107 protein-coding genes, 3 tRNA genes and 1 pseudogene (1 of these 111 cut by a window edge) are annotated in these 112,165 nt (G+C 67.8%); 70 read left to right on the top strand and 41 right to left on the bottom strand.

All coding sequences use genetic code 11. The features are described 5' to 3' along the window. Positions 1-225: the beginning of an oxygenase MpaB family protein gene (locus tag MJ605_RS10605; RefSeq protein ID WP_243041706.1), read on the bottom strand. It extends 717 nt beyond the left edge of the window; 225 of the gene's 942 nt are visible here — the first part of the coding sequence; the start codon lies at positions 223-225; its stop codon lies beyond the left edge, outside the window. Between the two features lie 251 nt (positions 226-476). On the opposite strand from MJ605_RS10605, the gene MJ605_RS10600 reads away from it, so the two are divergent. From MJ605_RS10600 to MJ605_RS10590, 3 genes are all read left to right on the top strand, one after another. After that, positions 477-1,571, top strand: coding sequence for a 3-deoxy-7-phosphoheptulonate synthase (locus MJ605_RS10600; protein WP_243041487.1), 1,095 nt, complete (start codon positions 477-479; stop codon positions 1,569-1,571). 203 nt (positions 1,572-1,774) lie between these two features. Beyond that, positions 1,775-2,050, top strand: a complete 276-nt coding sequence (locus MJ605_RS10595) for a GNAT family N-acetyltransferase (protein ID WP_243041486.1) — start codon at positions 1,775-1,777, stop codon at positions 2,048-2,050. 98 nt (positions 2,051-2,148) lie between these two features. Further along, positions 2,149-2,832, top strand: coding sequence for a DUF1345 domain-containing protein (locus MJ605_RS10590; RefSeq protein WP_243041485.1), 684 nt, complete (start codon positions 2,149-2,151; stop codon positions 2,830-2,832). 41 nt (positions 2,833-2,873) lie between these two features. Here MJ605_RS10590 and MJ605_RS10585 read toward each other — a convergent pair whose 3' ends face one another. Continuing rightward, complete coding sequence (locus MJ605_RS10585) at positions 2,874-3,356, bottom strand: YajQ family cyclic di-GMP-binding protein (protein ID WP_243041484.1); 483 nt, start codon at positions 3,354-3,356, stop codon at positions 2,874-2,876. A gap of 103 nt (positions 3,357-3,459) precedes the next feature. Here MJ605_RS10585 and MJ605_RS10580 point away from each other — a divergent pair, with 103 nt between their 5' ends. Together MJ605_RS10580 and MJ605_RS10575 are read left to right on the top strand one after the other, a co-directional pair. Beyond that, the gene (locus MJ605_RS10580) at positions 3,460-4,638 is read left to right on the top strand and encodes a BaiN/RdsA family NAD(P)/FAD-dependent oxidoreductase (protein WP_243041483.1); all 1,179 of its coding nucleotides are present in this window, start codon (positions 3,460-3,462) and stop codon (positions 4,636-4,638) included. A 135-nt stretch (positions 4,639-4,773) separates the two neighbouring features. Further along, a complete protein-coding gene (locus MJ605_RS10575; RefSeq protein ID WP_243041482.1) occupies positions 4,774-5,661 on the top strand; it encodes an NAD(P)-dependent oxidoreductase in 888 nt (295 codons plus the stop codon). Between the two features lie 81 nt (positions 5,662-5,742). Here the strand turns inward: MJ605_RS10575 and MJ605_RS10570 are convergent, their stop codons facing one another. Both MJ605_RS10570 and MJ605_RS10565 read right to left on the bottom strand, forming a co-directional pair. Continuing rightward, a complete protein-coding gene (locus MJ605_RS10570; protein WP_243041481.1) occupies positions 5,743-6,213 on the bottom strand; it encodes a YaiI/YqxD family protein in 471 nt (156 codons plus the stop codon). Beyond that, complete coding sequence (locus tag MJ605_RS10565) at positions 6,210-7,091, bottom strand: PhzF family phenazine biosynthesis protein (protein ID WP_243041480.1); 882 nt, start codon at positions 7,089-7,091, stop codon at positions 6,210-6,212. Before MJ605_RS10565 ends, MJ605_RS10570 begins: the two co-directional genes overlap by 4 nt. 165 nt (positions 7,092-7,256) lie before the next feature. Between MJ605_RS10565 and MJ605_RS10560 the strand changes: the two genes are divergently transcribed. The 3 genes from MJ605_RS10560 (at position 7,257) to MJ605_RS10550 (ending at position 9,546) form a co-directional block, all read left to right on the top strand. Continuing rightward, positions 7,257-7,859, top strand: a complete 603-nt coding sequence (locus MJ605_RS10560; protein ID WP_243041479.1) for a rhomboid family intramembrane serine protease — start codon at positions 7,257-7,259, stop codon at positions 7,857-7,859. 157 nt (positions 7,860-8,016) lie between these two features. Then, entirely contained in the window at positions 8,017-8,439 is a 423-nt protein-coding gene (locus MJ605_RS10555; protein WP_243041478.1) for a hypothetical protein, read from the top strand. Positions 8,440-8,535: 96 nt separating this feature from the next. Beyond that, positions 8,536-9,546 carry an aminopeptidase gene (locus MJ605_RS10550; RefSeq protein WP_243041705.1) on the top strand — a complete coding sequence of 337 codons (1,011 nt, stop codon included), beginning with the start codon at positions 8,536-8,538 and terminating at the stop codon, positions 9,544-9,546. A 6-nt stretch (positions 9,547-9,552) separates the two neighbouring features. Here the strand turns inward: MJ605_RS10550 and MJ605_RS10545 are convergent, their stop codons facing one another. Next, positions 9,553-10,368 (bottom strand): cytochrome c, encoded by an 816-nt coding sequence (locus tag MJ605_RS10545; RefSeq protein ID WP_243041477.1) that lies wholly within the window; start codon positions 10,366-10,368, stop codon positions 9,553-9,555. Positions 10,369-10,696: 328 nt separating this feature from the next. On the opposite strand from MJ605_RS10545, the gene pncB reads away from it, so the two are divergent. After that, the gene (gene pncB, locus MJ605_RS10540; protein WP_243041476.1) at positions 10,697-11,890 is read left to right on the top strand and encodes a nicotinate phosphoribosyltransferase; all 1,194 of its coding nucleotides are present in this window, start codon (positions 10,697-10,699) and stop codon (positions 11,888-11,890) included. A gap of 87 nt (positions 11,891-11,977) precedes the next feature. Here the strand turns inward: pncB and MJ605_RS10535 are convergent, their stop codons facing one another. From MJ605_RS10535 to MJ605_RS10525, 3 genes are all read right to left on the bottom strand, one after another. Further along, on the bottom strand, positions 11,978-12,787 hold the full coding sequence (locus MJ605_RS10535) for a MetQ/NlpA family ABC transporter substrate-binding protein (RefSeq protein WP_243041475.1): 810 nt from the start codon (positions 12,785-12,787) through the stop codon (positions 11,978-11,980). Between the two features lie 65 nt (positions 12,788-12,852). Beyond that, complete coding sequence (locus tag MJ605_RS10530) at positions 12,853-13,533, bottom strand: methionine ABC transporter permease (RefSeq protein WP_243041474.1); 681 nt, start codon at positions 13,531-13,533, stop codon at positions 12,853-12,855. Then, complete coding sequence (locus MJ605_RS10525) at positions 13,530-14,561, bottom strand: methionine ABC transporter ATP-binding protein (RefSeq protein ID WP_243041473.1); 1,032 nt, start codon at positions 14,559-14,561, stop codon at positions 13,530-13,532. The genes MJ605_RS10530 and MJ605_RS10525 overlap by 4 nt, the downstream gene beginning before the upstream one ends. Before the next feature lie 139 nt (positions 14,562-14,700). On the opposite strand from MJ605_RS10525, the gene MJ605_RS10520 reads away from it, so the two are divergent. Next, entirely contained in the window at positions 14,701-15,186 is a 486-nt protein-coding gene (locus MJ605_RS10520) for a glutathione peroxidase (protein ID WP_243041472.1), read from the top strand. Here the strand turns inward: MJ605_RS10520 and dacB are convergent. Next, positions 15,171-16,781, bottom strand: a complete 1,611-nt coding sequence (dacB, locus tag MJ605_RS10515) for a D-alanyl-D-alanine carboxypeptidase/D-alanyl-D-alanine endopeptidase (protein ID WP_243041471.1) — start codon at positions 16,779-16,781, stop codon at positions 15,171-15,173. The genes MJ605_RS10520 and dacB overlap by 16 nt on opposite strands. A gap of 107 nt (positions 16,782-16,888) precedes the next feature. Between dacB and MJ605_RS10510 the strand changes: the two genes are divergently transcribed. After that, on the top strand, positions 16,889-17,371 hold the full coding sequence (locus MJ605_RS10510) for an FKBP-type peptidyl-prolyl cis-trans isomerase (protein ID WP_279237527.1): 483 nt from the start codon (positions 16,889-16,891) through the stop codon (positions 17,369-17,371). 47 nt (positions 17,372-17,418) lie between these two features. On the opposite strand, the gene MJ605_RS10505 is transcribed toward MJ605_RS10510, so the two are convergent. Further along, on the bottom strand, positions 17,419-18,513 hold the full coding sequence (locus MJ605_RS10505; protein ID WP_425601004.1) for a phospholipase A: 1,095 nt from the start codon (positions 18,511-18,513) through the stop codon (positions 17,419-17,421). 92 nt (positions 18,514-18,605) lie between these two features. Then, entirely contained in the window at positions 18,606-18,956 is a 351-nt protein-coding gene (locus MJ605_RS10500; RefSeq protein ID WP_243041469.1) for a hypothetical protein, read from the bottom strand. A gap of 187 nt (positions 18,957-19,143) precedes the next feature. Here MJ605_RS10500 and MJ605_RS10495 point away from each other — a divergent pair, with 187 nt between their 5' ends. Further along, positions 19,144-20,394, top strand: coding sequence for a winged helix-turn-helix domain-containing protein (locus MJ605_RS10495; RefSeq protein WP_243041468.1), 1,251 nt, complete (start codon positions 19,144-19,146; stop codon positions 20,392-20,394). Positions 20,395-20,444: 50 nt separating this feature from the next. Here the strand turns inward: MJ605_RS10495 and MJ605_RS10490 are convergent, their stop codons facing one another. Next, entirely contained in the window at positions 20,445-20,870 is a 426-nt protein-coding gene (locus MJ605_RS10490; protein ID WP_243041467.1) for a hypothetical protein, read from the bottom strand. 346 nt (positions 20,871-21,216) lie between these two features. Between MJ605_RS10490 and MJ605_RS10485 the strand changes: the two genes are divergently transcribed. The 6 genes from MJ605_RS10485 to MJ605_RS10460 all read left to right on the top strand — a co-directional run bounded on the left by MJ605_RS10485 (position 21,217) and on the right by MJ605_RS10460 (position 25,311). Continuing rightward, positions 21,217-21,426 carry a cold-shock protein gene (locus MJ605_RS10485; RefSeq protein WP_243041466.1) on the top strand — a complete coding sequence of 70 codons (210 nt, stop codon included), beginning with the start codon at positions 21,217-21,219 and terminating at the stop codon, positions 21,424-21,426. A 276-nt stretch (positions 21,427-21,702) separates the two neighbouring features. Beyond that, a complete protein-coding gene (locus MJ605_RS10480; protein ID WP_114239386.1) occupies positions 21,703-21,912 on the top strand; it encodes a cold-shock protein in 210 nt (69 codons plus the stop codon). A gap of 123 nt (positions 21,913-22,035) precedes the next feature. Continuing rightward, positions 22,036-22,917 carry an alpha/beta hydrolase family protein gene (locus MJ605_RS10475; protein ID WP_243041465.1) on the top strand — a complete coding sequence of 294 codons (882 nt, stop codon included), beginning with the start codon at positions 22,036-22,038 and terminating at the stop codon, positions 22,915-22,917. A gap of 55 nt (positions 22,918-22,972) precedes the next feature. Further along, the gene (locus tag MJ605_RS10470; RefSeq protein ID WP_243041464.1) at positions 22,973-24,031 is read left to right on the top strand and encodes an NADH:flavin oxidoreductase/NADH oxidase; all 1,059 of its coding nucleotides are present in this window, start codon (positions 22,973-22,975) and stop codon (positions 24,029-24,031) included. 17 nt (positions 24,032-24,048) lie between these two features. Beyond that, positions 24,049-24,921: a pirin family protein gene (locus MJ605_RS10465; protein WP_243041463.1), complete on the top strand. Its 873-nt coding sequence runs from the start codon at positions 24,049-24,051 to the stop codon at positions 24,919-24,921. Between the two features lie 87 nt (positions 24,922-25,008). Continuing rightward, complete coding sequence (locus MJ605_RS10460) at positions 25,009-25,311, top strand: Mpo1-like protein (RefSeq protein WP_243041462.1); 303 nt, start codon at positions 25,009-25,011, stop codon at positions 25,309-25,311. Positions 25,312-25,424: 113 nt separating this feature from the next. On the opposite strand, the gene MJ605_RS10455 is transcribed toward MJ605_RS10460, so the two are convergent. Further along, positions 25,425-25,814 (bottom strand): cytochrome c, encoded by a 390-nt coding sequence (locus tag MJ605_RS10455; RefSeq protein WP_243041461.1) that lies wholly within the window; start codon positions 25,812-25,814, stop codon positions 25,425-25,427. 138 nt (positions 25,815-25,952) lie between these two features. Here MJ605_RS10455 and MJ605_RS10450 point away from each other — a divergent pair, with 138 nt between their 5' ends. Further along, entirely contained in the window at positions 25,953-26,780 is an 828-nt protein-coding gene (locus tag MJ605_RS10450) for a tRNA threonylcarbamoyladenosine dehydratase (RefSeq protein WP_243041703.1), read from the top strand. A gap of 48 nt (positions 26,781-26,828) precedes the next feature. On the opposite strand, the gene phbB is transcribed toward MJ605_RS10450, so the two are convergent. Together phbB and gluQRS are read right to left on the bottom strand one after the other, a co-directional pair. Then, positions 26,829-27,569: an acetoacetyl-CoA reductase gene (phbB, locus tag MJ605_RS10445; RefSeq protein WP_243041460.1), complete on the bottom strand. Its 741-nt coding sequence runs from the start codon at positions 27,567-27,569 to the stop codon at positions 26,829-26,831. A 157-nt stretch (positions 27,570-27,726) separates the two neighbouring features. Then, entirely contained in the window at positions 27,727-28,587 is an 861-nt protein-coding gene (gene gluQRS / locus MJ605_RS10440) for a tRNA glutamyl-Q(34) synthetase GluQRS (protein WP_243041459.1), read from the bottom strand. A 175-nt stretch (positions 28,588-28,762) separates the two neighbouring features. Between gluQRS and htpX the strand changes: the two genes are divergently transcribed. From htpX to MJ605_RS10415, 5 genes are all read left to right on the top strand, one after another. Continuing rightward, complete coding sequence (gene htpX, locus MJ605_RS10435) at positions 28,763-29,659, top strand: protease HtpX (protein WP_243041458.1); 897 nt, start codon at positions 28,763-28,765, stop codon at positions 29,657-29,659. Positions 29,660-29,769: 110 nt separating this feature from the next. Continuing rightward, entirely contained in the window at positions 29,770-31,641 is a 1,872-nt protein-coding gene (gene htpG / locus MJ605_RS10430) for a molecular chaperone HtpG (RefSeq protein ID WP_243041457.1), read from the top strand. A gap of 99 nt (positions 31,642-31,740) precedes the next feature. Further along, entirely contained in the window at positions 31,741-32,643 is a 903-nt protein-coding gene (locus MJ605_RS10425; RefSeq protein WP_243041456.1) for an AEC family transporter, read from the top strand. Positions 32,644-32,756: 113 nt separating this feature from the next. Next, complete coding sequence (locus tag MJ605_RS10420; RefSeq protein WP_243041455.1) at positions 32,757-33,155, top strand: RNA-binding S4 domain-containing protein; 399 nt, start codon at positions 32,757-32,759, stop codon at positions 33,153-33,155. Between the two features lie 98 nt (positions 33,156-33,253). After that, entirely contained in the window at positions 33,254-33,832 is a 579-nt protein-coding gene (locus MJ605_RS10415) for a response regulator (protein WP_243041454.1), read from the top strand. A gap of 80 nt (positions 33,833-33,912) precedes the next feature. Here the strand turns inward: MJ605_RS10415 and MJ605_RS10410 are convergent, their stop codons facing one another. Next, positions 33,913-35,376, bottom strand: coding sequence for a catalase (locus MJ605_RS10410; protein ID WP_243041453.1), 1,464 nt, complete (start codon positions 35,374-35,376; stop codon positions 33,913-33,915). A gap of 271 nt (positions 35,377-35,647) precedes the next feature. Here MJ605_RS10410 and MJ605_RS10405 point away from each other — a divergent pair, with 271 nt between their 5' ends. Next, a complete protein-coding gene (locus MJ605_RS10405) occupies positions 35,648-35,899 on the top strand; it encodes a hypothetical protein (protein ID WP_243041452.1) in 252 nt (83 codons plus the stop codon). Positions 35,900-35,956: 57 nt separating this feature from the next. Here the strand turns inward: MJ605_RS10405 and mutS are convergent, their stop codons facing one another. Further along, positions 35,957-38,530 (bottom strand): DNA mismatch repair protein MutS, encoded by a 2,574-nt coding sequence (gene mutS / locus MJ605_RS10400; RefSeq protein ID WP_243041451.1) that lies wholly within the window; start codon positions 38,528-38,530, stop codon positions 35,957-35,959. Positions 38,531-38,993: 463 nt separating this feature from the next. Between mutS and MJ605_RS10395 the strand changes: the two genes are divergently transcribed. From MJ605_RS10395 to MJ605_RS10365, 7 genes are all read left to right on the top strand, one after another. Next, positions 38,994-39,311, top strand: a complete 318-nt coding sequence (locus MJ605_RS10395; protein WP_243041450.1) for a hypothetical protein — start codon at positions 38,994-38,996, stop codon at positions 39,309-39,311. Between the two features lie 124 nt (positions 39,312-39,435). Continuing rightward, positions 39,436-39,942 (top strand): CinA family protein, encoded by a 507-nt coding sequence (locus tag MJ605_RS10390; protein WP_243041449.1) that lies wholly within the window; start codon positions 39,436-39,438, stop codon positions 39,940-39,942. Positions 39,943-40,063: 121 nt separating this feature from the next. Continuing rightward, positions 40,064-41,098, top strand: a complete 1,035-nt coding sequence (recA, locus tag MJ605_RS10385) for a recombinase RecA (protein WP_243041448.1) — start codon at positions 40,064-40,066, stop codon at positions 41,096-41,098. Between the two features lie 28 nt (positions 41,099-41,126). After that, entirely contained in the window at positions 41,127-41,630 is a 504-nt protein-coding gene (locus tag MJ605_RS10380) for a regulatory protein RecX (protein WP_243041447.1), read from the top strand. 83 nt (positions 41,631-41,713) lie between these two features. Continuing rightward, positions 41,714-44,350 (top strand): alanine--tRNA ligase, encoded by a 2,637-nt coding sequence (alaS, locus tag MJ605_RS10375; protein WP_243041446.1) that lies wholly within the window; start codon positions 41,714-41,716, stop codon positions 44,348-44,350. A 263-nt stretch (positions 44,351-44,613) separates the two neighbouring features. Next, complete coding sequence (gene csrA, locus MJ605_RS10370; RefSeq protein ID WP_243041445.1) at positions 44,614-44,820, top strand: carbon storage regulator CsrA; 207 nt, start codon at positions 44,614-44,616, stop codon at positions 44,818-44,820. A 74-nt stretch (positions 44,821-44,894) separates the two neighbouring features. Next, positions 44,895-44,987 (top strand) — tRNA-Ser (locus MJ605_RS10365). 439 nt (positions 44,988-45,426) lie between these two features. Here the strand turns inward: MJ605_RS10365 and lpxH are convergent. The 7 genes from lpxH to MJ605_RS10330 form a co-directional block, all read right to left on the bottom strand. Continuing rightward, positions 45,427-46,155 (bottom strand): UDP-2,3-diacylglucosamine diphosphatase, encoded by a 729-nt coding sequence (gene lpxH / locus MJ605_RS10360; RefSeq protein WP_243041444.1) that lies wholly within the window; start codon positions 46,153-46,155, stop codon positions 45,427-45,429. A 6-nt stretch (positions 46,156-46,161) separates the two neighbouring features. After that, on the bottom strand, positions 46,162-46,848 hold the full coding sequence (locus MJ605_RS10355; protein ID WP_243041443.1) for a peptidylprolyl isomerase: 687 nt from the start codon (positions 46,846-46,848) through the stop codon (positions 46,162-46,164). 88 nt (positions 46,849-46,936) lie between these two features. Beyond that, positions 46,937-48,454, bottom strand: a complete 1,518-nt coding sequence (locus tag MJ605_RS10350) for a Ppx/GppA phosphatase family protein (RefSeq protein WP_243041442.1) — start codon at positions 48,452-48,454, stop codon at positions 46,937-46,939. Positions 48,455-48,568: 114 nt separating this feature from the next. Beyond that, entirely contained in the window at positions 48,569-50,662 is a 2,094-nt protein-coding gene (gene ppk1 / locus MJ605_RS10345; RefSeq protein ID WP_243041441.1) for a polyphosphate kinase 1, read from the bottom strand. Positions 50,663-50,759: 97 nt separating this feature from the next. After that, entirely contained in the window at positions 50,760-52,025 is a 1,266-nt protein-coding gene (gene phoR / locus MJ605_RS10340; RefSeq protein WP_425601000.1) for a phosphate regulon sensor histidine kinase PhoR, read from the bottom strand. A 72-nt stretch (positions 52,026-52,097) separates the two neighbouring features. After that, positions 52,098-52,787, bottom strand: a complete 690-nt coding sequence (phoB, locus tag MJ605_RS10335) for a phosphate regulon transcriptional regulator PhoB (protein ID WP_243041440.1) — start codon at positions 52,785-52,787, stop codon at positions 52,098-52,100. A 118-nt stretch (positions 52,788-52,905) separates the two neighbouring features. After that, positions 52,906-54,591, bottom strand: coding sequence for a M48 family metalloprotease (locus tag MJ605_RS10330; RefSeq protein ID WP_243041439.1), 1,686 nt, complete (start codon positions 54,589-54,591; stop codon positions 52,906-52,908). A gap of 231 nt (positions 54,592-54,822) precedes the next feature. Between MJ605_RS10330 and grxC the strand changes: the two genes are divergently transcribed. The 4 genes from grxC (at position 54,823) to MJ605_RS10310 (ending at position 57,851) form a co-directional block, all read left to right on the top strand. Further along, positions 54,823-55,086: a glutaredoxin 3 gene (gene grxC / locus MJ605_RS10325; RefSeq protein ID WP_243041438.1), complete on the top strand. Its 264-nt coding sequence runs from the start codon at positions 54,823-54,825 to the stop codon at positions 55,084-55,086. Then, on the top strand, positions 55,083-55,493 hold the full coding sequence (locus tag MJ605_RS10320) for a carboxymuconolactone decarboxylase family protein (RefSeq protein WP_243041437.1): 411 nt from the start codon (positions 55,083-55,085) through the stop codon (positions 55,491-55,493). The genes grxC and MJ605_RS10320 overlap by 4 nt, the downstream gene beginning before the upstream one ends. Before the next feature lie 185 nt (positions 55,494-55,678). Continuing rightward, positions 55,679-56,692: an isocitrate dehydrogenase gene (locus MJ605_RS10315; protein WP_243041436.1), complete on the top strand. Its 1,014-nt coding sequence runs from the start codon at positions 55,679-55,681 to the stop codon at positions 56,690-56,692. 85 nt (positions 56,693-56,777) lie between these two features. Then, positions 56,778-57,851: an acyltransferase family protein gene (locus MJ605_RS10310; RefSeq protein WP_243041435.1), complete on the top strand. Its 1,074-nt coding sequence runs from the start codon at positions 56,778-56,780 to the stop codon at positions 57,849-57,851. Between the two features lie 48 nt (positions 57,852-57,899). On the opposite strand, the gene MJ605_RS10305 is transcribed toward MJ605_RS10310, so the two are convergent. From MJ605_RS10305 to MJ605_RS10275, 7 genes are all read right to left on the bottom strand, one after another. Beyond that, complete coding sequence (locus tag MJ605_RS10305) at positions 57,900-58,364, bottom strand: carboxymuconolactone decarboxylase family protein (protein WP_243041434.1); 465 nt, start codon at positions 58,362-58,364, stop codon at positions 57,900-57,902. A 35-nt stretch (positions 58,365-58,399) separates the two neighbouring features. Continuing rightward, positions 58,400-59,299, bottom strand: coding sequence for an RNA polymerase sigma factor SigJ (gene sigJ / locus MJ605_RS10300; RefSeq protein WP_243041433.1), 900 nt, complete (start codon positions 59,297-59,299; stop codon positions 58,400-58,402). A gap of 58 nt (positions 59,300-59,357) precedes the next feature. After that, entirely contained in the window at positions 59,358-60,302 is a 945-nt protein-coding gene (locus MJ605_RS10295) for an aspartyl/asparaginyl beta-hydroxylase domain-containing protein (protein ID WP_243041432.1), read from the bottom strand. A gap of 86 nt (positions 60,303-60,388) precedes the next feature. Next, positions 60,389-61,174: a bifunctional hydroxymethylpyrimidine kinase/phosphomethylpyrimidine kinase gene (gene thiD, locus MJ605_RS10290; protein ID WP_243041431.1), complete on the bottom strand. Its 786-nt coding sequence runs from the start codon at positions 61,172-61,174 to the stop codon at positions 60,389-60,391. Positions 61,175-61,314: 140 nt separating this feature from the next. After that, a complete protein-coding gene (locus tag MJ605_RS10285; RefSeq protein ID WP_243041430.1) occupies positions 61,315-62,694 on the bottom strand; it encodes a PhoH family protein in 1,380 nt (459 codons plus the stop codon). A gap of 145 nt (positions 62,695-62,839) precedes the next feature. Then, on the bottom strand, positions 62,840-63,301 hold the full coding sequence (locus tag MJ605_RS10280) for a peroxiredoxin (RefSeq protein ID WP_243041429.1): 462 nt from the start codon (positions 63,299-63,301) through the stop codon (positions 62,840-62,842). A 278-nt stretch (positions 63,302-63,579) separates the two neighbouring features. Beyond that, positions 63,580-64,137 carry a glycine cleavage system transcriptional repressor gene (locus MJ605_RS10275; protein ID WP_243041428.1) on the bottom strand — a complete coding sequence of 186 codons (558 nt, stop codon included), beginning with the start codon at positions 64,135-64,137 and terminating at the stop codon, positions 63,580-63,582. A 120-nt stretch (positions 64,138-64,257) separates the two neighbouring features. Here MJ605_RS10275 and dapA point away from each other — a divergent pair, with 120 nt between their 5' ends. Both dapA and MJ605_RS10265 read left to right on the top strand, forming a co-directional pair. Further along, entirely contained in the window at positions 64,258-65,151 is an 894-nt protein-coding gene (gene dapA, locus MJ605_RS10270; RefSeq protein WP_243041427.1) for a 4-hydroxy-tetrahydrodipicolinate synthase, read from the top strand. A 38-nt stretch (positions 65,152-65,189) separates the two neighbouring features. After that, a complete protein-coding gene (locus MJ605_RS10265; protein WP_243041426.1) occupies positions 65,190-65,783 on the top strand; it encodes a hypothetical protein in 594 nt (197 codons plus the stop codon). Between the two features lie 93 nt (positions 65,784-65,876). Here MJ605_RS10265 and fdxA read toward each other — a convergent pair whose 3' ends face one another. Together fdxA and MJ605_RS10255 are read right to left on the bottom strand one after the other, a co-directional pair. Continuing rightward, positions 65,877-66,200, bottom strand: coding sequence for a ferredoxin FdxA (gene fdxA, locus MJ605_RS10260; protein ID WP_243041425.1), 324 nt, complete (start codon positions 66,198-66,200; stop codon positions 65,877-65,879). A 48-nt stretch (positions 66,201-66,248) separates the two neighbouring features. Next, positions 66,249-66,324, bottom strand: a tRNA-Glu gene (locus tag MJ605_RS10255). A gap of 179 nt (positions 66,325-66,503) precedes the next feature. Here MJ605_RS10255 and pcnB point away from each other — a divergent pair. From pcnB to pgi, 6 genes are all read left to right on the top strand, one after another. Further along, positions 66,504-67,856, top strand: a complete 1,353-nt coding sequence (gene pcnB / locus MJ605_RS10250; RefSeq protein ID WP_243041424.1) for a polynucleotide adenylyltransferase PcnB — start codon at positions 66,504-66,506, stop codon at positions 67,854-67,856. After that, positions 67,853-68,335, top strand: a complete 483-nt coding sequence (gene folK / locus MJ605_RS10245) for a 2-amino-4-hydroxy-6-hydroxymethyldihydropteridine diphosphokinase (RefSeq protein ID WP_243041423.1) — start codon at positions 67,853-67,855, stop codon at positions 68,333-68,335. Before pcnB ends, folK begins: the two co-directional genes overlap by 4 nt. A gap of 56 nt (positions 68,336-68,391) precedes the next feature. Then, positions 68,392-69,222 (top strand): 3-methyl-2-oxobutanoate hydroxymethyltransferase, encoded by an 831-nt coding sequence (gene panB, locus MJ605_RS10240; protein WP_243041422.1) that lies wholly within the window; start codon positions 68,392-68,394, stop codon positions 69,220-69,222. A 31-nt stretch (positions 69,223-69,253) separates the two neighbouring features. Continuing rightward, a complete protein-coding gene (gene panC / locus MJ605_RS10235) occupies positions 69,254-70,099 on the top strand; it encodes a pantoate--beta-alanine ligase (RefSeq protein ID WP_243041421.1) in 846 nt (281 codons plus the stop codon). A gap of 103 nt (positions 70,100-70,202) precedes the next feature. Next, positions 70,203-70,589 carry an aspartate 1-decarboxylase gene (panD, locus tag MJ605_RS10230; protein WP_243041420.1) on the top strand — a complete coding sequence of 129 codons (387 nt, stop codon included), beginning with the start codon at positions 70,203-70,205 and terminating at the stop codon, positions 70,587-70,589. Positions 70,590-70,693: 104 nt separating this feature from the next. Further along, positions 70,694-72,343, top strand: coding sequence for a glucose-6-phosphate isomerase (pgi, locus tag MJ605_RS10225; RefSeq protein ID WP_243041419.1), 1,650 nt, complete (start codon positions 70,694-70,696; stop codon positions 72,341-72,343). Between the two features lie 19 nt (positions 72,344-72,362). Here the strand turns inward: pgi and queG are convergent, their stop codons facing one another. After that, on the bottom strand, positions 72,363-73,433 hold the full coding sequence (gene queG / locus MJ605_RS10220; RefSeq protein ID WP_243041418.1) for a tRNA epoxyqueuosine(34) reductase QueG: 1,071 nt from the start codon (positions 73,431-73,433) through the stop codon (positions 72,363-72,365). Positions 73,434-73,493: 60 nt separating this feature from the next. Here queG and MJ605_RS10215 point away from each other — a divergent pair, with 60 nt between their 5' ends. The 6 genes from MJ605_RS10215 to MJ605_RS10190 all read left to right on the top strand — a co-directional run bounded on the left by MJ605_RS10215 (position 73,494) and on the right by MJ605_RS10190 (position 81,067). Then, complete coding sequence (locus MJ605_RS10215; RefSeq protein WP_243041417.1) at positions 73,494-74,975, top strand: NAD(P)H-hydrate dehydratase; 1,482 nt, start codon at positions 73,494-73,496, stop codon at positions 74,973-74,975. Beyond that, positions 74,972-75,427, top strand: a complete 456-nt coding sequence (gene tsaE, locus MJ605_RS10210) for a tRNA (adenosine(37)-N6)-threonylcarbamoyltransferase complex ATPase subunit type 1 TsaE (protein WP_243041416.1) — start codon at positions 74,972-74,974, stop codon at positions 75,425-75,427. The genes MJ605_RS10215 and tsaE overlap by 4 nt, the downstream gene beginning before the upstream one ends. 188 nt (positions 75,428-75,615) lie before the next feature. Further along, complete coding sequence (locus MJ605_RS10205) at positions 75,616-77,205, top strand: N-acetylmuramoyl-L-alanine amidase (protein ID WP_243041415.1); 1,590 nt, start codon at positions 75,616-75,618, stop codon at positions 77,203-77,205. 101 nt (positions 77,206-77,306) lie between these two features. Then, the gene (gene mutL, locus MJ605_RS10200; protein ID WP_243041414.1) at positions 77,307-79,136 is read left to right on the top strand and encodes a DNA mismatch repair endonuclease MutL; all 1,830 of its coding nucleotides are present in this window, start codon (positions 77,307-77,309) and stop codon (positions 79,134-79,136) included. A 109-nt stretch (positions 79,137-79,245) separates the two neighbouring features. Beyond that, positions 79,246-80,175: a DUF1684 domain-containing protein gene (locus MJ605_RS10195; protein ID WP_243041413.1), complete on the top strand. Its 930-nt coding sequence runs from the start codon at positions 79,246-79,248 to the stop codon at positions 80,173-80,175. Then, positions 80,159-81,067: a DUF1684 domain-containing protein gene (locus tag MJ605_RS10190; RefSeq protein WP_243041412.1), complete on the top strand. Its 909-nt coding sequence runs from the start codon at positions 80,159-80,161 to the stop codon at positions 81,065-81,067. The genes MJ605_RS10195 and MJ605_RS10190 overlap by 17 nt, the downstream gene beginning before the upstream one ends. A 38-nt stretch (positions 81,068-81,105) precedes the next feature. On the opposite strand, the gene MJ605_RS10185 is transcribed toward MJ605_RS10190, so the two are convergent. After that, positions 81,106-81,888, bottom strand: a complete 783-nt coding sequence (locus MJ605_RS10185) for an enoyl-CoA hydratase/isomerase family protein (protein WP_243041411.1) — start codon at positions 81,886-81,888, stop codon at positions 81,106-81,108. A gap of 151 nt (positions 81,889-82,039) precedes the next feature. Here MJ605_RS10185 and MJ605_RS10180 point away from each other — a divergent pair, with 151 nt between their 5' ends. From MJ605_RS10180 to MJ605_RS10170, 3 genes and pseudogenes are all read left to right on the top strand, one after another. Beyond that, on the top strand, positions 82,040-82,759 hold the full coding sequence (locus MJ605_RS10180; RefSeq protein ID WP_243041410.1) for an FKBP-type peptidyl-prolyl cis-trans isomerase: 720 nt from the start codon (positions 82,040-82,042) through the stop codon (positions 82,757-82,759). A 95-nt stretch (positions 82,760-82,854) separates the two neighbouring features. Next, a pseudogene (locus MJ605_RS10175) lies at positions 82,855-83,654 on the top strand (CoA pyrophosphatase). Then, positions 83,651-84,502: a sulfurtransferase gene (locus tag MJ605_RS10170; RefSeq protein ID WP_243041409.1), complete on the top strand. Its 852-nt coding sequence runs from the start codon at positions 83,651-83,653 to the stop codon at positions 84,500-84,502. Before MJ605_RS10175 ends, MJ605_RS10170 begins: the two are co-directional and overlap by 4 nt. A 107-nt stretch (positions 84,503-84,609) precedes the next feature. Here the strand turns inward: MJ605_RS10170 and MJ605_RS10165 are convergent, their stop codons facing one another. The 4 genes from MJ605_RS10165 to uvrA form a co-directional block, all read right to left on the bottom strand. Then, complete coding sequence (locus tag MJ605_RS10165) at positions 84,610-85,365, bottom strand: enoyl-CoA hydratase/isomerase family protein (protein ID WP_243041408.1); 756 nt, start codon at positions 85,363-85,365, stop codon at positions 84,610-84,612. Positions 85,366-85,428: 63 nt separating this feature from the next. Beyond that, positions 85,429-86,889 (bottom strand): DUF4139 domain-containing protein, encoded by a 1,461-nt coding sequence (locus MJ605_RS10160; RefSeq protein ID WP_243041407.1) that lies wholly within the window; start codon positions 86,887-86,889, stop codon positions 85,429-85,431. Between the two features lie 94 nt (positions 86,890-86,983). Next, a complete protein-coding gene (locus MJ605_RS10155; RefSeq protein WP_243041406.1) occupies positions 86,984-87,481 on the bottom strand; it encodes an acyl-CoA thioesterase in 498 nt (165 codons plus the stop codon). Continuing rightward, positions 87,478-90,375, bottom strand: a complete 2,898-nt coding sequence (uvrA, locus tag MJ605_RS10150) for an excinuclease ABC subunit UvrA (protein WP_243041405.1) — start codon at positions 90,373-90,375, stop codon at positions 87,478-87,480. The genes MJ605_RS10155 and uvrA overlap by 4 nt, the downstream gene beginning before the upstream one ends. 170 nt (positions 90,376-90,545) lie before the next feature. Between uvrA and MJ605_RS10145 the strand changes: the two genes are divergently transcribed. The 4 genes from MJ605_RS10145 to cgtA all read left to right on the top strand — a co-directional run bounded on the left by MJ605_RS10145 (position 90,546) and on the right by cgtA (position 93,220). After that, positions 90,546-91,295 (top strand): DUF2059 domain-containing protein, encoded by a 750-nt coding sequence (locus MJ605_RS10145; RefSeq protein WP_243041404.1) that lies wholly within the window; start codon positions 90,546-90,548, stop codon positions 91,293-91,295. A 97-nt stretch (positions 91,296-91,392) separates the two neighbouring features. Then, on the top strand, positions 91,393-91,707 hold the full coding sequence (rplU, locus tag MJ605_RS10140) for a 50S ribosomal protein L21 (protein WP_243041403.1): 315 nt from the start codon (positions 91,393-91,395) through the stop codon (positions 91,705-91,707). Between the two features lie 19 nt (positions 91,708-91,726). Continuing rightward, positions 91,727-91,984, top strand: coding sequence for a 50S ribosomal protein L27 (gene rpmA, locus MJ605_RS10135; RefSeq protein ID WP_243041402.1), 258 nt, complete (start codon positions 91,727-91,729; stop codon positions 91,982-91,984). Positions 91,985-92,152: 168 nt separating this feature from the next. Then, positions 92,153-93,220: an Obg family GTPase CgtA gene (gene cgtA / locus MJ605_RS10130; RefSeq protein WP_243041401.1), complete on the top strand. Its 1,068-nt coding sequence runs from the start codon at positions 92,153-92,155 to the stop codon at positions 93,218-93,220. Positions 93,221-93,431: 211 nt separating this feature from the next. Here the strand turns inward: cgtA and rpsT are convergent, their stop codons facing one another. Next, complete coding sequence (rpsT, locus tag MJ605_RS10125; protein ID WP_038616506.1) at positions 93,432-93,695, bottom strand: 30S ribosomal protein S20; 264 nt, start codon at positions 93,693-93,695, stop codon at positions 93,432-93,434. Positions 93,696-93,972: 277 nt separating this feature from the next. On the opposite strand from rpsT, the gene murJ reads away from it, so the two are divergent. From murJ to MJ605_RS10090, 7 genes are all read left to right on the top strand, one after another. Beyond that, positions 93,973-95,565 (top strand): murein biosynthesis integral membrane protein MurJ, encoded by a 1,593-nt coding sequence (gene murJ, locus MJ605_RS10120; RefSeq protein ID WP_243041701.1) that lies wholly within the window; start codon positions 93,973-93,975, stop codon positions 95,563-95,565. Positions 95,566-95,829: 264 nt separating this feature from the next. Beyond that, complete coding sequence (locus MJ605_RS10115) at positions 95,830-96,783, top strand: bifunctional riboflavin kinase/FAD synthetase (RefSeq protein ID WP_243041400.1); 954 nt, start codon at positions 95,830-95,832, stop codon at positions 96,781-96,783. A gap of 99 nt (positions 96,784-96,882) precedes the next feature. After that, positions 96,883-99,750 carry an isoleucine--tRNA ligase gene (ileS, locus tag MJ605_RS10110; RefSeq protein ID WP_243041399.1) on the top strand — a complete coding sequence of 956 codons (2,868 nt, stop codon included), beginning with the start codon at positions 96,883-96,885 and terminating at the stop codon, positions 99,748-99,750. A 51-nt stretch (positions 99,751-99,801) separates the two neighbouring features. Next, positions 99,802-100,293 (top strand): signal peptidase II, encoded by a 492-nt coding sequence (gene lspA / locus MJ605_RS10105; RefSeq protein ID WP_243041398.1) that lies wholly within the window; start codon positions 99,802-99,804, stop codon positions 100,291-100,293. A 78-nt stretch (positions 100,294-100,371) separates the two neighbouring features. Next, the gene (ispH, locus tag MJ605_RS10100; protein ID WP_243041397.1) at positions 100,372-101,319 is read left to right on the top strand and encodes a 4-hydroxy-3-methylbut-2-enyl diphosphate reductase; all 948 of its coding nucleotides are present in this window, start codon (positions 100,372-100,374) and stop codon (positions 101,317-101,319) included. 50 nt (positions 101,320-101,369) lie between these two features. Further along, positions 101,370-101,445 (top strand) — tRNA-Thr (locus MJ605_RS10095). A gap of 451 nt (positions 101,446-101,896) precedes the next feature. Beyond that, on the top strand, positions 101,897-103,339 hold the full coding sequence (locus MJ605_RS10090; protein ID WP_243041396.1) for a S41 family peptidase: 1,443 nt from the start codon (positions 101,897-101,899) through the stop codon (positions 103,337-103,339). Positions 103,340-103,359: 20 nt separating this feature from the next. Here MJ605_RS10090 and MJ605_RS10085 read toward each other — a convergent pair whose 3' ends face one another. After that, positions 103,360-103,725: a DoxX family protein gene (locus MJ605_RS10085; protein WP_243041395.1), complete on the bottom strand. Its 366-nt coding sequence runs from the start codon at positions 103,723-103,725 to the stop codon at positions 103,360-103,362. 485 nt (positions 103,726-104,210) lie between these two features. On the opposite strand from MJ605_RS10085, the gene pilV reads away from it, so the two are divergent. The 6 genes from pilV (at position 104,211) to MJ605_RS10050 (ending at position 111,886) form a co-directional block, all read left to right on the top strand. Then, positions 104,211-104,762 carry a type IV pilus modification protein PilV gene (pilV, locus tag MJ605_RS10080; protein ID WP_243041394.1) on the top strand — a complete coding sequence of 184 codons (552 nt, stop codon included), beginning with the start codon at positions 104,211-104,213 and terminating at the stop codon, positions 104,760-104,762. Continuing rightward, complete coding sequence (locus tag MJ605_RS10075) at positions 104,666-106,081, top strand: PilW family protein (protein ID WP_345779528.1); 1,416 nt, start codon at positions 104,666-104,668, stop codon at positions 106,079-106,081. The genes pilV and MJ605_RS10075 overlap by 97 nt, the downstream gene beginning before the upstream one ends. A gap of 95 nt (positions 106,082-106,176) precedes the next feature. Beyond that, entirely contained in the window at positions 106,177-106,827 is a 651-nt protein-coding gene (locus tag MJ605_RS10070; protein WP_345779527.1) for a pilus assembly PilX family protein, read from the top strand. 8 nt (positions 106,828-106,835) lie between these two features. Next, positions 106,836-110,834, top strand: a complete 3,999-nt coding sequence (locus MJ605_RS10065) for a pilus assembly protein (RefSeq protein ID WP_243041393.1) — start codon at positions 106,836-106,838, stop codon at positions 110,832-110,834. 9 nt (positions 110,835-110,843) lie between these two features. Further along, positions 110,844-111,263: a type IV pilin protein gene (locus tag MJ605_RS10055; protein ID WP_279237524.1), complete on the top strand. Its 420-nt coding sequence runs from the start codon at positions 110,844-110,846 to the stop codon at positions 111,261-111,263. Continuing rightward, on the top strand, positions 111,263-111,886 hold the full coding sequence (locus MJ605_RS10050; RefSeq protein ID WP_243041392.1) for a GspH/FimT family pseudopilin: 624 nt from the start codon (positions 111,263-111,265) through the stop codon (positions 111,884-111,886). Before MJ605_RS10055 ends, MJ605_RS10050 begins: the two co-directional genes overlap by 1 nt. The last annotated feature ends 279 nt before the right edge of the window (positions 111,887-112,165 follow it).

The following is a 112,165-nucleotide window of genomic DNA, read 5'->3' as shown; positions in this document are numbered from 1 at the left end:
CGGATGCAGCGTCTGCAGCATCAGCGCGGCGAGGCCGCCGGCCAGCATGCCGGGAAAGTCGGCGTGCACGCGCCAGGTGGCGCTGCGCGGACCGAACAGGCCGGGATCGCCCAGCGGCTGGTCGTAGTCCACATGGCCGCCGCCGCCACGCGGGAAGGCGCCGAGTACCCAGCGGCGGATTGGTTCGCGGGCGGGCAGGGCCAGCAGGTTCCATGGCGTGCGCATGGAGACGAGTGTAGCGCTTGGTTTCAAATGCATCCTTTGCGCGAGCGGGAAGCCTGTGCTATTCCTAGCCGTCATGACCTTCCACGCCGCCAGCTATTACTTTTGGTTTTACGGCTATCCGATGCCGCTGGCGGAGGGTGGGTCGCGCTTGTCCTGAAAGACACGACACCAGATCCCACAAGGCCGCCAGCCACCACTGGCGGCCTTTTTCTTGGGCCGCGAGTGGAAACCCCCACCCCAGGAGCCCCACCGTGAATCCTTCCACCGACGACCTGCGCATCCGTGCCATCACCCCGCTCAGCACGCCCGCCGAGGTCATGCGCGAGTGCGCGCCGAGCGTACGCGCGGCGCATACCGTGGCCAGCTCGCGCCAGGCCCTGCACCGCATCCTCGCCGGCCATGACGACCGGCTGGCGGTGGTGATCGGGCCCTGCTCGATCCACGACACCGCCGCCGCGCTGGACTACGCCGCGCGGCTCGCCGAGCAGCGCCGCCGACATGCGGACGAGCTGGAGATCGTGATGCGCGTGTATTTCGAGAAGCCGCGCACCACGGTGGGCTGGAAGGGGCTGATCAACGATCCCGACCTCGATGGCAGCTTCCGCATCGACAAGGGCCTGCGCCTGGCGCGCGGCCTGCTGCGCGACATCAATGAGCTGGGCGTGCCGGCCGGTTGCGAATTCCTGGACATGATCACGCCGCAATACATCGCCGACCTGGTGGCGTGGGGCGCGATCGGCGCACGCACCACCGAAAGCCAGGTGCACCGCGAGCTGGCCTCGGGGCTGTCCTGCCCGGTAGGTTTCAAGAACGGTACCGACGGCAACGTGAAGATCGCTGTCGATGCGGTGCAGGCAGCCTCGCAGCCGCATCACTTCATGGCTGTCACCAAGGACGGCCGCACCGCCATCGCAGCCACCACCGGCAACGAGGACTGCCACGTGATCCTGCGCGGCGGCAAGGCGCCCAACTACGACGCGGCCAGCGTCGAGGCCGCCTGCGCGGCGATCGCGCAGGGAGGCCTCGCGGGGCGCGTGATGATCGACGCCAGCCACGCCAACAGCGGCAAGCAGCCGGAGAACCAGCCGAAGGTGATCGACGACATCGCCGGCCAGCTGGCCGGCGGCGAGCAGCGCATCGTTGGCGTGATGGTGGAGAGTCACCTGGTCGGCGGGCGGCAGGATCTTCAGCCAGGCCAGCCGCTACGCTACGGCCAGAGCATCACCGACGGTTGCATCGACTGGAACACGTCGGTCGGCGTGCTCGATCGCCTGGCCGACGCCGTGCGTGCGCGCCGCGCCGTGGGCAAGGCGGCGGGCCTGCGCTGCGTCGCGGGCGGATGCTGAAGGTGCCGTCCGGCCTTCCGGCAGCGCATCGAAGGCGGTGCTCGTCTTGCTCCCCTGCTTGAAAACGCGTGCCGCGCTTGTTTGCGGCAGTCTGCCGAAACAGGCATCCAAGAAACGCGAAAAGCGCGAGCCCTGGCCTTCACACGGGGTTCGCTGCAAGATGTTCTACTCTTGCGCGCCCTTGCTTCGGAGGTATGCGTTTCATGTCCGCCGAGATCAGCCACAACCCAAGGACGCATCGCTTCGAGGTCAAGGTCGACGGTGTCCCCTGCGTGCTGGACTACACGCTCATCGATGGCGTCATGACGATCACCCACACCATCGTGCCGTCCGCCGTGGGCGGGCGCGGCATCGCTTCCAACCTGGTGCGCACGGCGCTGGACACGGCGCGCGAGGAACACTGGAAGGTCGATCCCGCCTGTTCGTACTCGGAAATCTGGATGACGCGGCATCCCGAGTACCAGGACCTGCATATCTGAATCCGTCGCCTTGGCGCTAAGATGCGGCAAGCCTGTTTCCGGGCGATGGGGAGCACCTTCTTGACGACGCGACATGCGCCCTGCGTGGGGGCGGTGGCATGAATGCCCCAACCGGCGGTGCCACGCCGCGCCGGAAGATTCCGTTCCGCAACCTGCGCGCGCGTCCGCGCCTGGCCGCCGCCGCCGCGGTGTTCCTCGTCTCGGGCCTGGGCCTGTGGCAGGGCCTGCAGGTCAAGCCGCTCAAGGCCCTGCTGCTGGGCTTCGACCTGGCGGCGGTGGTCTACCTAGTGGCCCTGGCGCTGCTGTTCAAGCAGACCACCACGCCCGAGCTGATGCGCGGCCAGGCGCGCAAGCAGGACACCGGACGCTGGGGTGTGCTGTGGACGTCGCTGGTGCTGACCCTTGCCGTGGTACTCGCCCTGACCACCGAGCTGGGCGCGGCCAAGAACGGCGGCGTGCAGGCGCTGCTCATCGCCGCGGCCACCATCGTGCTGTCGTGGCTGTTCTTCAACGTGATGTTCGCGCTGCACTACGCGCACGGCTACTACGGCAACTTCGGCAAGCAGCACGAGGGGCTGGAGTTTCCGGACACCCCGCAGCCGGACTACTGGGACTTCGCCTATTTCGCCATCGTGATCGGCATGACCTTCCAGGTCTCCGACGTGCAGATCACCAGCCGCTACCTGCGCCGCGTGGCGCTGCTGCACAGCGTGATCGCGTTCTTCTTCAATGTGTTCATCATCGCCATCAGCGTGAACATCGCCGCGGGGCTGGCTGGCTGATAGGCACTTGTTGGCCTGCGCCGGGATGACGCTCGGCAGCCTCAATCCCTGAAATTGTCGAATTGCAGCGGCAGCTCCACCTCGGCCTTGCGCAGCACGGCCATGGCCAGCTGCAGGTCGTCGCGCTTCTTGCCGGTGACGCGCAGCTTGTCGCCGTTGATCTGCGCCTCGACCTTGAGCTTGGCCTCTTTCAGCGCCGCCACCAGCTTCTTGGCGATGGGCTGCTCGATGCCCTGCTTGACCGTGACCTTCTGGCGTGAGCCGCCCAGGTTGGTTTCCGGATCGCCCACATCGAGCGCGCGGATATCGATCTTGCGGCTGGTCAGGCGGCCACGCAGGATGTCCAGCATCTGCTGCAGCTGGAATTCGCTGGGCGCGCTCTGCGTGATCACGAACTTGTCCAGCTCGAACTTCGCGTCCGAGCCCTTGAAGTCGAAGCGGTTGGCCAGCTCGCGGTTGGCCTGGTCCACGGCATTGGTCAGCTCGTGCTTGTCCACTTCGGAAACGACGTCGAAGGATGGCATGGGAAGGTCGCCTCGGGTTCAAAGGCCGGAGTTTAAGCGATATGGCGCCCGCTGTCGGATAATGCGCCGTTACGCTGGAGCAGGCTATGCAGGCGGTGCGCTCGTGAAAGTGGATGTACTGGTCATCGGCGCCGGCGCGGCGGGGTTGATGTGCGCCATCACCGCCGGCCAGCGCGGCCGCCGCGTGCTGGTGGTCGACCATGCCAACAAGCCGGGCAAGAAGATCCTGATGTCCGGCGGTGGGCGCTGCAACTTCACCAACCTGGGCGTGACGCCCTCGTGCTACCTGTCGGCCAACCCGCATTTCGCCAAGTCGGCGCTGGCGCGCTATACGCCGTGGGATGTCATCGCGCTGGTGGAGAAGCATCGCATCGCCTACCACGAGAAGGAGCTGGGCCAGCTGTTCTGCGACGAGTCGTCCAAGCTGGTCGTGCGCATGCTGCTGGACGAATGCGCCCGGGCCGGTGCGCGCATCGAGGTCGATTGCGGCGTGTCGCGGGTGCGCAGGACCGGGGAGGGCTTCAACGTGCTCACCGCGCGCGGCGAGGTGCACGCGTCGTCGCTGGTGGTGGCCACTGGCGGCCTGTCGATTCCCAGCATGGGCGCCTCCGGTTTCGGCTACGAACTGGCGCGCCAGTTCGGCCACGATGTGCGGCCCACGCGCGCGGGATTGGTGCCGCTGACGCTCAGCGGCAAGCACCAGGAGCACTACCACGACCTGTCCGGCGTGGCCTTGCCGCTGGTGGAGGCGCGCGTGGGCAGGCGGTCCTTCCGCGCCGGCATGCTGTTCACCCATCGCGGCATCAGCGGGCCGGCGATCCTGCAGGTTTCGTCGTACTGGCAGCCAGGCGACGACCTGCGGCTGGACCTGCTGCCCGAGCACGATGCCGGCGCATGGCTGCGCGCGCAGCGCGCCGCGCGCCCGGCCGCCGAATTGAAGAACGTGCTGGCCGACGCCTTGCCACGCCGGTTGGCGCAGCGATTGTGCGAGCGCTGGTTCGACAGCCGTCCCATGCGCCAGTACCGCGAGGCGGAACTCGACGACATCGGCGCCCAATTGCACGACTGGCCCATCGTGGCCAGCGGCACCGAGGGCTATCGCACCGCCGAGGTCACCCTGGGCGGTGTCGATACCGATGGGTTGTCCTCGTCCACCCTGCAATCGAAGCATGTGCCGGGCCTGTTCTTCGTGGGCGAGGTGGTGGACGTCACCGGCTGGCTGGGCGGCTACAACTTCCAGTGGGCATGGGCGTCCGGACACGCGGCGGGCGAGGTGGTTTGAGCGGGGGATGGGTAGCGGGGCACGAGCCCGCCTGTTGTCGCAACGCTGGGCCCCACTACCCATCCCCGTTCGCACCGGATGGACACCCTGAGCGCCTAAACTCTCTCTTTTCCACAATCCCCGAGGAACACCCCCATGAAAGTCGGTTTTATCGGCCTGGGCGCGATGGGCAGCGCGATGGCCAGCAACCTGATCAAGGCCGGCCACGAGGTCACGGTGTGGAACCGTTCGCCGGGCGCCACCGAGCCACTGGCCTCGCTGGGCGCCAAGGTGGTGCGCAGCGCCGACCGCGCGGCCCAGGGCGACGTGCTGTTCAGCATGCTGGCCAACGACCAGGCGGTACGCGAGGTCTTTCTTGCCGGCGGCCTGCTGGACGAGATGGACAAGGGCACGACGCACGTCAACCACGCCACCATCTCGGTGGCGCTGGCCACGGAACTGGCGGGCGAGCACGCGCGGCGCGGGCTGGACTACGTGGCGGCGCCGGTGTTCGGCCGTCCCGACGTGGCCGCCGCCGGCAAGCTCAATATCCTCGCCGCCGGCAAGGCCGCCGTGGTCGAGCGGGTACGCCCGCTGCTGGAGGCGATGGGCAGCCGCGTCTGGCCGCTGGGCGAGTCGCCCGAACGCGCCAACGTGGTGAAGATCGCCGGCAACTTCATGCTCGGCGCCGCCATCGAGAGCATGGCCGAGGCTTCAGCGCTGGCACGTGCCCATGGCGTGGGCGCCGGCGATTTCCTGGAAGTGATGACCAGCACCCTGTTCGCCGCGCCGGCCTACCAGGGCTACGCCAGGCTGATCGCCGAGCAGCGCTACACGCCCGCCGGATTCGCCCTGCCGCTGGGCTACAAGGACATCGGCCTGGCCCTGGCCGCCGCCGATACCCAGCGCGTGCCGCTGCCGCTGGCCGGCGTGCTGCGCGACAGCCTGCTGGAGGCGCTCGCCGCCGGCGACGAGGGCGTGGACTGGTCGATCATGGCCGAGGTGGCCGCTCGCCGCGCGCACCTGGACGAACGCAAGCTCTGAAGTCCCCTTGTGGGAGTGCGCCCTGTGTGCGACGGGGCGACAAGGTCACGCCGCCATCCGGCGGTCGCGCACAGGGTGCGCCTACAGGGCCTGGCCGCGGCGCCGGGTCAGCCAGCGGTCCAACTGGTTGGCGAAGGCCTGCTTGTCGCGCGGATGGAAGGCGGCCGGGCCGCCGGTGTCGATGCCGGCGCCACGCAGCTCGTCCATGAAGTTGCGCATGCCCAGGCGCTGGGCGATGGTCTCGGCGGTATACAGCTCGCCGCGCGGGTGCATGGCCAGGGCGCCCTTGGCGATCACCGCGGCGGCGAGCGGGATGTCCTGCGTCACCACCAGGTCGCCCGCCTCCACGCGCCGCACGATCTCGTTGTCGGCCACGTCGAAGCCGCCGGGCACCTGGATGGCGCGCACGAAGCGCGAGGGCGGCGTGCGCAGCCACTGGTTCGCCACCAGGGTGACCGACACCTGCTCGCGCTCGGCGGCGCGGAACAGCACCTCCTTGATCGCCACCGGGCAGGCGTCGGCATCGACCCAGATCCGCGCGGCCGGATTCACGCCGCGCCATTCCAGTGCAGCGTGCCGTCGATGATGGTGTTGGTACGCCCGCCGATCCATACGCTGTTGCCTTCGATGCGGACGGCGAGGCTGGCGTCGTGGCCGATCTCGCGGCCCTGGCTCACCGTGTAGCCGCGTGCGAGCGGGCCCTCCGGTTCGGCATGGGCGATATATGCCGCGATCAGGCCATTGGCGGCGCCGGAGGCGGGATCCTCGACGATGCCCACGCCGGCGGGCAGGGCGCGCGCCACCAATTGGTAGTCGGGGTGCGTGCTGCGCGCGAACACGCACAGGCCCAGGCTGTCGGTCGCCCGGGCCAACGCGCCGATGGCCGCGTGGTCGGGCCGCCAGCGACGCAGGCTGGCTTCGTCGGCGCATTCGGCCAGCCACCAGTGGCGGCCGCCGGCGACATAGGCCGGCGGCAGCTGGCCGAGCCTGATGCCGGCGAGCGCGGCCGGCAGCAGAGGGTGCGCGTTGCGCCCGGTTTTCTCGACCACGGCATGCGGCGATTCCAGCGACAGGCGGCGGTCGGCGCCTTCGCCCTCGACGCGGATGGGCAGCACGCCGGCGCCGCATTCCTGCCACAGCACGCCATCGTGCGGCGTGGCCAGGCCGCATAGCAGCACGGCGTGCGCGCTGCCGATGCTGGGATGGCCGGCGAAGGGAATTTCCTTGTGCGGCGTGAAGATGCGCACGCGATAGCTGGCCCCGGGCTGGCTGGGTGGCAGCAGGAAGGTGGTCTCGACCAGGTTGGTCCAGCGGGCGAACGCTTGCATGCGCTCGTCGCTCCAGCCGGTGGCGTCGGTAACGACGCCCAGGTGATTGCCGCCGCCGGGCGTGGCAGCAAAGACGTCCAGATGCAGGTAACGGATCGACATGGGGAATGGGGGAGATGGGCGTGGGGGAAAACGCGCGAAGCGGCGAATGATAGTGCGGATCGCCGCGTCGTGCCCGGGTTTTCCGCGAGGCGCCGAGTCGACAACGATGCGCGGGCCGGCCAAGATGCGCCTTCTTTGCCTCTCTGGTCCGGTAGGGACTGCCGCATGATTACCCTGGCCATCATCGCCATTACCTGCATCGTTTCCTTCATGGCGTTCAACAATCCCCGCCTGATGAATGACCTGATCCTGTGGCCGCCGGCCATCACGCGCAGCCGCGAATACCACCGGCTGGTCACCTACGGACTGGTGCATGCCGACTTCAACCACCTGCTGTTCAACATGATCACGCTGTTCTTCTTCGGCCGCTCGATGGAGGGCTTCTTCGCCGTGCGGCTGGGGGCGCTGGGCTTCGCGCTGTTCTACATCGCGGCGCTAGTGGTCTCGATCCTGCCGACCTGCCTGAAGAACCGGAACAATCCCAGCTACCGCAGCCTGGGCGCTTCCGGCGCGGTGTCGGCGGTGCTGTTCTCCTACATCCTGCTGGCGCCGTGGTCGCGCATCATCGTGTTCGTGCTGCCAATGCCGGCGATCATCTATGCCGTACTCTACGTGGCCTATTCGATCTACATGGACCGGCGCGGGCAGGGCAACATCAATCACAGCGCCCACTTGTGGGGCGCGGGGTTCGGCCTCATCTTCACGGTACTGGTACGGCCGGAGGTGCTGGCGCATTTCCTGTCGCAGCTCGCCCAGCCACGATTCTGAGCCGCTGGCGGGCAGGGCGTCATCGTGTGGCTGTTTCCACCGGAGTATGGTGGTCATGGCTGACAGGTAAATGTCCGCCATCGGAGCGCCTGGTATTCAGTGCGCACTCAACGGTTCAGGGCTAGCGTTGAACCGTCACTTGCAGAGGCCTTGAGTCATGAAACGCATGCTTGCCGGCCTTGCCCTGGTGCTCGCTGCCGCGGCATTGTCCGGCTGTTACTACTACCCCGACTACAGCTATGTGCGTCCGGTCGCCACCAGTGGCGGCGATGCGTACTACGGCAGCGGGGTGACCTACGACAACGGCTACTACGGTTACTACCCGAGCTATTCCTACGGCTATCCGTATTACGGCTACTACGGCTACGGCCCGGCCGTAAGCCTGGGCATCGGCGGCGTCTGGTATGGTGGCGGTTCGCGCTACTACGGGCATGGCTACTACGGCCGGGGTTATTACGGCGGCCGGGGTTACTACGGCCATGGCGGCTATGGCGGCCACGGCGGCTGGGGCGGCCATGGCGGCGCCAGCCATGGTGGCAGCGGCGGCGGCCACGGCGGCTGGGGTGGCCACGGCCACTAAGGTTGCGGGCACAATCGCGGCATGACGTTTCCACGCCGCGTACCGCTCCATCGCAGGATCTTCCTCAGGCCCATCGCCTCGTTGGCGGTGGGCCTGATGCTCTCAGGTTGCAGCACGGTGGGCTATTACGCCCACGTGGCCCACGGGCAGGGCGAGCTGGTATGGCGGCGGCGCCCGGTGGACGCGGTCATCGCCGATCCGGCCACCGCCCCCGAGCTTCGCCGGCGACTTGAGCTGGCCCGGCAGGCCAGGCGCTTCGCCGTCACCACGCTGGGCCTGCCGGACAACCGCAGCTATACCGGCTACGTCCAGCTCGACCGGCCCTATGTGGCGTGGAACGTGTTCGCCACGCCGCCGTATTCGGTGGCGCCGGTGACGCATTGCTTCCCGTTCGCCGGTTGCGTGGCCTACCGCGGCTATTTCGCCGAGGCCAGGGCCGATGCCGAGGCGGCGCGGCTGAAGGCCGAGGGCGACGACGTCTACGTCGGCGGCGTGCCGGCCTATTCCACGCTGGGCTGGTTTGCCGATCCCATCCTCAGCAGCATGATGCGCTGGGACGACGACGAACTGGTCGGCACGATCTTCCACGAACTGGCCCACCAGCTGATCTACGTGAAGGACGACAGCGCCTTCAACGAATCCTTCGCCAGCTTCGTGCAGGAACAGGGACTGCGCGCCTGGCGCCAGGCGCGCGGGTTGCCGCCGCCGGACGCGCGGGCCGAGGCGATGGACGATGGCTTCACCCAGTTGGTGCTCGACCTGCGTGATCGCCTGAAGGCGCTCTATGCCAGCGGCGCCGACGAGGCCGCGATGGCCGCCGGCAAACAGCGCGAGATCGCCGGCTTCCGCGCGCGCTACGCCCAGTGGCGCGACCGCGAGTGGCCGGGCGACCACCGCTACGACGCCTGGGTGGCCGCGCCCATCAACAACGCGCGGCTGTTGCCGTTCGGCCTGTACGACCATTGGACGCCTGCCTTTGCCGCGCTGTTTCGCCAGAGCGAAGGGCAGTGGCCGGCGTTCTATGCGGCCGTGCGGCAATGGGCGCGCCTGCCGCCCGCGCAGCGCGACCGGGTGTTGCAGCAATGGCTGGCCGCCGGGCCGCCTTGAACGGCGTCAGGGTTGCGCCTTGCGTCCCGCCATATGGCGCAGGTAGGCCAGCAGCGCATCCAGGTCGGCATCCGCCAGCGCCTGCCGGTCGAAACCCGGCATGCGCGCCTGCGGCCAGCGGCGCAGCGACTGGGGATCGCGGATATAGGCGCGCAGCAGGTCCGCGCGCAGATATTCGGTCGGGTTGTGCGGAATGTTGAGGTCGGGTCCCAGCCGGGCGTCGCCCTGGCCATTCAAGGTATGGCAGGCGAAGCAGGTGCGCTGGAACACCGCGAAGCCCCGGTTCACCTCGCTATCGGGCTTGAGCGCCGGGTCGGGCCGGATGGCGGGGAAGCGTTCCGCCACCGGCGGCAGGCGCCGGATCGAGGCGAGCTGGAAGGGCCACTGCTCGGGACTGATCTTCATCGCGCCCGGATCCGTCCACACCAGGTAGAACGGCCCGGCGGCGCCCTTGCCCCCGGCCAGCGGTGGCCAGGGATGGCCGGGTTCCTCGATGGCCAGCCAGGCTTCCGAGCCGTGGGCGCGCAGGACCAGCGCGGCGGGAATCTCCACCGCGAAACCGTCGGTGGCCACGAAAAGCAGGGTGTCTTCCGCTCTCGCGCCTTCCAGCAGGGCTTTCAGCAGCACGGCGCGATAGCGCATGGGTCGCTTGAAGGCCACGTCATCGGGGATGGTGAGCTGGCGCGCGTCGCCGCGCGCCAGCAACTGCTCGGTGCCGAGGGAGCGTGCGCCATGGCCGAGGTCGATGGTGAGCTGGGCGGCGTGCAGGGGCGGGGCCAGGCATAGCAGGAGCAGGCTCAGGCGGCGCAGCAGCGTAGGCATGGGCATCGGTGTCCTGTCCGGTAAAGCCCCGATTGTAGGGGTGGCTTGCCGAAAGCTGAATGGAACGCCGCGGCCCCTTGAACCAGAGCGGGCCAGGCCACACTAAGGAATCGTATCGCCGTGACGGCGACAGGAAGTGGCGCAGCCGCATCGTGCCACTGGGGGGTCGGTCCATTCCCCTCTTTAAATTGCGACCGGCCTGACAAAACCCCGATAGCCCCTCCCCTGGCTATCGGGGTTTTTATTTGCCCGCGTTTGGCGGAAGGCTCGCGCCGGCCTTGCCGTGGCAGGGATAATGCCCACTCCCACCGCGCCCCGCGAGTGATCGATGATCGTCACCTCCCTGCTCGACACCGACCTGTACAAGTTCTCCATGATGCAGGTGGTGCTGCACCACTATCCGGCCGCGCAGGTCGAATACAAGTTCAAGTGCCGCAACCCCGGCATCGACCTGGTGCCCTACATCGACGAGATCCGCGCCGAGCTGGTCCAGCTGTGCTCGCTGCGCTTCACCGAGGAGGAATTGGCCTACCTGCGCGGCTGGCGCTTCATCAAGAGCGACTTCGTCGATTTCCTCGGCCTGTTCCAGCTCAATACCAAGTACGTACAGATTCACCCGGCCCAGGATGGCCCGGGCGAGATCGAGATCCGCATCCGTGGCCCGTGGCTGCACACCATCCTGTTCGAGGTGCCGCTGCTGGCAATCGTCAACGAGGTGTACTTCCGCAACACCCAGCCGGGGCTCGACCTCGCCGAGGGACGCCGCCGCCTGCGCGAGAAGATCGCCCTGCTGCGCGACAGCGAGGGCTATGCGGATTGCCGGATCGCCGACTACGGCACGCGCCGGCGTTTCTCGCGCGCGTGGCAGGAGGAAGTGGTAGCCACCCTGCACGACGGCCTGGGCAAACAGTTCGCCGGCACCAGCAATGTATGGCTGGCCTGGAAGCTGGGCCTGACCCCGCTGGGCACGCTGGCGCACGAGTACCTGCAGGCGCACCAAGCGCTGGGCCCGCGCCTGCGCGACTCGCAGGTGGCGGCGCTGGAGACCTGGGCGAAGGAATACCGTGGCGACCTCGGCATCGCGCTGTCGGACGTGTATGGCCTGAGCGCCTTCCTGCGCGACTTCGACATGTACTTCTGCAAGCTGTTCGACGGCACCCGCCACGACTCCGGCGACCCGTTCGCCTGGGGCGAGCGCGTGCTGGCGCATTACCGCGCCAACCGCGTGGACCCGCGCACCAAGATCCTGGTGTTCAGCGATGGCCTGGACATCCCCAAGGTGATGAGTCTGTACCAGCACTTCCGCGGGCGTTGCCAGCTGGCCTTCGGCGTGGGCACCAACCTCACCAACGACGTCGGCCCGGAGCCCTTGCAGATCGTCATCAAGATGATCCGCTGCAACGGCCAGCCGGTGGCGAAGATCAGCGATACGCCGGGCAAGAACATGTGCGAGGACAGCGCGTACGTGGCGTATCTGCGGCAGGTGTTCGAGATTCCGGCGGAGATGGGGGAGCGGGGCTGACGCCCCGCTCTTTGTGCCCGTCATCCCGGTGCAGGCCGGGATGACGGGCAAGGACGGGGCGTTACGCGCCTACCCAGCCCCAGGCTCTCAGAACGCCGGCAATACCGCCCCCTGGTACTTCTGCTCGATGAACGCCTTGATCTCCGGGCTGGTCAGCGCCTTGGCCAGTTTCTGGATGCGCGGGTCGTCCTTGTTGTCCGGGCGGGCCACCAGGTAGTTCACGTAGGGCGAGTCCTTGCCTTCGATCAGCAGCGCGTCCTTGGTCGGGTTGAGGCCGGCGGCGAGGGCGTAGTTGGTGTTGATCAGGGCCAGGTCCACCTCGTCCAGCGTGCGTGGCAGCATGGCCGCTTCCAGTTCGCGGAACTTCAGCTGCTTGGGATTGGCGGTGATGTCCTTGAGCGTGGACAGCTCGTTGCCGGGGTCCTTCAGGGTGATGATGCCGTGCTTGGCCAGCAGCAGCAGGGCGCGGCTGTTGTTGCTCGGATCGTTGGGAATGGTGACGGTGGCGCCGTCGGGCAGTTGGTCGATGGACTTGAGCTTGCGCGAGTAGGCGCCGAACGGCTCGATGTGCACGCCGGTGACGATGGTCAGGTTGGTGCCGCGCTCGCGGTTGAAGGCGTCCAGGTAGGGCTTGGTCTGGAAGTAGTTGGCATCGACCGCCTTCTCAAGCACCTGCACGTTGGGCTGCACGTAGTCGGCGAACACCTTGATCTCCAGGTCCACGCCTTCCTTGGCCAGGATCGGCTTGACCTGCTTGAGGATTTCCGCGTGCGGCACGGCGGTGGCCGCGACCACCAGCTTCTGGCTGCCGGCGTCGCCGCCGGGCTGCGAGGACGAGCAGCCCGCGAGCAGGACCAGCGCGGCGAGGGTGGCTATGAGCTTATGCAACATCGTCATATGACAGTGGCCTTGGGTGCGGCCCGCCAGAGTAGCCATCCATACCGCCGGATGCAAAGCCGCGGCTAGTGGCGGGTGTAGTGCGCGACGATGCGGTCGCCCAGCATCTGCAGCAGCTGCACCAGCACGATCAGCAGCACCACGGTCACCAGCATGTAGTCGGACTTGTAGCTGAGGTAGCCGTAGCGGTAGGCCAGGTCGCCCAGGCCTCCCGCGCCGATGGCGCCGCCCATCGCGGTGTAGCCGACCAGGGCGATGGCGGTGACGGTGGTGCCAGCGATCAGGCCGCCGCGGGCCTCGGGCAGCAGCACGTGGCGCACGATCTGCCAGGTGCTGGCGCCCATCGCCTGGCTGGCCTCGATCACGCCGCGCTGCACCTCGCGCAGCGCGGTCTCCACCAGCCGCGCGAAGAATGGCGCCGCGCCGATCACCAGCGGCGGGATGGCGCCGCGGATGCCGAGCTTGGTGCCGACCAGCACGTAGGTCAGCGGCATCAGCACGATCATCAGGATGATGAAGGGAATCGAGCGCAGGATGTTCACCGCCAGCGACAGCGCCGCGTACAGCTTGGGCATGGCGCGCAGCTGGCCCTTGCCGGTGAGGTAGAGCAGCACGCCCAGCGGCAGGCCGATCAGCACGGTGAGCAGCAGCGAGCCGCCGAGCATCAGCAGGGTGTCGATGCAGGCCTGGCCGAGTTCGCCCCAGTCGTCGATGTTGGGGAACAGGGTTTGCAGCAGCGCGCTCATGCGTGGTCCTCCGGCGACGATGCGGTGACTTCCTCGACCTCGATGCCGGCCTCGCGCAGGCTGGCCATTGCCTCGTCCACGCGTTCGCCCTGCATGGCGAGGGTGAGCTGGCCGTAGGGCAGGTCCTTGATGCGGTCGATGCGGCCGGCCAGGATGTTGAAGTCCACCCCGGTATCGCGCGCCACGCGGCCCAGCGCCGGGGTCCAGGTGGCCTCGCCGCGGAACGACAGGCGCAGGATGCGGCCCGGCACATGGGCGAACGGAGCCTGTTCCCCGGCCGCTTCCTCCGGCAGCGCCTCGTTGACGAAGCGGCGCGTGGTCGGGTGCCGGGGATGCAGGAACACGTCGGCCACCGAACCGCTTTCCACGATGCTGCCGGCGTCGAGCACGGCCACGCGGTCGCAGACCCGGCGGACCACGTCCATCTCATGGGTGATCAGCACGATGGTGAGTTTCAGCTCGCGATTGATCTCGGCCAGCAGGTCCAGCACCGAGGCGGTGGTCTGCGGATCCAGCGCGCTGGTGGCCTCGTCGCACAGGAGGATCGACGGATGGTTGGCCAGCGCCCGGGCGATGCCCACGCGCTGCTTCTGGCCGCCGGAGAGCTGCGAGGGATGCTTGTCGGCATGCGCGGTGAGTCCCACGCGGGCCAGCAGTTCCTCCACGCGGCGGCGGATTGCGCCAGCGTCGCGCTCGCCGGCCAGGCGCAGAGGAAAGGCCACGTTCTCGGCCACGGTCTGCGAGGCCAGCAGGTTGAAGTGCTGGAAGATCATGCCGATGCGCTGGCGCTCCCGGCGCAGTTGCGCGTCGTTGAGCGTGGTCATCTCCACCCCGCCGATCTGGATACGCCCGCCGCTGGGGCGCTCGAGCAGGTTGATCAGCCGTATAAGCGTCGATTTGCCGGCGCCGGAATGGCCGATGATGCCGAATACCTCGCCATCGGCGATGTCCAGGCTGAAGGGCTGCAGGGCGGGGACGTCCCTGCCGTCGACGCGGTAGGATTTGTGGACGGCCTGGAATCTGATCACGGGATACCTTTGCAAGATACCTGAGGCGCGGGCCCCGGGGCTGGCGCCGGCGGCTGCCGGTGGGTGGCAAGCATACGGCATGTGCCATGGCGCCATGCGTGCGGCTAGACTGAGCGTTCCCTTTGCGAGGATCGCCGCCATGACGTCCGTCTACGATTTTTCCGCCCGCGACATCGACGGCAACGAGCGTTCGCTCAGTGAGTTCCGCGGCAAGACCCTGCTGATCGTCAATGTGGCCTCCAAGTGCGGCTTCACCCCGCAGTACGAGGGCCTGGAGGCCCTGTGGCGGGCCCAGCGCGAGCGAGGGCTGGTGGTGCTGGGTTTCCCCTGCGACCAGTTCGGCCACCAGGAACCAGGCGACGAGGCGGCGATCCGCCAGTTCTGCTCGACCAACTACGAGGTGAGCTTCCCGATGTTCGCCAAGATCGAGGTGAACGGGGAGGGCGCCCATCCGCTTTACCGGTGGCTCAAGCGCGAGGGCAAGGGCATCCTGGGCAGCGAGGCGATCAAGTGGAACTTCACCAAGTTCCTGGTCGGCCCCGACGGGCAGGTGGTCAAGCGCTACGCGCCCACCGACACGCCGGAGAAGATCGGCCGGGACGTGCAGGCTCAGTTGGCCGGGTGACTGGCCACGCTCGGTGAGGCGGCGGCCTCGCGGTCGCGCTCCCTCAAACCCGCCAGCATCACCGCGATCGCATCGAGGTCGCGGCTGGCGCTGGGCGAGCCGGGTGGCGGATCGTAGTTGTTGAGCATGATGGCGAAGGCCAGCCGCTCGCCGTCGCCAGTGGTAGCGTAGCCGGCCAGGCAGTGCACGAAGCTCATGCTGCCGGTCTTGGCCCGCACGTTGTTCTCCGCGGGCGTGTTGCGCATGCGCCCCTGCAGGGTGCCGTCCACGCCGGCGACCGGCAGTGCGTCCTGCACGATGGACGCGTACGGTTGCGAGGCCAGGAAGGCGAGCAGGCGCGCCATCGCATTGGGCGTGGCCAGGTTGCGGCGGGAAAGCCCGGTGCCTTCCTCGATCAGGCTGGCCGCCGGTGCGATGCCGATCTGTTCCAGCAATTGGTGCATGGCGCGGATGCCCCAGCGCTCGCTGGTGAGGAAGCCGGCGCTGCCTTCGCGTTGTTCCGCCTCGGTCTGGGCCCTGACGCCGGCCAACTGCAGCAGGTTCTGCAGGTACAGGTTCTGCGAGCGCTTGAGTCCGCGCGAGAGGATCTCGCCCACCGGCGGCGACAGCACCTCGGCCAGCGTCCTTGGCTGGGCCAGCAGGGCGGGATCGCGGCGCGGCCATTGCAGCGGCACCACCTTGCCGTCCAGGTGGATGCCGTGCCGTGACAGCGCCTCCGCCAGCAGGTCGCCGGCGTAGGCAGCCGGATCGGGCAGCGCCAGCCGGTAATTCTGCGTCGGCGATTTTTCCGCGATGTTGCCGAACGCGTACAGCACGCCGTCGCCCGGAGCACGATACAGGTTGACGTCGTTGCGTGAGCGGACCGCGCCGGTGGTGATCTCGCTGACCACGCGGGGCATGGCGCCGGCCGGGTCGAAGCTGACCAGGGCCGGGCTGCCGGCGACGGCGGCGGGCGTCACGGTGACGTCGACCAGGTTCTCGCGCACGCTCAGCGCGCTGGCCGGCACGGCGAACCAGCTCTGCAGGTCGATCGCCTCCCAGCCGGTACCTGTCACCGGCCCGGCGAAATAGGTGGCATCGGCGATCAGGTCGCCACGCACCCGGCGCAGGCCCTGCGCCGCCAGTTGCCCGGCCAGTTGATCGGGCCAGGAAAGCGTAGCCGCGTCGGCGCCCAGGGTGGGGTCGCCCATGCCATACAGGATCAGGGGGCCGTCGAGCGTGCCGCCATGGATCTCGCCGCTGGCGAGCACGCGGGTGGGGATGCGGTAGTCGGCGCCCAGCTCGCTCAGCGCCACCGCGGCGGTGAACAGCTTGGCGGTGGAGGCGGGCTGGAACAACTGGTCGGCATGGTGGGCGTAGAGCACCCGTCCGCTGTCCAGCGAGATCACCGAGATGCCCCAGCCGGCGCCGGCGAAGCGCGGCTGGCCGATCAGGCTTTCGATCTGCTGGGCCAGGGAAGCGGGGAGGGAGAGCGAGGCCGGCGGCGCCGCTTGCGGCGTGGCGGCCGGCGCGTCCGGGCAAGGCGCCAAACCCGCCATCGCGGCGCCCAGAAGGACGCCGAGGATGCGGCGTAGCGGGTATGGCAGCGTGCCCATGGGCGAAGTATCGCCAATCCGGCGCCGGTGCGCACGAGGCCGGTCTGTTAATCTTGGCCCCTCGCGCCGGCGCTTGCCGGGGCCTCTTTCCCCCTATCGAGAACATCATGCAGATCGCACAGAACGCCGTCGTTTCCTTCCACTACACGCTCACCGACGACCAGGGCCAGGTGCTCGACAGCTCGCAGGGCCGTGAGCCGCTGGTGTACCTGCAGGGCGTCGGCCAGATCGTGCCGGGCCTGGAGAAGGCGATGGAAGGCCGCCAGGTGGGCGACCAGTTCAAGGTCGACGTGGCGCCGGAAGAAGGCTACGGCGTGCACCACGCCGAACTCGTGCAGGAAGTGCCGCGCGAGGCCTTCCAGGGCGTGGAGGACATCCAGCCGGGCATGCAGTTCCAGGGTCGCGGCCCGCAGGGCGTCATCAACGTCACCGTGACGAAGGTCGAGAACGACAAGGTGCACATCGACGGCAACCATCCGCTCGCCGGCCAGACCCTGCATTTCGACGTGGAAGTGACCGAGGTGCGCCCGGCCAGCGAGGAAGAGCTCGCGCACGGCCATGTGCACGGCGAAGGCGGCCACCATCACTGACCGCCGCCACACTCCCGCGCGTCGCCGCGCGGGAGTGCGCCTACCGCTCAATACCAGTCGAGCAGCGACACGCCGACGCCGAGGTAGGTGGCGTTGTGGTTGTAGTCGATCAGGCTTTCGCCATAGCCCTTGAACAGCTCCATGTAGCCGCGCAGGTTGCCGGCGATGGGGAAGGCCCAGGTAAATTGCGCCGCGCCGTGGCTCTCGCTGCCGCCGCGCAGCGAGTGGCGCAGCATCAGGCCGAATTCCTGGCCGTGCCATTCGTGCACGATCTGCATGTCCGCGCGGCCCATGTAGTTGCTGATGTCGGGGTTGTCGTCGTCCCGGCCGCCCTCGGGCACGCGCCACCACGGCCGCACCACCACCGTCCAGCCATCGCGCTCGAAGCCGAAATAACCCATCACGCGATTCCAACTGCGCGACAGCGGGTCGGATCGTCCGTTGGAATCATGGTTGAACCCGATGCCGGCCAGCCGGCCATCCCAGCCGGCGAGCTGGTAGTCGGTGTTGAACACCAGCATGGCCTCGGGCTCGTAGTTGGTCTCGCGGAACGGACGCGAGAGATCCTTGTTGTAGACCTGCCAGCGCGAGGACTGGGTGTAGCCCACCCATAGGTCGCCTGCGTCGCCGAACACACCCTGCCATACCTTGGTCTTCAGGCTCAGCTGGAACTTGGCCTCGATGTTGTCCAGGTCCTGCGGCGTGGTCACGGTGTTGTTGGGATTGGGGCTGCGCGGCTGCTCGTTCTGGTTGCTGGTGGCGAATACCGGCATCACCGTGATGGGCTTGTAGCCGCGCAGGTTGAAGGTGCCAAGCTTGCTCTCCGGCGTCAGCTCCCAGCGGCTGTCCAGCAGCGACAGCGGCCTGGCCGGGGATTCGCCGGACGGCGCCTGCGCGACCTGCGGCGTCTCGTGGCCGAACACCTCGCCCGGTGGCTTCGCCGTAGTGGCGGCTTCGGTTTTCTTCTGCGCGGCGGGCATGTTGTCCCGGCCCGTGGCGCGGTCGTAGCAGGCCAGCCGCTGCGCATCGGTCTCGATGGCCGTGCAGGCGCGGATGTCCATCGGGTTCGGGTTCTGCGCCCACGCGAGGCGGGCGGGCAGGCCCAGCGCGAGAGTCACGGCGACCAGCGGGATCAATCGCATCATCGGCTCCATCCATGTGGGTGCGGCCGCGCCCTGCGAAGGGCGGTGCGGCGGCGGGGCGGGCCCTGGCTCGTCCCGCCCGGGGCGTCATCTTACTGGTTGTTCGCCCAACGCTCGTACTGTTCCTTGCTGATGTGGCCGGTATGGCCTTTGTCGACGTAGCTGAAATCATTGGCCAGCGGCGGATAGGCCGATGCCTGCTCCTCGGTGATGTAGCGCTTGCCGCCGGAAAGCTGTTCGAAGCTGGGCGCGGGACCGGAGGCCGCTGGCGGCACCACGGAGTTGATGGTCACCTGGCCCTGGGCCGTGTTGAACTGCGCGCTGTGCTGTGCCGCGGTGCCGGCGGTGGACTCGGGCACGGACTGGTCCTGGGCCAGCAGGGTGCCGGCGAACAGCAGCGATCCGGCGGTGAGGATGGCAAGTAGGGGTTTGCGGGCTTTCATCGTCTTTGCTCCATGCCAGAATGCTTGGCTTGTGGACGGATGGGCGCAAACGGAAGCGCATGGCCGCATGGCTGCGATGGATTCCTTCGCGCTGACAGCAACGCTAGCAAAGGCGGGATAAATGCCACCTCAATTTCGGCATGGGCAACGCGTGAAACCGTCGTTAGCGTTGTCGGAGCCTTCACCCGTGCCAGCCACCGAATTGAGCCTGGCGCAGGCGCAGCGGCTTCACCTGGCGGCGCAGGGGCTGTTGCGGCGTCCGCCCGCACGCGCCAAGGCAGGCGATGTGGTAGCGGCCATTGCGCGCATGCGGCTGCTGCAGATCGACAGCATCCACGTGGTGGCACGAAGCCCGTACCTGGTGCTGCATTCGCGACTGGGCCACTACGAGCCGCAATGGCTGGACGAAGCCCTGCAGGACGGGCGCATCGCCGAATGCTGGGCGCATGAGGCCTGCTTCGTGCCGGCGGCGGCGTGGCCGCTGCACCAGGCCTGGCGCCAGCAGCGCTCGGCCCACTGGTCGTCCAAGCATGCGGCCCGCATGCATCGCGAATACCGCGAGGGCATGGACGCGATGCTGGCGCGCATCCGCGAGCTGGGCGCGGTGCGCGCCGCGGATTTCGAGGGCGAGAAGCGCGGCGCCGGCGGCTGGTGGTCATGGAAGCCGGAGAAGCGCTGGCTGGAGGCCTGGTTCGCGCTGGGCGAACTGATGGTGACGCGGCGCGAGCGTTTCCAGCGCGTCTACGACCTCACCGAACGCGTGGTGGCCAAGCTCGACCCGCCACCCGATCCGTCGGTTCGTGCCTGGGACCATGTTGGGTTGCGGCGTCATTTCATCCTCGACAGCGTGCACGCGCTGGGCATCGCGCAGGCGCGCTGGATCGCCGACTACCATCGCCTGAAGCCCGCCGTCACCGAGCGCGAGCTGGCGCCACTGGTCGCTTCCGGCGAATTGCTCGAGGCGCGGGTCGCCGATTGGGCGGCGCCGGCCTACGTGCACCGCGATCATCGCGCGCTGCTGGAACAGGCGGGCCAGGGACGCTTGCGCGCCACGCATACCGCCCTGCTCTCGCCGTTCGATCCGGTCGTCTGGGACCGTGCGCGCGCGCAGGCGCTGTTCGGCTTCGAATACACCATCGAGTGCTATGTGCCCGCGCCGAAGCGCCGCTACGGCTACTACGTGCTGCCCATCCTGCATCGGGGGCGGCTGGTGGGGCGGCTGGACGCGAAAGCGCACCGACGCGAGGGCGTATTCGAAATCAAGGCTTTTTTCCTCGAGCCCGACGTAGAGGCGTCGCCGCGGTTGCTGCAGGATGTCGCACAGGCCATCGCCGCGACCGCGCGCTGGCACGGCACCCCGGCGGTGCGCCTGGAACGCAGCCGTCCCGCCGGCATGACGGGCGCCTTGCGGGCTGCGCTGCGCGAAGCGAGCCGTTAGAGCCTGTTCACGATCGCCGCGCGGGCTACGGGGAGACCGTGAACAGGCTCTTAGCGCGAGGCGCCGCCGGACGGCGCGGTGGGCACCGGCGCGCAGGATTTCCCATGCAATGCCTCGCGCAATTGCGTGGCCAGCGCCGTGCACCGGGTGCTCATCTGAGGGCGAACGTTCGGATCCTGCGAATCGCGCAGCAGGCTATCGCGCATGGCCTGGTAGCGCGGCTCGATCTGGTCGGGCCGGTAGATGCCCGCCGCCTGGTGGCAGGCGATATAGCTGGCCAGGTAGTCGTCGCAGGCCGCGATGCCGGTGTTCTGCGGCAAGCCGGCCGTCTTCGATGCCGGAGCGCTGCCGCCGGCCTGGGCGGCCGTGGCGGTGTGGTGGGTAGGATGGGTGGCCTGCGGCTTGTTGGCGCAGCCAGCCAGGATCAGGTCCGCCATGAGCAGGATGGCCAGGACGGGACGGTAGTGGCATGGCATTTCTGGTTTCTCCTGTGCGCCTTCCCGCCATGCCTTGCCGGACAAGGCGCGGGACAGGTTTTGAATAAGCGGGATAAAACGGGAAGGCAAGGTGAAAATCAAACCTTTCATGGCGCCGGGAAGTGGGCTTCCATTCAGTTTCGGCAAACCCGGATTCGCCTTGTGCAAAAGGAGAGGTTATGATGACGCCACTGTGTTTGCCGGGGTCACCAGAGTTTTGTGACCCGATGCCGCCTGATCTCGATCTAGCTTCATCGCCTCACCCCTAGGGTTTCCTAGCACACCAGTAAGCCGGCCAGGGCATGTCGTCCAGGCTGAGTCTGTTCAATCCTATGGAGTGATTTACATGTCTGATCGTCAGATCGGTACCGTCAAGTGGTTCAACGACGCCAAGGGTTTCGGCTTCATCAGCCGCGACAACGGCCCGGATGTCTTCGTGCATTTCCGCGCGATCCAGGGCTCCGGCTTCAAGAGCCTGCAGGAAGGCCAGAAGGTCAGCTTCAAGGTCGTGCAGGGCCAGAAGGGCCTGCAGGCCGACGAAGTGAACCCGGCCTAAAAAGCGTTTTCAATAACGCAATGAAAAGCCAGGCAGCGATGCCTGGCTTTTTTGTTTTTTATACAAACGTCGTTGAAATGTGAAAATGCGAAAAGCCGTTCACTTGCATTAAAGAAATCCGTTATGCTGGATTCACTGTGGTTGCTCGGTCACGTGCGTGCCCGATGCGCGACCCGCGAGGGTCCACATCGCTTCACCCGATCCCTGCATGCCCAGTAAGCCGTCGGCCATAGGGGAGGCTGACTTGTCTCAGCATCGAGCAGATCGGAGTGAGTCATGTCGGATCGTGAAGTTGGCACTGTCAAATGGTTCAACGACGCCAAGGGCTTCGGTTTCATCAGTCGCGAAAGCGGCCCAGACGTCTTCGTGCATTTCAGGGCAATCAGCGGCTCGGGGTTCCGCAGCCTGAAAGAGGGGCAGAAAGTGAGTTTCAAGGTGGTGCAGGGCCAGAAGGGCCTGCAGGCCGACGAGGTCACGCCCGCCTGAGCATGGTTTGGTTTTCCATCGGAAAAAGGCCGGCGCATGCCGGCCTTTTTCTGCGCCGGGCTTTTTCGTCGCCTCCGGTTTGGCTAGCCTGCTGTGCTTTCCGTCGGCAATGGCATGGCATCGATGAGCGCTTCCGTGGTTGATGAATCGACACTCCCTGCCGTCGAGGCGCGGCATGCCGTCGCCGCTGATGGGGCCACGGCCGAGGTGTTGCTGCAGCGGCCGGCGGGTCCGGTTCGCGAAGTGCTGTACTGGCTGCCGGCATTGGGCGTGTCCGCGCGGCAATACCTGCCATTGGCACAGGCGCTGGCGATGCATGGCGTGGCCATGGCCATCCATGAGTGGCGGGGCATCGGTTCGAGCAACCATCGCGCAGGCCGACATGACGATTGGGGATATCGCGAGCTGTTGCGGCAGGATCTGCCGGCGGGCGTGTCCGCCGTGCAGGCGGTCCTGCCGGGCACGCGCTACTGGTTCGGCGGGCACAGCCTGGGCGGACAGATCGCCACGCTGCACGCCGCCCTGCATCCCGCCCAGGCCGCGGGCCTCGTGATGGTGGCCAGCGGTGCGCCCTATTGGCGCGGTTTTCGTCACGCCAGGCTGGTATGGCTGAGCCTGGTCCTGGCGCCCTGGCTTGCGCGCATGATGGGATATCTGCCCGGGCGCCGCATCGGCTTCGGTGGCAACGAGGCGCGCAGTCTCATCGCTGACTGGGCACGCAGCGGCCGCACGGGGCGCTACGCCGCGGCCGGCATCGAGGAGGGCCTGGAGCAGCGCCTGGCCGCCCTGGCGCTACCGGTGCTGGCGTTGCGCCTGAGCGACGACTGGCTGGCGCCGCGGGCCTCCTTGGCATGGCTGCTCGGCAAGTTGCCGCGCAGCCATGCCACGCAGGAAGTGCTCACGCCCGGGGACCTCGATGGCCGGCCGGCCGATCATTTCGGCTGGATGAAGACGCCGGTGCCGGTGGCTGAGCGGATCGCCCATTGGCTGGGCGCGTCATCTTGAAGCCGCCCTCCCGTGCCAGCATGTGGGACGGATGCTTTCCCAGGACCTGAAGCCCATGAACCTGTTCACGCCATTCGCCCAACGCAGCCTCAGCCTGCGCAATCGCCTGGTGATCTCGCCGATGTGCCAGTACTCGGCGACCGACGGCATTCCCGCCGAATGGCACCTCGTGCACCTGGGCAGCCGTGCCGTGGGCGGCGCGGCGCTGGTGATCGCCGAGGCCACCGCGGTATCGCCCGAAGGGCGCATCTCGGCGGGCGACGTCGGCCTGTGGAGCGATGCCCATGCCGCTGCCTGGCAACCCATCGCGCGCTTCATCGCCTCGCAGGGCGCGGTGGCCGGCGTCCAGCTCGCCCATGCGGGCCGCAAGGCCAGCGTGCTGCCGCCGTGGGAGGGCGGCCACCCGCTGGCGCCCGGGGCGGGTGCGTGGCAGACGGTGGCGCCCTCGGCGATCCCGTTCGACGCGCACTGGCACGTGCCGCAGGCGCTGGATGCGGCGGGCATCGCCCAGGTGGTGGCGGATTTCCGCGCGGCGGCCGGTCGCGCGCTGGCGGCGGGGTTCCAACTGATCGAGCTGCATGCCGCGCATGGCTACCTGCTGCACCAGTTCCTGTCGCCGCTGAGCAACCAGCGCAGCGACGGCTATGGTGGCAGTTTCGAGAACCGCACGCGGCTGGTGCGCGAGGTAATCGCCGCCGTGCGCGAAGTGTGGCCCGGGCACCTGCCGCTGTGGCTGCGCATCTCCGCCACCGACTGGGCCGAGGGCGGCTGGGACGTCGAGCAGAGCGTGCGCCTGGCGAGCGAACTGAAAGCACTCGGCGTGGACCTGGTGGATGCATCGAGCGGCGGCCTGGTGCCGCACGTGAAGATCCCGCTGGCGCCCGGCTACCAGGTGCCGTTCGCGGCGCGGATCCGCCGCGAGGCGGGCATCGCCACCGGCGCGGTGGGCCTCATCACCGAATCCACACATGCGGCACGCATCATCGACGAGGGCGCCGCCGACGTGGTGCTGATCGCGCGCGAGAGCCTGCGCGATCCCTATTTCCCGCGCCGTGCCGCGCAGGAGCTTGGCGTGGCGATCAGCGCACCGGTGCAATACCAGCGGGCGTGGTAAATCCCCCAGGAGCCGTGATGGAACAGCAACCGACATTGATCGATGGCCGCGTGCACGATCTGGGCGACGGTTTCCAGGTGCGCCGCCTGCTGCCGGTATTGCAGGCCAGGCACGTGGGTCCGTTCGTGTTCTTCGACTACATGGGGCCGGTGACCTTCCTGGGCGACAAGGGCATGGACGTGCGGCCGCACCCACATATCGGCCTGGCCACGGTGACCTGGTTGTTCGAGGGCGTCATCCGCCACCGCGACAGCCTGGGCAGTATTGCGGACATCCGTCCCGGCGAGGTGAACTGGATGACCGCCGGCCGCGGCATCGTGCATTCCGAGCGCACGCCGCCCGAGGCGCGCGGCGGTGGCCTGCGCGCGCACGGCATCCAGGTTTGGGTGGCGCTGCCGCAGAAGGACGCGGAGGTCGAGCCGGAATTCCACCATCACGGCGCCGGTGAGCTGCCGCGCATCGACCTGCCCGGCGCCAGGCTGGTGCTGATCGCCGGCACCGCGCATGGGCAGGCGTCGCCGGTGAAGGTGTTCGCCCCGATGTTCTTTGTCGAGGCCACGCTGGAAGCGGGCGCCGAATTGCCGTGGCCGCCCGAGCACGCCGAGCGCGGCGTATGCGTGGTCGATGGCGAGGTGGAGTGGGACGGCGTGGCCGTCAAGCCCATGCAGGCGGCGGTGCAGGTCGGCGAGAGTTCGCCGCCGCTGCGCGCGCGCATAGCCAGCCGGGTGATGCTGTTCGGCGGCGCGCCGCTGGATGGCGAACGCCACCTGTGGTGGAACTTCGTGGCCAGCAGCCGCGAGCGCATCGAGCAGGCCAAGGCCGACTGGGCCGCGCAGCGCATGGGCACGGTCGTCGGCGACGAGCAGGAATTCATCCCGCTGCCGGCCTGAGTCTGGACCTGAGACGATGCTGCGGCCGCGCATGCATCGCGGCGCCAGCGGGATTACGCTGGCGCCATCGGATTATCGAGGCGCCGCATGTCCAGCTTTGCCAGCTTCCGCGAGTTCTATCCGTTCTACCTGGGCGAGCACCGCGACCGCACCTGTCGTCGCATGCATTTCGCCGGCAGCAGCCTGGTGCTGGCGGTGATCGTGGTGGCGCTGGCCACCGGCAACGCCTGGTGGCTGCTGCTGGCGCCGGTGGCAGGCTACGGCTTCGCTTGGATCGGCCACTTCGTATTCGAGAAGAACCGGCCCGCCACCTTCACCCATCCGCTCTACAGCCTGATGGGCGACTGGGTGATGTACTGGCAGATCCTGCGCGGCCGGATCAAGCTCTGACGAACCGTGATCTTTTTCTGTGGGAGCGCACCCTGTGCGCGACGCATTTACAACGAGGCGCCGCAGTCGCGCACAGGGTGCACTCCCACAGTGAGGGGGGAATGAGGCGGCGTTCAGCGGTATTGCTGGTGACAGGACTCGCAGGTATCGCCGATCGGCTTGATCGCCTTGGCCAGCGCGCTGCAGTCGGCGGGCGCCGCCTGCAGCGCGGCCTGGATGTGCTCGCGCAGCTTGGCGATCTCGTCCAGGAAGGGCTGGTCGGCGCCCGGGAAGGCATCCTTGATGTCGGACGAGGTCGCCAGCAGGCGGGTGAGATGCAGCTGCGATTGCTCGGCATCGCATTGCTTCGCCTTCACCGCCTGGCCGAGCGCGCCGGCGTGGTGCGCCATCAAGGCCATCACCGCGTGCGACAGCGGCTCGCGCTGGCGCAGTGCGTTCATGGCGAACACGGTGCCGATGATGCCGATGGCCAGGCCGAGCACGATCAACAGGGCATTGCGCATGCGAGGGATTCCGCGTGGAGATGGAAGGCGGCAAGCATAACCCGGGCTTCCAGCGGGTCGGCTGCGCTGGCGCAGGGCAGCCGCTAAAATGCCGTGTCGTCAATAGTTTGGATGGTTCCTGTGAAGCAGTCAGAAGGTGTGGCCGCGCTCGCGGCCGAGCCGGCGGCCAATGAGCGCGCCGTGGCCTGGCCACGCGAGCGCTTTGCCGGCGTGGAGCGCCTGTACGGTGTGGGCAGCGTGGACCGGCTGGCGCAAAGCCATGCCTGCGTGATCGGCATCGGCGGCGTGGGTTCGTGGGCCGCCGAGGCGCTGGCGCGCAGTGGCGTGGGGCGCCTGACCCTGATCGACGCGGACGAGGTCTGCGTATCCAACACCAACCGCCAGTTGCACGCGCTGGATGGCGAATACGGCAAGCCCAAGGTCGCGGTGATCGCGCGGCGCCTGCGGGCGATCAACCCGGCGATTCGCGTGGATGCGATCGAACGCTTCCTCACCCCCTCGACCCTGGACGAACTGCTCGACCGCGGCTACGACGTGGTGCTGGACGCCTGCGACGCGTTCCGCGTCAAGCTGGAGGCGATCGCCTGGTGCCGCCGCCGCAAGCTGCCGATGGTGACGGTGGGCTCCGCAGGTGGGCGCACCGATCCAACCCAGATCCGCGTGCGCGACCTGTCGCGCACCGAGCATGATGCGATGTTCAGCCTGATCCGCAAGAAGCTCCGCCAGGACTTCGGCTTCCCGCGCAACCCGGACCGCTATTTCGGCGTGTCGGCGGTGTACTCGCTGCAGAACGTGCAGTACCCGCAGCCGGACGGCACCGTCTGCGGCACGCGACCGCCGGTCGCCAACGGTACGGAGGCATTCAACCTTGCTTGCGGCGGCGGCCTGGGCGCCGCCACCCACGTCACCGGCGCCTTCGCCTTCGCGGCGGTGGGGAAGGTGATGGAAAAGTTGTTGAACCGCTAGCCGCGCGAGCAACAAGCGGTGTGGCCGGCCGCTCCCGCGGCCGACTCCTTACCACCCCATGTAATGCCCGCCGTTGATCGCCAGGTTGGCGCCGGTGATCCAGGCAGCGTCCTCGCCGGTGAGGAAGGCCACGGCGTGGGCGATCTCCTCGGGCTTGCCCAGGCGACCCACCGGGATCTGCGCCACGATCTTCTCGCGCACTTCCTCCGGCACGGCCATCACCATGTCGGTGGCCACGTAGCCGGGCGAGACGGTGTTCACCGTGATGCCGAACTTGGCGTTTTCCTGCGCCAGCGAGATGGTGAAGCCATGCATGCCGGCCTTGGCGGCGGCATAGTTGGCCTGGCCGTACTGGCCTTTCTGGCCGTTGATCGAGCTGATCTGCACGATGCGGCCCCACTTGCGGTTCCGCATGCCCTCGATCACCGGGCGGGTGACGTTGAAGCAGGCGTTGAGGTTGGTGTTCACCACTTCCATCCACTGCGGGTAGGTCATCTTGTGGAAGGTGGTGTCGCGGGTGATGCCGGCGTTGTTGACCAGGATCTCCACCGGGCCCAGCGCGCCCTCGATGATGCGCACCATGGCTTCGCAGGAGTCGGGATCCTTCACGTCGCCCGGCACCAGCATCACTTCGATGCCTTCCTTCGCCATCAGCTCCTTTATCGCTTCCGCCTTGGCCTGGTCGCGGTAGTTGGTGGCGACCCGGTGCCCCTGGCGGGCGAGGTAGCGGAGGATCGCGGTGCCGATCCCGCCCGTGCCGCCAGTGACCAATGCCGTGCGCTGCGTCATGCCTGTTCTCCAAAAGATGCTGATGCGGTTGTGACCCGGATCGTGCGGTCGGAGCGGCGACATGTCTAGCGCGCGCTACGTGGCAGGATGTCGTCGGAGGGCGCGCATTCCTGCCGGACTTGCACGACGGATCACGAAGGATGTTCTTTATAGCCGTTTATGCTGCGATTCGTTCGCTGCAGTGCGGCAAAAATGTCGGATCGAAATGCGCAAGCGCGTGGTCCAGCAGCTCGGCGGGGGTTCGCGCCCTGGCGTGGACCGGCAGTTCCAGGAAATCGAGCACCCGGCGCAGTGCGGGCAGCGGCTGGGTAGGGTCCACCGGATGCGCCTGCCCGGACTTGGACAGCTTACGGCCGCTGCCGTCCAGCGCCAGCGGCAGGTGCAGGTAGTCCGGCGTGGGCAGGCCCAGGCAGCGCTGCAGGTGGATCTGCCGTGCCGTGGAGTCCAGCAGGTCGTTGCCGCGCACCACCTGGGTGATGCCCTGGAAGGCGTCGTCCACCACGCAGGCGAGCTGGTAGGCGTAGAGGCCTTCCACCCGGCGGATCACGAAGTCGCCCGCGCTGGTGCGCAGGTTCTGTACCTGCGGTCCCTGCAGGGCGTCCTCGAAGCGGATCTCCTGGTCGGGCACGCGCAGCCGCCAGGCGGGCGGGCGCTGCGGGTTGGGCGGGGCCAGGCAGTGGCCGTCGAGGTGCAGGCCGCCGGCCAGGTCGTTGCGGCTGCACCAGCAGGGAAACGCCAGGCCGGCCGCCTTGAGCTGCTCGAAGGCGTCGTCGTAGGCCGCCAGCCGGCTGGACTGGAACAGCGCCGGCGCGTCCGCCGCCAGGCCGAAGGCCGGCAGCGCGGCGAGGATGCTCTCGGCCGAGCCCGGCATCTCGCGTGGCGGGTCGATGTTCTCCACCCGCACCAGCCATTGCCCGCCCGCATGGCGCGCGCACAGCCAGCTGCCCACCGCGGCCACCAGGGAACCGAAATGCAGATGGCCGGTCGGAGAAGGGGCGAAACGTCCGCGATAGGTCATCCCGTCATTGTACGGAGGACGCCGGCGTCCGCAGGCTGGCTGACGTTCCGATGAAGCATCGGCATGCGTCGGCGGCGTTCTCGTCGGGGTGGCCTTGAAACCGCAAGATTTCGCCACGATCCTTGGGGGACGGTGAGAGCCGTCCGTGTTCCTTCATGACTGCCAAGAGACAGCCATGCGCCGCATCGCATTGTTCCTGCTTACCAATATCGCCGTCCTGTTCCTGCTGAGCATCGTCTGCCACCTGTTCGGCGTCGACCAGTGGGCCGCCGCCCGTGGCTACGGCGGCATGCAGGGCCTGCTCGTCTACGCCGCCATCTTCGGCATGGGCGGCGCCTTCATCTCGCTGGCCATGTCCAAGTGGACCGCCAAGATGGCCACCGGCGCCCGCGTGATCGGGCAGCCGCAGAACGAGGCCGAGCGCTGGCTGGTGGAAACGGTGCGCCGCCACGCGCAGAACGCGGGCATCGGCATGCCCGAGGTGGCCATCTACGACGCGCCGGAAATGAACGCCTTCGCCACCGGCATGACCAGGAACAGCTCGCTGGTGGCGGTGAGCACCGGCCTGCTGCAGCAGATGGACCGCGAGCAGGTCGCCGCGGTGCTGGGCCACGAGATCGGCCACGTGGCCAACGGCGACATGGTTACGCTGACCCTGATCCAGGGCGTGGTGAACACCCTGGTGATCGTCGCGGCCCGCATCGTCGGCCGCCTGGTGGACAGTTGGCTGTCCGGCGGCCGCGACCGCGATGGCGGCGGCATCGGCTACTTCGCCTCGGTGATGGTGTTGCAGCTGGTGTTCGGCTTGTTCGCCTCGATGATCGTGATGGCCTTCTCGCGCTGGCGCGAGTTCCGCGCCGACGCGGCGGGCGCCCGGCTGGCCGGCCGCAGTGCGATGATCTCGGCTCTGCAGCGCCTGCAGGTGCAGCACGGCGAAAGCACATTGCCGCAGACCATCGCCGCGTTCGGCATCTCCGGCCACCTGGCCACGGGCTTCAAGCGCCTGTTCATGAGCCATCCGCCGCTGGAAGAGCGCATTGCCGCGCTGCGCAACGCCCCGGCCAACACCTGATTTTCTTCACCCGCCCTTTCCCCGGGGCGGGTAGCGTGGGGGCCGACTCGTCGGCCCCTTCGCTTGTGTCACCTTCCCATGTGCCCGATATCCGCAAGAGTCTTCCACGTATGACGAACGCCGCGTCCGAAACCCGCAAATTCGAAGCCGAAGTCGCCCAGGTACTGCACCTGGTCACGCATTCGCTGTACTCGCACAAGGAAATCTTCCTGCGCGAGCTGATCTCCAACGCGTCCGACGCCTGTGACAAGCTGCGTTTCGAGTCCATCGCCCATCCCGGCCTGGTGTCCGGCGACGGCGAGCTGCAGATCCACGTGAGCTGGGATCCCGAGGCGCGCACGCTCACCGTGCGCGACAACGGCATCGGCATGAGTCGCGACGAGGTGGTGGCCAACATCGGCACCATCGCCAACTCGGGCACGCGCCGTTTCCTGGAGGCGATGAGCAGCGAGCAGAAGGCCGACGCGCGTCTGATCGGCCAGTTCGGCGTGGGCTTCTATTCCGCCTTCGTGGTGGCCGACCGCGTCACCGTGCTCAGCCGCCGTGCCGACCTGCCGGCGGGCGAGGGCGTGCGGTGGGAAAGCGACGGCAAGGGCGAATACCACCTGGCCCAGGCCGAGCTGCCCGAGCGCGGCACCTCGGTGATCCTGCACCTGAAGGCCGACGAGGACGAGTTCCTCAAGGGCTGGGAGCTGCGCTCGCTGGTCCGCAAGTACTCCGACCACGTGGCCTTCCCGATCCGCTTGCCGGTGGAAAAGGACGGCAAGCCCACCGGTGAGTGGGAGACCGTCAACGATGCCTCGGCGCTGTGGACCAAGCCGCGCGGCGAGATCTCCGACGAGGACTACCAGAGCTTCTACAAGTCGCTCGGCCACGACTTCAACGATGCGCTGGCATGGACGCACAACCGCGTGGAGGGCAGCCAGAGCTTCACCACGCTGCTGTACCTCCCCGCGCAGCCGCCGTTCGACCTGATGATGGGTGGCCGCGACGAGCGCAAGGGCCTGAAGCTCTACATCAAGCGCGTTTTCATCATGGATGCGGCGGAAGAACTGCTGCCCAACTACCTGCGCTTCGTGCGTGGCGTGGTGGATGCGGATGACCTGCCGCTCAACGTCAGCCGCGAGATCCTGCAGCACAACCGCCAGCTCGAGCGCATCCGCGCCGCCTGCGTCAAGCGCGTGCTCGACCTCATCGAGAAGCTCGCGCGTGAGGAGCCGGAGAAGTTCGCCACCTTCTACAAGGCCTTCGGCAATACGCTCAAGGAAGGCATCGTGGAGGACGCGGCCAATCGCGAGCGCATCGCCAGGCTGCTGCGCTTCGCTTCCACCAAGGGCGAGGGCGCCGGCCAGACCGTGTCACTGGACGACTATATCGGCCGCATGGCGGTGGGCCAGGACACGATCTGGTACATCACCGCCGACAGCTATGCCGCGGCACTGGGCAGTCCGCAGCTGGAGATGTTCAAGGCCAAGGGCATCGAAGTGCTGCTGATGTTCGACCGCGTCGACGAATGGATGCTGGGCAGCTTCCACGAGTACGCCGGCAAGAAGCTCCGCAACGTGGCCAAGGGCGAGCTGCCGCTGGACGAGGCCGGCAAGAAGCAGCAGGAAGAGGCCAGCAAGGCCGCCGAGCCGCTGCTGAGGAAGCTCAAGGAACTGCTGGGCGACCGCGTGGGCGAAGTGCGGGTGTCCGCGCGCCTCACCGATTCGCCCTCGTGCCTGGCGCTGTCGGATTACGAGATGGCCCCGCACCTGGCGCGCCTGCTGCGCGAAGCCGGCCACGACATGCCCGAGAGCAAGCCCACGCTGGAGATCAACCCGCAGCATCCATTGCTCAGGCGCGTGGAAGGCGAGAGCGATCCGGCGAAGGCCGCCGATCTCGCCAACCTGCTGCTGGACCAGGCCGAGATCGCCGCCGGCGCGCAGTTGCCGGACCCGGCGGCGTTCGTGCAGCGGCTCAATCGCCTGATCGCGGGCTGATCGGGGGAAAGGCCGTCATTCCGGCGCTGTAGTTGGAGGCCTCTCGGGGCTTCCGAGGACGGCCGCTATACTGCGGCCGTTTCTTTGCCTGGGGCATCCATGAGCGCCTTGCTGCTGCTGTTCGTCTGCCTGTTGCTGGGCGCGCTGGTGGCGCGCTACGCCAGGCCGCCCGCTGGCATCGTGCACGGCATCAACTGGTGGGTGATCAATATCGCGCTGCCGGCGCTGGTGCTGGCGCTGGTGCCGAAGGTGAAGGTCGATGCGCAGCTATGGTTTCCCGTGGCGGCGATGTGGGCGGTGTTCTTCGGCGCCTGGGTGTTGTTTGCGCTGCTCGGCCGCGCGCTGGGCTGGTCGCGCGGGCGCATCGGTGCGCTGGTCCTGGTGTGCGGCCTGGGCAATACCTCGTTCATGGGCTATCCCATGATGCAGGCCCTGCACGGCAAGGAAGGGCTTGCGCTGGCGGTGGTGGCGGACCAGTTGGGCTGCTTTCCGCTGCTGTCCTCGGCCGGCGTGGCGGTGGCCGCGTGGTACGCGGGCAAGTCGCCCCAGCCGAAGGCGATCGTACGACGCATCCTGACCTTTCCTTCCTTTCTCGCGTTGGTGGTGGGCGGCATGGCGGGTGCGCTGGGCGGTTGGCCCTCCGCGCTGGATGGCGTGTTCATGCCCATCGGCGCCACCCTCACGCCGCTGGCACTGTTCTCCGTCGGCCTGCAGTTCAAGTTCCATCTTGGCGAGCGGCAGCTTGCCGCGCTGGTGGCTGGCCTCGGTTGGAAACTGGCGCTGGCGCCGTTGGCCGCCTGGCTGCTGGGCCGCGCCTTCGGTGTGCAGGGACTCACCCTGACTGTGGGCGTGTTGCAGGCGGCGATGGCGCCGATGATCTCGGCGGCGATCCTGGCCGATGAGCACAAGCTGGAGCCTTCGCTGGCCAATACCATCCTGGGCGCCGGCATCGTGCTGTCGCTCGCCACTGTGCCGCTGGGCAATCTCCTGCTGGTCGGTTGAGGGACATCCCCTGTAGGAGCGCACCCAGTGCGCGACCAGCGTTCCGCGCACTGCGGTCGCGCACTGGGTGCGCTCCTACAATGGCGATGGCGGGTTGGTGGACAATAGGGGGCATGTCATCCCCCTCTTCTTCCCAGCCGGCCGCCGTGCGTGCCGACGTGTGGCTCTGGGCCGCGCGCTTCTTCAAGACCCGCAGCCTGGCCAAGCAGGCCATCGACGGCGGCAAGGTCGATCTCAACGACGCCGGCTGCAAGCCATCCAAGATGGTGCGCATCGGCGACGTGCTGCGCATCGGCCGCGGCGAGGAACGGTTGGAGGTCGAGGTGCTCGGCCTGTCGGAACAGCGCGGCCCCGCCAGCGTGGCGCAGGCGCTCTACCGGGAGAGCGAGGCCAGCCTTGCCGCGCGCGAGGCGGCGAAGGCCCAGCGCAAGCTGGTAGGGGCGATGGCCCCGCCGGGACGCCCGGACAAGCAGGCGCGTCGGGAATTGCGACGGCTTAAGGATTCCATGTGAGTCGGCCATCGCAGAACGTATCGTCGTTCTGCGGGAGCATCTTGCATCTGGGAAAGCCGCAGGGAGCGGCCTTCCGCGTAGCGATGCGGGGATCGACGATGGTGAGCTTGGCATTCCTCAAGCGATGGTTCGGCGGCGTGGCGCAGGCCCGCGCGGCCCAGGTGGTGCGCAAGGCGGCGCATGGCGCGCGCGTGCTGGTCGTGGACGATTCGGCCACGATCCGCGCGGTGCTGGGGCGCATGCTCGAAGTGGATGGCTACCAGGTGATCCGGGCGGGCGATGGGGAAAGCGCGCTGGAACTCGCGCGAGCCGAGCCGCCGGCACTGATCTTCCTGGACATCGTGCTGCCGGGCATCAACGGCTTCGCGGTGCTGCGCTCGCTGCGCCACGATCCGGCCACGCGGCACATCCCGATCGTGATGATCAGCGGCAACCAGCAGGCCACCGAGCAGTTCTACGTGCAGCGCTTCGGCGCCGACGATTTCATCCGCAAGCCGTTCGGCCAGGCCGAGGTGGCGCGCAGCATCGACCGGCTGGTCCGGCTCGGTCGCCTGCCGATGCGCGAGGCGGCCAAGGTGGTCAGCCTGCCGGTGCCGGCGGAAACCATCCCGGCCATGCTGGCCAATGCCACTGCCGAGCCATCGGAAAACCGGGACGTGCCCGAACTGGCCGCGTGAGCGCATGCCGGCATTCCCTCGTGCCGGCATGAAGAAGGGCGGCCACCCGCAGGGGTGGCCGCCCTCGCTTTCATCCCGCATCAACCCGCAGCGCGCAGCGGTTCGATATTGAGGCCCAATGCCTTGGCCACGCCTTCGCCGTAGGCCGGATCGGCCTTGCTGAAGTGGCCGAGCTGGCGGCGGATGATTTCCTCCGGCACGCCCTGCATGGCCGCGGCGATATTGTCGAACAATTGCTGCTTCTGCCCGGCGTCCATCAGCCGGAACAGGGCGCCGGCCTGGCTGTAGTCGTCATTGCCTTCGCGGTGGTCGTAGCGGTCGGCCTCGCCGGAGATCCTGAGCGGCGGCTCCTTGGCCGACTTGTCCTCGAACGGCCCGTTGAAGGAGTTCGGCTCGTAGTTGACGCTGCCGCCGCCATTGCCGTCGAAGCGCATCTGGCCGTCGCGGTAGTAGTTGTGCACCGGGCAGCGCGGGCGATTGACTTCCAGCGATTCGTGGTTGGCGCCGAGGCGGTAACGCGCCGCGTCGGCATAGGAGAAGATACGGAACTGCAGCATCTTGTCCGGGCTGTGGCTGATGCCCGGCACCACGTTGGCGGGCGAGAAGCTGGCCTGCTCGACCTCGGCGAAATAGTTGTCCGGGTTCTTGTTGAGTTCCAGCACGCCCACCTCGATCAGCGGGTAATCCTTGTGCGGCCATACCTTGGTGAGATCGAACGGGTTGTACGGGGTCTTTTCGGCGTCCTGCTCCGGCATGATCTGCACGTACAGGGTCCACTTCGGGAAGTCCTTGCGCTCGATCGCCTCGTACAGGTCGCGCTGGTGCGATTCGCGGTCCTCGCCGATCACCTTGGCCGCCTCGGCATTGGTCCAGTTCTTGATGCCTTGCTGGGTCTTGAAGTGGAACTTCACCCAGTAGCGCTCGCCCTGGTCGTTCCAGAAGCTGTAGGTATGGCTGCCGAAGCCGTGCATGTGACGCAGGCTGGCGGGCAGGCCGCGGTCGCTCATCAGGGTAGTGACCTGGTGCAGCGACTCGGGCGAAAGCGACCAGAAATCCCACATCGCGGTGTTGCTGCGCATGTTGGTGCGCGGGTCGCGCTTCTGCGTGTGGATGAAGTCGGGGAACTTGTACGGGTCGCGCACGAAGAACACCGGGGTGTTGTTGCCGACCAGGTCCCAGTTGCCTTCGGCGGTGTAGAACTTGATGGCGAAGCCGCGCACGTCGCGCTCGGCATCCGCCGCGCCGCGCTCGCCGGCCACGGTGGAGAAGCGCAACAGCAGGGGCGTCTTGCTGCCCGGCTCGAACACCTTGGCGCGGGTGTACCGGGTGATGTCATGGGTGATGGTCAACGTGCCGAAGGCGGCCGAGCCCTTGGCGTGTACCACGCGCTCGGGAATGCGTTCGCGGTTGAAATGGGCGTGCTTCTCGAACAACTGGTGATCCTGCACCAGCAGCGGGCCACGGGGACCGGCGGTGAGGCTGTTCTGGTTGTCGGCTACTGGCGCGCCGGAGGCGGTGGTGAGGGTCTTGCGGTCGGTGCTCATGGCGTGCTCCTTGCGGGCGGGATTGGCTGGCGATGGCTGGCTTGCCTGGGACTATACGTAGACGCTTCCATAGGCGGAATTTCATTGTTTTGATGTAACTCATAGATGTGGTCTATGAATGTGTCGAGGGTCGGTGGAGAACCGGTAAAGCTTCGCTCTGCCCCCGGTGATGGGCTTGTGATGGAAAAGTGCAGGTTGACGCGGGCTTCACGCCGGCCAGACGCCCGCTTGTCGACGATGCCCAACCCATCCGCATAGGGAGAAATACCCCATGGCCGAGTCGATCGAGGAAGGCGCCCTGGTGTTCGTCGCCGATGGCGAGGATGGCATCGGCTCGGTGCGCCGCCTGTTGCCCGACGAGAATGCGCTGCTGGTCTACATCGAGAACGCGGGCGACTTTGTGATACCGGCCCGCGGCGTCCGCACGGTGCACTCGGGCAAGGTCGTGCTCGACCTGGACCACCTGCCACCTGAGGTGCTGGAGGCCATCGGCAACGCGCGGCGGTCTGAATACCCGCACTGACGCGATCCGGCCGGGGAAGAAGCGGAAGCCCCGTCAGTCGCGGGGCTTCGTCTTGCCTCAGGCCAATGCCTTGAGCCGGTAGAGGGCTTCCAGGGCCTCGCGCGGCGAGAGCGCATCCGGATCGATACCTTCCAGGGCGCGCTCCACGGCGGACGGCGCCGGGGCGAACAGCCCCAGTTGCGGCGACTCCACGGCCGGCGCCTTGCCCGGCGCGGCGGAGGCCTGCTGGTACATGCCTCGCTCCAGCTCGGCCAGGGTGCGCCGCGCGTCGGCGATCACCGGCTTCGGCAGGCCGGCCAGCGCCGCTACCTGCAGGCCGAAGCTGCGGTTGGCCGGGCCTTCCTTCACCGCGTGCATGAACACCAGCTGCTCGCCGTACTCCACCGCGTCCAGGTGCACGTTGGCAATGGACGGGTATTCGCTGGCCAGCTCGGTCAGCTCGAAGTAGTGGGTGGCGAACAGCGTGTACGAGCGGCTGCTGGCGGCCAGGTGCACGGCAGCGGCGCGCGCCAGCGCGAGGCCGTCGTAGGTGCTGGTGCCACGGCCCACCTCGTCCATCAGCACCAGGCTGTGCTCGGTGGCGTTGTGCAGGATGTTGGCCGTCTCGCTCATCTCCACCATGAAGGTGGACTGGCCGCGCGAGAGGTCGTCGCCCGCGCCGATGCGGGTGAAGATGCGGTCGATCGGCCCGATCGCCGCGCGCGCGGCCGGCACGTAGCTGCCGATATGCGCGAGCAGCACGATCAGCGCGTTCTGGCGCATGTAGGTGGATTTGCCGCCCATGTTCGGGCCGGTGATCACCAGCATGCGGCGATGGTCGTCCAGTACCAGGTCGTTGGGCTCGAACGGCTCGTCGCGCACCTTCTCCACCACCGGATGGCGGCCGCGCTCGATGGCGATGCCCGGCTCGTCGGTGAGTTCGGGCGCGCTCCAGTCCAGTGTGGACGCGCGCTCGGCCAGGGTGGCCAGCACGTCCAGCTCGGCCATGGCCGAGGCGGCGTGCTTGAGCGGCTCCAGCCGCTCGATCAGCGCATCGAGCAGCGCCTCGTACAGTGCGCGCTCGCGCATCAGCGAGCGCTCCTTGGCCGAGAGCACCTTGTCCTCGAAGGTCTTCAGTTCCTCAGTGATGTAGCGCTCGGCGTTCTTGGTGGTCTGGCGGCGCGTGTAGTGGGTGGGCGCCTTGTCGGCCTGGCCCTTGCTGATCTCGATGTAGTAGCCGTGCACGCGGTTGTAGCCGACTTTGAGCGTGGCGATGCCGCTGGCGGCCTTCTCGCGTTCCTCCAGCTCCACCAGGAACTGGTCGGCATGCGTGGCGAGCCGTCGCAGCTCGTCCAGCTCGGCGTCGTAGCCATCGGCGATCACGCCGCCGTCGCGCTGCAGCACCGGCGGCTGCGGCACCACCGCACGGGCGAGCAGGGCGGCGGTGTCGGCATGGTCGCCGATGCGTTCCACCAGCGAATGCAGCAGCGGGCTGTCCAACGGAGCGATCAGGGTTCGCAGCAGGGGCGCGGCCGCCAGGCCGTCGCGCAGCGTGGAGAGGTCGCGCGGGCGCGCCGAGCGCAGTGCCACGCGGGCCAGGATGCGCTCCAGGTCGCCGATGCCGCGCAACTGCTCGCGCAGCGCTTCGTACTGGCGGTTGTCGATCAGCGTGCCGATGGCCTGGTGGCGGCCGCGCAGCAGCTCGCGCGAGCGCAGCGGGCGGTTGAGCCAGCGGCGCAGCAGGCGAGCGCCCATCGGCGTCACCGATTCGTCGAGCACGCCGAGCAAGGTATGTTCGGTGCGGCCGCTGGGGTGCGTGTCCAGCTCCAGGTTGCGGCGCGTGGCCGCGTCGAGCGCGATGGTGTCGCCTGCGCTTTCGATCGCCATGCCAGACAAGTGCGGCAACGCGCTCTTCTGCGTTTCCTCCACGTAGCCGAGCAGGCAGCCGGCGGCGGCGATGGCCAGCGGCAGCTTGTCCACGCCGAAGCCGCCGAGGTCGCGCGTGCCGAAGAAGCGGTTGAGTTCGCGCCGCGCGGCGTCGCCGTCGAAGTGCCACGGCGGCCGCTTGCGCAGGCCGGGCAGGGAACTGACGAGCTTCGGCCAGGCCACGTCCTCGCCCACCAATGTCTCGGCCGGTTGCAGGCGTGCCAGCTCCGAGGCCAGCGCCTCCGCGCCGGGCACCTCGCTGAGCAGGAAGCGGCCGCTGGCCAGGTCCACCCAGGCCAGGCCGTAGGCGCCGTGCGCACCGGCGGCGATGGCCAGCAGCAGGTTGTCGCGGCGCTCTTCCAGCAGTGCCTCGTCGGTGATGGTGCCGGGAGTGACGATGCGCACCACCTTGCGCTCCATCGGCCCCTTGCCGTTGGGGTCGCCGATCTGCTCGCAGATCGCCACCGACTCGCCCAGCCGCACCAGCCTGGCCAGGTAGTTCTCCACCGCGTGATAAGGCACGCCCGCCATCGGGATCGGCTGCCCCGCCGACTGGCCGCGCTGGGTCAGCGTGATGTCCAGCAGCCGCGCCGCCTTGCGCGCGTCGTCGTAGAACAGCTCGTAGAAATCCCCCATGCGGAAGAACAGCAGCACGTCGGGGTGTTCGGCCTTGGCAGTCAGGTACTGCCGCATGAGGGGCGTGTGGTCGCTGCTGATTTCGGCCATGTAGGGATGTCGATTCGCGTTCAGAAGGAGCCAGGCCACGCGTGGTATCCGGTGGCGCTACGGCTGAGAGGCAGCGCTCCGGGGCCGTCGGCCGGGAGATTTTGCGTGGGCAGATGGTAGGCGAAAGCCGTTGCCGCAGCCATGGGCCGTGCGGCAAATGCAGCCGGCGTTGTGTCGAGAGATAGGTCGCCTGCGACACCGTCGCGCGTTTGCGGCGAGAGCATGATCGCGCGAACGGGGCGGTGAGGATTGTTCTTGCATCAAGCGCAGGCATTCACTGACAGAACCGGTGGCGTTGCATGCCTAGGCTGGATCTGTTTGTGCAGTAGGCCATGCCCGAGAGGTGTTTCGTTTCGCCATCCCGCTTCGCCACGCCGGGCACCCGACGTCCGTCCGCCGCCGCCATGCGTTGCCCGGAAACCGGCCTGCATCCCATCCCACCCGTTGGCCTCAAGGGGCGCTTATGTACGTGGAGCAATACATCGAAGACCAGTTCGCCCACGCCGGCCTGTCCGTCCAGTCGATCCGGTTGCTGCCGCGCATCGAGAAGTCCTTCGGGGATTTCCTGGCCGAGGTGTCCACCAACCTGGGCCTGTTCCGGGTGGAGAGGGAGCGCGGGCATTACTTCGTCGACGGCTACGACGAGGCGAGCGAACGGTTCGTGCGCGGCAGCGCGCGCTGGCCCGACTTCGTGTCCATCTATGCGCGGAACGCGTGGGAGCTGGGCGACCTGCTGGAGATCGTCCGGGCGCAGGGCGGCATGGTGTCGGACGGCCCATAGGCCGCGCCGGAGGTAGGCGCTATCCGCCGGGCAAGGCTGGCGGACCCTTGGCGCGGGCGCGAGGAACGGGTAGAACGGACGACTCATGCGGGTGCGGTGCCCGCCTGCCAGGCAGGAGTGTCCCTTGGAGTCGTCCTTTCCCACGGATGCGCAGTTGCGCGCACTGGCCGAGCAGGTGGCCGAAAGCGTACAGCGGCATCGGCTGATGCTGGTCACGGCCGAGTCGTGCACCGGCGGCTGGATCGCCAAGACGCTGACCGACCTGCCCGGCAGCTCGGCCTGGTTCGACGCCGGCGTGGTCACCTACAGCTACGAAGCCAAGCAGGCGCTGCTGGGCGTGAATCCGCATACGCTGCAGCGCACCGGCGCGGTCAGCGAGGAAACCGCGCTGGAGATGGTCTCCGGGGCGCTGGCCCGCTTCGGCGCTGGCGTGGCGGTGGCGGTCACCGGTATCGCCGGCCCCAGCGGCGGCACCCCGGACAAGCCGGTGGGCACGGTGTGGATCGGCTGGAAGCGGCGCGGCGGCTACGCCCACGCCCGCCTGTTCCACTTCGGCGGCGACCGCGAGGCGGTGCGGCGCCAGAGCGTGGCGGCGGCGCTCAGCGGCGTGCTCCAGACCCTGACCGATTGAGTCGGCAAATCTGTCCAGGCCCGCTTGACGGGTGTGGGATACTTGTCCATTCCCAGATCGCAGCCCGTGAGACCAGTCGCGGGCATCATGCCTCCATTCACTGCCACCCAGGATTCAAACGATGGATGACAACAAGCGCAAGGCGCTCACCTCGGCCCTCGGCCAGATCGAGAAGCAGTTCGGCAAGGGCGCCGTCATGCGCCTGGGTGATCGCACCGACGACGCCATCGACACCGTGTCCACCGGCTCGCTGGGCCTGGACATCGCACTGGGCGTCGGCGGCCTGCCGCGCGGCCGCGTCGTGGAAATCTACGGTCCGGAATCCTCGGGCAAGACCACGCTGACCCTGCAGGTCATCGCCAACTGCCAGAAGAACGGCGGCACCGCGGCCTTCGTCGATGCCGAGCATGCGCTGGACCCGACCTACGCCGCCAAGCTGGGCGTCAACGTGGACGACCTGCTGGTCTCGCAGCCGGACACCGGCGAGCAGGCGCTGGAAATCGCCGACATGCTGGTGCGCTCGGGCGCGGTGGACGTGGTGGTGGTCGACTCGGTGGCCGCGCTCACGCCCAAGGCCGAAATCGAGGGCGAGATGGGCGACTCCCACGTCGGTCTGCATGCCCGCCTGATGAGTCAGGCGCTGCGCAAGCTCACCGCCAACATCAAGAAGTCCAACTGCCTGGTGATCTTCATCAACCAGATCCGCATGAAGATCGGCGTGATGTTCGGCAACCCCGAGACCACCACCGGCGGCAACGCGCTGAAGTTCTACGCCTCGGTGCGCCTGGACATCCGCCGCATCGGCGCGGTAAAGAAGGGCGAGGAGGTCATCGGCTCGGAGACCCGCGTCAAGGTGGTCAAGAACAAGGTGGCGCCGCCGTTCCGCCAGGCCGAGTTCGAGATCCTGTACGGCGAGGGTTCCTCGCGCGAGGGCGAGATCATCGAGCTGGGCGTGGCGCAGAATCTGATCGACAAGTCCGGCGCCTGGTACAGCTACAAGGGCGACCGCATCGGCCAGGGCAAGGAGAACGTGCGCCAGTTCCTGCGCGACAACCCGGCCATCGCCAACGAGATCGATGGCGAGCTGCGCGCCCGCCTGCTCACCGCCGGCGGCAAGGGCACCCCGGTCTCCGAAGAGGCGATGGAAGAAATCTGAGGCCGCGCGGCCCCAGCCCGGTCGCATCATGAAACGCCGTTCCGACGCCGACGATGGCAAGAAGAAGGCCAGGCCCAGCGCCTACGACAAGGCGCTGGGCCTGCTGGCGCGCCGGGATCACTCCCGGCGCGAGCTGGGGCGCAAGCTCAGGCAGGGCGGCTACGAGGGCGGGGAGGCCGGCGAGGCGCTCGACCGGCTTGGCGAGCAGCACTACCAGGACGACGACCGTTTCGCCGAGATGCTGGTGCGCAGCCGGGTGTCCCAGGGCTACGGGCCCATGCGCCTGCGGGCCGAGCTGAAGAACCATGGGCTGTCCGATGCCCGCATCCGCGTCGTGCTGGACGCCGCCGGGGTGGACTGGGCGGCGGCCGCGGCCGCCCAGCTGCATCGCCGCTATGGCGCCGCGGGGGCCGCCGATCCCGCGGAAAAGGCCCGCCGGGCGCAATTTCTCTTGCGTCGCGGCTTTCCCGCCGCCACAGTACGGAATGTTACCCACGCCGACGTGGACGACGCAGCCGACGAAGATGCCTGACCTCCCCGGTTCACGGGGCGGGTAAGCGCCGTTCCGGCGGCGTTTCCCGGGCGTGACCTATCCGCCAGGTCTTCCCCAGCCGCATGAAAACCGCCGACATCCGCTCGACCTTCCTCGACTATTTCCGCTCCAAAGGGCACACCATCGTGCCGTCCAGTTCCCTGGTGCCGGCCAGCGACCCCACGCTGCTGTTCACCAACTCGGGCATGGTGCAGTTCAAGAATGTGTTCCTGGGCAGCGAGAAGCTGCCGTACACGCGCGCGGCCGACGTGCAGCGCTGCCTGCGCGCCGGCGGCAAGCACAATGACCTGGACTCGGTGGGCTACACCGCGCGCCACCACACCTTCTTCGAGATGCTGGGCAACTGGTCGTTCGGCGACTATTTCAAGCGCGACGCCATCACCTACGCGTGGGAGCTGCTGACCGGCGTCCTCAAGCTGCCCAGCGAAAAGCTGTGGGTCACCGTCTACCACACCGACGACGAGGCCTACGACATCTGGCACAAGGAAGTGGGCGTGCCGGCCGAGCGCATCGTGCGCATCGGCGACAACAAGGGCGCGCCGTTCGCTTCCGACAACTTCTGGCAGATGGCCGACACTGGCCCGTGCGGTCCGTGCACGGAGATCTTCTACGACCATGGCCCGGGGATCGCCGGCGGCCCGCCGGGCTCGCCCGACGAGGACGGCGACCGCTACATCGAGATCTGGAACCTGGTGTTCATGCAGTTCGACCGTGCGCCCGACGGCACGCTGTCGCCGCTGCCGGCACCATGCGTGGATACCGGCATGGGCCTGGAGCGCCTGGCCGCCGTATTGCAGCACGTGCATTCCAACTACGAGATCGACCTGTTCCAGCACCTGATTCGCGTCGCGGCCGAACTGACCGGCACCCAGGATCTCGCCAATAAGTCGCTGCGCGTGATCGCCGACCATATCCGCGCCTGCTCGTTCCTGATCGTGGATGGCGTGCTGCCCTCCAACGAGGGGCGCGGCTACGTGCTCCGCCGCATCATCCGCCGTGCCCTGCGGCATGGCTGGATGCTGGGCGTGCGCGGCGACTTCTTCTGGAAGATGGTGCAGCCGCTGGTGGAAGAGATGGGCCTGGCCTATCCCGAGCTGGCGCAGAAGCAGGGCTTCGTGGAAGAGGCGCTGCGCACCGAGGAACAGCGCTTCGGCGAAACGCTGGAGCACGGCATGCGCGTGTTCGACGAGGTGGCGGCCAAGTCGGGCCAGACCATTCCCGGCGCCGACGCCTTCCGCCTGTACGACACCTATGGCTTCCCGGTGGACCTCACCGCCGACATCGCGCGCGAGCGCGGCCTCACGGTGGACATGGACGGCTTCGAGCAGGCCATGAACGAGCAGCGCGAGCGCGCACGCGCCGCCAGCCGCTTCGAGGCCAAGGGCCAGATGCCGGCGGAGCTGGCCAGCCAGCTGCAGCCCACCGCGTTCCTCGGCTACGAGGCCTTGCGGAGCGAGCGCAGCAAGGTGGTCGGCATCGTCCGCGGCGGCAAGCAGTTCGATGAGCTGGGGCAGGGCGAGGAAGGCCTGGTCATCCTCGACCGCACGCCGTTCTACGCCGAGTCCGGCGGCCAGGTGGGCGATACCGGTACACTGTCCAATAGCGCGGGCCATTTCGATGTGAGCGACACGCTCAAGATGGGCGGTGTGTTCTTCGGCCATGCCGGCCGCTGGAACGGTGCGCAGCCGTTGCGCGTGGGCGACGCGGTCGATGCCGAGGTGAATGCCGCGCGTCGCCAGGCCATCGTGCTCAACCACTCGGCCACGCACCTGTTGCACGCCGCGCTGCGCAAGGTGCTGGGCGAGCACGTCACGCAGAAGGGCTCGCTGGTGGCTCCCGAGCGCCTGCGCTTCGACTTCTCGCACTTCAAGCCGCTCAGTGCGGACGAGCTGCGCGAGGTCGAGAACCTGGTCAACGCCGAGGTGCGCCGCAACGCGCCGGCCGAGGTGCGCCACATGGCCTACGACGACGCCATCGCGTTCGGCGCGATGGCGCTGTTCGGCGAGAAGTACGGCGACGAAGTGCGCGTGCTCAGGATGGGCGATTTCTCCACCGAGCTGTGCGGCGGCACCCACGTTGGCCGCACCGGCGACATCGGCCTGTTCAAGATCGTCAGCGAGGCCGGCGTGGCTTCTGGCGTGCGCCGCATCGAGGCGGTCACCGGCGCCGGCGCGCTGGCCTACGTCGCCGACGAAGAGCGGCGCCTGGGCGAGTTCTCGCAGTTGTTGTCCTCCAGCGGCGACGATGCGGTGGAGAAGCTGCGCCAGTTGTTCGACAAGCAGAAGAAGCTCGAACGCGAGCTGGAGTCGCTGCGCGCCAAGGCCGCGGGCTCGGCCACGGCCGACCTCGCTTCCACGGCGCAGGCGATCGACGGCATCAAGGTGGTGGCGGCCCGCCTGGAAGGCCTGGACGCCAAGGCCCTGCGCGACAGCATGGACCAGCTTAAGCAGCAACTGGTCGACTGCGTGATCCTGTTGGCGGGCGCCGCCGAGGGCCGCGTATCGCTGGTGGCCGGCGTGAACGGCAAGGCACTGGGCCGGATCAAGGCCGGTGACGTGGTGAGCCACGTGGCGGGCCAGATCGACGGCAAGGGCGGGGGTCGTCCCGACATGGCCCAGGGCGGCGGCGCCGACAGCGCTGAATTGCCAGGCATCCTGAACGGACTGACAGGTTGGATCGGCGAACGCCTGGCTTCGTAAGTGAGGTCAACCGATCAGACTCCGTTGCCGTTTACGCATTGCGCTGCCATCGGACGCTCGGCTAGTATCGACCCACTGCCGACACCGATGGTTGCGCCGGTGTCGCTCGACATGGCATCTACAGGGGGTGCCATGTCTGTGAACCGGGGAAGGCGGTAGGGCCTTCGGCGGTTGTTATCGTCGAACTGTCCAGACGGTGAAGCTCAGGGGTGAGGCATAACCGTCTGTTGGCCTATGACCATAGTATTCATGGAGTGGCAAACATGTTGATTCTGACCCGCCGGGTCGGTGAAACCTTGATGATCGGTGACGAGGTGACCGTCACCGTCCTGGGCGTAAAAGGCAACCAAGTGCGTATTGGCATCAATGCGCCCAAGGATGTTGCCGTGCATCGCGAAGAGATCTATCAGCGGATCAAGAACGAGCACGAGCCGGACGGCAGTGCCTCCGGCGACGCTGGCGAACACTGACAAGCAAGAAACGCTTTACCTCGAGCCCGCCGGTCAGTATCCTTGCCGGCTCCGCAGCGATGCGGACGAAATCCGGAGAGATGCCCGAGAGGCCGAAGGGGCTCCCCTGCTAAGGGAGTATAGGGTCAAAAGCCTTATCGAGGGTTCGAATCCCTCTCTCTCCGCCAGATACGCAAAACGCCCCGAGAGGGGCGTTTTGCGTATCTGGCGGAGAGAGAGGGTGGACGAACCCTCTGGGTTCGACAAATTCGCCTGGAGCGAATTTGGACAGCCGCAGGCTGGCCCTGGAGCGCGCAGCGCGGAAGGGTGAGGCCCATGGATGGGCCGAGCAATCCCACGCGTCACGTTGGCGCAAACCTTCCTGACAACGCCCCTCTCGGGGCGTTTTGCGTATCTGGCGGAGAGAGAGGGTGGACGAACCCTCTGGGTTCGACAAATTCGCCTGGAGCGAATTTGGACAGCCGCAGGCTGGCCCTGGAGCGCGCAGCGCGGAAGGGTGAGGCCCATGGATGGGCCGAGCAATCCCACGCGTCACGCTGGCGCAAATCTTCCTGACGAAGCCCTTGGGCATTCGTGTTAGGGCAATTCCACCGAAACTATCAACGCTTACGACAACGCCAACCCGCGCAACTCGACACCCTCGGGCGTTACCCGCAGCACCGAACCCTGCTCGTACCAGTCGCCCAGCACGATGCGCTCGGCCAGTTGGCCGTTCAGTTCGAAACGATGGATGGCGGGACGGTGGGTATGCCCATGGATCAACCGCGTGACGCCCGCCTGGCGCATGGCGTCCGCCACGGCGCCGGCGTTGACGTCCATGATCGACTCCATGGCGCTGCCGGTGTGCGCCCGGCTGTCCTCGCGCGCCTTGGCGGCAAGGGCACGCCGGGCCGGCAGCGGCATGGACAGGACCTGGGCCTTCCATTCGGGGGTGCGCACTTGCCGGCGCACGGCCTGGTAGGCGAGGTCGTCGGTGCACAGCACGTCGCCGTGCATCAGCAGGGTAGGGCGGCCGTACAGTTCGTGCACGGTGCCGTCGTCCAGCAGGGTGAGGCCCGCGTGCCGCGCGAAGTCCTCGCCCAGCAGGAAGTCGCGGTTGCCGACCATGAAGTACACCGGCACGCCGCCCTCGCGCAGCGCACGGGTGGCGTCGGCGATGCGAGCGGGCAGCTCGGCGTCGTCGTCGTCGCCGATCCAGGCCTCGACCAGGTCGCCGAGGATGTAGAGCGCATCGGCGCCGCGGGCTTCCCCGCCGGCGAGGAAATCCTCGAACAAACGGGTGATGCGCGGGCGGCTGTCGTCCAGGTGCAGGTCAGCGATGAACAGCGTGGCCATCGAGGCTCAGCCCTTGCCTTTGCCCTTGGCGGCGGGCTTCTCGCTCTTGGCCGGCTTTTCCTCGGAGGCGGCGGCCGGCTGCTCGGGGCTTTCCTCGCCGACCACGCTGGCGCTGTCGATCACCACCAGCGGATTGGGCACGTCGCCGGCGAACGGGCCGAGGCCGCGCGTGGGCAGGGCGGCGATCTTGTCCACCACGTCCATGCCCTTCACCACCTTGCCGAATACCGCATAGCCCCAGGTGAGGCCGCTCTGGTTGCCCACGAAGTCGAGGCGGCGGTTGTCCACCAGGTTGAAGAAGAACTGCGCCGTGCCTGAGTTGGGGTCGGCGCCGCGTGCTACCGCGACGGTGCCGCGCACGTTGGAGAGGCCATTGTCCGCCTCGCTGGGAATGGCCGAATGGGTGCGTTTGGCCTGCAGGTCGCGCGTGTAGAGGCCGCCCTGCACCAGGTAGCCCTGGATGGCGCGGTGGAACACAGTGCCGCTGTAGAAGCCCTCGCGCGCGTACTGCAAGAAGTTGGCGACGCTCTTGGGCGCCTTGTCGGGAAACAGCTCGAGGGTGATGTCGCCTTGCGAGGTATGCAGCACCACTTGCGGATGCGCCTCGGCGGCAGGGGCGGCCGGCTTGGCGGTCTGCGCGGCGAGCGCGAACGGCGAGATCAGCAGGAGCGCGGCAAGCAGGAATCGGGACATGGCGAGTCGGGCGGTGTGTGGCATCGGGGCATCATACGCGGCGGGCGCCGCGCTGTGGCCAGGCGGCCGGGATTCGATCACGGCGCGGTCAGGAGGGATGGACTTCCAACTGCAGGCCCAGTTCGTTCATCGGCGCCTGCTCCTGTTCGAGGTCGGCTTCGCTGAGCGGGTGCTGGTCCAGCCAGGCGGCGGGCAGCGTCAGGCGCAGGCGGTGGCTGGTGGCGGCCAACTGCATCGGCGGCAGCGACTCGGCCCGGCGCGCCCGGCGGAACAGCACGGCCAGGCGCAGCAGGGCGGTGATGTAGCGGGCCAACTGGCGGTAGCGCTGCGGCAGGGACGAGAAAATGGCCTTGTCGGGTTTGCGCCGGTGGGCTTCCACGATGGCGGCCAGCAGTTGCTGCTCCTGCCGCGAGAAACCGGCCAGGTCGGCGTGGCGCAGGATGTAGGCGCCATGGTGATGGTGCTGGCTGTGCGCGATGGCCAGGCCGATCTCGTGCACGCGTGCCGCCCAGGACAGCCATTCGCGCGCCTCGGCGTCGAGCTTCCAGGGGCGGGCGACTTGGTCGAACAGGATCAGCGCGGTCGACTCCACGCGGCGTGCCTGGGCGCGGTCCACGCCATAGCGGTTGGCCAGCGCGTCGATGCTGGCGGTGCGCGGGTCGGTGCCGCCGGCACGGCCGATCAGGTCCCACAGCAGGCCTTCGCGCATCGAGCTCTGGCACACGCGCAGGCGCTCGATGCCCAGCGCCTCGAAGGCGGCCTCGAAGATCGCCACGCCGCCGGCGATCACCGGCGCGCGGTCCTCGGCCAGCCCGGGCAGCTTCAGCGAGTCGATCTGGCCCTGCGCCAGCAGCGCGTCGCGCAGCGAGGCCAGCGAGGCGGGCGTGATGCCGTCGTCGGAAAGCTTCATCGCCTGCACCACCGAGCCGATGGCCTTGGCGGTGCCGGAGGAACCGTAGGCCTCGACCCAGCCGGACTCGCGGTAATCCTCGGCGAACTGCTGCAGCAGCACGCCGATCTCGTTGTTGGCGCGCTGCCAGCGCTTGCGGTTGAGCTTGCCGCCGGGAAAGAAGCGCATGGTGGAGGCGATGCAGCCGGCCTGTATGCTCTCGGTGTGCATCGGGGCGAAGCCGCGGCCGATGATGAACTCGGTGCTGCCGCCGCCCACGTCGATCACCAGCCGGCTTTCGCGCGAGGCGGGCAGGTCGTGCGAGGCGCCCAGGAAGATCAGGCGGCCTTCCTCGCGGCCGGAGACGATTTCCACCGGATGCCCCAGCGACGCCTCCGCGGCGGTGAGGAAGGCCTGCGGCGAGGCCAGCCGGCGCACCGTGTTGGTGGCCACGGCGCGCACGCGGATCGAGGGCACCCCGGCGATGCGCTGGCCGAAGCGGGCCAGGCAGTTCAGTGCGCGGGCGCGGTGCTCGGCATCCAGCGTGCCGTCGGCGCGCAGGCCGGCGGCCATGCGCACGGTTTCGCGCAGGCGGTCGATCACGCGCGGTTCGCCGTGTTCCACCCGCGCCACCACCATGTGGTAGCTGTTGGAGCCCATGTCCACGGCGGCGATCAGTTCGCCGTCCTTGATCGGGGTGGGATCGCCTTGGCTCATGCGGGGCTCGTATGGGGCTGCAAGATGTGGATTCTCGCATGCGAGGAGCGCGAAGGGAGATGGGCGATGGGTAGCGGGGGCGCAAGCCCGAGCGGTCATCGCAGCGCGCCTTCCTTACCTCACCAGCTTCGCCAGCAGCCACTGCTGCGCGCTGTGCGGCGGCCGGTCGCCCGGTTCGGTGCGCGTGTAGTGGCCTTTGCCGTCGAGCAGCCAGGCATCGGTGTTGTCGGCCAGGTAATTGGCCAGCGTCTCGTCGTAGACGCGCTGGGCCAGCGCGGCATCGAGAATGGGGAAGGCCACCTCGATTCGGCGCATCAGGTTGCGTTCCATCCAGTCGGCGCTGGCGCAGAAGAGTTCCGGCGCGCCGTCGTTGGCGAACCAGTAGACGCGACTGTGCTCCAGGAAGCGCCCCACGATGGAACGCACGCGGATGCGTTCGGATACGCCCGGCAGGCCGGGACGCAGGGTGCAGGCGCCGCGCACGATCAGGTCGATCTCCACGCCCGCCTGCGAGGCGCGGTACAGCGCCTGGATCACGTGCGCCTCGTTGAGCGCGTTGAGCTTGGCCACGATGCGCGCGGGCTTGCCGGCCTCGGCATGGGCGGTCTCGCGCTCGATCCTGTCCAGCACGCCGCGGTAGAGCGTGAACGGCGAGTGCAGCAGGTATTGCAGCTCGATCACCGGTCCCAGCCCGGACAACTGCTGGAACACCTTGTGCAGGTCCTCGCCGATGCCGGGGTGGGCGGTCATCAGGCCGATGTCGGTGTAGGTGCGGCTGTTGGCCTGGTGGTAATTGCCGGTGGACAGGTGCACATAGCGTCGCAGCGCGTCGTCTTCGCGCCGCACGATCAGCAGCATCTTGGCGTGCGTCTTGTAGCCCACCACGCCATACACCACCTGCACGCCGGCCTCCTGCAGGCGCGTGGCCAGGCGGATGTTGGCCTCCTCGTCGAAGCGGGCGCGCAGCTCGATCACCACGGTGACGTCCTTGCCGTTGCGCGCGGCCTCCACCAGCAGGTCCACCAGCGGGGTGTCGGCGCCGGCGCGGTACAGCGTCTGCTTGATCGCCAGCACCGCCGGATCCTGCGCGGCCTGGCGCAGCAGGTCGACCACGGCGGTGAAGGATTCGTAGGGATGGTGCAGCAGCACGTCGCGCTGGCGCAGCACCTCGAACTTGCAGCGGGCGTCCTTGAAGATGGCCGGCAGCTGGGGGATGAAGCGGGGAAACTTCAGCTCCGGGCGGTCGAGGCTGTCGTAGATGGTGCCGGCGCGGATGATGTTGACCGGGCCGTCGCAGCGATAGACGTCCGTTTCCTCCAGCTCGAAATTGGCCACCAGCATCTGCGCGATGGCCTTGGGGCAGTCGTTGCCGACTTCCAGCCGCACCGGGCGCGCGTAGCCGCGTCCCAGCAGTTCCTCGCTGAGCGCGCGGGCCAGGTTCTCGACCTCCGCCTCTTCCACCATCAGCTCGCTGTTGCGGGTGACGCGGAACTGGTAGGCGCCGGCCACCTTGAAGCCGGGGAACATCAGATCGACGAAGCCCTGCAGCAGCTCGGCCAGGAAGATGTAGTGCACGCCCTCGCCGCAGACCTCGTCGGGCAGCCGGATGATGCGCGGCAGCGAGCGCGGCGCGCGCACCAGCGCCATGTGGCCCTCGCGGCCGAAGGCGTCGCGCCCCTTCAGCACCACCGCGATGTTCAGCGTCTTGTTGAGGATGCGCGGGAAGGGATGCGCGGGGTCCAGTCCCAGCGGCGACAGTACCGGCATCACCTCGTTCTCGAAGTAGCCCTGCAGCCAGCGCCGTTGCCGGTCGGTCCAGTGCCCACGGGTGAGGAAATGGATGCCTTCGGCGTCCAGCGCAGGCCGCAGTTCGGCCTGCCAGGTCTGGTACTGCTCGGTCACCAGGTCCAGCACGCGCTTGCGGATGCGCTTGAGCAGCTCGCCGGAGGACAGCCCGTCGGGCCCGGGGGCGGCGGAGCCGAACATGTGGTGATGCTTGAGCATGGCTACGCGCACCTCGAAGAACTCGTCGAGGTTGTTGGCCACGATGCTCAGGTAGCGCAGCCGTTCCAGCAGGGGGATGCGCGTATCCCGTGCCTGCGCCAGCACGCGGAAGTTGAATTCGAGCGCGGCCAGCTCGCGGCTGAAGTAGAGCTCGGGAGCGGCACGGTCGGCGATGGGCGAAGGGGTGGCGGGTTTGCGGCGCATCCCGCCATTCTGTCCCATGCGGCGATGCGTTACATGGCGCACCGCCGCGTAGTGTGGCGGGACCGTTCAGCTGCGGGCGACGATGGGACGGGAGAGCTCACTCCGGGTCGCTGGCGCCTTGCGCCAGCAGCCGCTCGTTGCCGAACCAGCAGGAGAAGGTGGAACCTTGGCCCGGCTCGCTCTGGATCTCCAGCCGCGCCTGGTGCAGGTTCAGCACGTGCTTGACGATGGACAGTCCCAGGCCGGTGCCGCCACTCTCGCGCGAGCGGCTGGACGAGACGCGGTAGAAGCGCTCGGTCAGGCGCGCCAGGTGGGAGGCGGGGATGCCGTAGCCGGTATCGGTGACCGAGTACACCGCGCCTTCCGGCGTGCGCCGCCAGCGGATGGTGATGCGCCCGCCGGTGGGCGTGTAGCGCACTGCGTTGCTCACCAGGTTGGACAGCGCGCTGTGCAAGTCCTTGACCGAGCCGAGCAGGTCGACGTCGGCCGTGGCTTCGATGGCGATGTGGTGGCGGCCCTGGCTGAGCGCCTCGGCCTCCTTGCGGATGGTGGCGAGCAGCGGTGTCATCTGCACGCGCTCGTCCTGCACGTGCTCCTGCGTTTCCAGGCGCGAAAGGGTAAGCAGGTCCTCCACGATCTGGCCCATGCGCTTGGACTGCGCGCGCATCTCGTTGAGTACCGGGGCAAGCTCGGGCACGTCCTCCGGGTCGATCAGCTCGAGGTAGCCGTGGATGACCGTGAGCGGAGTGCGCAGCTCGTGCGAGACGTTGGCCACGAAGTCGCGGCGGATCTGTTCCAGCCGCGTGAGATGGCTGATGTCGCGCGCCAGCAGCAGACGCTGGCGCCGGCCGAACGGCAGCAGCGTCACGTTGATGTGGCGGTTCGGATGGCCGGGCGCGGCCACGTCGTTGAGCGGCTCGTGGGCGCCTTCCTTCAGCCAGCCGGCGAGTTCGGTGGTGCTGAGGCGTTCGTCGAGGTGGGCGCCGCGATCCTGCGGACGGCGCAGGCCGAGCAGGTCCTCGGCGGCGTGGTTGAACCAGCGGACATGCTGCTCGTTGTCGAGCAGCACGACCGCGTCCGGCAGGCTGCCGGCGGCACTGCGCAGATCGCGCAGACTGGAGGCAATGCGACGGGAACGCGTCATGAAACGGTCATGCTTGAGGGATTGCGCCGAGGGGCTGAACGTCATCATGTGCCGTGCTTGATGACGGATTCGGGTCAGCAGCAAGACGATTTCGGCGAGGGCCACCAGCGCCACGCCGGCCGCCACGCGGCCCCCGGCAAGCCAGCCGGCGGCTCCACCGGCAAGCAGCCCGGCGGCGAGGGCGGCCGGCAGCTTCCAGTGGTCGAAGGTCTTGGGCATGGGGCGGAGATCAGCGGCGCCGGTGCTGGCGGTGTGCCAGCATCGGCAAAAGCCGGCGCTCCCGCAATAGCGTCAGACGCTGGCCGAGAAGCGGTATCCGGCGCCGCGCACGGTCTGCACCATGTCGTCGAGCTTCCATGGTTCCAGCGTCTTGCGCAGGCGGCGGATGTGCACGTCCACGGTGCGCTCTTCCACGTACACGCTGCCACCCCACACATGGTCGAGCAGCTGCGCACGCGAATAGACGCGCTCGGGATGGGTCATGAAGAAATACAGCAGGCGGTATTCGGTAGGGCCGATGGCCACCGCGTCCTCGCCCGCGAACACGCGGTGGGCCGGACCGTCGATGCGCAGGCCGCCCAGCTCCACCATGCCCGAACCGTCGTCGCCCTGGCTGCGCCGCAGCACCGCCTTGATGCGGGCCACCAGCTCGCGGGTGGAGAAGGGCTTGACCACGTAGTCGTCGACGCCGGCCTCCAGACCGTTGACGCGATCCATCTCCTCGCCGCGGGCGGTGAGCATGATGATCGGGACCTCGCGGCTCAGTTCTTCCTTGCGCAGGCGGCGGGCCAGGTCCAGGCCGCTGGTGCCGGGCAGCATCCAGTCCAGCAGGATCAGGTCGGGTACTTGTTCCGCGATGGCCAGTTGGGCCGCGCGCGCGTCGGCGGCATGGATCGCGTCCATGCCGGCCTTGCGCAGTGCGAAGGCGACCATGTCGCGGATCGAGGCTTCGTCTTCGACGATCAGGATGCGTTTATGCACGCGAGGGTTCGCTGTGGGAGCCTATGACGCAAATATTGCAGCGGTCTTATGTTACGTCGCGATGACATTTCACGTCGTCGCAACGTGACGGTTCGGATTTGTCTCATCGCCAGCGCGATCAACGGGAGCCACCGTCGGCGCCGAAGCAGAGCCGTCCCTGGCAGCCGATCCCGTTCTGCAGCGGTTGCTGGCTGCGTCCGTCGGGGTTGTCGTCGGTCTGGATCCGGCGCTTGCGCAGCTCCATCACCAGCGGGGTGAGGTCGTTGATGCGGGCCTGGATGCGGGCGCGGGCGTAGTAGTCCAGGTCCGGCCGTTGCAGCATGCGCTTGAGCTGCTCCATGGCGTCGAAGGGCCGGCCCGACAGATAGGAGGCGTCCGCGTAGGCTTCGCCCGCCCGGATGTTGTCCCCGGCCTTGTCGGCGGCACGGGCGTAGGTGCGGTACAGCTCCGGCTCGTCGTTGTTGTCCAGCATGGGCATCAGCATGATGGCGGCCTGCCTGGCGTCGTCCTGGCTGCCGCCCTCGGTGAGCGCCTTGGCATAGCCCATGGCGATGGCCCGGTTGCGCGGCGACTGCTGGTTGAGTGTGCTGTAGATGACCAGGGCCTCGGCGCGCCGCCCGGCCTGCAGTTTGGCGTCGGCCATGGCCAGGCGCAGGACTTGGTTGTCCGGGTGGGCAGCCAGCAGAGGCTGCAGCTCGTCCACGGCCTTGGCGCCGCGGTTGCTGCGCACCAGGGCGAGGGCGTAGCCATAGCGGTTGGCCGGGGTGTCGAAGCCCGCCTGGTTCTGCAGGTTGGTGGCGTAGTAGCCGGCCAGTTGGCCGGCGTCGCCGGACAGCACGCGCACCCGCTCGCGCATCAGGCCGTAGATGTCCAGGCCGCCCTTGCCGTCGCGGCTGGCCAGGGCGGTGGGATCCTTCACGTAGGCGATGGGGGCCGTGCTCTTTTCCCATTGGGCCTTGTCCAGGGTGGAGCCGCTGGGACGCTGCTTCTGCTGGGCGATCAGGGCGCCGGCACGGGCCTTGGCGTCACTGATGCGGTCCATGGTGACCGGGTGGTCCTGCAGCAGCGCGGGCACGTCGCCCTGGTCGCCGCCGGAGCCGACCCGCAGGGTGTCTTCCATGCGCCCGAAGAACGAGGCCATCGCATTGGGGTCGTAGCCGGCGTTGGCCAGGGTCTGGATACCGGCGCGGTCGGCCTCGATCTCGTCCTTGCGGGTGAAGTTGATCTGGCGCTGCATCAGCAGGCCCTGGCCGCCCATCAGCACGGCACCGGCCGCATCGCCGGCACCCGCGCCGGCGCCGGCGACGATCGCGCCAAGCAGCACCAGCGCCATCAGCGGGGTGTCCTTCTTGGAGGCCTCGAAGGCGCGCTGCAGGTGGTTCTGCGTGATATGCCCGATTTCATGGGCGATTACCCCGGCCAGCTCGCTCTCGCTGTTGGTGATGACGATCAGGCCCGAGTTCACCGCGATATAGCCGCCCGGCGCGGCGAACGCGTTGATGATGTTGTCCTTGGCGATGAAGAACTGGAAATGCTCCTTGGGCTTCTCGCTGCCGGAGACCAGGCGGTAGCCGAGGTCGTTGATGTAGTCGTCGAGCATGGGGTCGTCCACCACCATGTCGAGCGCGCGCATCTGGCGCAGCATGGCCGCGCCGTAGTCCTGGGCCTCCTGCGGGGAGATCAGCGCGTTGGCCGAGCTGCCAAGGTCCGGAAGGCGCACGTCGCGGTCCTGGGCCTGGGCGCCCAGGGCGAGGTTGGCGCACAGCAGGGCGGCCACCAGGCGGGCGAGCGGGGTCCGGTTCATCGGCCTATCCCGGGCGGGAGCATCCGCATGCCGGTGCCGGCCTCCCGGGGCCGGCGGGAGGGGCGATTCCAGGGCGTTTGGAAGGAGGCGTGGTGCCATGCGCATAGGTCGGCGACAATAGCATTTGTGGTCGACATTTATCGTGTCGGTTCAGCAATGTCCCGCTTGTCCGGGGCAGGGGGCAACCCCATCTTGGACAAGCCGTACTTTTCGTCAGTTCCGGAGTCCGTCGTGCCCAAGATCGAGGTCTATTCCACCGCGGTGTGCCCCTACTGCGTGTCCGCCAAGAACCTGCTCAAGTCCAAGGGGCTGGAGTGGAGCGAGGTGCGCATCGATACCGATCCCGCGCAGCGCGAGGCCATGCTGGCGCGCAGCGGCGGCCGCCGCACGGTGCCGCAGATCTTCATCAACGACCAGCACGTGGGCGGTTTCGACGACCTGGTGGCCGCCGACCGCAGCGGCAAGCTGGCCGAGCTGCTGGGGAACGCGGCATGAGCAAGCCCACCGACGAGCAGGCCGGCAAGGACCGCGTGGCCGAGTTCACCGCGTTCCGCCAGCGCATGAACGAGCGCATCCTGGCCGAGGACAACCAGGTGGTTCGGCGCTTCTTCGCGCTGGACACGCAAACCTACAAGCCCGGCGCGCTGGACGTGAAGACCAAGGAGCTGCTGGGCCTGGTCGCCTCGATGGTGCTGCGCTGCGACGATTGCATCAGCTACCACATCGCCCAATGCAAGGACGCGGGCGTCACCCGCGAGGAATTCTTCGAGACCTTCAGCGTGGGCCTGGTGGTGGGCGGTTCCATCGTGATCCCGCACCTGCGCCGCGCGGTGGATTTCCTCGACCAACTGGAGTCCGGCGAGGCGGGCCCGCCCGCCGCCGACTGCGCCAGCCACGCCTGACCGGCCGCTCCTTGCCGCCGCCTTGACGCATGCGAGTTTATTCAATGCTGCATGCGAGGATATGCAACGGCTTGCGCGGCATCCGCTCTGGCCGCGTAGGGCGGCATGGGGGATAATCAAAGGGATTTATGGCCCCGTCTTCCCCTTGGCGGGGCCACGCGATTCTTATCCCAAGGAGTGTCCCCATGAGCAAGACCATTGCCGTGATTCCGGGCGACGGTATCGGCCCCGAGATCATGAACGCCACGCTGCGCGTGCTCGATGCGCTGGACTGCGGTCTGTCCTACGAGTTCGTCGATGCCGGCATGGTCGCGCTGGAGAAGAGCGGCGACTTGCTGCCGCAGCCGACGCTGGACGCCATCGCCAGGCACAAGGTGGCCCTGAAGGGCCCGCTGACCACCCCGGTGGGCGGCGGCTTCACCTCGATCAACGTGACCCTGCGCCGCCACTTCGACCTGTACGCCAACGTGCGTCCGGCGATCAGCTTCCCGGGCACCAAGGCGCGCTTCGAGAACATCGACATCATCACCGTGCGCGAGAACACCGAGGGCGCGTACCTGTCCGAGGGCCAGTCGGTGTCCGAGGACGGCGAAACGGCCATCTCGATGATCCGCAACACCCGCAAGGGCTCCAGCCGCATCGTGCGCTACGCCTTCGAACTGGCCGTGAAGAAGGGCCGCAAGAAGGTTACCGCGGTGCACAAGGCCAACATCATCAAGACCGCCTCGGGCCTGTTCCTCAACGTGGCGCGCGAGATCGCCAAGGAATACCCGCAGATCGAGTTCAACGAGATGATCGTGGACAACGCCTGCATGCAGCTGGTGATGAAGCCCGAGCAGTTCGACGTGATCGTCACCACCAACCTGTTCGGCGACATCCTCTCGGACCTGTGCGCCGGCCTGGTGGGCGGCCTGGGCCTGGCCCCGGGCGACAACATCGGCACCGAGGCGGCCATCTTCGAGGCCGTGCACGGCTCGGCGCCGGACATCGCCGGCAAGGGCATCGCCAACCCGTGCGCGCTGCTGCTGGCCGCGGCCGACATGCTCGACCACCTGGGCATGGTGGCGAAGGGCACGCGTATCCGCGACGCCATCCGCGAGACGCTGACCCACGACCGCGACAGCGTGACCCCGGACCTCGGCGGCAAGGGCACCACGGCCAGCTTCGGCGACGCCCTGGTCAAGCGCGTCAGGGCCTGATATCGCCTCGCCAGAGGCTGTGGCGGTCCGGCGGCGCCATGCCGCCGGACTGTCGGACCACCGGGGCGTCGGGCAGGAGGCTGAAGTGTTTCGCACAAGGACGCTGGCCGACGCCCTGGACGCCCGGCAGGACAACTTCCTGCTCCTGCGCTTCCTGGCCGCCAGCCTGGTCATCTACGGCCACGGCCCGTCCATCAGCGGCGGGCTGGCGTGGCCGGACCTGTTCGCCTGGCTGGGCTGGGGCACCTATTCCGGCGACATCGCGGTGGACGTGTTCTTCGTCACCAGCGGCTACATGATCGCCGGCAGCTACCTGCGCCGCCGCCACCTGCCGGACTTCCTGTGGGCGCGCGTGCTGCGCATCTATCCCGCCTACCTGGCCTGCCTGCTGGCCTGCGCCCTGGCGCTGGGGCCATTGTTCACGTCGCTGCCGCCCAAGGCCTACCTGGCCGACCCTGGGGTGTTCCACTACGTGAACAAGAACCTGGAACTGGGCAAGGGCCTGGCCTGGCACCTGCCGGGCGTGTTCGCCACCAACCCCTTGGCCGGCATCGTCAACGGGTCGATCTGGACGCTGCCCGCCGAAATACGCATGTACCTGTGGGTGGCGGTGCTGGGCGCGCTGGGCATCCTGGCGCGGCCGCGCTGGTGCAATGCCGTGCTGGCGCTGCTGTTCGCCTGGGGACTGGCGGCGCCCGGCCGCCTGCCGCTGGTGCCGCTGGATACCTTCGTGCGGCTGGCGGGCTATTTCGCCGCCGGCGTATTCTGCTTCGTCAACCGGTCATGGCTGCGCTTCGGCTGGGCGTGGGTGGCCGTCGGCGGCGCGTTGGCCTGGGCCTTGCGCCACACGGCGCTGTATCCGTTCGCCTTCGGCCTCGCGCTGACCGCTTTCGTCTTCGCGTTCGCCTATGCCACGCCGTGGCGCGGCTTCAACCGCCTGGGCGACTACTCGTATGGCCTCTACCTGTGGGGCTTTCCGGTGCAGCAGGCCGTCGCCGCGCATGCCACCGGCTGGGCGCTGGCCTGCAATGCGCTGCTGGCCTGGCCGCTGGCCCTGCTCCTGGCGGTGGTGTCCTGGCATGCGATCGAGAAGCCGGCGCTGATGCTGAAGGACGTGCCCCGTCGCCTGTACCTGCGCCTCCGCACGAGCAACACCTGACCGGCACGGCAGCCCGTGGATGGCGACGCCACCCACGGGCCGGTGGGTTCAGGCGGCGTGCCGGGTGGCCGGCTTGTAGTGGCCCGGTTCCAGCTGGAACGGGATGGCGACGCGGTTCCAGCCGTTGATCAGCACCACCAGCAGATTGAGCTTGACCAGTTCCTCCTCGCTGAAGGAAGCCATCGCGCGCGCATAGACCTCATCGGGCACGCCATGCCCGCCAAACTGGGTGACGGCCTCGGCCCAGGCCAGCGCGGCCTGCTCGCGCTCGGTGTAGAACGGCGCTTCGCGCCACGCCTGCAGCAGGTAGAGCCGCTGCTCGGTCTCGCCAGCGGCGCGGGCATCCTTGCTGTGCATGTCGAGGCAGTAGGCGCAGCCGTTGATCTGCGAGACGCGCAGCAGCACCAGTTCGACCAGCGGGCGTTCGAGGGTGTTGCCGTGGACGGCGGCGGAGAAGTCCATCATGGACTTCATCACCTGCGGATACTTGGAAACCGAAAGACGCTTGGACATGGGGGGACTCCTTGGTATGCGGCCGGAGTGGCCGTTCATGACAAGGACGTATTGCCCGGCCCGTTCGTGACGGCTTTCAGCCGGGCCAGCTTGCCCGGGTGCCGCAGGGCGTGCACGGCGGTGATCCGCTCGCCGTCGGTCTCGATCCACAGCACGGTGACCAGCTCGGCATCGATCCAGGTCAGCAGGGCGGGCGCGCCGTTGACCCAGTGCAGGCGATGCACCGCGCCGGCTTCGCGGCCGCGCAGGGCGATCTGGACGTACAGGCGGGCGATGCGCTCGGCACCATGCAGCGGGTGCAAGGTCGCGGTGGCCAGTCCGCCGCCATCGGCGTCATGGGAGACGTCCTCGGCGAACAGCGCCTGGAGATTGCCAAGGTCGGGATGCTCCAGCGCGTCGCGGAACTTCTCCAGCAGGCGCTGCTGCGCCTCGGGCGCATGGGTGAAGCGGGGACGGCCCTCGCGCAGTCGCTGGCGAGCCCGGTGGGTGCGCTGGCGGCTGGCTTCCTCGCTGATCTGCAGCGTCGCCGCCGCCTCGGCGTGGCTGTAGTCGAACACCTGGGTGAGCAGGAAGGCTGCCCGCTCTTCCGGGCTGAGGCGCTCCAGCAGGGCGAGGAAGGACAGGCTCAGGCTCTCGCTGCGCTCGAGCATCAGCTCCGGCAACGCTTCCTCGGCCACCAGGGGCTCGGGCAGCCAGGGGCCGGTGTAGCGTTCTCGCTCGGCCTTGGCGCGGCGCAGGCGGTCCAGCGCCAGGCGCGTGGTGACCGTGACCAGCCAGGCCTCGGCGTCATCCAGCGTGGCCGGATCCTGCTGGTGCCAGCGCAGCCAGGCGTCGTGCAGCACGTCCTCGGCGTCGGCCGGCGTGCCGAGCATGCGGTAGGCCAGCCCGTACAGGCGCGGCCGGTGCTGCTGGAACAGGGCGGTGGCGTGGTCCATGACTCATCTCCGGCGGGATACGGTTCAAGGACGCACGGGCCGGGTGGCGCGTGACCGGTCAGCGGAAGAAGGGCCAGGGCGCCAGGAAGATGATCCAGATAAGCACCAGCATGCCCACGTACTTCACCGCGCGGAACAGCCTGGGATGCTTTTTCTTGAAGGCGCGGCTGCGCTCGCGGTTGCGCTGGTTGAGGGCGAAGGCGCGGTTGACGAAACCGGTCTTCTCCTCCGGCGACTCGGTGTTGGGCGAGGCGGTGATCTTGCCCATGAAGGCGCCCACGCGGCGGTTGATCGCGTTCATCGCGCGCGAGCGCAGCGGGCGCTCCACGTCGGCGAACAGGATCACGCGGGTCTGGTCGGTGCGGTTCTCGGCCCAGTGCACGTAGGTCTCGTCGAACACCACGTCCTTGCCGTCGCCCCAGCTGTGCACCTCGCCGTCGACGATGATGCGGCAGTCCTCGGAGTTGGGTGTGATCAGGCCAAGGTGGTAGCGCAGGGAGCCCGCGAACGGGTCGCGGTGGGGGTTGAGCTTGCTGCCTGGCGGCAGCAGGGCGAACATCGCCGCCTTCACGCTGGGGATGGCGTTGAGCAGGGCCACCGTCCTGGGGCACAGCGTTTCGGCGGAGGCGAGCGGCTCGCCGTACCACTTCAGGTAGAAGCGCTTCCAGCCCTGCTTGAAGAAACTGTTGAAGCTGGCGTCGTTGTTCTTTCCCGCCGCGCGGATATAGCCCTCGTCGAACAGGTGCAGCGCCTCCTCGCGGATGGCCTGCCAGTTCGCCTGCAGCAGGTCCAGCTGCGGGAAGCCCCGGCGGTCCAGGATGGGACGGGCCGGTACCGCGGAGAACGCGTACATCAGCAGGTTGTACGGCGCGAACACCGCCGAATGGTCCACCAGCTGGCGGTCGAAGCGCAGCTTGGCGCGCCCGCGCAGATGCACCAGCAGCACGCAGAACGCAAACAGCAGCAGCAGTATCAGCAGGACGAGGCGCGGGGCGAGGATCATGGACTGGAAACGCGGCCAGGAGCGGAAGCCGCCATTCTACTCCCTGGCCGTCGCGGATCCTTGACCGATCCGGTGGACAGCCGGGTTCAGTGGCCGAGTACGTGGACGGGGCCACCCCCCGGGCGGTAGCCGCGCCGCAGGGCGCGCTGCACGTAGGCCACCGCGCTGCGCACAGCGGCGCGTGGCGCGCGGCCCTTGGCCAGCTCGGCGGCGACGGCGGAGGCCAGCGTGCAACCGGTGCCATGGCCCTCGATGCGCAGGCGCGGATGGCGCAGCTCCATCACGCCGCGGGCGTCGTAGAGGCGGTCCACCACGTCGCGCTCGCTGGAGTGGCCGCCCTTCAGCAGCACCGCGCCGGCGCCGAGCCCGAGCAGGTCCTCGCCGGCCCGGTCGACCTCCCGCGGCAGGCGCAGCTTGCGGCCGAGCAGGGCCTCGGCCTCCGGCAGGTTGGGGGTGAGCACGTCGGCCAGCGGGATCAGCTCCTCGACCATGGCCCGCACCGCGTCCTTGTCGAGCAGGCGGGCGCCGCTGGTGGCGATCATCACCGGATCGACCACCAGCCAGGCGGGTTGGCGGGCGCGCATCGCCCGGGCCACCAGGCGAACGACCGCGGCGCTTCCCAGCATGCCGGTCTTGACCGCGCCGATGGGGAAGTCGCCGAACACCGCATCGAGCTGGCTGCGGATGTGCCTGAGCGGCACGGTGTGCACCGCGCTCACGCCGCGGGTGTTCTGCGAAGTAATCGCCGCGATGACCGACAGGCCGTGCACGCCACGGGCATGGAAGGTCTTCAGGTCGGCCTGGATGCCCGCGCCGCCGCCGGAATCGGAGCCGGCGATGGTGAGGGCGATGGGAGGGGGCAGGGAAGGCATGATTGAGTACGCCGGTCGCAATGCCGGCCATTATCGCCCTGGATGCCGGCCAAGAGCGTGGCGCTTTTGCTCGTCATGCCGGCGCAGGCCGGCATCCAGCGTCCTCGGTGGACGGCTGGACGCCGGCCTTCACTGGGCGACTACAACGCCTCCGACGCGAAATCCGCCAGCCGCGAGCGCTCGCCGCGCCGCAGGGTGATATGCGCCGAATGCTCCCAGTGCTTGAAGCGGTCCACCGCGTAGGTCAGGCCCGAGGTCGTTTCCGTAAGGTACGGCGTATCGATCTGCTCCACGTTGCCCAGGCAGACGATCTTGGTGCCGGGGCCCGCGCGGGTGATCAGCGTCTTCATCTGCTTGGGCGTCAGGTTCTGCGCCTCGTCGATGATCAGGTAGCGTGAGAGGAAGGTGCGCCCGCGCATGAAGTTGAGCGAGCGGATCTTGATGCGCGAGGCGAGCAGGTCGTTGGTGGCCTGGCGCCCCCAGCTGCCGCCTTCCTCGGGGTTGGCGAGCACTTCGAGGTTGTCGGTGAGCGCGCCCATCCACGGCGTCATCTTCTCTTCCTCGGTGCCGGGCAGGAAGCCGATGTCCTCGCCGACGGACACCGTGGCGCGGGTCATGATGATCTCGCGGTAGCGCTGCTGGTCCATCACCTGCGCCAGGCCGGCGGCCAGCGCCAGCAGGGTCTTGCCGGTGCCGGCGGTGCCGAGCAGGGTGACGAAGTCCACGTCCGGGTCCATGAGCACGTTGAGCGCGAAGTTCTGCTCGCGGTTGCGCGCGGCGATGCCCCACACGCTGTGGTTGGCGTGGCTGTGGTCGTCCAGCAGCACCAGCGTCGCCCGTGTGTCGTCCACGTGCAGCACGCGCAGTTCCACGCTGTTGTCGCCGGGCAGGTACAGGCACTGGTTGGGGTGCCAGTCCTCGTCCTCGCGGCGGTCGAGCTTGTAGTAGGTGCGGCCGCGTTCGTTCCACGACTGCACTTCGGGGTGACGATCCCAGAAATCGTCGGGCAGGGAGGTGGAGCCGGTGTAGAGCAGCGCGAAGTCGTCCAGCGCGCGGTCGTTCTCGTAATCCTCCGCATGGATGCCGTAGATCTTGGCCTTGATGCGCAGGTTGATGTCCTTGCTGACCAGCACCACCGCACGGTCGGGGTTCTGGTCGCGCAGTTCGATCACCGAGGACAGGATCTGGTTGTCCGCCTTGCCATGCCCGTTGGTGGTGCGCTGCTGGAAATACAGTCGCCCCACCGCGACGCCGCGCCGGAGGTTGACGCCCTGCGGGCTGACCAGTTCCAGCCCGTTGCTGATGCCGTGGCCGTTGCCGTGCTCGATCAGCTCGTTGAGGAAGCGGCTGACCTGGCGACCGTTGCGCGAGACTTCGGACGCGCCTTTCTTCTTTTCGTCCAGTTCCTCCAGCACCGTCATGGGAATGAATACGTCGTGCTCCTCGAAGCGGAACAGCGAGGTCGGGTCGTGCAACAGCACATTGGTGTCGAGAACGTAGATGCGCTTGCTTCCGGTCATACGGAAGAAACCTCCTCAAGAGGGCGAGGTGGGTAAGCCGTGGCGAGCCACGGGAAGCCGGCCGACGCGGCCGGGCAGGCGGGCGCCGCGCCGCGCGGCCATCCTTGGGGATGGCTGGGGACGTGGCGGGGCGGGCGATCGAGGGTCACTTGGCGGGAATGGCGTCGAGCACGGCCTGGGCGTGTCCGGGAACCTTCACGTTGCGCCATTCCTGCACCAGCTTGCCCTCGGGGTCGATCAGGAAGGTACTTCGTACGATACCCATGTGACGTTTTCCATACAGCACCTTCTCGTGAATCACGTCGAAGGCCTGGCACCAGGTTTCCTCGGGATCGGACACCAGCGGGAACGGCAGCTCCTGCCTGGCGGCGAAATTGGCGTGGGATTTCACCGAGTCGCGCGAGACGCCGACGATCTGCGCATGGCGCTTCCTGAAGGCGGGATAGAGGTCGCGGAAGTCCTTCGCTTCGTTGGTGCAACCGGGCGTGCTGTCCTTCGGGTAGAAGTACACCACCACCCATTGGCCCCGCAGGCTGTCGAGGGTCAGTTCGCCGCCGTCGCCAGTGGCGCCTTTGAGCTTGGGGGCTTTCTTGCCGACTTCGGGCATGGGTTCTCCTGCGAAGCCATGGCGGGCTTCGGCTGTGGACAGGTCGTCGGGGGAAAGGGGGCTGCGGGATGCGGCATGGGGCCGAAAGACGTGCGTCCAGCGATCGTTGCCGCTCGATTCGCCTGCCGCATGCCTGGCCCTCCGGTGCTGCCCGGGGACAGAGACTAGCGCTTGCGCCGACGAATGACAGCCCTTGCGCGCAAGGGCGCAAGGGGGCATCCTCGAATACCCGCATGCGACGGCGAAAAAAAGGGTTTTCCAGCCCGCCGCCGGATCGCTCAGAACTTCACCGGGTCCATGATGGCGTCCAGGTTGAGGCCATCGCAGAATTCCAGGAAATCGTCGCGCAGCGCGGCGATATGCGTCGCCGACGGAATGCCGATGGTGATCTGCGCCTGGAACATGTCCGCGCCGGTCTGCATCGCCTGGTAGCGCAGCGAGCTCATCTGCTCGATCACGATGTCGCGGCGGTCGAAGAAGTCGATGATCTTCACCAGGATGCCGGGCCGGTCGGCCGAGATCACCTCGACCAGGTAGGGCAGCAGGTGCGAATGGTGCTCGCGCGGCGAGGTGCGGTAGTGCACCAGCCGCAGGTCCTCGTCGCGCGCCAGCTTGACCAGCGCCGATTCCAGCTTGGCCACCGCGTCCCAGGCGCCGGTGGCGAGCAGGGTCAGCGAGGTGTCCGGGCCGATGGTGGCCACCCGGGCGTCGGTCAGGTTGCAGCCGGCCTCGGCGATCCGCTTGGCCAGCGTCAGCAGTGGGGTGCGGGGGGAGGGAGTCAGCGTCTGGATCAGCAACTGGTGGTCACTGCCGGCGCGCGCGGAAGAACGGTTCAAGGAGCGTCACCTGTGGCGACCCCGCCGCCAGACGGGGTGAGGACGATCGGTCGAGCTTACTTGTCGCCCCCGCAAAGCCGCAAGTAATATGCAGGGCTTGGATTTTGGGCGGAGTGGGTCTTGGACATTCGCGGAAGCATCTGCGCGCTGGTAACGCCGTTCACGGCGGATGGCGCGCTCGATCTGGCGGCTTTCGGGCGCCTGCTCGATTACCAGCTCGCGGGAGGCACGGAAGGCGTGGTCGTTGCCGGCTCCACCGGCGAGGCGCACATGCTCGAGCACGACGAGTTCGATCGCCTGCTGGCCTTCGCCGTGGAGCGTGTTGCCGGCCGCGTGCCGGTGCTCGCCGGCACCGGCGAGGCCGGCACCGCCAAGACCGTGGCGCTGACCCGACGCGCCAAGGCGTTGGGCGCCGACGCGGCGCTGGTGGTGGCGCCCTACTACGTGCGGCCCACCCAGGAAGGGCTGCGCCGCCACTTCCTGGAAGTGGCCGAGCACGGCGGCCTGCCGGTGCTGCTGTACAACGTGCCCACCCGCACCGCCTGCGACCTGTTGCCCGCGACGGTGGCGCAGCTGCGCGACCACCCGGCCATCGTCGGCATCAAGGAGGCCGTGGGCGCTGACGAGCGCATTCGTGCCTGCGCGGAACTTGCGCGCCCGGATTTCGTCTATCTGTCCGGCGACGATGGCACGGCCTGCAAGGCGATGCTGGCAGGGGGCGCCGGCACGATCTCGGTGGTGGCCAACCTGGCGCCTCGCGCGTTCCGCATGTTGTGCGACGCGGCCACGGCCGGCGACCGGCTGGAGGCGCAGCGCTGCGATGCGGTGCTGGCGCCGCTGGTGGAGGCGCTCAACTGCGCGCCGAACCCGATCGCGGTCAAGGCGGGCCTGCCGCCGCTGGATCTGGGGCTGGCCGCGCCACGCCTGCCCCTGGTTGAATTGGAGGATGGCCCGGATCGCACGCGGCTTCGCGAAGCGCTGGCGGCTCTGGCATCCTTGACGCATGCGGCCTGAATTTTCAGGCCATTGATACTCCTACGGAATCTGCTTACATGAAGAAATCCCCGCTCGTCGCAGCCCTGCCGGTGCTGGCCTTGTCCGCCTTGTTGCTCTCGGGCTGCGGCATGTTCCGTTCGCAGAAAGCCTGGGAAAACGCCAAACAGGAATCGCCGCTGGAAATCCCGCCGGGCCTGGATACGCCGTCCACCAGCGCCGCGCTGGTGATCCCGGAACCGGGCGCCAACAACCCCACCTCCAGCGGTGCCACCTCGCGCTTCGGCAAGGGCGGCGGCGTGATCGCCGACGGCTTCGTGCTCAACGACAGCGTGGACAACACCTATCGCCGCGTGGGCCAGGCCCTGGAGAACGGCGACATCGGCCAGGTGCTCGCGCACGACGACGATGCGCACACCTATACGCTGAGCGTGGTTGCCTCGGACCAGCCGACTGAGAAGAAGGGCTTCTTCAGCAGCATGTTCAACGGCAAGTCGCGCAAGAGCGAGGACGCGCCGGGCGCGGCGCCGCACCAGGTGCAGCTCGCCGTCGGCAACAGCGGCGCCAAGGCCAGCGAAGTGCGCGCCCAGGGCGATGCCGCGGCGGTGGCCAAGGTCATCGATACCCTCAAGGGACGGCTCGGCGGCAGCTGAGCGCGCCGGCGCGCCAACGCAAAACGCCGCCCTCGGGCGGCGTTTTCGTTTGATGGCGATGCCGGGGATGCCTGGAAAACGGCGTGCGTCCGTTCAGCGTTCCAGCTGGTCGATCTTGTTGGGCTTGTTTTCCCAGGCCTTGGCGTCGGCCAGGGCATCCTTGCGCTCGGTGATGACCGGCCAGCTCTTGGCCAGCTCGGCATTCAGCGCCACGAACGATTCCTGCCCGGCGGGCACGTCGTCCTCGGGGTAGATGGCGTTGATCGGGCATTCCGGCTCGCACAGGGTGCAGTCGATGCACTCGTCCGGATCGATCACCAGGAAGTTGGGGCCTTCGTGGAAGGCGTCGACGGGACAGACCTCGACGCAATCGGTGTACTTGCACTTGATGCAGTTGTCGGTGACGACAAAAGTCATGCTGTCACGTGCCTGTGCTGGGTGGACGCGGCCCGTGCCAGGCCGAAGTGGCGCTCCCTACGAGGTTCGAACTCGTGTTCCCGCCTTGAGAGGGCGGTGTCCTGGGCCACTAGACGAAGGGAGCGAAATGCACCGGAGCGCGCTAGTATAACGGAATTGCTTCGCCCGGCAATGCCCCGTGGGCGGATTTTCGCCCCGGGGCGACGCGGCCCGCACGGCCGCGGCGGGCAGGGTAGAGCGGCGCCTGGCGCCGCGACTGGTCGCTTTGATACGGCGCTGCGCGCCCGCAAGGATCCCAACCGCTTGAGTCACGACGCAAGGACCAACACCACGCCTGCACTGCGCATCATTCCGCGCGAGCAGCACGTGATTTCGCGCAAGAACATCAGCAAGGCGGCACTGCGCGTGCTGTATCGCCTGAACGAGGCCGGCTACCAGGCCTATCTGGTGGGGGGCGCCGTGCGCGATCTCCTGCTGGGCGGACATCCCAAGGACTTCGACGTGGCCACCAGCGCCACGCCGGAAGAGGTCAAGAAGCTGTTCCGCAATTCACGCCTGATCGGACGCCGCTTCCGCCTCGCCCACGTGGTGTACGGGCCGGAGATCATCGAGGTGGCCACCTTCCGCGGCACCGGCGAGGAGGAAGGCGAGGGCGACCGCCACATCGTGGACGGCCGCATCGTGCGCGACAACGTGTGGGGCACCATCGAGGAGGACGCGCTGCGCCGCGACTTCCGCGTCAACGCGCTCTACTACGACATCAGCGACTTCTCGGTGCGCGACTACGTCGGCGGGATGCAGGACGTGGAGGGCCGCGTGCTGCACCTGATCGGCGACCCGGCCACGCGCTACCGCGAGGACCCGGTGCGCATGCTGCGCGCGGTGCGCCTGGCGGCCAAGCTCAATTTCCGCATCGACGCGGCCGCCGCCGCGCCGTTCGACGAGCTGGGCCCGCTGCTGGCCGATGCCGCGCCGGCGCGCCTGTTCGACGAATCGCTCAAGCTGTTCCTGGCCGGCCATGGCCTCAAGAGCTTCCACCTGCTCGAGCAGACCGGCCTGCTGCGGTACATGTTCCCGGCCACGGCGCGTGCGCTTATGCGTGGCGACCAGGCCCTGCGCGCCCTGGTCGAGCAGGGCCTGGCCAACACCGATGCGCGCGTGAGCGAGGGCAAGTCGGTGACGCCGGCGTTCCTGTTCGCCGTGCTGCTGTGGGGCGAGGTGCGCGACCTGGCGCACACCTGGATCACCAAGGGCACGGAGCCCGGCATTGCCTGGGAGCGCGCCGCCACCCGCGTGGTCGGCGAACAGTGCCAGCGCGTGGCGATCCCGCGCCGCTTCACCCTCACCATGGAAGAGATCTGGGCGCTGCAGCCCCGTTTCGAGCAGGTGCAGCGCAAGCGCGTGTTTCGCCTGATGGCGCATCCGCGCTTCCGCGCCGCCTTCGACTTCCTGCTGCTGCGCGCGCCGGAGTCGCCGTCGATACGCCAGCTCGGCGAATGGTGGGCGCACGCGCAGCAGTTGCCGCACGAAACCTTGGCGGCGGCCTTGTCCGGCGCGCCCGTGGCGGCCTCCGCGGACGTGCCGGAGGCCAAGCCGCGCAAGCGCCGTCGCCGCCGTCCGGCCGGCAAGCCGGGCAGCAAAGCGGATCCGGCGTGACCGGTGCCTATATCGCGCTGGGCAGCAACCTGGGCGATGCGCGCGGCCATGTGCTCGGTGCACTGGACGCCTTGGCGAGGTTGCCGGGCGTGCGCGTGCTGGCGCGGTCACCGCTCTACCTGACGCCACCGTGGGGCGTGCTGGAGCAGCCGCCGTTCGTCAACGCGGTGGCTCACGTCGATACGGTGCTGGCGCCCCAGGAACTGCTGGATGCGCTGCTGGTGATCGAACGCGCCGCCGGCCGCGTGCGCGACGGCGAGCGCTGGGGGCCGCGCACGCTGGACCTGGATGTGCTGCACATGGACGGCGTGGAACAGGCGGACGAGCGCCTGACCCTGCCGCACCCGCGCATCCATGAGCGCGCCTTCGTGCTGCTGCCGCTGAACGACCTGGCGCCGGGCCTGGAACTGCCTGGCCAGGGCCGCGTGGCGGAGTTGCTGGCGGCGTTGGATACGGCAGGCCTCGAACGCCTGCCTTGAGTGCGCCGCGCCTGACGCGGGATAATCGTCGTCTGTTTCCTTTCCAGGGATACGCCGTGTACGTGCAGAAAGCGAATGCGCCCACGCGCAAGCCGGTCACCGTGCCGTCCTTGCGTGCGATGAAGGCGGAAGGCCGTCGCATCGTCATGCTGACCGCCTACGACGCCAGCTTCGCGGCGCAGCTGGAAATGGCCGGCGTGGACGTGGCGCTGGTGGGCGACTCGCTGGGCATGGTGGTGCAGGGGCATGCCAGTACCCTGTCGGTGACGCTGGACCAGATGGTCTACCACACCGGCATGGTGGCGCGCGGCCTGCACGCCACGCTGCTGGTGGCCGACCTGCCGTTCATGGCCGACCGCGACGTACCGCACGCGCTGGAAGCCGGCGCCCGCCTGGTGGGCGAGGGCGGCGCGGCGATGGTGAAGATCGAAGGCGCCTCGCCGCACATCCTCGAGGCGATCTCGGCGCTGACCGAGCGGGTGATCCCGGTGTGCTCCCACCTGGGCCTCACGCCCCAGTCGGTGCACAAGTTCGGCGGCTTCCGCATCCAGGGGCGCGCGCAGGAAGCGGCCGACGCGCTGGTGGCGCAGGCCCAGGCGGTGGAGGCGGCGGGCGCCTCGTTGCTGGTGCTGGAGGGCATTCCCTCCACGCTGGGCGAGCGCATCACGCGCGCGGTCTCCATCCCGACCATCGGCATCGGCGCCGGCCCGCATTGCGATGGCCAGGTGCTGGTGATCCACGACATGCTGGGCATCACCCCGGGCAAGCGCCCGAAGTTCAGCAAGGATTTCCTCGCAGGACGCGATTCTGTGGCCGCGGCGATCGCGGCCTACGCCGAGGAGGTGCGCAGTGGCGCCTTCCCGGCCCCGGAACACGGCTTCGACTGACGTCCAAGCATTCCCCTAGAGCAAAGCATCCATGCAGACAGTGCAAGACGCCGCGGCGCTACGCGCCGTGATCCGCGGCTGGCGCGGCCAGGGCCAGACCGTGGGCTTCGTGCCCACCATGGGCAACCTGCACGCCGGCCATCATTCCCTTATCAAGCTGGCCCGGGCCCGGGCGGACCGGGTGGTGGCGAGCGTGTTCGTGAACCCCACGCAGTTCGGCCCCAACGAGGATTTCGAACGCTACCCGCGCACCCTCGCGCAGGACCAGGTGGGACTGGCCGAGCAGGGCTGCGACCTGCTGTTCGCGCCGGAAGTGGCCACGATCTATCCGTTCGGCGCCGCCCATAGCGTGAGCATCCACGTGCCGCAGCTCACCGAGACGCTGGAGGGGGCGCACCGCCCCGGCCACTTCGACGGCGTGGCCACGGTGGTGTGCAAGCTGTTCAACCTGGTGCAGCCGGACCTTGCCGTGTTCGGCCAGAAGGATTTCCAGCAGCTGAAGGTGATCGAGCGCATGGTGCGCGACCTGTCGCTGCCAGTGAAGATCATGGCCGCGCCCACCCAGCGCGCGGAGGACGGGCTGGCGCTCAGTTCGCGCAACCAGTACCTCACGCCCGAGGAGCGCGCGCTGGCGCCGCAGGTCCAGGCCGTCCTGCAGCAGATGCATGAGCTGGTCGGCAAGGGACACGCCATTCCGGTGGTGGAGCAGGCGGCTGCCTCCAAGCTGGCCCGCGCCGGTTTCGACGTCGATTACGCGGTGATCCGGCGCGCCGAGGACCTGGCCGAGCCTGCCGAGGGCGAGCGCGAGGGCCTGGTGGCGCTGGTCGCCGCCCGCCTGGGCCGCACCCGCCTGATCGACAACTTGCCGTTCGACTGAACGGCCCCATGTAGGGGCTGACCGGCCGGGTCATGTTGCGGTGCGACGTTGCCCGGCCGGATAATGGTTGGCTATGCAGGCTGTTCCTGCCGGAAACGATGTCATGAACCTGAACATGCTCAAGGCCAAGATCCACCGCGCCACGGTGACTCACGCCGAGCTCCACTACGAAGGCTCCATCGCGATCGATGGGCTGTTGCTCGATGCCTCGGGCATCCGCGAGTACGAGCAGATCCATGCCTGGAACATCAACAACGGCAAGCGTTTCGTCACCTACGCGCTGCGCGCCGAGGAAGGCTCGGGCATCATCTCGGTCAACGGCAGCGCCGCCCATCGCGCGCAGCCGGGCGACCTGATCATCATCGCCGCGTTCGCGCAACTGGCCGAGGCCGAGGTCGCGCAGTTCCAGCCGACCCTGGTCTACGTGGACGCGAACAACCGCATCTCGCACACCAACCGCTCCATTCCCAAGCAGATGGCCGCGGCCTGACGCCTTCCCCGCTTCGCGGGCGGGGCCGCGGCGGATGGGCCGCTGGCGCGAAGCGCCGGATGCTGCGTAAGATCGGCGTCCCCATCCGCCGAGACCGAGCCCCCATGTCGTCCGAGCGCCGTTCGTCCTTCCTGGCAGAGCACGTCGATCGTCTTGCAGGCACCCACCTGCGCCAATTGCTGAAGGACGCCGCGCGCGGCCAGCGCCTGCGCCACCGGCTGGGCCCGCTGCTGCTCGACCTCAGCCGCCAGAAGCTGGATGCCGCCGCGCTGGACGCGCTGGGCGCGCACGTGGAATCCACCGGCTGGCAGGCCGCGCGCGACGCCATGTTCGCCGGCGCGCCCATCAATACCTCCGAAGGACGCGCCGTGCTGCATACCGCGCTGCGCGCCAGCGGTTCGCAGTTGCCGTCGCCCGCGCCCCGCGAGGCGCTCGACGAAATCCGCGCCACCTTGCAGCGCATCGATGCGCTGGTGCATGCCGTCGGCCTGGGCGACGCCTCGGCCTTCGGCGTCGCGCCGGGCATCACCGACGTGGTGAACATCGGCATCGGCGGTTCCGACCTGGGACCGCGGCTGGCCGTGCGCGCGCTCACGCCGTACCACGTGCCCGGCCTGCGCAGCCATTTCCTGACCAACGTGGACGGCCAGTCGGCCTACGAGCTGATGCACCAGCTCGATCCCAGGCGCACCCTGGTGGTGGTGGTGTCCAAGACCTTCACCACCCAGGAGACGCTGCTCAACGGCAACGTCATGCGCGAGTGGATCAGCCGCGCCTACGATGGCGATGCCGCCAAGGTGTCGCGCCATTTCCTGGCGGTGAGCGCGAACGTCGCCGCCGCGGAGCAGTGGGGCGTGCCGGCCGAGCAGGTCTATCCGATGTGGGACTTCGTCGGCGGGCGCTTCTCGCTGTGGTCGGCGGTGGGCCTGTCGCTGGCGCTGGCCATCGGCTCCTACCATTTCCACGCGCTGCTGAAGGGCGCGGCGCTGGTGGACGACCATTTCCGCAGCGCGCCCTGGCAGGAAAACCTGCCGGTGCTGCTGAGCCTGGTGGAGCTGTGGAACCGCAACGCGCACGGCCGCGCCAGCCGCGCGGTGGTGCCGTACGCGGACCTGCTCACCGACCTCACTTCCTACCTGCAGCAACTGGAGATGGAGAGCCTGGGCAAGCAGGCCACGCCGCAAGGCCAGCCGGTGGCGCAGTCCACCTCTGCGGTGGTGTGGGGCAGCGTGGGCACCAATGCGCAGCATGCCTACTTCCAGTCGCTGCACCAGGGCACCGACGTGGTGCCGCTGGAATTCATCGGCGTGGTGAAGCCGGCGCACGACCTGCGCGGCAACCACGACGCGCTGCTCTCCAACCTGCTGGCGCAGGCTGCCGCGCTGGCGCTGGGCAAGACCTTCGACGAGGCGCTGGCCGAGGCGAAGGAGGGCGACGAGGCCGCGCGGCGCGCGCTCGCCGCGCAGCGCACCTTCCCGGGCGATCGCCCGAGCACGGTGATCCTGCTCGACGCGCTGACGCCGGAAAGCCTGGGCGCGCTGATCGCGCTGTACGAGCACAAGGTATTCATGCTCGGCCACCTGTGGGGCATCAACGCGTTCGACCAGTGGGGCGTGGAACTGGGCAAGTCGATCGCCCGGCAGATCCTGCCCGCGCTGGAAGGCGGCGCGGCATCGCCGCTGGACCTGTCGACGCAAGCCCTGCTCGAGGTCATCCACGAGCGCCGCCTGACGCTGGACAAGCACAACCGCTGAAGCGCGTCCGGCGTGCTGGCTAGGCCGAGTGCCTGGCCAGCGCCCAGGCCACGTGCTCGCGCACGATGGCCGATGGATGATCGGCCCGTGCCAGCAGCGCCTGGCGCACCTCGGGCGAGGCGGGCGCATTGCCCAGCGCCACCGCGATATTGCGCAGCCAGCCCTCGTAGCCGGTGCGGCGGATCGCCATGCCTTCGGTGCGCTGCAGGAATTCCTGCTCGCTCCAGGCGAACAGTTCCACCAATTTCGCCCCGTCCAGGCGATGGCGTGGCGCGAAGTCCGGCTCGGTGGCCTCCTGCGCGAACTTGTTCCAGGGGCAGATCAGCTGGCAGTCGTCGCAGCCGAAGATGCGGTTGCCCATCGGCGCGCGCAGTTCCTCGGGAATGCTGCCGCGCAGCTCGATGGTGAGATAGGAGATGCAGCGGCGCGCATCCAGCCGGTACGGCGCCACGATCGCTTGCGTGGGGCAGATGTCGATGCAGCGGCGGCACGTGCCGCAATGCGCGCTGGCCGGCGCATCCACCGGCAGCGGCAGGTCGGTGTACAGCTCTCCCAGGAAGAAGTACGAGCCGGCATGGCGGTTGATCAGCACGGTGTGCTTGCCGATCCAACCCAGGCCAGCGTTGCGCGCCAGCGCCTTTTCCAGCACCGGCGCGGAATCGACGAAGGCGCGGTAGCCGAAGTCGCCCACGTGGGCGTGGATGCGCTCGGCCAGTCGCTGCAGGCGGTTGCGCATCAGCTTGTGGTAGTCGCGTCCCAGCGCATAGCGCGCCACGTAGCCGGCCCCGGGATCCTCCAGCACCTGCCAGGCATTGCGCGTGCCCGGCGGCACGTAGTCCATGCGCACGGTAATCACGCGCACGGTGCCCGGTTCCAGCTCGGCGGGGCGGCTGCGCTTGTCGCCGTGGCGGGCCATGTAGTCCATCTCGCCGTGGTGCCCCTCGGCGAGCCAGTGCTTGAGGTGCGATTCGTCCGCCGCAAGGTCGGTGCCCGCGATGCCGGCGTCGGCGAAGCCCAGCTCGCGCGCCCAGCGCTTGATGTCGCTGGCGAGCGTCGCATAGTCGGCGGATGGGCGCGGAAGGGCATGCATGCGTCCATTGTAGGCGTTGGAGACACGGCTCCCGAGTGTCGGCATGCCTATAATCCGCGCATGACCGCCAGCGCCCACCGCCATGAGCTCTACACCGTCGAACAGGTGCGAGCGCTCGACCGCCGAGCGATCGACACGCTCGGCATTCCCGGCTACGAACTCATGCAGCGCGCCGCCGCCGCTGCGCTGGTATGCCTTCGGCAGCATTGGCCGCAGGCGCGGCGCATCGCCGTGTGCTGCGGGCCGGGCAACAATGGCGGCGACGGTTTCCTGCTCGCCGCGCTGGCGCGCGAGGCGGGGCTGCAGGCCGAGGTGATCGCCCTGGGCGACAGCCGGGGCGACGATGCCATCCATGCGCGCCATGCGTTCGAGCAGGGCGGCGGCGTGGCGCACCCCTGGGCCGGGCAGGTCCTGCCCGAGGCGGACGTGCTGGTGGATGCGCTGTTCGGCACGGGCCTGCAGCGCGCCCTGGCGCCCGACGTGGCGGCGCTGGTGCGCCGCATGCACGACACGGGGCGGCCGATCCTGGCGCTGGACGTGCCTTCCGGGGTCAACGCCGATACCGGCGAGGTGCCGGGGCAGGCGGTCCATGCGGACGTCACCGTCACCTTCATCGCGGCCAAGCGCGGCCTCTACACCGGGCAGGCGCCCGGCTACGTGGGCCGGGTGCAGTGGGAGCCGCTCGGGCTGCCCGAGGCGCTGTGGCAGGGCTTCACGCCGGATGCGGTACTGCTGCCGCCGCGCACGCTGCCGCCGCGGCCTCGGCAGGCCCACAAGGGCGACAACGGCCATGTGTTGGCCATCGGCGGCGAGCACGGCACCGCAGGCGCGATCCGGCTTTGTGGCGAGGCGGCCCTGCGCGGCGGCGCCGGGCTGGTCAGCGTGGCCACCCGCGCGGAGCACCTGGTGGCGCTCAACAGCGCGCGCCCGGAACTGATGGCGCATGCGGTGGACGGGCCGCAGGCGCTGGAACCCCTGTTGCGCCGTGCCACCGTGCTGGCGGTAGGGCCGGGGCTGGGACAGGGGGCATGGGGCCACGCGCTATGGCTGACCGCGCTGGACGCCGGCCTGCCGATGGTACTCGATGCCGATGGCCTCAACCTGCTGTCGCGCGAACCGCGCCAACTGCCGGACCGCGTGGTGCTGACCCCGCATCCCGGCGAGGCCGCCCGCTTGCTGGGCACCGATACCGCCGCCATCGGCAAGGACCGCTTCGCCGCCGCCAGGGCGCTGGCCCAGCGCCATGGCGCGGTGGTGATCCTTAAGGGCGCGGGCAGCCTGATCGCCGACCCGGAGGGGCAGGTGGCCATCTGCCCGTGGGGTAATCCCGGCATGGCTTCCGGCGGCATGGGCGACCTGCTGACCGGCATCGTGGCGGCCCTGCTGGCCCAGGGTTGCGATGCCTGGGACGCGGCCTGCCTGGGCGCCGGCCTGCATGCACGCGCGGGCGATTTGGCCACGCGCGACGAGGGAGAGCGCGGCCTGATCGCCACCGATCTGCTGCTGCCGCTGCGCCGCCTGCTCAACGGCAAGGCGCCATGACCCCGTGCTGGGAGCTTGCCGACGAAGCCGCGACTGCGGCCCTGGCCGCCCGGCTTGCCGGCGCGCTGGATGAGGGGTTGGTGGTCTACCTGCATGGCGAGCTGGGCGCCGGCAAGACCAGCTTCGCCCGCGCCCTGCTGACCGCGCTCGGCGCGGGCGAGCGCATCAAGAGCCCGACCTACAGCCTGGTGGAGTCCTACCGCGTCCAGGGACGTCCGGCCTGGCACCTAGACCTGTACCGCATCGCCGATCCGGGCGAGCTGGAATGGCTGGGCCTGGACGCCTTGTCCGACCCCACCGCCCTGGTGCTGGTGGAATGGCCCGAGCGCGGCGCCGGGGCCCTGCCACAGGCCGATCTCGTCATCCATCTCGGCTATGCGGGTACGGGCCGCGTCGCCCGGCTGGAGGCGCGTACCCCGCGCGGCGTCCGGGTGGCGACCCGCCTCGCGTGAATGCCGTCATTCTCTAAGTATCGGACAATCTTGAGATTTTTCCTTTCGCCCGACGGGGTGGCGAAGGCTTTTGTTTGCGTGGGTTGCGGCCGATAGCTGGATGTTGCCTGATAAAACCCATGCAGGTTATGGATATTCAAGGGAAAACCTCTTGCATTCAGCGGGCAGGTGGGCTTCAATGCCGCCCCATGAAGGGATATAGGACGCATCCTGCTGTGCTGGGCGCCGTGGCCTTGCTGGCCGTGGCGCCTTTCTGCGTGGCGCGCGCCGCCGACGTGAAGGGCGCGCGCGTCTGGGCCGGCCCCGAATACACCCGCGTGGTACTCGATGTCTCCGGGCCGGTCACCTATAAGCTCAAGCAGGATGGCGACCAGCTTGTGGTCGATATCGACGGCAGTTCGATCAGCGGCGATTTCCATTCGCCCTCGGCCCAGGGCCTGTACCAGGGCATGAGCGGGGTGCGGCAGGGCAACAACGTGCGCCTGACCGCCCGCATCGCCTCGTCCAGCAGCGTCAAGAGCTTCCTGCTCAAGCCGCAGGCCGACTATGGCTATCGGCTGGTGGTGGACCTGTACCCGGGCAACGGGGCGGTGGCCGGCGCCAAGCCCGCGGTTCCAGCCCGGAACGCCGATGACGGTGGCGCCGTCGCGGCAGCCGCCACGCCCGAGCCGGATCCGGCGCCGGCCGTGGCGCCGGTGCGATCTTCCGGCAAGTCCGGCCTCAAGCCGACCCAGAGCGGCATGGCGTCCACCCGTGCGGCGGCCGCGATGCTCAACGGCGAGCGCAAGGTGGTGATCGCCATCGATGCCGGCCATGGCGGCGAGGACCCCGGCGCGCATGGCCCGGGCGGCACGCTGGAGAAGAACGTGACGCTGGCGGTCGCCCGCCAGCTGGCCGACCAGATCAACCAGCAGCCGGGCATGCGCGCAGTGCTGACGCGCAACGCGGATTTCTTCATTCCGTTGCAGCAGCGCTACCAGATCGCCCGCAACAATTCGGCGGACCTGTTCATCTCGATCCACGCCGACGCCTACATCAACGGCGATGCGCGCGGTTCGTCGGTGTGGGTGCTGTCGCCGCGCGGCAAGACCAGCATGGCGGCCCGCTGGCTGGCGGACGGACAGAACCGCGCCGACCTGATCGGCGGCGTCACCCTGGACGACAAGAACGACGGCCTGGCCGCCGTGCTGCTGGACCTGCAGCAGGGCTATTCGATGCAGGCCAGCGAGTCGGTGGCCGGCAACGTGCTGCGGGCGCTGGGCAATCTCGGCCCGACCCATCGCGGCTACGTGGAGCGGGCCAACTTCGTGGTGCTGCGCTCGCCGGACGTGCCCTCGATCCTGGTCGAGACGGCCTTCATCAGTAATCCGGACGAGGAGCGCAAGCTGCGCGACCCGTCGCACCAGGCGCGCCTGGCCTCGGCGGTGATGAGTGGCGTGAAGGGCTACTTCGAGGCTACGCCGCCGCCGGGCAGCTGGTTCGCTGCGCAGGCGGCGCGCCGCAGCGGCGTGGCGAACGTGGCCACCACCCAGGGCGACGACGACGATTCCTCGCGCGCCACCAAGGCCGTGGCCGAGGCGATGGCCACCACCGCCAACAGCGACGGTTCGCGCGCCGACGATGGCGTGCGCGACCTGCATCGCGTCGAGCGTGGCGAAAGCCTGCGCAGCATCGCCCACCAGTACGGCGTGAGCGTGAATGCGCTCAAGAGCGCCAACCGGCTGGACGGCGACAGCGGCGTGCATGCGGGCATGGTGTTGACCATACCTTCCAGTTGAGACGAGGGAAAAGGCGCTAACGCCTTGCTTTCCCTCGCGCCTTCGATTTTCCGTTCTTCCCCGCGCTTTTCCCCCCGGGCACGAGGCCTTAAGCTTCGCCGATGCCTGTCATTCGCGCCCTTCCTCCCGAGCTTATCAACCAGATTGCCGCCGGCGAGGTGATCGAACGGCCTTCGTCGGTGGTCAAGGAGCTGGTCGAGAACAGCCTCGATGCCGGCGCCACGCGCATCGAGGTGGACATCGAGCAGGGCGGCGCCCGCCTGATCCGCGTGCGCGACGACGGCTGCGGCATCGCGCCGGACGAGTTGCAGCTGGCGGTGGCCTCGCACGCCACCAGCAAGATCGGCAGCTTCGACGACCTGGAGCACGTGGCCAGCATGGGCTTCCGCGGCGAAGCGCTGGCTTCGGTGTCCTCGGTGGCGCGCTTCGCGCTGACCTCGCGCGCGCAAGGCCAGGACGCCGCGTTCCGCATCGAGGTGGACGGTGGCCGGGTGCAGGCCGCGCGTCCCGCGCAGCACCCGCAGGGCAGCAGCGTGGAAGTGCGCGACCTGTTCTACAACGTGCCGGCGCGGCGCAAATTCCTCCGCGCCGAGCGCACCGAATTCGCGCACATCGACGACCTGCTGAAGTCGCTCGCACTGGCGCGCACGTCGGTGGAGTTTCGCCTCAGCCACAACGGCAAGCCCGTGCGCATCCTCAAGGCCGCGCGCGACGAAAGCGCCGCCCTGCAGCGCGTAGCCGAAGTGCTGGGTGAGGATTTCCCCACGCAAAGCCTGCGCATCGACCATGCCGCAGCGGGGCTGCATCTGTCCGGCTGGGTGGGCTTGCCTACGGCCTCGCGCTCGCAGGCCGATTCGCAGTATTTCTACGTCAACGGCCGCCTGGTGCGCGACCGCGTGGTGGCGCACGCGGTGCGCCAGGCCTACGCGGATGTGCTGTTCCACGGACGCCATCCCGCCTTCGTGCTGTACCTGGAGCTCGATCCGGCCGGCGTGGACGTGAACGTGCACCCGGCCAAGCACGAGGTGCGCTTCCGCGAGCAGCGGCTGGTGCACGACTTCCTGTTCCGCACCCTGCACGAGGCGCTGGCGCAGACGCGCGCCGGACAGGTCGGGCTGCCCGCGCAGGAGCCCGTGCCGACGGCCGCTTCCGCCTACCGCATGGCGCCATCGGCCCCGGCGATGCCAGCATGGCCCAATGCCTTGAGCCAGAGCCGGCTCAGCCTCGGCGTGCGCGAGGAACCGTTGGCCGACTATGCCGCCCTGCTTGGCGAGCCCGCCGTCGTGCCGCAGGCGCCGCTCGCCTTCGCGGCGAACACGCCGATGCCGGAGACTACCGACGACGAGGCACCGCCGCTTGGGTTCGCCATCGCCCAGCTCAAGAGCATCTACATCCTGGCCGAGAATGCCCACGGTCTGGTGCTGGTGGACATGCACGCCGCGCACGAGCGCATCACCTACGAAAAGCTCAAGGCCGGCCGCGCCTGCAGCAACCTGCGCTCGCAGCTGCTGCTGGTGCCCATGAACGTGCCGGTCAGCGCCAGGGAGGCCGCCGCCGCCGAGGAACATGCCGACGCGCTGGCGGAGTGGGGGTTGGAACTGTCGCGCAGCGGGCCGTCCGGCGTGGTGGTGCGGCGCATCCCCGCGCTGCTGGAAGGCGCCGACGTCGCCCAGCTGTGCCGCGACGTGCTGGCCGAACTGGCCCAGCATGGCAGCTCGCGCCGCCTGCAGGAACTGGAGAACGAACTGTTGTCCACCATGGCCTGCCACGGCTCGGTGCGCGCGGGACGCCGCCTCACCGTGCCGGAAATGAACGCGCTGCTGCGCGAGATGGAAGCCACCGAGCGTTCCGGCCAGTGCAACCATGGCCGCCCCACCTGGACGCAGCTGAGCCTCGCCGAACTGGACCGGTTGTTCCTGCGCGGCCGCTGAGGCTGCGCCGGGATATGCCGATTCGACATAAGGTCATGCCGATGCGCCGTTTGCCTCGTTGGCGAATGGACGTCTATATTCCATGATCCTACCTGTCCCGGGGCTTGCCATGCTGCGCACCACCGTTCTTGCTTTCGCCCTCAGCCTTGGAGTCGCCGCCGTGCACGCCCAGACCGCCGAACCCACCGCCCCCCAGATCGTCCAGCAGGCGCAGGACTGGCAGCACAAGCGCCTGGAGCGGCTCACCTCGCCCAACGGCTGGCTGACCCTGATCGGCCTGGACTGGCTGAAGGAAGGCGCCAACCGCGTCGGCAGCGCCGCCGACAACGACATCGTGCTGAAGGCCGGTCCCGCGCACCTGGGCGTGGTGACGCTGGCGAAGGACGGCGTCACGCGCATCGTGCTCGACAAGGACAGCGGCGCCACCGTCGACGGCAAGCCGCTGCGTGAGGCCGAGCTGGTCAGCGATGCGAAGGCGGGCGGGCAGGGGCCGACCACGGTGGCCTTCGGCAGCGCCAGTTTCTACGTGATCGACCGCGACGGCCGCAAGGCGCTGCGCGTGAAGGACGCCAACGCCGAGACGCGCACGCATTTCCTCGGCCTGGACTACTACCCGATCGATCCGTCCTGGCGCATCGAGGCCGACTGGGTGCCGTTCGCGCCGGCGCACAAGCTGGAGATCGGCAACGTGCTCGGTAGCATCGACGCGGTGGAGGTACCCGGCAAGGCGGTGTTCCAGCGCGATGGCCATACCTTCGAGCTGCAGCCCTACCAGGAGGAGCCGGGTGGTGAGCTGTTCTTCGTGCTGGCCGACCGCACCTCGGGCAAGGAAACCTACGGCGCCGCGCGTTTCCTCACCGCGGCGTTGCCGGCCGGCGGCCTGGACAAGCCAGGCAAGGTGGTGCTGGATTTCAACCGCGCCTACAACCCGCCGTGCGCCTTCACGCCCTATGCCACCTGCCCGCTGGCGCCGCCGGAGAACCGGTTGGATGTCGCGGTGACCGCCGGCGAGAAAAAGTACCGTGGCTCGCATCACTGAGCGCCTCGCGCTGGCCGTGCTGCTGCTTGGCGTCGTATCCGTCCATGCGGCAGATGACACGGCAGGTTACACGCAGGAGATCGCCAAGGCCCGCGCCGAGCGCGTGGACCGCCTGCGCCGGCCGGATGGCTATCTCGCACTGACCGCTTCCGGCTGGCTGGAGCCGGGCGACAACAGCGTGGGCAGCGCCGCCGACAACCGCTTCCAGGTGCCGGACGCACCTGCGCACCTGGGCGTGCTGCAGTTGGCCGCCGGCGGCGGCGTGGCATTGCGGCTCGCCGACACGCACGGCATCACCGTGGACGGCGCGCCCGCGCATGAGGCGACGGTGCCCTTGCGCACGCAAGGCGCGGACGGCAAGCAGTTGCCGACCCGCATCGGTTTCGGATCGAGCTACCTCTACGTGGTGCAGAACGGCGACAAGCGCGGCCTGCGCGCCAAGAACAACGACGCGACGCTGCGCACGCATTTCCCGGGCTTCGATTATTTCCCGGTCGATCCCACCTGGCGAGTCGAGGCCAACTGGGTGCCGTTCCGGCCACAGGAACACCTGCGCATCGCCTATGTCACCGGTACCGAGGAAGACACGCCGGTGCCAGGCAAGGCGGTGTTCCAGCGCGGCGGCGTCACCTACGAGCTGCGTCCCATCGAGGAAGGCGGCCACCTGTTCTTCATCTTCAGCGACCGCACCGCCGGCAAGCTCACCTATGGCGGCGCGCGTTTCCTCTATGCGGCCGAGCCCAAGGACGGCAAGGTGCTGCTCGACTTCAACCTGGCCGAGAACCCGCCCTGCGCGATCACGCCGCACGTGGTCTGCCCGCTTGCGCCGCCGGAGAACCGGCTCGGCGTGGCGGTGGCCGCGGGCGAGAAGAAGTTCCGCGGCGGGCATTGAAGGCGCGGGGCGGGCCATCCTCGGCTCGCCCCGGCTGCTCACCGGCCCTTGAACACGGCCTTGCGCTTTTCCAGGAACGCCGTGGTGCCTTCGCGCATGTCCTCGGTGGCGAAGGCGAGGGCGAACGCCTGCGTCTCGAACTCCAGGCCCTGGTCGATACTGGTCTCACCGCCCTGCAGCACGGCATCGAGGATGCCGGCGGCGGCCAGTGGCGCGGCGGCGGCAAGTTGGTCGGCCAGCGCGTCCACCGTCTCGTCCAAGGCCTCCGGTGGCACCACGCGATTGACCACGCCCAGTTCATAGGCGCGCGGCGCGCCGATCGGCGCGCCGGTCAGGCACAGCTCCAGCGCCGCGCCGCGGCCGGCCAGGCGCAGCAGGCGCTGGGTGCCGCCGAAGCCGGGAATCAGGCCGAGGTTGATCTCGGGTTGGCCAAAGCGGGCCTTCTCGCTGGCCACGCGCAGGTGGCAGCACATCGCCAGCTCCATGCCGCCGCCGAGGGCGAAGCCTTGCACGCGGGCGATCACCGGCTTGCCCAGGCGTTCGACCAGGCTCATCAGGCGCTGTCCGGCACGCGAGAAGGATTGTGCCTGCACCGGGGTGTAGCCGTGCATCTCGCTGATGTCGGCGCCCGCCACGAACGCCTTCTCGCCGGCGCCGGCCAGCACCACCACGCGGACCGCATCGTCCTGGGCGGCCTGGGTGAAGGCCAGGGTCAGCTCGTTGATCGTCTCGCGGTTGAGCGCATTGAGCTTGTCGGGCCGGTTGACCGTGATGGTGCGCACCGCGCCGCGGTTGGCGATTTCCAGGTTGCGATAGGCCATGGCTACACTCCGGCAGGTAAAACGCGCATGGTACCAGTGGGAACCTTTGACGCCCCCGATGTTCTCAGCAGGGACGCCCGCCCCGGGGCGTTCGCTGCACGTTAGGCCAGGACCGCTTACGATGAGCGTTCCGGCTGCAATGGAGATAGGCATGGCACAACGGCGATGGCTTGCACTGGGCATCCTGCTCTGGAGTGCGATGGCGCATGCGCAGGACACGGGACCGGCGCCGGATGCCAGTTCGATCAAGCTCGACAAGACCAAGCTGTCCTACGCCATCGGCTACCAGATCGGCAGCCAGTTCGCCAACGGCGACGGGCCGGACGTCGACATCGCCACCTTGCAGCGCGCCATCCAGGATGCCTACGGCAAGAAGCGCCCCGCGGTATCCATGCAGGACATGCACGACCAGATGCAGAAGCTGGACCAGCAGATGCGCAGCGAGGCGCTGGCCAAGTTCAACCACCTGGCCGATGCCAACGCGCGCAAGAGCGCGGACTACATGGAGCACAACCGGCAGAAGCCGGGCGTGATCCAGTTGCCGTCCGGCATCCAGTACGAGGTGCTGCGCAAGGGCACGGGCACCAGGGACGTGCCGGTCGGTTCGGTGGTCACGGTGAATTTCCGCGCGATGCTGATCGATGGCACCGAGTTCGACAGTTCCTGGGCGCATGGCTCGCCAGTGAGTTTCGTGGTCAATAACAAGGTGATCCCCGGCTGGCAGGAAGTGATCCAGCGCATGCACGTGGGCGACCTGTGGAAGGTGACGGTGCCGCCCAGCCTGGCCTATGGGCTGCGCGGCGATCCTCCGCGCATCGGCCCCAACGAAGCGCTGGTATTCGAGATCGAACTGCTCGAAATCAAATCATGAGAACTGGCCCGGAGCCGCGCCGGGCCGATTCTGGCAAACTGGATGGCCAGGCGGCGCGCCACACCGTCCCCGATGCCGCCGTTGCCCTTCCGAGCATGTCCAGCGATTCCCGCGATCCCATCCTTCCTTCCGGCCCGCTGACGCCGTGCGTGGGCGTGTGCCGGCTCGACGCACGCGGCTATTGCGAAGGCTGCCTGCGCACCGGCGACGAGATCGCGCGCTGGCGCGGCATGCCCGACGAGGAACGCCGGCGCCTGATGCGCGACGTGCTGCCCGCGCGCAAGGTGCCGTGATGGAGGGCGTGCTGGCCGATCTCGGCGCCGCCTTGCTGCCCTTGTCGGCGCCACCTGCCGGGCAGGGCTGGAACCATGCCGACATGACGGAACTGCTGGGCGACAAGCCACGGCGGCCGGCCGCCGTGCTGGTGGGCGTGCGCGAGGCCGTGCAGCCGCGGCTGGTGCTTACCGTGCGCACCGACCACCTGCAGGACCACGCGGGCCAGGTGGCCTTTCCGGGGGGCCGCACCGATCCAGGGGACGCCGATGCCATCGCCACTGCCCTGCGCGAAAGCGAGGAAGAGATCGGCCTGGCCCGCCAGCTGGTGACGCCGCTGGGTTTCCTCGACCGCTTCGAGACCATCAGCGGCTACAACATCACGCCGGTGGTGGCGCGCATCGATCCGCAGGCGCGGCTGTACCCGGCGCCCGACGAGGTGGCCGAGGTGTTCGAGGTGCCGCTGTCGTTCTTCCTGGAGCCGGCCAACCTGCGCCGCTACACCATGGAATTTCGCGGGCGCCAGCGCGACATGGTGGAATTCGTGCACGGCCGCCACCGCATCTGGGGCGCCACCGCCGCGATGGTATTCAATCTGCTCAAGAGGATGGGCCGCGCATGAGCTTCACGACGCCATTGATCCAGGCCGGCGAACTGGCCGCGCTGCCGCCGGGCGACGTGCTCGTGGTCGATTGCCGCTTCGATCTGGCGGCACCGGAGCAGGGCGAGCGCGATTACTGCGCGGGCCATATTCCCGGCGCGGTCTACGCCAGCCTGGACACCGATCTTTCCGACTTGTCGCGCCAGTCCGAAGGCCTGGGGCGGCATCCGTTGCCGTTGGAAACGTCCTTCTCCGCCACGCTGTCGCGCTGGGGCTGGCGACCCGGCCTGCCGGTGGTGAGCTACGACGCGGCGGGCGGAGCGCTGGCCGCCGCGCGCCTGTGGTGGTTATTGCGCATCGCGGGCGTGCGCGATGCCGCCGTGCTGGATGGCGGCTATCCGGCCTGGCTTGCCGCCGGGCTGCCGGTGGAGGAGGGCGAGACGCTGCGCGAGCCGGGCCGGGCCAGCGTGCGGTTCGATCCCGACCAGTACCTGCTCGATTCCGAGCAGGTGCGCGATGTGCCGAACCGGCTGCTGCTCGATGCGCGCGCCGCGCCACGCTATCGCGGCGAGGTCGAGCCGATCGACCGCGTGGGCGGGCACGTGCCCGGCGCGCTGAATCGTCCGTTCGCGGAGAACCTGGCGGCGGACGGACGGTTCAAGCCGGCCGTGGAACTTCGCCGGGCATTCCTCGCCGTGCTGGGTGCGCACGCGCCGGGCGAGGTGGTGCACATGTGCGGCTCCGGCGTCACCGCCTGCCATAACCTGTTGGCGATGGAACATGCCGGCCTGTCCGGCTCGCGGCTGTATGCGCCCTCGTGGAGTGGTTGGGTCAGCGATCCGGCGCGGCCGGTGGCCAAGGGCGGGTAAGCATTTCTTCATCTGTAGGAGCGCACCCAGTGCGCGACCATGGCCCGCGGCTCAACGCTCCGATGGTTGTCGCGCACAGGGTGCGCTCCCACAGGAAAATCGAAGGGTCAGGGCTTTTTCTTCAGCCGCTCGACCAGGGCCTGCAACACAGCCTGCGTTTCCGGATGGAAATACGCATCGAGGAACGGTTCCAGTGGCATCGCATCCGGATCGGCCCAGGCGGTGGTCAGGTCGGCGCGGGCCAGTGCGCGGGTGGACAGCATGGCGTTGGAGGGCAGAGCCAGCATGCCTTCCAGCCAGCGGAGCGCCCGCGTGACCACCTGGTCCACGCCGGTCAGTTCGTCCACCAGGCCCAGCGCCAGCGCCTCGGCGGATTCGATCATGGCGCCGGCCACCACCAGCCGCTCGGCCCGATAGGCGCCGACGATGCGGCGCAGGGCCAACTGGATCGATTCGGGCACTACCAGGCCAACCTGCACCTCGTTGAGGCCGATGCGGTACGGGCCATCCGCCATCACGCGGTAATCGCAGAACAGCGACAGCACCGCACCACCAGCCGGGCTGTGGCCGGTGATGGCGGCCACGACCGGCACCGGCGACAGCGCCAGCGTCGAGCCGGTGTGGAAGAACTCGCGCCAGAATTCGCGCACGCCCTCGCGGTCGCGGCCCAGCAGGGCCGGCACGTCCACGCCCGCTGAGAACAAGCCCGGCGCACCGGACAGCACCAGTCCGCGCGCGCCGCCGGCCAGGGCGCCATCGACCGCATCGCGGATGGCGCGCAGCAGGTCCACGTTGAGCGCATTGACCGGCGGGCGCGCGAGGTTGATCTCGGTAATGGCGTCGTGGGTGATGACGTTGAGCATGGGCAAGGAATGCATCGAGAGAGGGGAGCCGAGAGTAGCAAAGCCCGGCCGGCGCCGCTTCCGCTATTGCGGCTGCTCCTCCGCCGTCCACTGGTAGCGCAACGCATAATCCAGCGTGGCCTTGCCGCCGGCCGGCACGGTCACCTGGAACTCCAGCATGTCCGGCGTCTGCTTGCTGGGCTTGCTGCTGGACGAGGCCAGGGTCCACTGGCGCCAGCGCCAGGGGTGTTCCAGCACGGTGATGGTGCGCGGGCTGTCGCCGGCGTTGCTGAGCGTGATGCGGAAGGCTTCATCCAGCGTGCGTCCCGCCTTGTCCAGCTTGAAGTCGGTGCGTTCGCGCTCGCCGCGCAGGTCGAAGGCGGTGCCCAGGGTGATGTCTACGTCGCTGCCCTTGGGCGTATCGCTGATGCGGCCTTCGCCGATGAACTGCGGCACACCCGTGCTGTCGGCGGCCAGTGCCCGCAGGTAGCCGGCCGGAAGGCTGTCGAACGCGCGGAACTTCAGGGTACTGGCGATGGCGGTGTTGTTGGCGCCTGGCTGGTAGTCCCGGCCGATGATGGGTTGGGGCGGCACCCATCCGCCCTGGTTGTATTGGTAGATGGCGCTGCGTTCGCAATCGATCGTGCGCGTGGCATACAGGGGTATCTGGCTTACGCTGCCATCGGGCAGGTCGACGAGGCCGGACAGGGCATAGGTGCGGTAGTCGGCCAGCGTGCCCTGCTCGGGCAGTTCGGCGCCATCGGCCTTGGCGCGGGCGGCGAAGGCCATGGGCATGGGGCGGGCCGGTGATGGCTTGGCCATGTTCGGCTCGCCCGCGACCAGGGTCAGCTGCACGTCCTTCCAGTCGCGGCCGCTGCGGTTGGCGATGCTGGCGCGCGATTCGAACTGCAGCCGGCAGCGGTTGCCCGGTTGCAGCGTGCCGACGTAAGCCGCGCGCCAGCCGAGCCCGGCGGTGGTATAGCTCAGCGTGGCCTGGGCGTTTCCGGCGCGCGCGGCGTCGATGCGCAGTTGCAGCAGCGCGCCGGTCTGGAAGCTGCCCTGGGCGCGCACGGCGGCAAACTCGCGGACCAGGCTGGTGCGCCCGGATGCATCCTGCACCAGCAGGCCGTCGCCGGCGCGCAGCAGGGTGCCACTGGCCAGCGGCTGGCCGCTGCCCGAGAGCACTTCCACCGGCTGGCCGACCAGGCTGCCCAGCGCCGCATCCTGGCCCTGGCCGAGCAGCAGGCGCTGGGACTGCACCCTGGCGGCACCGCCGTCGACGCTGAGCGCCAGCGCCTCCGGATCCAGGTATTGCGGCAGCCCGCCGAGGCTGATGTCCTGCGTGCCGGCCTTGAGCTGCAGCTGGCGCGGTTCGCGCGCCACCGCATAGCCGGCGGATACGCCGCCGCCGTTGTCCGCGCCGAACAGCGTGGGGCTGTCGCTGCGGTAGAGCGTGAGCGTGGTGTTGGCCGGCGCCGCGATGGCGTCCGCCGCCAGGCTGGCGGCGAGGGTGAAGGCGAGGGAACGGAGCGGGAACGGGATCACGGTCGAACTCCTTTCGGGGTGGTCGCTGCCGATCATACGTGCGTGGCATGAAGCGGCGATATCCGACCGTCCGGCTGTTCGATCCCTGCCGTCGTCAGGTGGCGGCCTCGCGAATGGAGGGCGGCAGCGGCACCGGCTTGCCGGTGGCGGGGTTCATCCACACCAGCACCACCTTGCCATCGCTGTACAGCCGCGTGGTGTCGTCCGCATCGACGATGCGGTGGGCCAGCGTGATCGAGCTGTTGCCCAGCCGCTCGCAGGTCAGCTCCACGTCGAGCTGGGCCGGCCATTCGATGGGCCGGCGATAGTTGATCTCGCTGGCGGCCAGCACCGGCATCGACTGCTCGTCGAACCAGCCCGGCACGTGGCGTAGCCACTGCAGCCGCGCCTCTTCCAGGTAGGTGAGGTAGATGGAGTTGTTGACGTGGTTGAAGGCATCGAGATCGCGCCAGCGCACGCCGATCGGCGCGACGAACAGCGGGCGCGGCGATGCGGCCCCCGTTTCGGCGGCATCGTTGGCCGGTACGCCGTCCTGGGAATCCGTCTTGCGCTGGCGCGTGCCTTTTCCGGGGGCCGGTTGGGTAGAACTCATGCGGTCTTCTTCCGTAATGCGGGTTTGCTCTTGCCATTGCCTTCGGCCCTGGCCGCCTTGGTGGGCTTCATGCCGAGGTGCGGGGCAAGGAAGTGTCCGGTATGCGAGCCCGGCGTGGACGCCACCGTTTCCGGCGTGCCGGCCACGAGGATGCGACCGCCGCCGGCGCCGCCTTCCGGGCCGAGATCGACCAGCCAGTCGGCGGTCTTGATCACGTCCAGGTTATGCTCGATCACCACCACCGTGTTGCCCTGGTCCACCAACTGGTGCAACACGTCGAGCAGTTGCTCGATGTCGTGGAAGTGCAGGCCGGTGGTCGGCTCGTCGAGGATGTACAGCGTGCGGCCGGTGTCGCGCTTGGACAGCTCCTTGGACAGCTTCACTCGCTGCGCCTCGCCGCCGGAGAGCGTGGTCGCGCTCTGGCCGAGCTTGATGTAGTCCAGCCCCACCGCGCGTAGCGTTTCGAGTTTGCGCGCGATGGTCGGCACGTTCTCGAACAGCTTGAGCGCGTCCTCCACCGTCATGTCGAGCACGTCGGCGATGGTGTGGCCCTTGTAGTGCACTTCCAGTGTCTCGCGGTTGTAGCGCTTGCCCTGGCAGACGTCGCAGGGCACGTACACGTCGGGCAGGAAGTGCATCTCCACCTTGATCATGCCGTCGCCTTCGCAGGCCTCGCAGCGGCCGCCGCGCACGTTGAAGCTGAAGCGGCCCGGCGTGTAGCCGCGCGCGCGCGCCTCCGGCACCTGCGCGAACAGCTCGCGCAGCGGCGTGAACAAGCCGGTGTAGGTGGCCGGGTTGGAACGCGGCGTGCGGCCGATCGGCGACTGGTCGATGTCCACCACCTTGTCGAACAGCTCCAGCCCCTCCACGGACCGGTACGGCGCCGGCTGCTCGCTGGCGCCGTTCAACTCGGCGGCGGCGAGGCGGAACAGCGTGTCGTTGACCAGGGTGGACTTGCCCGAGCCCGACACGCCGGTGACGCAGGTGAACAGGCCGGCGGGAATGGCCAGGTCCACGTTCTTGAGGTTGTTGCCGCTGGCGCCCTTCAGGTGCAGCCACGAGTCCGGATCGAGCTGCTGGCGACGCTCGGTGGGCACCTCGATGCCGCGCTTGCCGGACAGAAACTGGCCGGTGACCGAACGCGGCGTGGCGAGGATCTCCTTGAGCGTGCCCTGCGCCACCACCTCGCCGCCGTGCACGCCGGCGCCGGGGCCGATGTCGAGCACGTAGTCGGCCATGCGGATGGCGTCCTCGTCGTGCTCGACCACGATCACCGTATTGCCCAGGTCGCGCAGCCGTGTCAGCGTGCCAAGCAGGCGCTCGTTGTCGCGCTGGTGCAGGCCGATGGAGGGCTCGTCGAGCACGTACATCACGCCCACCAGGCCGGCGCCGATCTGCGAGGCGAGGCGGATGCGCTGCGCCTCGCCGCCGGACAAGGTGTCGGCCTGGCGATCCAGCGTAAGGTAGTTGAGACCGACATCGTTGAGGAAGGTGAGGCGCTCGCGGATCTCCTTGACGATCTTCACCGCGATCTCGCCGCGCCAGCCGGTGAGCTTGAGCTGTTCGAAGAAGGTCAGCGCATCGTCGATGGAGCGCGAGGTCAGCGAGGGCAGCGCGTGGTCGGCCACGAACACGTGGCGCGCCGAGCGGTTCAGGCGCTGGCCGTGGCACTCCGGGCAGGGCTGGTCGCTGATGTACTTGGCCAGTTCCTCGCGCACGGCGGGCGACTCGGTTTCCTTGTAGCGCCGCTCCATGTTCGGCAGGATGCCCTCGAACGCATGCTCGCGGGTGACGCGGCCGCCGCGCTCGGTGAGGTACTTGAAGGCGATGGCTTCCTTGCCGCTGCCGTATAGGATGGCCTTCTGCACGTCGGCCGGCAGCTTGCGCCACGGCGTCTCGACGTCGAACTTGTAGTGGTTGGCCAGCGACAGGATCAACTGGAAATAGTGCGCGTTGCGGCGGTCCCAGCCGCGGATGGCGCCGCCGGCCAGCGACAGCTCCGGATGCGCCACCACGCGCGCCGGATCGAACACCTGGGTCACGCCCAGGCCGTCGCAGGTCGGGCAGGCGCCGATCGGCGAGTTGAACGAGAACAGGCGCGGTTCCAGTTCCGGCAGCGAGTAGTCGCACACCGGGCAGGAGTAGCGCGAGGACAGCAACTGCTCGGTGGCCTTCGCGTCGTCCATGTCGACCACGATGGCCAGGCCGTCGCCCAGGCGCAGCGCGGTCTCGAACGACTCGGCCAGGCGCTGCTTGATGTCCTCGCGCGGGCGGAAGCGGTCGATCACCACCTCGATGGTGTGCTTCTGGCGCAGGGTCAGCGGCGGCACGGCGTCCAGGTCGTACACGGCGCCGTCCACGCGGGCGCGCACGAAGCCCTGGGCGCGCAACTGGTCGAACACCTGCACGTGCTCGCCCTTGCGCTCGCGCACCACCGGGGCGAGCAGCATGTAGCGCTTGTCCGGGTCGAGCGCGAGGGTGGCGTCCACCATCTGGCTGACCGTCTGCGCCTCCAGCGGGATGCCGTGGTCGGGGCAGCGCGGCGTGCCCACGCGGGCGTACAGCAAGCGCAGGTAGTCGTACACCTCGGTGATGGTGCCCACGGTCGATCGCGGGTTGTGCGAGGTGGACTTCTGCTCGATGGAGATGGCCGGCGAGAGACCCTCGATATGGTCCACATCGGGTTTTTCCATCATCGACAGGAATTGCCGGGCGTAGGCCGACAACGATTCGACATATCGGCGCTGGCCTTCCGCATAGATGGTGTCGAAGGCCAGCGAGGACTTGCCCGAGCCCGACAGGCCAGTGATCACGATCAGCCGGTCGCGCGGCAGGTCGAGGTCGATGTTCTTGAGGTTGTGCGTGCGTGCGCCGCGGATGCGGATGGTGTCCATGTCGCCCGGAAGAGATGGAGGGGAGGGAAAAACTGCACTATATCAAACTAACCAGGACAGTTATTGCCTGCCTGACTTCTGGCCATCGCGCTTCAGGGAAGGCCGGCCCGACTATGGCTTAATAGGGACTTTGGCCTGGATCAGGCCCTGGCTTCGATCAGAGAGTGCGGATGCTTAAGTGGAAAAGATGGGGCGTCGCCCTGGCGCTTGCAATGGCCGGCGGGCAGGCGTTGGCCAACGCGGCCCCGGCCACCGAGGAGCAGGTACGCCAGCTCCTGGACGTGGTGGGCGTGGGCAAGATGCTGGCCCAGATGAACACGCAGGCGGTGACCACGCTGCAGCAGTCGATGCCCTGCGTGGCGCCGGACTTCTGGCAGAACTACATGGACGCCAACCAGACCCAGCTGTTCATCGGCCGGCTGGTGCCGGTGTACCAGCACCATTTCACGGCCGACGAGTTGGAAGGATTGCTGAAGTTCTACCGCTCGCCGCTGGGCCAGAAGGTGGTCAACGAAATGCCAGTGACCATGGCGGAGGCCAGCCAGGCCGGCCAGCAGTGGAGCCATGAGCGCAGCGATCAGATGATCGCCGAGCTCAAACAGATGGGCAGCCTGGACGCCAGTGGCCGCTGCCCGGCCAAGGTGGCGCCGGCGGCCGTGGCCGGGGCGGAGGAGGGCGAGGCCGCGCCTTCCGGCAAGGCGGCACCGTCCAAGGCCAAGGCGGCCCCCCACAAGGCGCCGGCCAAGCCGGTGGCGAAGAAGCCGGCCGCCAAGCCTGCCGCGAAGAAGCCCGCCACCGCCGGCAAGGCGCCCGCCAAGACCGGGGCCAAGCCGGCCACCGCCGCCTCGTCCGCCAAGACCGGCGACCAGGCCACGCCGGGCAAGGCTCCGGCCCAGGGCGGCTCCACGGGTGGTCAATGATTGACCACCCAGTCCTGGCATCGCTATAATCCTCAGTTCGCCAGTGCCGTAGCTGGCCTGGCGAGCCCAAGAGAATAACGACAGAAGGGATATTCCCATGAGTTACGCAGTCATCAAGACCGGTGGCAAGCAGTACCGCGTTCAGCAGGGTGACGTCCTGCGCGTGGAGCTGCTGACGGCCGACGAAGGCGCCACCATCCAGTTCGACCAGGTCCTGCTGGTCGGTGCGGGCGAGAGCATCACCGTGGGCGCACCTACCGTGGCCGGCGCCACCGTGAGTGCCACCGTGCGCAAGCACGGCCGCGCGGACAAGGTGCGCATCATCAAGTTCCGCCGCCGCAAGCACCACAAGAAGCAGCAGGGTCATCGTCAACATTTCACCGAAGTCGAGATCACGGGCATCAACGCCTGATCAGCCGGAGCAGATAGTCATGGCACACAAAAAAGGCGTAGGTTCGTCCCGCAACGGTCGCGACTCCAACCCGAAATACCTCGGCGTGAAGGTGTACGGCGGCCAGGCCATCGAGGCCGGCAACATCATCGTGCGTCAGCGCGGCACCAAGTTCCATCCCGGCACCGGCGTGGGCGTGGGCCGTGACCACACGTTGTTCGCCCTGGTCGACGGCACCGTCGAGTTCAAGGCGCGCGGCGCCGAAGGCCGCAAGTTCGTCAGCGTCGTCAAGGGCTGATAGCTCTACGCGTTGAAGCGAAGGCCCCGCTTCGGCGGGGCTTTTGTTTTGTCGAGTAAATAGTCAATGGTGAATGGCTAAAGCCGGCCACCCGATGCCCGCCCGCTCACAAGGCCGCGACGCTTTTGCCCTTTACCATTAACCACTTACTATTGACTGCTCTCAAAAATGAAATTCGTCGACGAAGCGATCATCAAAGTCCATGCCGGTGACGGCGGCAACGGGTGCATCAGCTTCCGTCGCGAGAAGTTCATCCCGTTCGGCGGCCCCGACGGCGGCGACGGCGGCAGCGGCGGTTCGGTGTGGCTGGTGGCCGACGAGGGCCTCAATACCCTGATCGACTTCCGTCACCAGCGCTCGTTCAAGGCCCAGCGCGGTCAGAACGGCATGGGCAGCCAGATGTACGGCAAGGGCGGCGAGGACACCTTCATCCGCGTGCCGGTAGGCACGGTGGTCACCAACGTCGACACCGACGAGATCATCGGCGACCTCACGCAGCACGGCCAGCGCCTGCTGGTGGCGCAGGGCGGCAAGGGCGGCCTGGGCAACATCCATTTCAAGAGTTCGGTGAACCGCGCGCCGCGCAAGTCGACGCCGGGAACGCCGGGCGACGTGCGCGAGCTGAAGCTGGAGCTCAAGTTGCTGGCCGACGTGGGCCTGCTGGGCTTTCCCAACGCGGGCAAGTCCACCTTCATCCGCGCCGTGTCGGCCGCCACGCCCCGCGTCGCCGACTACCCGTTCACCACGCTGCACCCCAACCTGGGCGTGGTCAGCCTGGGTACCGACCAGAGCTTCGTGATCGCCGATATCCCGGGCCTGATCGAGGGCGCGGCGGACGGCGCGGGCCTGGGCATCCAGTTCCTGCGCCACGTATCGCGCACCCGGCTGCTGCTGCACGTGGTGGATATCGCGCCGGTCGACGGTGCCGATCCGGTGGAACAGGTGCGCGCGATCGAGCAGGAGCTGGAGAAGTTCGATCCCGAGCTGCTTGAGCGCCCGCGCTGGCTGGTGCTGAACAAGGCCGACGTGCTGCCCGCCGCCGAACGCCAGGCCATCGCCGGGGACATCGTGGAGCGGCTGGGCTGGAAGGCGCCCTGGTTCCTGGTCTCGGCCATCGCCCGCGAGAACACCCTGCCGGTATGCCAGCAGGTGTGGCGCTTCCTGGAGGAGGAGCACATGGCGCGCGAGGAACGCGACGACATGTTGCCGGGGGATGTGCGGTTGCGCGGCGAGTAGGCGTCTTTGGCGGTCAAAAAAAGCGGCCCGGGCGGCCGCTTTTTTTGACCGTCATTCCGGCGCAGGCCGGAATGACGATGCAAAACGTCCGGGGTCACTCTATTGCCGGCCAAACAAAAACCGGCCTGCGCTGGCCGGTTTTCACACGGGCACAGAAAAGCCGGCTTGCGCCGGCTCTCCTACCAACCCGGATGCGAGACGCGGGGCCGGCTTACGCCAGCTCGCGGATCTTCGCGTTAAGGCGGCTCTTGTGGCGAGCGGCCTTGTTCTTGTGGATCAGGCCGCGGGCGGCGTAGCGGTCCATGACCGGCTGCGCGGCGGCGAACGCCTCGACGGCAGCGGCCTTGTCCTTGTTCTCGATGGCCTTGACGACCTTCTTGAGGGCGGTGCGCACCATGGAGCGGGCGCTGACGTTGCGCAGGCGGCGCTGCTCGGACTGGCGCGCGCGCTTCTTCGCGGACTTGATGTTGGCCAAGGTAGAACTCCGGAATAGCTGGGTTGGAAAAAGACGGCAAGTATGCGACGAATGCGCCGCAGCGTCAACCGCTTAGCCGCTTGTCAAGCGGCCGCTGCCGGCGCCATGCCTTCGGATGCGCCGGAATGGGCGCGTACGGCCCGCATTATGCCATGACAGGGTCGTGAACTCGCCCACGCGCGCTGTCACACTATGCGCCTTTCGGCCGGGGCGGGGGCTCCTCCCGGCGCCCGTCCCATCCGCCAAGGCACCGTCGCACCGCATGAAGTCTCCCAGCATGTTCCGTGGGTTGCTGTCGTTCAGCAGCATGACCATGATCTCGCGCGTCCTCGGGCTGGTCCGGGACATGTCGATCAACACAGTGTTCGGCGCCAACGCGGCAACGGACGCGTTCTGGGTCGCCTTCCGCATCCCCAACTTCATGCGCCGGCTATTCGCCGAGGGCTCGTTCTCCACCGCTTTCGTGCCGGTTTTCATGGAGGTGAAGGAAAAGCGCAGCCACGAGGACCTCAGGCAACTGATGTCCCGCGTCTCCGGCACGCTGGGTGGGGTGCTGCTGTTGATTACCGCGTTGGGTGTGATCTTCGCGCCCCAGGTGGCCGCGATGTTCTCCCAGGGCGCTGCCGACACGCCGGAGAAGTTCGAGCTGACCGCGCAACTGCTGCGGCTGACTTTTCCCTTCCTGCTGTTCGTCTCGCTGACCGCGCTGTGCGGCGGCGCGCTCAACAGCTTCCATCGCTTCGCGCTGCCGGCGCTGACCCCAGTGATCCTCAACTTGTGCATGATCGGCGGCGCGCTGTGGCTGTCGCGCTACCTGCATCCGCCGATCCTGGCGATGGGCTGGGCGATCCTGCTGGCGGGCATCCTGCAACTGCTGTTCCAGTTGCCTTCGCTGAAGGGGCTGGACCTGCTCGCGCTGCCGCGCTGGGGCTGGAGCCATCCGGACGTGCGACGCATCCTCACGCTGATGGTGCCGACGTTGTTCGGCTCCTCCATCGCCCAGGTCAACCTGCTGCTGGATACGGTGATCGCCGCCTACCTGATGACCGGCTCGCAGAGCTGGCTGTCGCAGGCGGACCGCTTTCTGGAGCTGCCGTTGGGCCTGTTCGGCGTGGCGTTGGGCACGGTGATCCTGCCGTCGCTGTCGCGCCACCACGTCACCACCGACCGCGACGGCTTCTCCAAGGCGCTCGACTGGGGCCTGCGCACCACGTTGCTGATCGCGGTGCCGGCGATGTTCGCCCTGATGCTGCTGGCCAGACCGCTGGTGGCCACGTTGTTCCAGCACGGCCAATTCACTCCGTTCGACACGCGCATGGCGACGCTGTCGATCACCGCGCTCAGTTTCGGCCTGCCCGCGTTCGCCCTGGTCAAGGTGGCGCTGCCGGCCTTCTACGCACGCCAGGACACCAAGACGCCGGTGCGCGCCGGCGTGGCCTCGCTGGTGGCGAACATGGTGCTCAACGTGCTGTTCGTGGCCCTGCTGTACCTACTGTGGGCGACGCCCGAGCAGCGCCGGCTGCCCTGGCTGGACGGCATCGCCGCGGTGCCCGGCCTGCACATGGCCTTGGGCATGGCCAGCGCGCTGGCCAGCTACCTCAACCTGGGCCTGTTGTGGCATTGGCTGAAGCGGGCCGGCGTGTATCAGCGCCAGCCCGGTTGGGCCCGCCACCTGCTGCGGCTGGTGCTGGCCTGCGCGGTGATGGTGGCCGTGCTGCTGGCGGGCATGGCGGTCTGGCCGGACTGGACCGGCGCCGACAAGTGGGCCCGCGTGTGGCGCCTGGCCGTGCTGGTGCTGGCCGGTGGCGGCGCCTATGCGGCAACCCTGTTCGCCGCCGGCTTCCGCCTGCGCGAACTGCGCGGCGCGTGAGGTTCTTTGCTTTTCTGTAGGAACGCACCCTGTGCGCGACCGGCGAAAGCGAGAGGCGAGGGCGCAAGCTCGCATGTCTGTCGCCACTCGGGAGCTGCCCCTGGTGGTCGGCTTTGGCGCCCTCGCTACTAACCCCTAATCCCTCGCTTCCCTGAGCCCTGGCATTCGCTGGTCGCGCACGGGGTGCGCTCTTACAGGTAAGGGGTATAAGAGGTAAGGGGTGAGGCGCGCGGGCGGCTGGCCTCGACCCGCTATAATCGCCGCATGATGAGACTTTCCAGGGATGTCGCCGGCCCCTGTCTGGCGCCGGGCGGCAGCGTGGTCGCCGTCGGCGCGTTCGACGGCCTGCATCGCGGTCACCAGGCCTTGCTTGCGCGGGTGCGCGAGCAGGCGGCTGCGCGTGGCCTGACGCCGGTGGTGGTGAGCTTCGAGCCGCTGCCGCGGGCCTTCTTCTCGCCCGAGCCGGTGGCGCGTTTGTCCAGCGTGCGGGAGAAGCTGCGCGGCTTCGAGGCGGCCGGCATGGCGCACGTGCTGCTGCTGCGCTTCAACCATGCGTTGACCGCCATGTCCGCCGAGGATTTCGTCCGCCGCGTGCTGGTGGACCGGCTGGCCGCCCGTGAGGTGTGGGTGGGAGCGGATTTCCGCTTCGGCCACAAGCGCGGCGGCGATGTGGCCCTGCTGGAGGCGATGGGCCCCTCCCTCGGCTTCGTGGCGCATACCATGCCCTCGGTGCTGCTGGATGGCGCCCGCGTCTCGGCCACCCGCGTGCGCATGCTGCTGGCGGCCGGCGAGTTCGCCGGCGCGGCGCCGCTGCTGGGCCGCCCGTTCGTGATCGAAGGCAAGGTGGAATACGGCAAGCAACTGGGGCGCCAGCTGGGCTATCCCACCGCCAACATCCACCTGCGCGACCGGGCCAGCCCGGTACAAGGCATCTTCGCGGTGCGGGTGGGACTGGGCGAGAGCGAATGCAGCTGGCCCGGCGTGGCCAGCCTGGGTGTGCGGCCCACGGTGAACGAGGTGCCCGAGCCGCTGCTGGAGGTCCACCTGTTCGACTTCGAGGGCGACCTCTACGGCCAGCGCATGGCGGTGGAATTCGTGGCCAAGCTGCGCGACGAGCAGAAATTCAACAGCCTGGACGAGTTGACCGTGCAGATGGCCAAGGACGCCCGCCAGGCCCGCGAACTGCTCGGCATGAATCCCCGGTTGAGCCAGGCGTAACGGCGCCAAATCCGGTAACGTTGGCGTTTCCGCCCGGCCCACGGCGGCGCCGCAGGCGGGCAGGGCCGCGCCAGACCCCGATCAGAGCATTCCCAGGCAATGACCCAGGACTACAAGAACACCATCAACCTGCCGCAGACGGACTTCCCGATGCGCGGCGACTTGCCCAAGCGCGAGCCGAAGTGGCTGGCCGACTGGCAGCAGGCCGGCCGCTACGCGCAGATCCAGGAGCGCGCCGCCGGCCGCGACAAGGTGTTCGTGCTGCACGACGGCCCGCCGTACGCCAACGGCGCCATCCACCTGGGCCATGCGGTGAACAAGGTACTCAAGGACGTGGTGGTGAAGTCGCGCCTGCTGGCCGGCTACCGCGCGCCCTACGTGCCGGGCTGGGATTGCCATGGCCTGCCGATCGAGGTGGCGGTGGAGAAGAAGTTCGGCCGCGTGGGCGACAAGCTCGATGCCGCCGCCTTCCGCCAGAAGTGCCGCGAATACGCGCAGCAGCAGATCGACCTGCAGCGCGCCGACTTCAAGCGCCTGGGTGTGCTGGGCGATTGGGAAAACCCATACCGCACCATGGACTTCAAGTACGAGGCCGACATGGTGCGCGCGCTGGCGAAGATCGTGGCCAACGGCCATGTCGTGCGTGGTGCCAAGCCGGTGTACTGGTGCTTCGACTGCGGCTCGGCGCTGGCCGAGGCGGAGATCGAATACGCCGACAAGGTATCGCCCGCGGTGGACGTGGCCTATGACGCGGTGGACCCCAAGGCGCTCGCGCGAAAGTTCGGCGTGGACGCGGGCGACGCCATCGTCGCCATTCCGATCTGGACCACCACGCCATGGACGCTGCCGGAAAGCCTGGCGGTATCGCTGGGCGGCGAGCTGGAATACGCACTGGTCGAAGGCCCGTCCCGCGAGGGACATCGCGTGCTGTTGGCCATCGCCAGCGCGCTCGTCGAAAAGGCCGCGCAGCGCTACGGCATCGAGGGCGAGCCGACGGTGCTTGGCCATGTCGCCGGCCAGGCGCTGGAAGGCGTGCTGCTGAAACATCCGTTCTATGCGCGCGAAGTGCCCGTGCTGATCGGTGACCATGTGTCCGCCGAGGACGGCACCGGCGCCGTGCATACCTCGCCCGACCATGGTGTGGAGGACTTCGTCGTCTCGCGCAAGTACGGCATCGAGACGCTCAATTACATCGAGGCGCGCGGTACGTATCGCGTCGACACGCCGGCCGCGCTCGATGGCACCGTCATCGCCGGCAAGCACCTTTGGAAGGCCAATGATGAGATCGTCGAGCTGCTGCGCCGTCGCGGCGTGCTGCTGGCGTTCGCCAGGATCGAGCACAGCTATCCGCATTGCTGGCGCCACAAGACGCCGGTGATCTTCCGCACCACGCCGCAGTGGTTCATCAGCATGGAGAAGGAAGGCCTGCGCCGGACCGCGCTCGATGCGATCGGGCAGGTGAAGTGGGTGCCCGCATGGGGCGAGGAACGCATCGCCGGCATGGTGGGCGATCGTCCCGACTGGTGCATCTCGCGCCAGCGCACCTGGGGCGTGCCCATCGCGCTGTTCATCCACAAGGTGACGCAGGAGCCGCATCCGGACAGCGTGGCGCTGCTGGAACAGGTGGCCAGGCGCGTGGAGCAGGGCGGCATCGACGCCTGGTACGCGCTGGATGCGGCCGAGCTGCTGGGCGACCAGGCCAAGGACTACGAAAAGGTCCTGGACGTGCTGGACGTGTGGTTCGATTCCGGCGTCAGCCATTTCGCCGTGGTTGGCCAGCGTCCCGAGCTGCAGCAGGGCAAGGCGTCCAGCTACAAGGTGATGTACCTGGAAGGCTCGGACCAGCATCGTGGCTGGTTCCAGTCGTCCCTGCTCACCTCGTCGGCCATGTTCGCGCGCGCGCCCTACCAGGACGTGCTCACCCACGGCTTCACCGTGGACGCGCAGGGCCGCAAGATGTCCAAGTCGCTGGGCAACGGCATCGAGCCGCAGGACATCATGAAGAACCTGGGCGCGGACATCCTGCGCCTGTGGATCTGTTCCACCGACTACCGCAACGAGATGTCGCTGTCGGACGAGATCCTCAAGCGCGTCTCCGACACCTACCGCCGCATCCGCAACACCGCGCGCTTCCTGCTCGGCAACCTCGACGGCTTCGATCCGGCCAGGCACCTGCTGCCGGTGGAACAGAGCCTGCTGCTCGACCAGTGGGCGGTGCAGCAGGCCTACGACGTGCAGCAGGCGGTGGCGGCGGCCTATGACCGCTACGACTTCCCGGAGATCGTGCAGCGCGTGCAGAACTTCTGCACCAACGAGCTGGGCGCGCTTTACCTGGACATCACCAAGGACCGCCTCTACACCATGCCGACCGACAGCCACGGCCGGCGCAGCGCGCAGAGCGCGATGTACCGCATCGCCGAGGCGCTGGTGCGCTGGCTGGCGCCGGTGCTGAGCTTCACCGCCGAGGAAATCTGGCGGCACCTGCCGGGCGGGCGCGGCGAGAGCGTGCTGTTCGAGACCTGGTACGACGGCCTGGCCGCCACCCAGGGCTCGCCGGAGCAGCGCCGCTACTGGTCCGACCTGCTGGCTATCCGCGAAACCGCCTCGCGCGTGCTCGAAGGCATGCGCAAGGCCGAGCAGATCGGTGCCTCGCTGGAGGCGAAGCTGGCCATCCATGCCGACCCCGCCATCGTGGCCCGCTACCAGCCGGCGGCGTCGGAGCTGCGCTTCTTCTTCATCACCTCCGACCTGCGCCTGGACCTGGCCGGCGGCCAGCCGGCGGATGCGGTGCTGACCGAGCTGGAAGGCGCGGACGTGTGGGTCTCGGCCACGGTCAGCGACGCCGCCAAGTGCGTGCGCTGCTGGCACCGCCGCGACGACGTGGGCACGCATGCGGATCACCCGGAACTGTGCGATCGCTGCATCAGCAACGTCGATGGTCCGGGCGAGGACCGCCGCTGGTTCTAGCTCTTCTTACCTCTCCCTGAGGGGAGAGGGAGCCAACACATTGATTCGCCCATGAACCCCAAACCCAACGCACTTCCCTGGCTGTGGCTCTCCGTGGCCGTCATCGTCCTCGACCAGCTCAGCAAGTGGTGGGCGCTGACGGCGTTGCAGCCGGCTGGCGTACCGCATCCGGTCATCCCCGGCCTCCTCAACTGGACCCTGGCCTTCAACACCGGCGCGGCCTTCAGCTTCCTTGCCGGCGGCACGGGCTGGCAGCGCTGGTTCTTCGTGCTGCTGGCGGTGGCGATCAGCGCGGTGCTGGTGGCGTGGCTGGCGCGCACGCCGCGCCGCGACTGGAAGACGGCGCTGCCGCTGGGCCTGATCGTGGGCGGGGCGCTGGGCAACCTGATCGATCGCCTGCATGCCTCCCAGGTCACCGATTTCATCCACGTGTACTACCGTGAGTGGAACTACCCCGTATTCAACCTCGCCGACTGCGGGATCACGGTCGGGGCGGTGATGCTGGTGGTGTTCGGCCTCTTGGCGGGCAAGCCGCGCGCCTGAACGGCGGGTTCGTGCGGCCATGCGGGCCGTGCGATAATGCCGGCCATCCCTGATGACCCGTCCGGGTCCGGAGTTCCCGTGGATATCCTGCTCGCCAATCCCCGTGGTTTCTGTGCCGGCGTGGACCGCGCCATCGCCATCGTCGAGCGCGCGATCGAATCCTATGGCGCGCCAATCTACGTGCGGCACGAGGTCGTGCACAACCGCTACGTGGTGGACAAGCTGCGCGCCGATGGCGCCGTGTTCGTCGAGGAACTGCACGAGGTGCCCGATGGCGCCACGGTGATCTTCAGCGCCCACGGCGTCTCCAAGGCCGTGCGCGAGGAAGCCGAGCAGCGCGGCCTCAAAGTATTCGACGCCACCTGCCCACTGGTCACCAAGGTGCATATGGAAGTCGCCCGCCTGGGCCGCGCCGGTCGCAGCGTGGTGCTGATCGGCCACGAGGGCCATCCGGAGGTGGAAGGCACCATGGGCCAGTGGAACCCCGCCAACCGCGGCGAGATCCTGCTGGTCGATTCCGTCGAGCAGGTCAACGCGCTGGAACCCAAATTCCCGCACGAACTGTCCTACGTCACCCAGACCACGCTGTCGGTGGACGATACCAAGGCCATCATCGAGGCCTTGCGCGCCAAGTTCACGGACATCGAAGGCCCGCGCAAGGACGACATCTGCTACGCCACGCAGAACCGCCAGGACGCGGTGCGCCGCCTCGCCGACGCGGTGGACCTGATGCTGGTGGTCGGCTCGGTCAACAGCTCCAACTCCAACCGCCTGCGCGAGCTGGCCGAAAGGCAGGGCGTGCGCGCCTACCTGATCGATGGCGCCGAGCATATCGAGCGCAGCTGGCTCGATGGCGTCGCCCGCATCGGCCTCACCGCCGGCGCCTCCGCCCCGGAAAAGCTGGTGCGCGACGTGATCGCCCGTCTGCAGTCCTGGGGCGCCGGCAGCGTCCGCGAACTCGACGGCGACCCCGAAACCATCACCTTCGCCCTGCCCAAGGAACTGCGCCTGGCGGCCAGCCTGTAACGCCACGTCTTGCGCGGCCTCCCGGCGCTCCGTAAAATTGCCAGTTCATCGCCGGAATAGCTCAGTTGGTAGAGCGGCGCATTCGTAATGCGTAGGTCGTAGGTTCGAATCCTATTTCCGGCACCAAATCAAAAGGTTGGCAAAAGGCTCGGCTTCCATGGCTGGGCCTTTTTCTTTGGCGTCACGCCTGGATTGTCCGGTCCAGGGAGCAGGACCGAGTTTCGCTGGAAACCTCTAGCTGTTCGCTGCCCGAGCGTACATATTGGGTTCCAGTCTTGACTGAGACCCCCCATGCCCATGCCATTGGAATATCGCGAAGTATCCATGCAGGACTTGTGGCGGGCCTCGAACCCAGGCCAACCCATGCCATCGGATATGGCGAATGGATGCATCAGGAGCTGGGAGTGCCTCCATGGCTCCCCGTGGGCCACGGAGATCGTGAACAGGCTCTTAGGACGGAAATGTCGATATGGAGAGTGCAACCGGTTCGGAAGACGTGTCCGTGCGAGGTTTCGCCATGGCATGGGGGCATCCGTCTCGGATAGGAATGCAATTATGCGAAGCAAGGGAGTCGCGCTTGGATACTCTGGTCAAACGTCAAACGCTGAAGATTGGCTCGAAACTCTTCTGCTGGGTGTGTTCCTCCGCTTTTGCGGCGGTGACGCTCGCGAGCGTGGCCTTGGCAAACGGCCATACCACTCCCTGGATGATATCCGCCGGAGGATCAGGCTATTCCCTCAAGGCCCAGGGCAGTGCGTTGGATAGTGCCGGTGCGCATGTCGAGCTTGCCTCGGCGGCTGGCAACAAGGCGGCTTTCGGCACTTCCGTCGCCAATGTCGACGCCACGCCTTATCGCGGTTACACCGTCAGGCTTTCCGCGGCGATCAGTACGGTGGATGCCCCTGACGGGGCTGGGTTGTGGCTTCGGGCCGATGGCGCCCATGGCCGGCTTGCCTTTGCCAATTCGGAGACGTCGCTGGTCAAGGGGACGGTGTCCTCCCAGCAGCGGGAGATCGAAATCGATGTGCCGAACTCGGCAACGCGCCTGGCCTTCGGCACGCTGCTCGAAAGGAATGGCAATGCCGTGGCCGATCATCTTGTGCTGGTGCGCGGCGAAGCCATTCCGGCCAACCGTATCGTGCCTGCGCTTGCCGAGTTGGATGCCGCCATCAAGATCGTGAAGGAAAACGCGCTCCGGTCGTCATCGGTGGATTGGGAGCAGGAGATCCCCAGGCTGCATGCCCAGCTGAACAGCGGCGACTGGTCTCTGGATGCCTATCCGCTGATTCGCGGGCTTCTGGCATCGCTGCAGGATCATCATAGCCATCTACTGTCCCCCGAAGAGGCGGCCGCTCCACATGCGGCGGGGATGCCTGTGGCGCTACCCACCGTCGAGGAGCGGCAAGGCACCGGTTATATCGCGCTGCCCGGCTTCAACAGCCTGGAAGCCCATAACGTCAAGGCCTATGAAGACGGCGCATCGACGGGCATTGCCCGGATCGCGGGGCAGGTCACTTCCGGTTGGGTGATCGATCTCCGAAACGACCGTGGCGGCAATATGTGGCCCATGCTGGCCGCCTTGCGCGCCTTCCTGGGCGATGGCCCGCTGGGTTATTTCAAGGATGGTCTTGGCTTGTCCGACCCGTGGATGGCGCAATTGAAAAAATGGCAGCCAGTCCGGCCACTCGACCTCGGCGACGTGCCCGTGGCCGTGCTTACCGGCCCGCATACGGCAAGCGCGGGGGAGGCCGTGGTTATCGCACTCCATGGCCGTCCAAACACGCGCTTCTTCGGCATGCCCACGACGGGCGTGCCGACCAGCAACCGGGTATTCAAGCTGCCGGATGGCGCCGCGATTGCGCTAACCGTCGGTGTCGAGTTGGATCGCAACAGCAAGCCATACGATGGCCCCATCCCGCCGGACGTCACTGTCGCGGCGTCAGCCTCCGGCGACGGTTCCGACGAGACCATGGCAGCGGCGCAGCAATGGCTGCGCAGTGTCTCGCCTCATGCGAAGTGAGTCGTGAGACACGCCCCGCCTCAATGACAGCCAATGACCAGCAGCGCACCGATCAAGGCGATATTGGTCCGCCAGCCGCTGAGGGTGGCCTGGCGAGCCGGCCCGGTCTGCCGCCAGAAGTCCAGAAGCATAAGCGATGCGACCACGGTGAACACCGCAAGTCCCACGGCCGAGAAACGGACGTCCATCTGGATCGCCAGCATCGCGCCGACAATGATCTGGAAGACCGAGCCGATCGCCAGCACGCTCCTGGGTGCCGGTATCTGCCGCACGGACAGCGCGGTGGATACGTCATTGAAGTGCCGGAAATGGAGTGCGCCAGCGGCCACATAGACAAGGCCTAGCAATGCATATCCGAGGTCGACGATCAGATGTTGGGTGGACATGGCGCAGCCTTTGGTATCGTGTATGGGCAAGCTGTCATGGAGAGGGGCGGAATACGCACGGAGGCAATGCCGTCCGATGGCCTTGTCCTTTGTTCTTGCCAACAGCGACGGCTATAACGATACGCATACGGGGCTTCGTGGCCTTGGCCCTTCCGCCCTATCTCTTGAGTGTAGTGCTCGGCAGAGCCTGATGGCAGTGTAGATTTATTCCGACAGACGGGGGGCGATCCACGGTTGGAGCAGGGCGCATCGGCCAACGGCGGTCGCGCGACGTCCATGAAGAGCCAATCGGCACTTCGGAACCTGCCTGTAGGGCAACAGGAAGCGCCAGGTGATCCCTGGATGGTTTGCGTGTGGCGCTTTTCGAATCGTTGGCGCCGAAGGTTGATTTGCCTGCTTTGGGGCGCTTCAATGCCGAAGCGATAGATAAAGAAACAATGCTGCGCGCCTGAGCGAACGCCTGCTCCAATGACATGATGGATGGCATGCATCCATCATTGCGCCAAAGGGGCATTTCACTGATCGAAGTGCTGGTTGCCGTGCTGATCTTCAGCATCGGCCTGATCGGTATGGCCGGCCTGATGGTGATGGCCGCACGCTCCAACCATGCGGCGTACCTGCGTACTCAGGTCACCTTCCTCGCCGACAGCATGGCCGACCGCATGCGGGCCAATCCCATCGGCGTGTGGAGTGGCTGGTACAACGGGGCAAACTTCCCCACCGATGCCAAGGCGAGTTGCGATGTGCTGGTCATCGTGGCGGCCGGTGGCCAGGCAGGCTGTTCGCCCGAACAACTGGCCGCGCACGACAAGTACGCCTGGAGCCAGATGCTGAAGAACCTGTTGCCCGGCGCCAGCGCCAGGATCGCCTGCACCGGCGCAGGAGCCGTCGGGTATAACCCGACGGCACAGCTCAATGCGCGACCGCCCTATGGCGGCACATGCGAGATGACCTTGAGCTGGACCGAGCGTGGCGCGGGCAGCGGCATGTATGGCAAGGCGGTGACGCAGACCTTTGCCTGGGTATTCCAGCCATGAGGCGGTGGTCTTTGCTGGCATGCCGGTCCCGAGGGGTGACCCTGGTCGAGCTGATGGTGGCAATGGTGATCGGCCTGTTGGTGGCGGCGGGCATCATTTCCGTGTTTCTTTCCACCTCGCACAGCAACCGGGTACAGAACCAGTTGGCCCTGCTGCAGGAGGAGGGGCGCTACGCCATCGGTCGCCTGTCGCATGACCTGCGCATGGCCAACAGCCAGTACTGCACCAATACCGGCGGCAACGCCGTGAAGGCCACCAACGGCATCCTGCTGGATGGCCTGCGCGCGCCCACGGTGTATGCCAACGATTTGATGTCGGCATTGAGCGACGTGGGCACGCCCTGGGGCAGCAGCCTGTATCCCGCCCAGCCGAATAGCCCTTATTCCTTGCCGTCGGGCTTGTGGATGCGGGGCTACGCCTGCGACGCCAACGCCTGCAGCCCGGCGGCGCCAGCCAGTATTCCCGCGGCGGGCAAGACAGCGGGCAAGCGCGTGGTGGGTACCAGCATACTGACGGTGCGTTATCTCGACCCTTCGCGCGGCTGGGCGCTGGATGGGGCAGGCACATTGACCACCACGGCCAATGGCACGGTCGCCGCCATCCACGTTGTCCCCACCAGTGGTGAGCCGCCTTTGAGCGATTTCAAGGCAGGCCATCTTGCGCTGTTGGCCGATTGCGCCGCTTCCGCGGTGTTCGCCGTCGCGGGAACGCCATCTTCCGGGCAATTCTCTCCCGCGGCGGTGGAAAGCGGGGCGGCAGGCAACAATGCCATGCCAGTGGTGCAGCCCTTGCCATCGGCGCCGCGACTGTACGACTTCAATACCGATTTCCTGACTGTGACCTATTACGCGAAGGTGGTGGATATCGGTGAGGGGAAAACCACGGGCGCGTTGGTCCGGCGCGTCAATGGCGAGGACCAGGAGTTGGTGCGTGGAATCGAGCGGCTGGATTTCCTCTACGGCGTCGAGCTTGATGGCGGCACCTTGTTGGCCCCGCCGAGCCTGCTCGACGATGGCATCCGTTATTCCCGACTCAACACTCAATGCCTGTCGGTGCCGCTTCCGGTATCGGCAGGGGGCGAGCCCGGCTGCGCGTGGCGTGCGATCAAGAGCGTGGAGGTGCGCCTGCTGATGAGCGGACAGCAGCCGTTGCCCAGCCTTACGGTAAGCGAAACCGCCTACGGCTACTTGCCCGATGGCGATGGCGCAGTGCTCCCGCCGGGCCAGCACGCCATCACGCCTGGCCAGCAAGGCTTCGACGAAAAGCTGTTGCGCCGCCAATTCAACGCATTGGTAGCCCTGCGCAACTTCAATCCCTGACGACGCAGGATACGGCCGTACCCAAGGAATGGACGATGACTCACGCTGATGGCCAACCCGTCTTTCGCTTGCATCGGCAGGAGGGTGCGGTACTGGTGATGGCCCTGATCTTCCTGGTGCTGCTGACCGTGCTGGCCGTTGGCGCCTCGGGTCGTTCGCTGTTGCAGGAGCGCATGGCCGGTGGCTTGCGCAACGCCCAACTGGCACAGATGGCAGCGGAAAGCGCGCTACGCGGCGCCGAGTGGAGGTTATGGACCCTTGGCGCCCAGGGTGGTGTCGATTGCAGCACGCTGGCCGGTTGCTACCCGTACACGCCAGGCCAGCCCCATCCCAAGGTAAAAGCGTTCCGCGAGAGCGCGGGCTGGGTCACGGATGGTGCGGTCGAGTACAAGGGCGAGAGCGGCGGTTACGACTACACCCGCCTGGGAAGCAGCCGGCTCGGCGCGGACGAGAAAGCCATCGCCACGTTCGTGTCCAACCCACGCTACATCATCGAGGACCTGGGCCTTGAGCGGCCGCCTGGGGCGGGCGCCCAGCGCGAATCAGGTGTGTCGGGGAATGCCTCTAACGGACACCTGCACATCTATCGCATCACCGCGCGCGGCGTCGGGCGCACCGCCGACATGGTACGGGTCATCGAATCGACCTTTGCCGCACCCGGCAAGGAAGCCTACGGCGAAGCCGAGGCCACGGTGCCACCACCATCCACTTCGTCGCCGCCATCCGCCTGGGCACCTTGGGGCTGAGTATGCGCATGTCCAATGCGAAGCACCTCGCGGCAAGGCATGGCTTGTCTGGCGCGCTGCTGGGTCTGGCTATCGGTTGCACCGGCATCGGCACCGTCCATGCCGACCAGATTACAAACCCCTCGGTGCTAGGCCGTAACGTGGACTTGAGTGCGGGTCCCACGGCCACGGTAAGCACGGTTGCGCCGAACGTGGTACTGACCTTCGACGATTCCACGTCCATGTTGGCGAACTATATGTCCGACCGCCAACCTTATAGGGACAAGGACACCGCCTGGTGGTACACGGGATACATCAGCAACGGCTCCTACAACGACGGCATAGCCTTTGATCGCCTGGCAGCTCCTTATATTTGCGCGGGCGTCATCACGCCGGGCGTGAGCGATCCGGCGGATCCGCGCTCGTGGACGATGAATGGCGTTTACTACAACCCGGACAATACGTACGCGCCACCGTTGAAGGCAGACGGCACCTCCATGCCGGATATCGACTACAACCACGCGCCGGATGATGGCCTTGCGGCCTATAACCCGGCCGGTGGCCGCACCGTCGCCTATTTCAACCTGGGCAGCATGACCGGCGGCGCCCACGACTTCTGCGGCCACACGAGTGCCGGCTATTACAAATACACCGGTAGCGTACCCGCCACCGATCCGGCCACTGGCCGGATGACGGCCGGGGGAGTCAACACCCTGTACCAGGATGTGGTGAATCCACTGACTCCCCTGAACTTTGCACATTGGACGTGGGTGTCGGTTGACCAGGGAGCCGCCCAGGAGAAACAGAACTTCGCCAATTGGTTCTCCTACTATCGTACCCGCGCGCTCGCCGCGGCTACGGCGGTTACGCGTGCGTTCTCGCCCTTCGGCAGCAATGTGCGCATGGCATGGCAGGCGCTGAGCGATGTCGACGCCAAGCCCGACGGCTCCGGCTACTACAGTTACAACGATTACCGCAGCTATTTTTCGGGCGGGGGAACCCATTGGAGCATGCTCACGCTCGATACGCCCATGCGCAGGTTCGTCGATGGCGATGCGACGGCCAACATGCGCACTCGGTTCTACCAGTGGCTGTTCAACATGGGGCCACGCGGCACCCATGGATCGGATTTCATTGCCTATACGCCCAATCGCGCCGCCGCAATGAATGTGGGCAGGTATTTCAGCAACCGCTCGGGCGCGGTCGAAAGCAATCCCTATTGGGACGTGGATGCAGGCCAGGAACTGGTCTGCCGCCAGAACTATCACATCCAGATGACCGACGGCCTGTGGAATGGCGAGGCACCGGCCCAGGTGATACCCCATGACAAGAGCAGCATCGGCATGTTGCCCGATGGCATCCAGTCGTTTACCGCGTCAGGTGTCGAAAGTGCCGTGGTATGGAACGAAGGCGCCAATACCATTGCCACCATGGCGGATATCGCCTTCCACTACTGGGCTCGCGACTTGCAGGCCGGCGTGACCGGGGCAAGCCTGTTCGCCACCGAAGCCAATCGCCGTCGCGTCACTCCTGCCATCACCGACCTGTCGACCCATCTGTTCGGCCAGCCCCTGGCAGCCGGCGCGGACCCGCGTACCAATGCGGAAATCTACTGGAACCCGGCCAATGACCCGGCCACCTGGCCGCATCTGGTGCAGTACCTGATCGGCCTTGGCACCATCGGCGTATTGCCGAACAACGACAGCACCTACCGGAAGCTGCGCACGGGCCAGGTGGCGTGGCCGGTCATGGCTTCCAACGGCGGTAACAACCCGGAGTCACCGGACGATATGTGGCATGCGGCCTTGAATAGTCGCGGCGCCTATTTTTCGGCCACCAATCCTGGCGTGCTGGTGGAGGCGCTGCAGAAAATCATCGACAACATCGTCACGCGCAGCCTGACCATGCTGGCCAGTAGTCTCAACGCCTCGGTGCTGACGTCCGATACGGCAGCCTTCCAGGCCGGTTATGACACCTACGATTGGAAAGGCAGTCTTACCGCCAACCCGGTGAATACCGATGGCACTGTTTCGCCGTCGATTCTATGGGATGCACGAGTTCTGCTCGACGAGAGGGTGGGCCGGGGCGACAGCCGTGTCATTCTCACCAGCACGGCGCCAGGTGCCGGCCATGGCGTGGCCTTTACCGGCAGCGCGGTCGTGGATGCCATCCATGCGGTGGACCCGGCTTTTGGCGCGGCAGCGGCGGGAGCCGACCGTCTGGCCTGGTGGCGTGGCGATCGAGGCAAGGAGGATGGCGCCACCTTGCGCAGGCGAGGTTCGGTGCTGGGCGCGATCATCAATGCCCAGACGCTCTATGTCGCGCAGCCGGACAGTGGCTATCGCGACGACCTGTGGCCGGCCGGCTCGGCCGAGGCGCACGGGGCGGCCTCGGGCCGTTCCTATGCACGTTTCCGCGCGGATCACGCCAAGCGCGCGCCCACGCTCTACGTGGCGGCCAACGACGGCATGCTGCACGCCTTCGACGCGACCCTGCCGGGAACGCCGGCCAGTGCCGTGGATGTGACACCTTCTCCCGGCGCGGAGCGCTGGGCCTATGTGCCTTATGCGGTCTACAAGCGCCTGGCCAGCCAATCCACTGGTAGCGACTTCGAGTTCCTGCCGACGGTGGATGGCACGCCGGTCAGTCGGGACGTCTATTTCAGCGGCGCGAACGAAGGCTGGCATACCTTGCTGGTCGCTGGACTGCGCCTGGGTGGGCGCGGCGTGTATGCGCTGGACATCACCGAATCGGGCGCCAGCCAGGACGGCGGCTCAGGCAAGGCGCCGGGACCGGCCGGCAAGGTGCTGTGGGAATTCCACTACAGCCAGCCGGCCACCAGCGCGGGCAATCCCAAGAATCTGGGCTATACCTATGGTCGCCCCAACATCGCCCGGTTGGCCAACGACAAGTGGGTGGTGCTGGTGCCGGTGGGGTATTTTCCCAAGCGCAACTACGACAGGGAAATCTCCGGCACCCCGGTCGCCAGCCCCTATAGCTCGTTGTTCGTGCTGGATGCGCAGACCGGTGAGCTGATCCGCGAACTGCGCACGCCCGAGCCGGTGGGAGCAACGGCCACCAGCATAGCGAGCTACGGACTGACCACGCCTGTGCTGGGCGACTACCAGGGCGACCAGATCGACGACGTGGCTTTCGCCGGCGACCTGCAAGGCAGTGTGTGGCGTTTCGACTTCACGGGCCGCGATCCGTCCGAATGGAAGGTCGAGCAGTTCTTCCAGTCCGGCTCGGCCATCAGCGAACGACCCATCGTGCTTCCCGGTGACCGTCCCATCACCGTCATGCCGCGCCTGATTCCCGACCCGGTGGGCGGCGGCTTCATCGTGTTGTTCGGCACCGGCAAATATTTGGGCCGCGAGGACAACATGGTGGATGCTTCCACCATGGTGCAGGCCGTTTACGGCATTCGCGACCTCGGCCAGCAAGGACAGGCCACCGTTATTGCCGGCGGCGCGGAAACACCTTTGGTCCGACACTTCCTGTATGAGACAGCAGGCCTGCGCAGCCTGAGTGATGAACCGGTTCCAGCCCGGGCTGCCGACGGCAAGGTGATTCGCGGCTGGTACTTCACCTTGGATATCCAAGCCAATGCCATCGACTATGCCAGTGCCAGGGGCGAGCGCATGGTGGTGGATGCCACACCGGTTCCCGGCACCTACCAGGTCATTCTTGCCACCTTGATTCCGCAAACCAGTGATCCTTGTAATCCGGCACTGAGCGGCGCGGTCATGATCATCGACGCAATTACAGGCCAGGGGGCCTGGGCCGCAGGCATCAACAACTATGACGTCTCGAACACGGTTGCGGGCGACCTGGCTGGCGCACGACTAAGGAATCCGCCTACTGGTGGCAGCCTGCCGGCAGCGGTAGTGGTTGGCGGCGGTGTGGCCTATGTACCGGGCCTGATAATCAGCGCCAAACACTGGCCCGATCTGGACGGCAAGGCGTTTTCATTCAATGTCCCGCTCTGGCGCCGTCGCGCCTGGCGCCCGCTCAACGATGCGCAATAGGGAGGCTCCATGCCACGGATGCGCGGCTTCACCCTGATCGAACTGATGGTGGTGGTAGCCATCATCGCCATTCTCGCGGCCATCGCGGTGCCCAGCTACGAACGCTATGCCTACCGCGCGCGTCGGGCGGAAGGCCAGCAACTGCTGCTGCACATCGCCAATGCGCAGGAACGCTACTACGCCACCTACAACCGCTATGGCGATCTGGCCACCATCGGCTATGCCACGACCGGCAGCATGGCTTCCGAACACGGCTATTACCTGGCGTCGGTGTCGATCCAAGATGACGGGCAGGCCTATACCGCCACGGCAGAATCCATGGGTGTCCAACAAGGCGATGCCTGCGGCAGCCTGTCGATCACGGATACGGGCGCCAAGCGTCCCGATGTCAACGATATCGACAGCAATCGCAACGGACGCTGCTGGTAATGGAAGCACGCAGGCCAGGTCGACTCGGACGGGGCGTTACCCTGCTGGAACTGCTGGTGACGCTGGCCATGCTGGCCATCCTGACGATGGTCGCCGTGCCCAGTTTCAACAACCTTCTGCGTCGTCACCGTGTCAGCAGCGCGGTCACCCAGTTGCGTGCCGACCTGGCCTACGCCCGCGCCGAGTCAGTGATGCGAGGTACCTTCGTATCCCTCTGCCCCAGCAACGATGGCGCTGCCTGCGACCACGACGCGAGCTATGCAAGCGGCTGGATCGTCTACACCTATCCCACTGGCAAGCAGGGCGCTGACCAGGCATACAGCGCCGGCAAGGATGGTTTCGTACTATTGCGCGAAGCCGCCGCCCAGGCCGGCATCGCGATCGCCGATACGGACAGCAAGATGCTCAGCTACGGCCAGCAAGGCCAGGTCAAGCGCGACCTCAACGCCAAGCCAGTCCACTTCACCATCTGCGCGCTGTCAACCACCGGCCTTCCGGAAAACACCTCCGCCGTCCCTGGCGTGCAGATGGCACTGGTGGGCGCAGGCAGCATCACCGTCACCACCCTCTCGCCCGGCGACTCCTGCATGCCAGGATATGCCGGCGGGAATCCCCTCCTGTGATCCCGTGATATAGGGCCGGTGAAACTGCGGCATGGCATTTGCCCTGGACTGAGGCGAATGCCAGGTAGGCCATGCTGTTATCCGGTATTTCCGGAGCCAATGACCATTGCGGCATATACAATCCTCTCACCAGGAGGCCATACTGTGCCTGCTGCGCAAGCCAATGGTAGCGTCCTTTTCAAAGTGGCCGGCCAAGGACTGGGTCCAGCGCGACTTAGAGCCGCTAACAAAACCGGGTTGAAGGCTGGTTCGCGGGTGGCAAAATTGCAGCATGGCCCG

The organism is Dyella sedimenti, from assembly GCF_022760995.1.
Taxonomy (GTDB): domain Bacteria; phylum Pseudomonadota; class Gammaproteobacteria; order Xanthomonadales; family Rhodanobacteraceae; genus Dyella; species Dyella sedimenti.
The sequence above is the reverse complement of the archived record's forward strand: the minus strand, read 5'-3'. Positions and strand labels throughout refer to the sequence as shown.

Excerpts from the sequence above, each read along its gene's own strand:
- MJ605_RS10595 (WP_243041486.1), top strand. The coding sequence starts at position 1,775 with ATGTCCGCCGAGATCAGCCACAACCCAAGGACGCATCGCTTCGAGGTC.
- MJ605_RS10465 (WP_243041463.1), top strand. The coding sequence starts at position 24,049 with ATGGAACAGCAACCGACATTGATCGATGGCCGCGTGCACGATCTGGGC.
- MJ605_RS10410 (WP_243041453.1), bottom strand. The coding sequence starts at position 35,376 with ATGAGCACCGACCGCAAGACCCTCACCACCGCCTCCGGCGCGCCAGTA.
- MJ605_RS10485 (WP_243041466.1), top strand. The coding sequence starts at position 21,217 with ATGTCTGATCGTCAGATCGGTACCGTCAAGTGGTTCAACGACGCCAAG.
- MJ605_RS10555 (WP_243041478.1), top strand. The coding sequence starts at position 8,017 with ATGAAACGCATGCTTGCCGGCCTTGCCCTGGTGCTCGCTGCCGCGGCA.
- pgi (WP_243041419.1), top strand. The coding sequence starts at position 70,694 with ATGTCGTCCGAGCGCCGTTCGTCCTTCCTGGCAGAGCACGTCGATCGT.
- MJ605_RS10415 (WP_243041454.1), top strand. The coding sequence starts at position 33,254 with ATGGTGAGCTTGGCATTCCTCAAGCGATGGTTCGGCGGCGTGGCGCAG.
- MJ605_RS10350 (WP_243041442.1), bottom strand. The coding sequence starts at position 48,454 with ATGAGCCAAGGCGATCCCACCCCGATCAAGGACGGCGAACTGATCGCC.
- MJ605_RS10355 (WP_243041443.1), bottom strand. The coding sequence starts at position 46,848 with ATGTCCCGATTCCTGCTTGCCGCGCTCCTGCTGATCTCGCCGTTCGCG.
- mutS (WP_243041451.1), bottom strand. The coding sequence starts at position 38,530 with ATGGCCGAAATCAGCAGCGACCACACGCCCCTCATGCGGCAGTACCTG.
- MJ605_RS10560 (WP_243041479.1), top strand. The coding sequence starts at position 7,257 with ATGATTACCCTGGCCATCATCGCCATTACCTGCATCGTTTCCTTCATG.
- ppk1 (WP_243041441.1), bottom strand. The coding sequence starts at position 50,662 with ATGCGCCGCAAACCCGCCACCCCTTCGCCCATCGCCGACCGTGCCGCT.
- MJ605_RS10185 (WP_243041411.1), bottom strand. The coding sequence starts at position 81,888 with ATGGCCTATCGCAACCTGGAAATCGCCAACCGCGGCGCGGTGCGCACC.
- MJ605_RS10420 (WP_243041455.1), top strand. The coding sequence starts at position 32,757 with ATGTCATCCCCCTCTTCTTCCCAGCCGGCCGCCGTGCGTGCCGACGTG.
- gluQRS (WP_243041459.1), bottom strand. The coding sequence starts at position 28,587 with ATGACCTATCGCGGACGTTTCGCCCCTTCTCCGACCGGCCATCTGCAT.
- phbB (WP_243041460.1), bottom strand. The coding sequence starts at position 27,569 with ATGACGCAGCGCACGGCATTGGTCACTGGCGGCACGGGCGGGATCGGC.
- cgtA (WP_243041401.1), top strand. The coding sequence starts at position 92,153 with ATGAAATTCGTCGACGAAGCGATCATCAAAGTCCATGCCGGTGACGGC.
- mutL (WP_243041414.1), top strand. The coding sequence starts at position 77,307 with ATGCCTGTCATTCGCGCCCTTCCTCCCGAGCTTATCAACCAGATTGCC.
- sigJ (WP_243041433.1), bottom strand. The coding sequence starts at position 59,299 with ATGGACCACGCCACCGCCCTGTTCCAGCAGCACCGGCCGCGCCTGTAC.
- MJ605_RS10500 (WP_243041469.1), bottom strand. The coding sequence starts at position 18,956 with ATGAAAGCCCGCAAACCCCTACTTGCCATCCTCACCGCCGGATCGCTG.
- ileS (WP_243041399.1), top strand. The coding sequence starts at position 96,883 with ATGACCCAGGACTACAAGAACACCATCAACCTGCCGCAGACGGACTTC.
- phoR (WP_425601000.1), bottom strand. The coding sequence starts at position 52,025 with ATGCCCAAGACCTTCGACCACTGGAAGCTGCCGGCCGCCCTCGCCGCC.
- tsaE (WP_243041416.1), top strand. The coding sequence starts at position 74,972 with ATGACCCCGTGCTGGGAGCTTGCCGACGAAGCCGCGACTGCGGCCCTG.
- MJ605_RS10520 (WP_243041472.1), top strand. The coding sequence starts at position 14,701 with ATGACGTCCGTCTACGATTTTTCCGCCCGCGACATCGACGGCAACGAG.
- MJ605_RS10545 (WP_243041477.1), bottom strand. The coding sequence starts at position 10,368 with ATGCCTACGCTGCTGCGCCGCCTGAGCCTGCTCCTGCTATGCCTGGCC.
- csrA (WP_243041445.1), top strand. The coding sequence starts at position 44,614 with ATGTTGATTCTGACCCGCCGGGTCGGTGAAACCTTGATGATCGGTGAC.
- MJ605_RS10295 (WP_243041432.1), bottom strand. The coding sequence starts at position 60,302 with ATGATCCTCGCCCCGCGCCTCGTCCTGCTGATACTGCTGCTGCTGTTT.
- MJ605_RS10180 (WP_243041410.1), top strand. The coding sequence starts at position 82,040 with ATGGCACAACGGCGATGGCTTGCACTGGGCATCCTGCTCTGGAGTGCG.
- MJ605_RS10475 (WP_243041465.1), top strand. The coding sequence starts at position 22,036 with ATGAGCGCTTCCGTGGTTGATGAATCGACACTCCCTGCCGTCGAGGCG.
- rplU (WP_243041403.1), top strand. The coding sequence starts at position 91,393 with ATGAGTTACGCAGTCATCAAGACCGGTGGCAAGCAGTACCGCGTTCAG.
- MJ605_RS10490 (WP_243041467.1), bottom strand. The coding sequence starts at position 20,870 with ATGCCATGCCACTACCGTCCCGTCCTGGCCATCCTGCTCATGGCGGAC.
- MJ605_RS10505 (WP_425601004.1), bottom strand. The coding sequence starts at position 18,513 with ATGCGATTGATCCCGCTGGTCGCCGTGACTCTCGCGCTGGGCCTGCCC.
- MJ605_RS10170 (WP_243041409.1), top strand. The coding sequence starts at position 83,651 with ATGAGCTTCACGACGCCATTGATCCAGGCCGGCGAACTGGCCGCGCTG.
- panD (WP_243041420.1), top strand. The coding sequence starts at position 70,203 with ATGAACCTGAACATGCTCAAGGCCAAGATCCACCGCGCCACGGTGACT.
- MJ605_RS10590 (WP_243041485.1), top strand. The coding sequence starts at position 2,149 with ATGAATGCCCCAACCGGCGGTGCCACGCCGCGCCGGAAGATTCCGTTC.
- fdxA (WP_243041425.1), bottom strand. The coding sequence starts at position 66,200 with ATGACTTTTGTCGTCACCGACAACTGCATCAAGTGCAAGTACACCGAT.
- MJ605_RS10405 (WP_243041452.1), top strand. The coding sequence starts at position 35,648 with ATGGCCGAGTCGATCGAGGAAGGCGCCCTGGTGTTCGTCGCCGATGGC.
- MJ605_RS10050 (WP_243041392.1), top strand. The coding sequence starts at position 111,263 with ATGGAAGCACGCAGGCCAGGTCGACTCGGACGGGGCGTTACCCTGCTG.
- MJ605_RS10205 (WP_243041415.1), top strand. The coding sequence starts at position 75,616 with ATGAAGGGATATAGGACGCATCCTGCTGTGCTGGGCGCCGTGGCCTTG.
- murJ (WP_243041701.1), top strand. The coding sequence starts at position 93,973 with ATGTTCCGTGGGTTGCTGTCGTTCAGCAGCATGACCATGATCTCGCGC.
- recA (WP_243041448.1), top strand. The coding sequence starts at position 40,064 with ATGGATGACAACAAGCGCAAGGCGCTCACCTCGGCCCTCGGCCAGATC.
- MJ605_RS10330 (WP_243041439.1), bottom strand. The coding sequence starts at position 54,591 with ATGAACCGGACCCCGCTCGCCCGCCTGGTGGCCGCCCTGCTGTGCGCC.
- htpX (WP_243041458.1), top strand. The coding sequence starts at position 28,763 with ATGCGCCGCATCGCATTGTTCCTGCTTACCAATATCGCCGTCCTGTTC.
- MJ605_RS10395 (WP_243041450.1), top strand. The coding sequence starts at position 38,994 with ATGTACGTGGAGCAATACATCGAAGACCAGTTCGCCCACGCCGGCCTG.
- MJ605_RS10165 (WP_243041408.1), bottom strand. The coding sequence starts at position 85,365 with ATGCTCAACGTCATCACCCACGACGCCATTACCGAGATCAACCTCGCG.
- pilV (WP_243041394.1), top strand. The coding sequence starts at position 104,211 with ATGCATCCATCATTGCGCCAAAGGGGCATTTCACTGATCGAAGTGCTG.
- panC (WP_243041421.1), top strand. The coding sequence starts at position 69,254 with ATGCAGACAGTGCAAGACGCCGCGGCGCTACGCGCCGTGATCCGCGGC.
- MJ605_RS10320 (WP_243041437.1), top strand. The coding sequence starts at position 55,083 with ATGAGCAAGCCCACCGACGAGCAGGCCGGCAAGGACCGCGTGGCCGAG.
- MJ605_RS10535 (WP_243041475.1), bottom strand. The coding sequence starts at position 12,787 with ATGACGATGTTGCATAAGCTCATAGCCACCCTCGCCGCGCTGGTCCTG.
- dacB (WP_243041471.1), bottom strand. The coding sequence starts at position 16,781 with ATGGGCACGCTGCCATACCCGCTACGCCGCATCCTCGGCGTCCTTCTG.
- MJ605_RS10315 (WP_243041436.1), top strand. The coding sequence starts at position 55,679 with ATGAGCAAGACCATTGCCGTGATTCCGGGCGACGGTATCGGCCCCGAG.
- MJ605_RS10480 (WP_114239386.1), top strand. The coding sequence starts at position 21,703 with ATGTCGGATCGTGAAGTTGGCACTGTCAAATGGTTCAACGACGCCAAG.
- htpG (WP_243041457.1), top strand. The coding sequence starts at position 29,770 with ATGACGAACGCCGCGTCCGAAACCCGCAAATTCGAAGCCGAAGTCGCC.
- MJ605_RS10145 (WP_243041404.1), top strand. The coding sequence starts at position 90,546 with ATGCTTAAGTGGAAAAGATGGGGCGTCGCCCTGGCGCTTGCAATGGCC.
- MJ605_RS10510 (WP_279237527.1), top strand. The coding sequence starts at position 16,889 with ATGCAGATCGCACAGAACGCCGTCGTTTCCTTCCACTACACGCTCACC.
- MJ605_RS10265 (WP_243041426.1), top strand. The coding sequence starts at position 65,190 with ATGAAGAAATCCCCGCTCGTCGCAGCCCTGCCGGTGCTGGCCTTGTCC.
- MJ605_RS10215 (WP_243041417.1), top strand. The coding sequence starts at position 73,494 with ATGACCGCCAGCGCCCACCGCCATGAGCTCTACACCGTCGAACAGGTG.
- MJ605_RS10455 (WP_243041461.1), bottom strand. The coding sequence starts at position 25,814 with ATGCGCAATGCCCTGTTGATCGTGCTCGGCCTGGCCATCGGCATCATC.
- alaS (WP_243041446.1), top strand. The coding sequence starts at position 41,714 with ATGAAAACCGCCGACATCCGCTCGACCTTCCTCGACTATTTCCGCTCC.
- MJ605_RS10575 (WP_243041482.1), top strand. The coding sequence starts at position 4,774 with ATGAAAGTCGGTTTTATCGGCCTGGGCGCGATGGGCAGCGCGATGGCC.
- rpmA (WP_243041402.1), top strand. The coding sequence starts at position 91,727 with ATGGCACACAAAAAAGGCGTAGGTTCGTCCCGCAACGGTCGCGACTCC.
- MJ605_RS10470 (WP_243041464.1), top strand. The coding sequence starts at position 22,973 with ATGAACCTGTTCACGCCATTCGCCCAACGCAGCCTCAGCCTGCGCAAT.
- MJ605_RS10380 (WP_243041447.1), top strand. The coding sequence starts at position 41,127 with ATGAAACGCCGTTCCGACGCCGACGATGGCAAGAAGAAGGCCAGGCCC.
- MJ605_RS10195 (WP_243041413.1), top strand. The coding sequence starts at position 79,246 with ATGCTGCGCACCACCGTTCTTGCTTTCGCCCTCAGCCTTGGAGTCGCC.
- queG (WP_243041418.1), bottom strand. The coding sequence starts at position 73,433 with ATGCATGCCCTTCCGCGCCCATCCGCCGACTATGCGACGCTCGCCAGC.
- lspA (WP_243041398.1), top strand. The coding sequence starts at position 99,802 with ATGAACCCCAAACCCAACGCACTTCCCTGGCTGTGGCTCTCCGTGGCC.
- MJ605_RS10085 (WP_243041395.1), bottom strand. The coding sequence starts at position 103,725 with ATGTCCACCCAACATCTGATCGTCGACCTCGGATATGCATTGCTAGGC.
- MJ605_RS10155 (WP_243041406.1), bottom strand. The coding sequence starts at position 87,481 with ATGAGTTCTACCCAACCGGCCCCCGGAAAAGGCACGCGCCAGCGCAAG.
- MJ605_RS10530 (WP_243041474.1), bottom strand. The coding sequence starts at position 13,533 with ATGAGCGCGCTGCTGCAAACCCTGTTCCCCAACATCGACGACTGGGGC.
- MJ605_RS10115 (WP_243041400.1), top strand. The coding sequence starts at position 95,830 with ATGATGAGACTTTCCAGGGATGTCGCCGGCCCCTGTCTGGCGCCGGGC.
- MJ605_RS10280 (WP_243041429.1), bottom strand. The coding sequence starts at position 63,301 with ATGCCCGAAGTCGGCAAGAAAGCCCCCAAGCTCAAAGGCGCCACTGGC.
- MJ605_RS10565 (WP_243041480.1), bottom strand. The coding sequence starts at position 7,091 with ATGTCGATCCGTTACCTGCATCTGGACGTCTTTGCTGCCACGCCCGGC.
- MJ605_RS10305 (WP_243041434.1), bottom strand. The coding sequence starts at position 58,364 with ATGTCCAAGCGTCTTTCGGTTTCCAAGTATCCGCAGGTGATGAAGTCC.
- MJ605_RS10065 (WP_243041393.1), top strand. The coding sequence starts at position 106,836 with ATGTCCAATGCGAAGCACCTCGCGGCAAGGCATGGCTTGTCTGGCGCG.
- MJ605_RS10460 (WP_243041462.1), top strand. The coding sequence starts at position 25,009 with ATGTCCAGCTTTGCCAGCTTCCGCGAGTTCTATCCGTTCTACCTGGGC.
- MJ605_RS10285 (WP_243041430.1), bottom strand. The coding sequence starts at position 62,694 with ATGACCGGAAGCAAGCGCATCTACGTTCTCGACACCAATGTGCTGTTG.
- pncB (WP_243041476.1), top strand. The coding sequence starts at position 10,697 with ATGATCGTCACCTCCCTGCTCGACACCGACCTGTACAAGTTCTCCATG.
- MJ605_RS10425 (WP_243041456.1), top strand. The coding sequence starts at position 31,741 with ATGAGCGCCTTGCTGCTGCTGTTCGTCTGCCTGTTGCTGGGCGCGCTG.
- thiD (WP_243041431.1), bottom strand. The coding sequence starts at position 61,174 with ATGCCTTCCCTGCCCCCTCCCATCGCCCTCACCATCGCCGGCTCCGAT.
- MJ605_RS10585 (WP_243041484.1), bottom strand. The coding sequence starts at position 3,356 with ATGCCATCCTTCGACGTCGTTTCCGAAGTGGACAAGCACGAGCTGACC.
- lpxH (WP_243041444.1), bottom strand. The coding sequence starts at position 46,155 with ATGGCCACGCTGTTCATCGCTGACCTGCACCTGGACGACAGCCGCCCG.
- MJ605_RS10550 (WP_243041705.1), top strand. The coding sequence starts at position 8,536 with ATGCTCTCAGGTTGCAGCACGGTGGGCTATTACGCCCACGTGGCCCAC.
- MJ605_RS10075 (WP_345779528.1), top strand. The coding sequence starts at position 104,666 with ATGCGAGATGACCTTGAGCTGGACCGAGCGTGGCGCGGGCAGCGGCAT.
- uvrA (WP_243041405.1), bottom strand. The coding sequence starts at position 90,375 with ATGGACACCATCCGCATCCGCGGCGCACGCACGCACAACCTCAAGAAC.
- MJ605_RS10055 (WP_279237524.1), top strand. The coding sequence starts at position 110,844 with ATGCCACGGATGCGCGGCTTCACCCTGATCGAACTGATGGTGGTGGTA.